At 72.5% G+C, this 98,494-nt stretch carries 94 protein-coding genes and 3 pseudogenes; 38 read left to right on the forward strand and 59 right to left on the reverse strand.

Translation table 11 applies throughout. The annotated features are described in order from the left end of the window. Positions 1 to 114: 114 nt before the first annotated feature. Positions 115 to 585, reverse strand: coding sequence for a flavodoxin family protein (locus AB0F18_RS07725; RefSeq protein ID WP_362056063.1), 471 nt, complete (start codon positions 583 to 585; stop codon positions 115 to 117). 132 nt (positions 586 to 717) lie between these two features. On the opposite strand from AB0F18_RS07725, the gene AB0F18_RS07730 reads away from it, so the two are divergent. Together AB0F18_RS07730 and AB0F18_RS07735 are read left to right on the forward strand one after the other, a co-directional pair. Beyond that, positions 718 to 1,182: a protein kilB gene (locus AB0F18_RS07730; RefSeq protein WP_362056065.1), complete on the forward strand. Its 465-nt coding sequence runs from the start codon at positions 718 to 720 to the stop codon at positions 1,180 to 1,182. A 103-nt stretch (positions 1,183 to 1,285) separates the two neighbouring features. Further along, positions 1,286 to 1,858, forward strand: coding sequence for a hypothetical protein (locus tag AB0F18_RS07735; RefSeq protein WP_362056067.1), 573 nt, complete (start codon positions 1,286 to 1,288; stop codon positions 1,856 to 1,858). A 132-nt stretch (positions 1,859 to 1,990) separates the two neighbouring features. On the opposite strand, the gene AB0F18_RS07740 is transcribed toward AB0F18_RS07735, so the two are convergent. Then, complete coding sequence (locus AB0F18_RS07740; RefSeq protein WP_362056069.1) at positions 1,991 to 2,428, reverse strand: MerR family transcriptional regulator; 438 nt, start codon at positions 2,426 to 2,428, stop codon at positions 1,991 to 1,993. 91 nt (positions 2,429 to 2,519) lie between these two features. Here AB0F18_RS07740 and AB0F18_RS07745 point away from each other — a divergent pair, with 91 nt between their 5' ends. Together AB0F18_RS07745 and AB0F18_RS07750 are read left to right on the forward strand one after the other, a co-directional pair. Continuing rightward, entirely contained in the window at positions 2,520 to 3,185 is a 666-nt protein-coding gene (locus tag AB0F18_RS07745; RefSeq protein ID WP_362056071.1) for a class II aldolase/adducin family protein, read from the forward strand. Further along, positions 3,182 to 3,577 (forward strand): carboxymuconolactone decarboxylase family protein, encoded by a 396-nt coding sequence (locus AB0F18_RS07750; protein WP_362056073.1) that lies wholly within the window; start codon positions 3,182 to 3,184, stop codon positions 3,575 to 3,577. Before AB0F18_RS07745 ends, AB0F18_RS07750 begins: the two co-directional genes overlap by 4 nt. A 30-nt stretch (positions 3,578 to 3,607) precedes the next feature. On the opposite strand, the gene AB0F18_RS07755 is transcribed toward AB0F18_RS07750, so the two are convergent. Next, complete coding sequence (locus AB0F18_RS07755; protein ID WP_362056075.1) at positions 3,608 to 4,699, reverse strand: PP2C family protein-serine/threonine phosphatase; 1,092 nt, start codon at positions 4,697 to 4,699, stop codon at positions 3,608 to 3,610. A 135-nt stretch (positions 4,700 to 4,834) separates the two neighbouring features. Further along, on the reverse strand, positions 4,835 to 7,168 hold the full coding sequence (locus tag AB0F18_RS07760; RefSeq protein WP_362056077.1) for a collagenase: 2,334 nt from the start codon (positions 7,166 to 7,168) through the stop codon (positions 4,835 to 4,837). 251 nt (positions 7,169 to 7,419) lie between these two features. On the opposite strand from AB0F18_RS07760, the gene AB0F18_RS07765 reads away from it, so the two are divergent. After that, positions 7,420 to 8,064, forward strand: a complete 645-nt coding sequence (locus tag AB0F18_RS07765) for a dihydrofolate reductase family protein (protein WP_362056079.1) — start codon at positions 7,420 to 7,422, stop codon at positions 8,062 to 8,064. Positions 8,065 to 8,158: 94 nt separating this feature from the next. Here the strand turns inward: AB0F18_RS07765 and AB0F18_RS07770 are convergent, their stop codons facing one another. The 3 genes from AB0F18_RS07770 to AB0F18_RS07780 form a co-directional block, all read right to left on the reverse strand. Then, entirely contained in the window at positions 8,159 to 8,431 is a 273-nt protein-coding gene (locus tag AB0F18_RS07770; RefSeq protein ID WP_362056081.1) for a DUF6225 family protein, read from the reverse strand. Positions 8,432 to 8,579: 148 nt separating this feature from the next. After that, the gene (locus tag AB0F18_RS07775; RefSeq protein ID WP_362056083.1) at positions 8,580 to 9,437 is read right to left on the reverse strand and encodes a PhzF family phenazine biosynthesis protein; all 858 of its coding nucleotides are present in this window, start codon (positions 9,435 to 9,437) and stop codon (positions 8,580 to 8,582) included. Between the two features lie 39 nt (positions 9,438 to 9,476). Next, entirely contained in the window at positions 9,477 to 10,127 is a 651-nt protein-coding gene (locus AB0F18_RS07780) for a hypothetical protein (RefSeq protein WP_362056085.1), read from the reverse strand. A gap of 112 nt (positions 10,128 to 10,239) precedes the next feature. Between AB0F18_RS07780 and AB0F18_RS07785 the strand changes: the two genes are divergently transcribed. After that, on the forward strand, positions 10,240 to 10,497 hold the full coding sequence (locus AB0F18_RS07785; protein WP_362056087.1) for a hypothetical protein: 258 nt from the start codon (positions 10,240 to 10,242) through the stop codon (positions 10,495 to 10,497). A 64-nt stretch (positions 10,498 to 10,561) separates the two neighbouring features. Here AB0F18_RS07785 and AB0F18_RS07790 read toward each other — a convergent pair whose 3' ends face one another. Beyond that, positions 10,562 to 10,960 (reverse strand): hypothetical protein, encoded by a 399-nt coding sequence (locus tag AB0F18_RS07790; protein ID WP_362056089.1) that lies wholly within the window; start codon positions 10,958 to 10,960, stop codon positions 10,562 to 10,564. 207 nt (positions 10,961 to 11,167) lie between these two features. Between AB0F18_RS07790 and AB0F18_RS07795 the strand changes: the two genes are divergently transcribed. Next, a complete protein-coding gene (locus AB0F18_RS07795) occupies positions 11,168 to 12,670 on the forward strand; it encodes a S1 RNA-binding domain-containing protein (RefSeq protein WP_362056091.1) in 1,503 nt (500 codons plus the stop codon). A gap of 8 nt (positions 12,671 to 12,678) precedes the next feature. Here AB0F18_RS07795 and AB0F18_RS07800 read toward each other — a convergent pair whose 3' ends face one another. Next, complete coding sequence (locus AB0F18_RS07800) at positions 12,679 to 13,458, reverse strand: NAD(P)H-dependent oxidoreductase (RefSeq protein WP_362056093.1); 780 nt, start codon at positions 13,456 to 13,458, stop codon at positions 12,679 to 12,681. 138 nt (positions 13,459 to 13,596) lie between these two features. Between AB0F18_RS07800 and AB0F18_RS07805 the strand changes: the two genes are divergently transcribed. Beyond that, positions 13,597 to 14,481 carry a helix-turn-helix transcriptional regulator gene (locus AB0F18_RS07805; RefSeq protein ID WP_362056095.1) on the forward strand — a complete coding sequence of 295 codons (885 nt, stop codon included), beginning with the start codon at positions 13,597 to 13,599 and terminating at the stop codon, positions 14,479 to 14,481. A gap of 48 nt (positions 14,482 to 14,529) precedes the next feature. On the opposite strand, the gene AB0F18_RS07810 is transcribed toward AB0F18_RS07805, so the two are convergent. From AB0F18_RS07810 to AB0F18_RS07820, 3 genes are all read right to left on the reverse strand, one after another. Then, complete coding sequence (locus tag AB0F18_RS07810) at positions 14,530 to 15,882, reverse strand: MFS transporter (protein ID WP_362056097.1); 1,353 nt, start codon at positions 15,880 to 15,882, stop codon at positions 14,530 to 14,532. Continuing rightward, the gene (locus AB0F18_RS07815) at positions 15,879 to 16,274 is read right to left on the reverse strand and encodes a hypothetical protein (protein ID WP_362056099.1); all 396 of its coding nucleotides are present in this window, start codon (positions 16,272 to 16,274) and stop codon (positions 15,879 to 15,881) included. Before AB0F18_RS07815 ends, AB0F18_RS07810 begins: the two co-directional genes overlap by 4 nt. A gap of 68 nt (positions 16,275 to 16,342) precedes the next feature. Continuing rightward, complete coding sequence (locus tag AB0F18_RS07820; RefSeq protein WP_362056101.1) at positions 16,343 to 17,260, reverse strand: squalene/phytoene synthase family protein; 918 nt, start codon at positions 17,258 to 17,260, stop codon at positions 16,343 to 16,345. Between the two features lie 91 nt (positions 17,261 to 17,351). Between AB0F18_RS07820 and AB0F18_RS07825 the strand changes: the two genes are divergently transcribed. The 3 genes from AB0F18_RS07825 to AB0F18_RS07835 all read left to right on the forward strand — a co-directional run bounded on the left by AB0F18_RS07825 (position 17,352) and on the right by AB0F18_RS07835 (position 19,669). Next, positions 17,352 to 18,014: a rhomboid family intramembrane serine protease gene (locus AB0F18_RS07825; RefSeq protein ID WP_362056103.1), complete on the forward strand. Its 663-nt coding sequence runs from the start codon at positions 17,352 to 17,354 to the stop codon at positions 18,012 to 18,014. 85 nt (positions 18,015 to 18,099) lie between these two features. Continuing rightward, on the forward strand, positions 18,100 to 18,438 hold the full coding sequence (locus tag AB0F18_RS07830; protein WP_362056105.1) for a hypothetical protein: 339 nt from the start codon (positions 18,100 to 18,102) through the stop codon (positions 18,436 to 18,438). A 91-nt stretch (positions 18,439 to 18,529) separates the two neighbouring features. Next, on the forward strand, positions 18,530 to 19,669 hold the full coding sequence (locus AB0F18_RS07835; protein WP_362056107.1) for a hypothetical protein: 1,140 nt from the start codon (positions 18,530 to 18,532) through the stop codon (positions 19,667 to 19,669). A 60-nt stretch (positions 19,670 to 19,729) separates the two neighbouring features. On the opposite strand, the gene AB0F18_RS07840 is transcribed toward AB0F18_RS07835, so the two are convergent. Further along, positions 19,730 to 20,122 carry a hypothetical protein gene (locus AB0F18_RS07840; protein ID WP_362056109.1) on the reverse strand — a complete coding sequence of 131 codons (393 nt, stop codon included), beginning with the start codon at positions 20,120 to 20,122 and terminating at the stop codon, positions 19,730 to 19,732. A 93-nt stretch (positions 20,123 to 20,215) separates the two neighbouring features. Between AB0F18_RS07840 and AB0F18_RS07845 the strand changes: the two genes are divergently transcribed. Both AB0F18_RS07845 and AB0F18_RS07850 read left to right on the forward strand, forming a co-directional pair. Further along, positions 20,216 to 21,103: a hypothetical protein gene (locus AB0F18_RS07845; RefSeq protein ID WP_362056111.1), complete on the forward strand. Its 888-nt coding sequence runs from the start codon at positions 20,216 to 20,218 to the stop codon at positions 21,101 to 21,103. A gap of 101 nt (positions 21,104 to 21,204) precedes the next feature. After that, positions 21,205 to 22,758 carry an AMP-binding protein gene (locus AB0F18_RS07850; RefSeq protein ID WP_362056112.1) on the forward strand — a complete coding sequence of 518 codons (1,554 nt, stop codon included), beginning with the start codon at positions 21,205 to 21,207 and terminating at the stop codon, positions 22,756 to 22,758. 7 nt (positions 22,759 to 22,765) lie between these two features. On the opposite strand, the gene AB0F18_RS07855 is transcribed toward AB0F18_RS07850, so the two are convergent. The 13 genes from AB0F18_RS07855 to AB0F18_RS07915 are packed head-to-tail and all read right to left on the reverse strand — an operon-like array spanning position 22,766 to position 37,840. Further along, positions 22,766 to 23,539, reverse strand: coding sequence for an SDR family oxidoreductase (locus tag AB0F18_RS07855; RefSeq protein WP_362056114.1), 774 nt, complete (start codon positions 23,537 to 23,539; stop codon positions 22,766 to 22,768). 20 nt (positions 23,540 to 23,559) lie between these two features. Further along, positions 23,560 to 25,137 (reverse strand): APC family permease, encoded by a 1,578-nt coding sequence (locus AB0F18_RS07860; RefSeq protein ID WP_362056115.1) that lies wholly within the window; start codon positions 25,135 to 25,137, stop codon positions 23,560 to 23,562. Positions 25,138 to 25,178: 41 nt separating this feature from the next. Further along, positions 25,179 to 26,420, reverse strand: a complete 1,242-nt coding sequence (locus AB0F18_RS07865; protein WP_362056117.1) for an MFS transporter — start codon at positions 26,418 to 26,420, stop codon at positions 25,179 to 25,181. After that, positions 26,414 to 27,802 (reverse strand): amidase, encoded by a 1,389-nt coding sequence (locus tag AB0F18_RS07870; RefSeq protein WP_362056119.1) that lies wholly within the window; start codon positions 27,800 to 27,802, stop codon positions 26,414 to 26,416. Before AB0F18_RS07870 ends, AB0F18_RS07865 begins: the two co-directional genes overlap by 7 nt. Further along, entirely contained in the window at positions 27,799 to 29,046 is a 1,248-nt protein-coding gene (locus AB0F18_RS07875) for an ATP-grasp domain-containing protein (RefSeq protein ID WP_362056121.1), read from the reverse strand. Before AB0F18_RS07875 ends, AB0F18_RS07870 begins: the two co-directional genes overlap by 4 nt. A 28-nt stretch (positions 29,047 to 29,074) precedes the next feature. Further along, positions 29,075 to 30,319, reverse strand: a complete 1,245-nt coding sequence (locus tag AB0F18_RS07880) for an ATP-grasp domain-containing protein (RefSeq protein WP_362056123.1) — start codon at positions 30,317 to 30,319, stop codon at positions 29,075 to 29,077. Further along, positions 30,316 to 31,527 carry a 3-deoxy-7-phosphoheptulonate synthase gene (locus AB0F18_RS07885; protein WP_362056125.1) on the reverse strand — a complete coding sequence of 404 codons (1,212 nt, stop codon included), beginning with the start codon at positions 31,525 to 31,527 and terminating at the stop codon, positions 30,316 to 30,318. The genes AB0F18_RS07880 and AB0F18_RS07885 overlap by 4 nt, the downstream gene beginning before the upstream one ends. 2 nt (positions 31,528 to 31,529) lie before the next feature. Further along, complete coding sequence (locus tag AB0F18_RS07890; protein ID WP_362056127.1) at positions 31,530 to 33,047, reverse strand: aromatic amino acid ammonia-lyase; 1,518 nt, start codon at positions 33,045 to 33,047, stop codon at positions 31,530 to 31,532. Further along, positions 33,044 to 34,093, reverse strand: a complete 1,050-nt coding sequence (locus AB0F18_RS07895) for a class I adenylate-forming enzyme family protein (protein WP_362056129.1) — start codon at positions 34,091 to 34,093, stop codon at positions 33,044 to 33,046. Before AB0F18_RS07895 ends, AB0F18_RS07890 begins: the two co-directional genes overlap by 4 nt. Then, entirely contained in the window at positions 34,090 to 34,389 is a 300-nt protein-coding gene (locus AB0F18_RS07900; RefSeq protein ID WP_362056131.1) for a phosphopantetheine-binding protein, read from the reverse strand. Before AB0F18_RS07900 ends, AB0F18_RS07895 begins: the two co-directional genes overlap by 4 nt. After that, positions 34,386 to 34,799 carry a hypothetical protein gene (locus tag AB0F18_RS07905; protein ID WP_362056133.1) on the reverse strand — a complete coding sequence of 138 codons (414 nt, stop codon included), beginning with the start codon at positions 34,797 to 34,799 and terminating at the stop codon, positions 34,386 to 34,388. The genes AB0F18_RS07900 and AB0F18_RS07905 overlap by 4 nt, the downstream gene beginning before the upstream one ends. A 21-nt stretch (positions 34,800 to 34,820) precedes the next feature. Then, entirely contained in the window at positions 34,821 to 36,530 is a 1,710-nt protein-coding gene (locus AB0F18_RS07910) for a prenyltransferase/squalene oxidase repeat-containing protein (protein ID WP_362056135.1), read from the reverse strand. Further along, positions 36,530 to 37,840: a phenylacetate--CoA ligase family protein gene (locus AB0F18_RS07915; protein ID WP_362056137.1), complete on the reverse strand. Its 1,311-nt coding sequence runs from the start codon at positions 37,838 to 37,840 to the stop codon at positions 36,530 to 36,532. The genes AB0F18_RS07910 and AB0F18_RS07915 overlap by 1 nt, the downstream gene beginning before the upstream one ends. 186 nt (positions 37,841 to 38,026) lie before the next feature. Here AB0F18_RS07915 and AB0F18_RS07920 point away from each other — a divergent pair, with 186 nt between their 5' ends. Then, positions 38,027 to 39,238, forward strand: coding sequence for an AMP-binding protein (locus AB0F18_RS07920; protein WP_362056139.1), 1,212 nt, complete (start codon positions 38,027 to 38,029; stop codon positions 39,236 to 39,238). Positions 39,239 to 39,350: 112 nt separating this feature from the next. Then, a complete protein-coding gene (gene ddaH, locus AB0F18_RS07925; protein ID WP_362056235.1) occupies positions 39,351 to 40,181 on the forward strand; it encodes a dimethylargininase in 831 nt (276 codons plus the stop codon). Positions 40,182 to 40,219: 38 nt separating this feature from the next. Here ddaH and AB0F18_RS07930 read toward each other — a convergent pair. Then, positions 40,220 to 41,077, reverse strand: a pseudogene (locus AB0F18_RS07930) (LysR substrate-binding domain-containing protein); the annotation flags it as partial. Positions 41,078 to 41,223: 146 nt separating this feature from the next. Between AB0F18_RS07930 and AB0F18_RS07935 the strand changes: the two are divergent. Both AB0F18_RS07935 and AB0F18_RS07940 read left to right on the forward strand, forming a co-directional pair. Then, the gene (locus AB0F18_RS07935) at positions 41,224 to 41,406 is read left to right on the forward strand and encodes a hypothetical protein (protein WP_362056141.1); all 183 of its coding nucleotides are present in this window, start codon (positions 41,224 to 41,226) and stop codon (positions 41,404 to 41,406) included. Between the two features lie 120 nt (positions 41,407 to 41,526). Then, a complete protein-coding gene (locus tag AB0F18_RS07940; protein WP_362056143.1) occupies positions 41,527 to 42,738 on the forward strand; it encodes a helix-turn-helix transcriptional regulator in 1,212 nt (403 codons plus the stop codon). A 67-nt stretch (positions 42,739 to 42,805) separates the two neighbouring features. On the opposite strand, the gene AB0F18_RS07945 is transcribed toward AB0F18_RS07940, so the two are convergent. The 8 genes from AB0F18_RS07945 to AB0F18_RS07980 all read right to left on the reverse strand — a co-directional run bounded on the left by AB0F18_RS07945 (position 42,806) and on the right by AB0F18_RS07980 (position 49,852). Beyond that, positions 42,806 to 43,087: a hypothetical protein gene (locus AB0F18_RS07945; RefSeq protein WP_362056145.1), complete on the reverse strand. Its 282-nt coding sequence runs from the start codon at positions 43,085 to 43,087 to the stop codon at positions 42,806 to 42,808. A gap of 102 nt (positions 43,088 to 43,189) precedes the next feature. Continuing rightward, complete coding sequence (locus AB0F18_RS07950) at positions 43,190 to 43,801, reverse strand: hypothetical protein (protein WP_362056147.1); 612 nt, start codon at positions 43,799 to 43,801, stop codon at positions 43,190 to 43,192. Then, positions 43,798 to 45,144, reverse strand: coding sequence for a DUF58 domain-containing protein (locus tag AB0F18_RS07955; protein ID WP_362056149.1), 1,347 nt, complete (start codon positions 45,142 to 45,144; stop codon positions 43,798 to 43,800). The genes AB0F18_RS07950 and AB0F18_RS07955 overlap by 4 nt, the downstream gene beginning before the upstream one ends. Continuing rightward, positions 45,141 to 46,148 (reverse strand): MoxR family ATPase, encoded by a 1,008-nt coding sequence (locus tag AB0F18_RS07960; RefSeq protein WP_362056151.1) that lies wholly within the window; start codon positions 46,146 to 46,148, stop codon positions 45,141 to 45,143. The genes AB0F18_RS07955 and AB0F18_RS07960 overlap by 4 nt, the downstream gene beginning before the upstream one ends. A gap of 82 nt (positions 46,149 to 46,230) precedes the next feature. Next, the gene (locus AB0F18_RS07965; RefSeq protein ID WP_362056153.1) at positions 46,231 to 46,767 is read right to left on the reverse strand and encodes a hypothetical protein; all 537 of its coding nucleotides are present in this window, start codon (positions 46,765 to 46,767) and stop codon (positions 46,231 to 46,233) included. Further along, positions 46,764 to 47,669, reverse strand: coding sequence for a DUF4129 domain-containing protein (locus tag AB0F18_RS07970; protein WP_362056155.1), 906 nt, complete (start codon positions 47,667 to 47,669; stop codon positions 46,764 to 46,766). Before AB0F18_RS07970 ends, AB0F18_RS07965 begins: the two co-directional genes overlap by 4 nt. A gap of 92 nt (positions 47,670 to 47,761) precedes the next feature. Beyond that, positions 47,762 to 49,189, reverse strand: a complete 1,428-nt coding sequence (locus AB0F18_RS07975; RefSeq protein ID WP_362056157.1) for a cytosine permease — start codon at positions 49,187 to 49,189, stop codon at positions 47,762 to 47,764. 144 nt (positions 49,190 to 49,333) lie between these two features. Further along, the gene (locus AB0F18_RS07980) at positions 49,334 to 49,852 is read right to left on the reverse strand and encodes a DinB family protein (RefSeq protein WP_362056159.1); all 519 of its coding nucleotides are present in this window, start codon (positions 49,850 to 49,852) and stop codon (positions 49,334 to 49,336) included. 108 nt (positions 49,853 to 49,960) lie between these two features. On the opposite strand from AB0F18_RS07980, the gene AB0F18_RS07985 reads away from it, so the two are divergent. After that, positions 49,961 to 50,203 carry a hypothetical protein gene (locus tag AB0F18_RS07985; protein ID WP_362056161.1) on the forward strand — a complete coding sequence of 81 codons (243 nt, stop codon included), beginning with the start codon at positions 49,961 to 49,963 and terminating at the stop codon, positions 50,201 to 50,203. Between the two features lie 180 nt (positions 50,204 to 50,383). Then, the gene (locus tag AB0F18_RS07990) at positions 50,384 to 50,893 is read left to right on the forward strand and encodes a RidA family protein (protein WP_362056163.1); all 510 of its coding nucleotides are present in this window, start codon (positions 50,384 to 50,386) and stop codon (positions 50,891 to 50,893) included. A gap of 47 nt (positions 50,894 to 50,940) precedes the next feature. On the opposite strand, the gene AB0F18_RS07995 is transcribed toward AB0F18_RS07990, so the two are convergent. After that, entirely contained in the window at positions 50,941 to 52,071 is a 1,131-nt protein-coding gene (locus AB0F18_RS07995; RefSeq protein ID WP_362056165.1) for an NADH:flavin oxidoreductase, read from the reverse strand. A gap of 208 nt (positions 52,072 to 52,279) precedes the next feature. Here AB0F18_RS07995 and AB0F18_RS08000 point away from each other — a divergent pair, with 208 nt between their 5' ends. Further along, complete coding sequence (locus AB0F18_RS08000) at positions 52,280 to 52,783, forward strand: MarR family transcriptional regulator (RefSeq protein ID WP_362056237.1); 504 nt, start codon at positions 52,280 to 52,282, stop codon at positions 52,781 to 52,783. A 352-nt stretch (positions 52,784 to 53,135) separates the two neighbouring features. Here AB0F18_RS08000 and AB0F18_RS08005 read toward each other — a convergent pair whose 3' ends face one another. The 3 genes from AB0F18_RS08005 to AB0F18_RS08015 all read right to left on the reverse strand — a co-directional run bounded on the left by AB0F18_RS08005 (position 53,136) and on the right by AB0F18_RS08015 (position 56,214). After that, positions 53,136 to 53,714, reverse strand: coding sequence for a hypothetical protein (locus AB0F18_RS08005; RefSeq protein WP_362056167.1), 579 nt, complete (start codon positions 53,712 to 53,714; stop codon positions 53,136 to 53,138). 179 nt (positions 53,715 to 53,893) lie between these two features. Continuing rightward, positions 53,894 to 54,457: a hypothetical protein gene (locus AB0F18_RS08010; RefSeq protein WP_362056169.1), complete on the reverse strand. Its 564-nt coding sequence runs from the start codon at positions 54,455 to 54,457 to the stop codon at positions 53,894 to 53,896. An 80-nt stretch (positions 54,458 to 54,537) separates the two neighbouring features. Continuing rightward, positions 54,538 to 56,214 (reverse strand): PucR family transcriptional regulator ligand-binding domain-containing protein, encoded by a 1,677-nt coding sequence (locus AB0F18_RS08015; protein ID WP_362056171.1) that lies wholly within the window; start codon positions 56,212 to 56,214, stop codon positions 54,538 to 54,540. 343 nt (positions 56,215 to 56,557) lie between these two features. Between AB0F18_RS08015 and AB0F18_RS08020 the strand changes: the two genes are divergently transcribed. Next, on the forward strand, positions 56,558 to 58,951 hold the full coding sequence (locus AB0F18_RS08020; RefSeq protein WP_362056172.1) for a molybdopterin cofactor-binding domain-containing protein: 2,394 nt from the start codon (positions 56,558 to 56,560) through the stop codon (positions 58,949 to 58,951). A gap of 81 nt (positions 58,952 to 59,032) precedes the next feature. Here the strand turns inward: AB0F18_RS08020 and AB0F18_RS08025 are convergent, their stop codons facing one another. Then, positions 59,033 to 60,031, reverse strand: coding sequence for a helix-turn-helix domain-containing protein (locus tag AB0F18_RS08025; RefSeq protein ID WP_362056174.1), 999 nt, complete (start codon positions 60,029 to 60,031; stop codon positions 59,033 to 59,035). A gap of 86 nt (positions 60,032 to 60,117) precedes the next feature. Between AB0F18_RS08025 and AB0F18_RS08030 the strand changes: the two genes are divergently transcribed. Beyond that, positions 60,118 to 61,434, forward strand: a complete 1,317-nt coding sequence (locus AB0F18_RS08030) for an MFS transporter (RefSeq protein WP_362056175.1) — start codon at positions 60,118 to 60,120, stop codon at positions 61,432 to 61,434. A gap of 623 nt (positions 61,435 to 62,057) precedes the next feature. Here AB0F18_RS08030 and AB0F18_RS08035 read toward each other — a convergent pair. Then, positions 62,058 to 62,765 carry an SDR family oxidoreductase gene (locus AB0F18_RS08035; RefSeq protein ID WP_362056177.1) on the reverse strand — a complete coding sequence of 236 codons (708 nt, stop codon included), beginning with the start codon at positions 62,763 to 62,765 and terminating at the stop codon, positions 62,058 to 62,060. Between the two features lie 366 nt (positions 62,766 to 63,131). Here AB0F18_RS08035 and AB0F18_RS08040 point away from each other — a divergent pair, with 366 nt between their 5' ends. The 3 genes from AB0F18_RS08040 to AB0F18_RS08050 all read left to right on the forward strand — a co-directional run bounded on the left by AB0F18_RS08040 (position 63,132) and on the right by AB0F18_RS08050 (position 65,928). Further along, positions 63,132 to 63,872 carry an alpha/beta hydrolase gene (locus AB0F18_RS08040; RefSeq protein ID WP_362056179.1) on the forward strand — a complete coding sequence of 247 codons (741 nt, stop codon included), beginning with the start codon at positions 63,132 to 63,134 and terminating at the stop codon, positions 63,870 to 63,872. 233 nt (positions 63,873 to 64,105) lie between these two features. Then, positions 64,106 to 65,287, forward strand: a complete 1,182-nt coding sequence (locus AB0F18_RS08045; RefSeq protein WP_362056181.1) for a cytochrome P450 — start codon at positions 64,106 to 64,108, stop codon at positions 65,285 to 65,287. Between the two features lie 158 nt (positions 65,288 to 65,445). Next, complete coding sequence (locus AB0F18_RS08050; protein WP_362056183.1) at positions 65,446 to 65,928, forward strand: VTT domain-containing protein; 483 nt, start codon at positions 65,446 to 65,448, stop codon at positions 65,926 to 65,928. 108 nt (positions 65,929 to 66,036) lie between these two features. On the opposite strand, the gene AB0F18_RS08055 is transcribed toward AB0F18_RS08050, so the two are convergent. The 3 genes and pseudogenes from AB0F18_RS08055 to AB0F18_RS08065 all read right to left on the reverse strand — a co-directional run. After that, on the reverse strand, positions 66,037 to 66,822 hold the full coding sequence (locus AB0F18_RS08055) for an SDR family NAD(P)-dependent oxidoreductase (RefSeq protein WP_362056185.1): 786 nt from the start codon (positions 66,820 to 66,822) through the stop codon (positions 66,037 to 66,039). A gap of 129 nt (positions 66,823 to 66,951) precedes the next feature. Beyond that, on the reverse strand, positions 66,952 to 67,641 hold the full coding sequence (locus tag AB0F18_RS08060; protein ID WP_362056187.1) for an NAD(P)H-binding protein: 690 nt from the start codon (positions 67,639 to 67,641) through the stop codon (positions 66,952 to 66,954). After that, positions 67,638 to 67,931 (reverse strand): annotated as a pseudogene (locus AB0F18_RS08065) (hypothetical protein); the annotation flags it as partial. The pseudogene AB0F18_RS08065 and the gene AB0F18_RS08060, both read right to left, overlap by 4 nt. 131 nt (positions 67,932 to 68,062) lie before the next feature. Here AB0F18_RS08065 and AB0F18_RS08070 point away from each other — a divergent pair. Next, on the forward strand, positions 68,063 to 68,800 hold the full coding sequence (locus AB0F18_RS08070) for a VOC family protein (RefSeq protein ID WP_362056189.1): 738 nt from the start codon (positions 68,063 to 68,065) through the stop codon (positions 68,798 to 68,800). Positions 68,801 to 68,849: 49 nt separating this feature from the next. On the opposite strand, the gene AB0F18_RS08075 is transcribed toward AB0F18_RS08070, so the two are convergent. Next, positions 68,850 to 69,323 (reverse strand): macro domain-containing protein, encoded by a 474-nt coding sequence (locus AB0F18_RS08075; RefSeq protein ID WP_362056191.1) that lies wholly within the window; start codon positions 69,321 to 69,323, stop codon positions 68,850 to 68,852. Positions 69,324 to 69,348: 25 nt separating this feature from the next. Next, positions 69,349 to 70,491, reverse strand: coding sequence for an NAD(P)/FAD-dependent oxidoreductase (locus tag AB0F18_RS08080; protein ID WP_362056193.1), 1,143 nt, complete (start codon positions 70,489 to 70,491; stop codon positions 69,349 to 69,351). Positions 70,492 to 71,598: 1,107 nt separating this feature from the next. Here AB0F18_RS08080 and AB0F18_RS08085 point away from each other — a divergent pair. Further along, the gene (locus tag AB0F18_RS08085) at positions 71,599 to 72,909 is read left to right on the forward strand and encodes a hypothetical protein (RefSeq protein WP_362056195.1); all 1,311 of its coding nucleotides are present in this window, start codon (positions 71,599 to 71,601) and stop codon (positions 72,907 to 72,909) included. On the opposite strand, the gene AB0F18_RS08090 is transcribed toward AB0F18_RS08085, so the two are convergent. Next, entirely contained in the window at positions 72,878 to 73,840 is a 963-nt protein-coding gene (locus AB0F18_RS08090) for an SDR family NAD(P)-dependent oxidoreductase (RefSeq protein ID WP_362056197.1), read from the reverse strand. The two genes, AB0F18_RS08085 and AB0F18_RS08090, sit on opposite strands and share 32 nt — an antisense overlap. A 259-nt stretch (positions 73,841 to 74,099) precedes the next feature. On the opposite strand from AB0F18_RS08090, the gene AB0F18_RS08095 reads away from it, so the two are divergent. Together AB0F18_RS08095 and AB0F18_RS08100 are read left to right on the forward strand one after the other, a co-directional pair. After that, positions 74,100 to 74,924 (forward strand): hypothetical protein, encoded by an 825-nt coding sequence (locus AB0F18_RS08095; protein WP_362056199.1) that lies wholly within the window; start codon positions 74,100 to 74,102, stop codon positions 74,922 to 74,924. A 95-nt stretch (positions 74,925 to 75,019) separates the two neighbouring features. After that, positions 75,020 to 75,562 (forward strand): GNAT family N-acetyltransferase, encoded by a 543-nt coding sequence (locus AB0F18_RS08100; RefSeq protein WP_362056201.1) that lies wholly within the window; start codon positions 75,020 to 75,022, stop codon positions 75,560 to 75,562. 2 nt (positions 75,563 to 75,564) lie between these two features. Here AB0F18_RS08100 and AB0F18_RS08105 read toward each other — a convergent pair whose 3' ends face one another. The 4 genes from AB0F18_RS08105 to AB0F18_RS08120 all read right to left on the reverse strand — a co-directional run bounded on the left by AB0F18_RS08105 (position 75,565) and on the right by AB0F18_RS08120 (position 79,337). Continuing rightward, positions 75,565 to 76,752 (reverse strand): MAB_1171c family putative transporter, encoded by a 1,188-nt coding sequence (locus AB0F18_RS08105; protein ID WP_362056203.1) that lies wholly within the window; start codon positions 76,750 to 76,752, stop codon positions 75,565 to 75,567. Continuing rightward, positions 76,749 to 77,927 carry an MAB_1171c family putative transporter gene (locus AB0F18_RS08110; protein WP_362056205.1) on the reverse strand — a complete coding sequence of 393 codons (1,179 nt, stop codon included), beginning with the start codon at positions 77,925 to 77,927 and terminating at the stop codon, positions 76,749 to 76,751. Before AB0F18_RS08110 ends, AB0F18_RS08105 begins: the two co-directional genes overlap by 4 nt. Positions 77,928 to 77,934: 7 nt before the next feature. After that, the gene (locus AB0F18_RS08115) at positions 77,935 to 78,528 is read right to left on the reverse strand and encodes a toxin-antitoxin system, toxin component (protein ID WP_362056206.1); all 594 of its coding nucleotides are present in this window, start codon (positions 78,526 to 78,528) and stop codon (positions 77,935 to 77,937) included. Positions 78,529 to 78,653: 125 nt separating this feature from the next. Then, positions 78,654 to 79,337, reverse strand: a complete 684-nt coding sequence (locus AB0F18_RS08120; RefSeq protein WP_362056208.1) for a helix-turn-helix transcriptional regulator — start codon at positions 79,335 to 79,337, stop codon at positions 78,654 to 78,656. A gap of 257 nt (positions 79,338 to 79,594) precedes the next feature. Here AB0F18_RS08120 and AB0F18_RS08125 point away from each other — a divergent pair, with 257 nt between their 5' ends. From AB0F18_RS08125 to AB0F18_RS08140, 4 genes are all read left to right on the forward strand, one after another. Next, positions 79,595 to 80,224, forward strand: a complete 630-nt coding sequence (locus AB0F18_RS08125) for an HAD-IA family hydrolase (protein ID WP_362056239.1) — start codon at positions 79,595 to 79,597, stop codon at positions 80,222 to 80,224. Positions 80,225 to 80,287: 63 nt separating this feature from the next. Continuing rightward, positions 80,288 to 80,554 carry a hypothetical protein gene (locus tag AB0F18_RS08130; RefSeq protein WP_362056210.1) on the forward strand — a complete coding sequence of 89 codons (267 nt, stop codon included), beginning with the start codon at positions 80,288 to 80,290 and terminating at the stop codon, positions 80,552 to 80,554. A 356-nt stretch (positions 80,555 to 80,910) separates the two neighbouring features. Further along, positions 80,911 to 81,774: a hypothetical protein gene (locus tag AB0F18_RS08135; protein ID WP_362056212.1), complete on the forward strand. Its 864-nt coding sequence runs from the start codon at positions 80,911 to 80,913 to the stop codon at positions 81,772 to 81,774. A gap of 262 nt (positions 81,775 to 82,036) precedes the next feature. Further along, complete coding sequence (locus AB0F18_RS08140) at positions 82,037 to 83,281, forward strand: cytochrome P450 (RefSeq protein WP_362056214.1); 1,245 nt, start codon at positions 82,037 to 82,039, stop codon at positions 83,279 to 83,281. 38 nt (positions 83,282 to 83,319) lie between these two features. Here AB0F18_RS08140 and AB0F18_RS08145 read toward each other — a convergent pair whose 3' ends face one another. From AB0F18_RS08145 to AB0F18_RS08155, 3 genes are all read right to left on the reverse strand, one after another. After that, the gene (locus AB0F18_RS08145; protein WP_362056216.1) at positions 83,320 to 86,550 is read right to left on the reverse strand and encodes a BTAD domain-containing putative transcriptional regulator; all 3,231 of its coding nucleotides are present in this window, start codon (positions 86,548 to 86,550) and stop codon (positions 83,320 to 83,322) included. A gap of 263 nt (positions 86,551 to 86,813) precedes the next feature. Beyond that, the gene (locus tag AB0F18_RS08150) at positions 86,814 to 87,911 is read right to left on the reverse strand and encodes a MerR family transcriptional regulator (protein ID WP_362056241.1); all 1,098 of its coding nucleotides are present in this window, start codon (positions 87,909 to 87,911) and stop codon (positions 86,814 to 86,816) included. A 136-nt stretch (positions 87,912 to 88,047) separates the two neighbouring features. After that, entirely contained in the window at positions 88,048 to 88,248 is a 201-nt protein-coding gene (locus tag AB0F18_RS08155) for an Imm53 family immunity protein (RefSeq protein ID WP_362056218.1), read from the reverse strand. A 92-nt stretch (positions 88,249 to 88,340) separates the two neighbouring features. Here AB0F18_RS08155 and bla point away from each other — a divergent pair. The 3 genes and pseudogenes from bla to AB0F18_RS08170 all read left to right on the forward strand — a co-directional run bounded on the left by bla (position 88,341) and on the right by AB0F18_RS08170 (position 91,395). Then, positions 88,341 to 89,285: pseudogene (bla, locus tag AB0F18_RS08160) on the forward strand (class A beta-lactamase). A 117-nt stretch (positions 89,286 to 89,402) separates the two neighbouring features. Then, a complete protein-coding gene (locus AB0F18_RS08165; RefSeq protein ID WP_362056220.1) occupies positions 89,403 to 90,635 on the forward strand; it encodes a hypothetical protein in 1,233 nt (410 codons plus the stop codon). Then, positions 90,619 to 91,395, forward strand: coding sequence for a hypothetical protein (locus AB0F18_RS08170; protein ID WP_362056222.1), 777 nt, complete (start codon positions 90,619 to 90,621; stop codon positions 91,393 to 91,395). Before AB0F18_RS08165 ends, AB0F18_RS08170 begins: the two co-directional genes overlap by 17 nt. A 525-nt stretch (positions 91,396 to 91,920) precedes the next feature. Here the strand turns inward: AB0F18_RS08170 and AB0F18_RS08175 are convergent. Continuing rightward, positions 91,921 to 93,339, reverse strand: coding sequence for a cellulase family glycosylhydrolase (locus AB0F18_RS08175; RefSeq protein WP_362056224.1), 1,419 nt, complete (start codon positions 93,337 to 93,339; stop codon positions 91,921 to 91,923). Positions 93,340 to 93,467: 128 nt separating this feature from the next. Continuing rightward, positions 93,468 to 94,238, reverse strand: a complete 771-nt coding sequence (locus AB0F18_RS08180) for a pentapeptide repeat-containing protein (protein ID WP_362056226.1) — start codon at positions 94,236 to 94,238, stop codon at positions 93,468 to 93,470. Positions 94,239 to 94,580: 342 nt separating this feature from the next. On the opposite strand from AB0F18_RS08180, the gene AB0F18_RS08185 reads away from it, so the two are divergent. After that, entirely contained in the window at positions 94,581 to 95,234 is a 654-nt protein-coding gene (locus AB0F18_RS08185) for a LysE family translocator (protein ID WP_362056227.1), read from the forward strand. A gap of 489 nt (positions 95,235 to 95,723) precedes the next feature. On the opposite strand, the gene AB0F18_RS08190 is transcribed toward AB0F18_RS08185, so the two are convergent. From AB0F18_RS08190 to AB0F18_RS08200, 3 genes are all read right to left on the reverse strand, one after another. After that, a complete protein-coding gene (locus AB0F18_RS08190; protein ID WP_362056228.1) occupies positions 95,724 to 96,419 on the reverse strand; it encodes a hypothetical protein in 696 nt (231 codons plus the stop codon). Beyond that, entirely contained in the window at positions 96,314 to 97,069 is a 756-nt protein-coding gene (locus AB0F18_RS08195) for a HEAT repeat domain-containing protein (RefSeq protein ID WP_362056230.1), read from the reverse strand. Before AB0F18_RS08195 ends, AB0F18_RS08190 begins: the two co-directional genes overlap by 106 nt. Before the next feature lie 142 nt (positions 97,070 to 97,211). Then, entirely contained in the window at positions 97,212 to 97,814 is a 603-nt protein-coding gene (locus tag AB0F18_RS08200) for a hypothetical protein (protein WP_362056231.1), read from the reverse strand. A gap of 190 nt (positions 97,815 to 98,004) precedes the next feature. On the opposite strand from AB0F18_RS08200, the gene AB0F18_RS08205 reads away from it, so the two are divergent. Next, a complete protein-coding gene (locus AB0F18_RS08205; protein WP_362056233.1) occupies positions 98,005 to 98,373 on the forward strand; it encodes a PRC-barrel domain-containing protein in 369 nt (122 codons plus the stop codon). The last annotated feature ends 121 nt before the right edge of the window (positions 98,374 to 98,494 follow it).

Genomic DNA, 98,494 nt, shown 5'->3' on the forward strand with positions numbered 1-98,494 from the left:
GTACGAGGTCTTGCGCCCGGCGCACCGAGAGCACGCACCAGACGCCGCGGGGCCGCCCTCCGGGCGACGACGGGACTTTGACGACAGACCCTAGGGCCCGGGTCAGGGTCAGGGTCAGGACCCCGGCCCGCTCCCGTCCCGCAGCCGCTCGGCGAACGCCCGCGCGGCGGCGAGGTCCCCGCCGTTCGGCCGCTGCTTGTTGATGCCGCCGACCAGCTTGAACGGGGTCCAGGTGTCGAACGCCCGGCACGAGAAGCTCCCCTCCACCTGGAAGCCCTTGCCCGTGAGGAGCCGGACCAGGGGCCGGGTGAAGGGCGCCGGAGGCAGCTCGGGCAGCCCGCTGGTGGCGAACACGGAGGCCCGGCCGTGCACGGGGGGAAGGGCTTCCACGAAGCCGGTCAGGCCGGGGTGGAGCCTCCCGTAGAAGACTCCCGAGCCGAATCCCACGAGCCCGGCTCCGGCCAGCTCCGCGGGGTCGGCCTCCTCGGGGGAGACGACCCGCGCGCCCAGGACCCGGGCCATGGTGTCGGCGACACGACGGGTATTGCCGTGAGACACGGAGGTGCAGACGATGACGGACTTCATCGTGAAGGTCCCTTCTCTCGCTTCTGCAGAGGGGACAAGGCGGCGGCCCGGGATGTGACACGAAGAAAATGTGACGGCCGTCGCCATCACGCCCCCCGGACCCAGCCCCAGCCCCGAAAGGACCCCCTGTCCATGTGGTCTTCGATCATCGCCGTACTCGGCACCCTGGCCGGAGCCCTGACCGCCGGTCTCCTCCAGCACCGCGCCGCACGCACGGCCCGCGCCGAGCAGCGCGCCGACGCCCACCGCCAGGACCAGCTGGCCGCCGTCACCGAATTCGCCGCAGCCCTGGACGCGCACCGCTCGGCGATCTTCCACCGGGAGCGCCTGGCGCTGATCGAGGCCGGCGCCGAACACCAGCTGGAGGCCCAGACGAAGTCCCACGACACGAGGGCGACGGTCACCGCGCCCCACGTCCGTCTCCAGGTCCTGGTACCCGAGTTGGCCGGTGCCGCCCAGACGGCCGCCGATGCCACGTACGCCCTGCGCAACGCCACCACTCGGGCCGAGCTGGACGCCCTGCGGCACGCCGCCAAGGAGGCGACCACGGCCTTCGTGGCCGCAGCCGCCGCGCTCCTGCGCCCCGGCCACCGCTGACCGCGCCCGAAGCGCCGGCCGCCGCGGATTCCGGGAATGGTGATCGATTGCTATAGCGTGCCCACGTCAATCGGACGTAACGCGATCCTTGGGGGACTCCCGTATGACCTATCCGCCGCAGCAGGGCCCCGGCCCGTACGGCCAGCCCGGCCCGTACGCACAGCAGCCGCAGGGGTATCCGCCCCAGCCCGGCTACGCGTACCCGCCGCAGCAGGCACAGCCCCCGTACGGCGGAGCGCCGCAGCAGCAGATGTACCCGCCCCAGCAGCAGATGCAGATGCAGCCGCCGCCCCAGCAGCAGTGGTCCGCCCCGCCGCCGCCTCCGCCGGCCCGCAGCGGGGGCATCGGCATCATGAAGATCCTCAAGGGCATCGGCATCGTGCTCGTCCTCATCGCGTGCGCGGTGGGGTACTTCCTGAGCCAGGACGACGCCGACCACGCCGAGGTCGGAGACTGCCTGAAGAACAACGGGACCACGGCGGCGAGCCTGGACCTGCAGGTGGTGGACTGCGGTACTGCCGGGGCCACGTACAAGGTGGTCGAGGTGATCTCCGGCACGCTGGACACGAAGCGCTGCGAGGGCAAGTCGGACCTGGGCTACTACGAGCAGACCCGGGGCTCCCGCCGCAGGTCGGGCAAGCAGTTCGTGCTCTGCCTCAACGAGACCAAGAAGTAGTCCGAGGAGCAGTCCGACGGCCCGGACGCCACGGGTCCACGGCCGTTTCGGCCCGCAGCCGGCAGGTCCGGCTGCGGGCCTTCGTACGTGTGGGGGCCGGCGGGACGCCCGGGCCCCGCCCCCGCACGCGCTTCACGGTGCCGGCGCCGGACCCGCCGTCTGCCAGGCGGCCATCTGCTCCCGGAACTTCGGGCACCGGACGATGTCCTCCTCGCCGCACCTGAGGGCGTGCGTCAGCAGCTGATGCGCGTGTTCGAGATCGACCATGCGCTGCTCGATCTCGCTGATCTTCGCGCGGATCATCGCCTCCCTGCGCGGCTGTTCCCGCTGGAACTCCTTGATCTCGACGAGCGTCAGCCCGGCCTGCTGGCACTTGCGCAGCACCGTGATCCGCTCGGCGGCCTCCGGCGGGTACCGGCGCTGCCCGCTCGCCCGCTCGGGCTCGGGCAGCAGGCCGTGGCGCTCCCAGTACCGGATGGCCGAAGCGGGCACCCCGGTGATCTCGGCCAGCCGGCCGATCGTCATGCGCACGTTGTTCCGCCCCTCGTACTCCTCGCCGGATGCCGGCATTTGACTTAAACCATAGTTCAAGTTGAAGAGTGGTCGGCAGGTGAACGGCGGCCGACCAGCGGCCGCCGGCAGCACACTGGGAGACACCGTCATGAGCGATGCGCACATGCGAAACGAACGGGCCGGCCAACTGGTGGCAGCCGCCGAAGGGCTCTTCGCGGCCGGGGTGATGTCCCACTCCGGGCACGCCAACCTGAGCGCCAGGCTCGACGGCGAGCGCCTGCTGCTGACGCCGGGCATCGTCCGCGGCCTGCGGCCCGAACAGCTGGCGACCGTCGGCTTCGACGGCAAGGTCCTCGCGGGCGAACTGCAGTCCGTCAGCGCCGAGATCATCGCCATGCACAGCGCCGTGTACCGGGCCCGCCCCCACGTGGGCGCGGTCATCCACACCCACTCGCCCTCCGCGACCGCGTTCGCCCTGGCCCACCGGCCGCTGCCCTGCCGCACCGAGCCGATGCTGCGCTTCGGGCAGGCCGAGGAGATCCCCGTCGTCCCCTGGGGGCCTCGCGGATCGGACGTGTCCGTGCGCGGCATCGCCGACGTGCTGGAACGGCGCCCCACGACGGCCGCGGTCCTGCTGGCCAACCACGGCCTCCTGGTGTTCGGCCCGGACGCCGCGGCCGCCGCCCACCTGGTGGTGGCGATCGAGGAGAGCGCCGAAGCGGAGATCGCCGCCGCGGCCATCGGCGGGGCTGTGGACTTCCCCGCGGGCGCCCAGGAGGCCGTGCGCGCCGCGATCGCGCGGGTCGCCTCATGAGCGACGAGACCCTCGCCTCCCGCACGGAGGCCGTACGCGACCGGTACCGCACCACCCTCGGAACCGTGCCCGCCGGGGTGCAGGACCGGCTGCGCCTGGCGCAGGAGTTCGGCCGGCTGCCGACCGAAGAGGCGCTCGCGGCCCTGCGCCACATCGTGCTGACCGGCAATCCGCTGGGGGCGCGGGTGCAGCAGCTCGTCCACTTCGGGCAGCTGCTGGCCCTCGGCCGGGCCCACCCCGCCCGGATCCACGCCCGGGGCGCACTCCACGCCGGAGCGGAGATCGCCGACCTCCTCGGCGTCGCCGAGACCGCGCTCATCACCGCCGGCGTGCCGGCCTACGCACTGGGCACCGAGATCATCGCCGAACTCCCGCCGCACGGGGGCGGGTGACCGGCCGACCGGGTCCGCGGGGCGCCGGGCTCAGGGCTCGCACAGACGGACGGCCAGGGCGGCGATGTCGTCGTCGAGGCGTCCTCGGCTGTAGTGCAGGAGGTCGCGGTGCAGGGCCGTGAGCAGTTCGCGGGGCGGCGTCGGGGGCTGGCGGCGCATCCAGGCCGCCAGCGGGAAGAACTCGCCGTCCCGGGCGCGGGCCTCGGCGATCCCGTCGGTGTAGAGGAGCAGCAGGTCACCGGGGGCGAAGTCGAAGGTGTCGACGCTGTAGTGATCGCCGATCAGTTCCGCGAGGCTGAGCAGGGGTGAGGGGGTGGCGGGTTCCAGGACGCGGAGCTTCCTGCGGTTCAGCAGCAGGGGCGGGGGGTGTCCGCAGTTGAGGATGTCGATGCGCCGCCCGTCGTGCGGGATCTCGGCGAGCAGGGCGGTGGCGAAGCGCTCCATCGGCCCGTCGGGGGGAAAGGCGGCGTTGTAGCGGGTGCTGCTGGCGTCCATGCGGCGTGCGACGTCGACCATGTCGGTCTCCCCGTACGCCGCCTCCCGGAAGGCGTTGACGATGGCCGCGGCAGCCCCCACCGCCGGCAGGCCCTTGCCCCGGACGTCGCCGATGAGCAGCCTGACCCCGTACGGCGTGTCGACCACCTCGTAGAAGTCTCCGCCGATGCTGGCCTCCGCCGCGGCCGCGAGGTACAGCGATTCGATCTCGACGTTCCCCAGGCGGCGCGGGAGGGGACTCAGCACCACCTGCTGTGCCGCGTCGGCGACGAGCCTCACCTGGAAGAGGGTGCGCTCCCGCTGGAGCCGGAGGTGGCTTCCGTACGCGGCGGCCACGGTGACGGCGATGATCCCCGCGGCCGTCCACCACGTTCCCAGATCGGGGAAGACGAGGCTGAGGCCGATCATCAGGATCAGGCAGACCGTCCCGAGCAGGATGGTGGGGAGGACCGGCCACATGGCGGCGGCCAGGGCCGGCGCCGCGGGCAGGAGGCGGCTGAAGGCCATCTCCGGGGGAGTGGCGTAGGCCAGGCTGGCGATCACCACGGTCAGGATGACCGGCGACAGCCGCACGAGCATCCCCCGGCCGTAGCGCCGAGGGAGTCGCGGCCGTCCAGAGTCGATCACGCTTTCCAGAATATCCGGGCAAAGAGGGTATAGCGCTCTGACGGGCGGAGCCTGCCCGCGATTAATCGAATGGGTGAACGAATTACGAGGGGTGCCCGGAGCGCCGCCCCGCGGGCGGGGCGGCGGAGGGCCGGCTCACCCGGACTGTGCCGAAAGGCTCACCCCGCTGAAGTCCCGCGCGCCGACGAGGCTGAAGTAGACCCAGCCCGACGGAGGGTTGTCGATCGTCAGGGTCTCGCCGTTGCCGGCGTGGGCGGACTTCGCCTGGTAGCCGGCGGTGGTGGCCCAGCCGGCCCCGCCGTAGTACAGGTCGGCGTCGCCGGTGCCGCCGCTGCTGGTGATGGTCAGCTGCTTGACGCCGGCCGGCAGGTACACGAAGTGGTAGCTGTAGCCGCCGGCGGAGGCGGCGAGGCCGTCCCGGCGGCAGTTCCCGTCGAACTGACGGGGGTCGGCGGCGGTGCAGAGCGGGGTGGACGGGGCCTCCGGCAGCGGGCCGCAGCCGTCGGTGGCGCAGGCGGTCGTGAGCCAGGTGGCGAAGCCGGCGTCGTAACCGGTGCCGATGGTCTGCTTCAGGAAGGTGCGGGCGCCGTTCCAGTCACCGGTGCGGTACTTGCCGAGCAGGGTCTCGACGTCGGCGCGGTGCGCCTGGAGCATGTAGCGGACGGCGAGGAAGCCCCAGCGGTAGACCCGGTTCGAGTTGACCGCGGGGTCCTCGTTCTGGCCGTAGACGGTGTCGAACAGCTCGCTGAGCTTGTACGTCTTCTTGCCGGCCTCGGCGATCGCGTCGGCGTTGCGCTCGCCCCGGTAGCCGTAGGAGATGTTCTCGGCGATGCCCTCCACCCACCAGACGGTCGGCGTGGTCATGCCGGCCTCGAAGTCGCCGGCCATGTCGTAGCGGCCGTCGAGGTAGTGGGTGTACTCGTGGTTGAGGTTCCAGATCTGGAAGGCCGGGCGCAGCCAGTCGGCCTCGTGGGCGATGAAGCGGGCCTGGTTGCCGGGGGCGGCCGGGTTGCCCTCCTCGTACATGCCGCCGTTGTCGACGTCGATGTCGTAGATGGCCCAGGCGTACAGCGCGTACTGGGCGTGGTCGTCGAAGACCACGACTTCGAGGCTGGTGTTCACGTCACCGGGGAGGGCGCCCTTGTCGCCGATGACGCGGTGGAAGTAGGCGTCCTCGTTGACCAGGCTGGTGCAGGTGGCGGCCAGCTGGCCGGGGGACATGTCCTGGGCGCGGATCTTCAGGCCCGGGGTGCACGTGTGCTGGACCGGCAGGATCGCCGGGAGCACGCGCTCGCCCAGGTCGCAGATGGCGTAGGCCGCGCAGTTGCCCTTGTCGTACTGGCGCGTGTACCAGCCCAGGTTCATGGTGATCGGCGCGGTGGGGCCGACGTTCGGGTAGCGGTTGATCAGGTCCTTCAGCAGCGGCCGCACCCGGTCCTTGAGCTCGGGGACGTCCAGGGCGTAGCCGAGGTAGCGGCCGACGTTGCTGACGACGTCCAGGCGGTTCAGCTGCGCGTCGTTGCGCGAGATGAAGCCGGCCCAGGTGTCGAGGATCGCGGGGTCGGCCTTGAGGGCGGCCCGCCAGCCGCGGTCGTCGTTCTTGGCCTTGAAGCCGTTCTGGACGACCGGCTCGACGTGCTGCATGGCGAGGTCCATCTGACCGGGCCACGTGCCGTCGTAGCGGCCGAGCATCCACTTCACGACACCGGCGTACCGGCCGGCGGTGCGGGTGCTGTCGATCAGCGTGACGGCCTCGTTGAAGATCTCGCCGTTGGCGTCGGTGAGGTCCTTGCTGTGCGGGGAGGCGAAGAAGGCGTCCAGCGCGCTGCGGGCCGCGCCGTCCAGCGCCGTGCCGTAGGCGCCGACCGCGTCGGCGTGGTTGTCCTGCACGTAGTAGCCGGCCCGCAGGAACAGCACCAGCTGTCCGATGGCGGCGCCGTTGTCGCCCGCGTAGCCGGCGGAGGCGTCGCGCAGGGCGTCGGCGACGGTCACCATCTGGGCCTCGCGGAAGGCCTTCCGCGCGTTCTCCCCGGTGAGGTCGAACAGCGGGTAGGTGCAGCTGATCTGGGGGAGGGTCTTGAGCTGCTGCACCAACGCGCCGCCCGTGGCGTTGATGACGCCGGAGAGGTCGCCGCACCCGTCCGCGGCGGCGGCCGCGGACTGCCGGTCGGCCCTGTTGACCTTGACGGGCTTGACGGTGGGGGCGGGGGCCGGGGCGGACTCCTCGGCGCCGTCCTGCGAGGAGATCCGGAAGCGGGATCCGCTGCGCAGGGCGTCGGGCGACTTCGGGACCGGGATCGACCGCGGAGCCGGGGCCGCCGTTCTGCCTGCCCTGGCGCCGGCCGGGGCCGTGGCGCCGGCGGAGGCGGCCTGGCCCGGTGGTGCGAACAGGCCGAGCGCGATGAAGACGGCAGCGCCGAGCGCAGGGAGTCTGCGCGCGCCGGCCTTCGATATCCGGAAGGGACGCATCTGTGGGGGCCTCCGGGGCCGTTGTGCCACGTGCGGGGACACGGGCTCTTGACATGTGACATGTAAAATTGCACATGTCGCATCGCTCCGGAAGTGTTCTGGCAATATTTGCCGCCCGCCGCGAAGGAAACGTTCCGGCCGGCTGCCACGCCAGCGCCCGGGATCTCCGCATGTCCGGCGCGGCGATGAGTTCGCGCGCAGCCGCAGGTCTATCTCTATGACGGAGAGAACCGACGCACCGGGAGCACGCCATGGGCCACATCGACATCGAACTGTTCGCGACACTCGACCTCGTCGGGCAGGCGCCCGGCGGCCCCGACGAGGACCCGGAGGGGTTCCCGTTCGGCGGCTGGCAGGCGCCCCTGATCGACGAGGTCGCCGGGGAACAGATCGCCGCCGCCTACGACGGCACGGACGCCCTCCTGCTCGGGCGGAAGACCTACGACATCTTCGCCGCGTACTGGCCCCACCAGGAGGGCGGCCAGGACGACGGGTTCGCCGGCCTCTTCAACCGCGTCCCGAAGTACGTGGCCTCGCGCGGCACGCCCGACCTCTCCTGGGCGGGCTCCACGCAGCTCGGCCCGGACCTGGCCGACGCGGTGCGGGAGATCCGGGACCGGCACGAGCACGTGAAGGTCGTCGGGAGCCTGAACCTCGTACAGACCCTCCTGCGCGAGAAGCTCTTCGACCACCTCGACCTCTGGCTGCACCCGATCGTGCTCGGCGTCGGGAAGAAGGTCTTCGACGGCGGCGCGGTCCCCACCAACGTCAGGCTCCTCGCACCCCCGGCAGCCGGCCCCAAGGGCACGGTGTTCCTGCGCTACGGGCTGGCCGACGGCACGCCCGCGACGGGGGACATGACCGCACCCGACCGCGGCACCGGAACCGGCCACTGAGCCCCCGCGCGACTCCGGAGGATCCCGTCGGGCGAGGGGCAGGGTTCCGGTTGCGGCCTTCGTCCGGGGGCGAAGGCCGCGAAGCCCGTCCGCGTCACTCCATGTCCAGGTAGTACACCCCAGCCTTGGCGTCGGCGAACAGCGTGAACTGGACCTGCGGCGGTCCGGCGGCTTCGGCGTCGCCGTCACCGGGGTCGACTTCGACGGGCTCGGCACCCACGAGGACGAACTCGTCGTACTCGTCGAAGTCTCCGGGTGTGCCGGCGACGCCGATGTTGATGGGGGTGTCGTCGGGAACGTCGGCGAGGACGGAGCGCAGCTGCCCCGCGGTCCAGACCGCAGGAGTGTGATCGAACGTATCGGCCATGCACCGAGCGTAGTGACGGCTCCTCACCCGGCGGAACCCGCCGCGCCGGTACGGCCCGAGACGTTCCCGGCCGTCGCGGCAGGTTGAGCCGGGCGGGCAGCGGTCGCGGGGCCTGCCCGGACCCGTCACATGGTCGGCCGGACAACTCCTAGGCGGTCGCGGCGATGCCGCCCACGCGGATCCGGGGGCCTGAGGGCCCGGGGTGTGCCGTGGCGGTGACGGTGGCCGGGCTGCCGACGGCGTCGCCCATGTCGACGGCGATCCCCATGATGCCCCGGCCGGCCAGGTGGGCGGCCAGACATGCGGTGCTGTTGGCGTTCGCGATGTCCTCCGGGACCCCGATCGAGGGTGCGAACATACGGGCCGCCAGCTCGCCCGTGGGGGAGGGCGGTGAGTAGACGTACGCGCCCAGGAGCCCCAGACGGTCGCAGGCATCGCGGAGCCGTTCGAAGTCCGGTTCCAGGGCCTCGAGTACGGCCCGGCCGGCCACGGGCACCAGCAAGCGCTCCCGGCCCACCCCCGCCACCCGTACCTCCGTCCCGGCCGCCTCCGGGGCGATGCCCAGCGCGCCGAGCACCGAGTCCCGCTCCACGGCGCCGGCCGGACGCAGGTCGACGGGTCCCGGGTCGAAGGCGGTCGCCATGTGCGCCCCGTGGCGTTCCGCCCAGCCCGCGAAGACGCGGCTGCCCGTGCGGAAGGTGGCCCGGTAGCTCCCCTCGGTTCCGGCCCGGCCGGCGAGGAAGGCCAGCGCGGCGACGGTGCCGTGGCCGCAGGCGGGCAGTTCGCCTTCGGCCGTGAAGAAGCGCATTCCGATGACGGCCCGCCCGGCCGCGGGGTCGGGTATGCGGAGGAAGACCGCGTGCGAGGTCCCGTGTTCCACGGGCAGGCGCCGGCGCTCCGCATCGCTCAGCCGTCCGTCGTCCAGCACGACGGCGGTGGGGCTGCCGCCGGTGCCGTCACGCAGACAGGCACGCACGAGCACGGTCATCACATCGGTTCCGTCCATCCTGATCGACTGGTTCCTCTCTCTGTGCCGAAGCGGGGGTCAGGTGAGCTTGAAGAAGATCATGTCCTGTGTGTACCAGTCGAGCTTCTCCGTGGCGAACTCCCATTCCCCGTGCTCGAAGTCGAGCTTCTCGATGAGTTCCCGGACGTCGTAACGGAAGTCAGGGTTCATGTCGTCGAGGACGGCGCGGTAGGCATCGGCGGCGGGCTTCGCCTTGGCCAGCGGCAGGTGGCCTATGGCGGGGTATCCGTCCACGGAACCGGGGACGGAGGGAAACCCGTCGGGCAGTTCGCCGTACAGGTAGCCCTGGGGGAGGAGGTCCGCGGGCACACCGAGCCGGCGCATCTCGTCGCCGACCAGACCGAAGAACGTGGCGGGCCGGGAGTAGGTGCCGAGTTGGGACGGGTCGGAGGCGTTGTGGTCGATGATGTGCTGCAGGGCCGCGGTGTAGGCGTTGCCGGCACACGGTGCGTCCGAACCGGTGTGACCCGCTATGAGGTGGTCGAGGGCCTCGGGGACGGACAGCCCCCAGTCGACGCCCTGACGGTCCAGATCGTCCTGCTGGGCCCGGGCGTCCCCGCGCATGCCGTCGAGACGGCGCAACTGGTCCTCCGTGAGACTGCCGTTGGACCCGAGGAAGGCCAGCACGTGGGCCTGGTCGGCGGTGGAGTACGCGATGTTGTGGCTCATGCCCACCATCATGCCGACCGGCACTGACATCACCCCGGGCAGGGCGGGGGGATGGCCGCGCCGTGGGCGCGTACACGGGTGCGTGCCACACTGCACCGCAGCGTCCAGCCCCGTGCGAATTGGTACTGATGACAAACACGTCGCCGGATGGGCGGGGCTGGGCCTCGGGCTGTCGGCGGTGGTCGTGTGCGTGCTGCTCGCCCGGCGGCTCCGCGGCCGCCACGAGGTCCGGCCCCGGGACACCTGGCCCGGGCTGCTGGCCTTCGTCAGCGTCTCGCTCAACGTGCCGGCGATCCTGCTGGAGCTGTTCATGGTGTGGGCCATGTACGGCTCCGACGGATCCGGGCCGGTCCTCGGCGACTGCGGTTGACCAGGACCCGGACGACGGATCGCCGGAAGCCCCGCAAACGGCCCCCGCGCCGCTCCCGCACCCCTCAGGCGGCGCCGTGCAGCAGGCGGCGCCGGCGGGCGCGCTCCGTCCACAGGCAGGCGGTGGCCAGTACGGTCACCGTCGTGGCCGCCCACACCGGCCAGGCCGTCCAGGACGCGACGACGGCGGCGACCAGTTGGAGCAGGACCAGACCCACGGTGACCGCCCCCGGAACGGCGACGAGCACCTGCTTCTTGTCCCCGGGAGTGGCGAACACGGTCGGCAGCCCGATCAGCAGCACCACGGCGGCCACCGCCGCCACGACCGACCAGGACGCCAGCGCCCACGGCGTCGCCACCCACGCGCACAACTCCGTGGCGAACCGCAGGACCGACGCCACGTCAGGGCCTCCCGCTCCGCGGCCGCGACCCCTCGTCCCCGTCTCGTGCGCCATGTCGGACATCCCCCTCCGGCCGTGCTCCGTGCCGCGAAGCGCACACTGTACGGGGCTCCCGGCGGTGTCGGCCCCGGCGACGAACCTCGGGACCGCTGTCGGCGCCCAGGCGCTTCCGGACGTGCACGGGGCTGCGTAGGCTCGGGCGCGTGATCGATTCTCCTCCCCACCCGCGACCGGCCCCCGCGGCGACTCCGAGCCGGGCCGGGTGCTGAGATGCCGCGCTCCGTGTACCGGATCACCCCCCACGACCCCGCCGGCCACGAACCCGCGCGCCGCGGCGCCACCGCCATCGCCCCCGACGAACGCCAGCAGGTGGCCGCGGCGTACGTCGCCGCGGCGGCCGGTTTCGTGCTCGACGCCGGCGTCCACCACCTGCTGATCGACAACCCGATGCCGACGGGGTTCTTCTCCTTCTCCGACCACCTGGCGTGGCAAGGGCAGGGACTGACCGGGCTCTTCCCGCCCGACCTGACCGGATTCCACGACGGCGCGCGCGTGCCGGTCGCGACCGCGCTGGGCCTGGTACGGGCCATGGTGCTGCGCGAGGGCGCCTGGTGCCGCCTGCGCACCGAGAGCGGATTCTTCCTCCACGTCGGCGAACGGGACGACCTCTACGCGGGCGGCGGCCCCCGTCCGTTCGACGATGCCGCGGCGCGCGCCCGCCGGCTCGGACTGTTCGCCGAGCCCGTCGAACGGTCCCCCTACGACCCCGCCCTGGACGAAACCGACGACCAGCCGGCCGCCGACGCCGCGTTCTGGGACGAGCTGCACTCCCTCGTCGCCGACCGCGGTGCGGTACTGCTGGAGGAACGGTACGTCGCCAACGCCTACCGCTGGCACCGTCCGACCACCGCCGACCAGGTCACGGCCCTCCGCGCGGGGCTGACGCCGAGGGCCCGGCTGGCGGTGTGGCCGGACCTGACCGACGACATCGCGGCGGTGCGCGCGTCCGTCGTGAGCGCGGAGCACCCGGCCCTGCTCGTCGAGCAGGAGGCGGACGGCAGGTTCCGGCGGGCCCGCGTCGCCGAGCCGTGGATGGGCCGGACCGACATCGCCCACCCCCAGATCCTGGACGGCCCGGGGCGCCGGGCGACGCTGATAACCGTCGACCTGGCCCGCCGCCGCCCCCTGCTCGCCGGCGTGCTGCCGGATGCCGACGGCCTCGTACGGGCCCGCTGGCGCACCAACCGCACCCCGGCGGACGAGCGTCGCACCCTGCTGTGTTCGCTGCGCGCCGGCGACGTGGTGACGGGAACCGTCGCCAGCGGGCTCGACGACGTCGGGGTGCACGTGCACCTGGACCACGAACGGGGCCACGCCCTCGGCTTCCTGCGCGTTCCCGAGATGTCCTGGAAGCCCTTCGAGTCCGTGGACGACGTCGCCCCGGTCGGCCGCCGGATCCGCGCCGAGGTCCTCCACGTCGACTGGGAACGGGAGCGCGTGAGCCTGTCCGTCAAAGCGCTCCACACCGACCCGTGGCCGCTCTTCGCGACCACCCACCGGCCCGGCGACACCCTCCCCGGCACCGTCACCAGGCTGGCTCCGTTCGGCGTGTTCGTCCGGCTCGCCCCGGGCATCGAGGGCCTGGCCCACCACACGGAGTCCGCTGGCCCGGCCCCGGCGGTGGAGCTCGGCGCCGAGGTCCTGGCCACCCTCATCGACGTGGACCTGGAACACCGCCGCATCAGCCTCACGGTCGGCACCCCCGCCGGCTGACGGACCGTTCAGCCGCGTACGTGCAGTCCGAAACCGCTGCGGCCCGGCGACTCCAGTCCCTCGCGCAGCCGCACCGCCGGAATCTCGTAGTCCCCGCCGTTCTGGCTGCGGTACGGGACGGGGTCGGTGTCCTCCAGGGTCAGCAGCCGCTCCTTCCACTGCTCGGCCGCGTCGGCGAAGGCCTCCGCTGACAGCCGGCCCGCGCGGTACAGGACGAAGGGCGGCAGCACCTCCATCCCCGGGTGGTAGAGGATGCCGTGCTGGATCGGGTACAGCAGGTCGTCCATGGGCCCGTTGATGCCGCGGTCGGAGTAGTGGGATCCGGGCCCGCCGACCGTGACCGACAGCATGGCGCGCTTGCCTTCGAGAGCTCCCTCGCCGAAGCGGTCGCCGTACCGCGTCTCGTCGTGCTCGCCCACGCCGTAGCCGAAACCGTAGCTGAACACGCGGTCCACCCAGCCCTTGAGGATCGCCGGCATCGTGTACCACCACAGCGGGAACTGGAGGATCACGGTGTCGGCCCACCGCAGTTTCTCCTGCTCGGCGAGGACGTCGGCGGTCAGCGCACGGGTTTCGAAGGCCCGCCCGGAATCGTGGACCACGTCCAGCGGGCTGGAGGCGGCGGCCCCGAAGTCGTCGGCGTCCACGGCGGACTTCCAGCGCATCGCGTACAGATCACTGACCCGCACCTGGTGACCCGCGCCGGTCAGCGTGTCCACCGCGATGTCGGTGAGCGCCCCGTTCAGCGACCGCCGCTCGGGGTGGGCGTGCACGATGAAGACGTTCATCTCTGCTCCTTGAGTCGATGTGGTGCCGATCCTCGCGGGCTTCGGCGCCGCGATTCAGGGACGCCCTTTCCGTAGGACCGGACTTCCTGGTACCGGCAGGGCCACCCAACGGGCGGCTCCGGTGCGGATACTGGAGCGATGGACGAACTGGCTGCCTTCCTTCGCACACGGCGGGCCCGGGTCCTCCCGGAAACCGTCGGCATCCCCACCGACGCGCGCCGCCGCGTCAGCGGGCTGCGGCGCGAGGAGGTCGCGCACCTGTCGGGAGTGAGCGTCGACTACTACGTCCGCCTGGAGCAGGGGCGGGCCCGCCAGCCCTCGGCGCAGGTCCTCGACGCGCTCGCGCGGGCGCTCGGCCTGGACGGGGTGGAACGCGAGCACCTGCACCGGCTCGCCCACCGGCCGGCGCACGCGCCACGGCGGGCATCCGCGGCGCGGCCGCGCCCCGAACTGCTGCGGGTGCTGGACCTCGTCGCCGACGCCCCCGCGTTCCTGATCGACCACCGTATGACGGTGCTGGCCGCCAACCGGCTCGCCGACCTGCTCTACGGGCGCCGGCTGCAGGGACTGAACATCGCGCGGCACGTCTTCCTGTCCGAGGAGGGACGGGCGCTGTTCGCCGACTGGGAGGCCTGCACCCTCGACACCGTCGGCCATCTGCGCCTGTCGGCCGGGCACCACCCCGACGACCCCGAGCTGGCCGCTCTCATCGGTGAACTCGCCATGCGCAGCGACCGCTTCCGCCGGCTGTGGGTACGGGCCGACGTCCGCACCCGCACCCACGGCCGCAAGACGTACCAGCACCCCTCGGTCGGCCCCCTGGAAGTGCACCAGGAGAACTTCGCCCTCCCGGACGCCACGGGCACGGAACTGGTCGTGCAGTCAGCCGCCCCCGGCACCGCCGCCCACGACAACCTGCGCCTCCTGGCCAGCCTCGGCGCCACCCCCGCCCCCAGCGCCGGGGGCGGCTGCCCCGCAGAGGGCGGCGACCGCGGTGGTGCGCTCCCGGAGGAAGTCGCCTAGCCACTGCGGCGCCAGGGCTTCGGCATCTGCGACGAGTCGCCACAGGCCCTAGAGGCGACGGCCGACGCCTGATGCGACCGCTTCGCCGTCGCCCGCCCTGCCGGAGGCGGCGGTAGGCAGTTCCGGAGCGGGGCGGCGGGTCCACAGGAGGGCGCCCGCCAGCAGTACGGCCCCTGCCAGCAGCCAGGGCAGCGGGCCCGGCCGCAAGGCGCCGGCGGCCAAGCCGGTGACGGCGCCCGCCAGTTGCAGGGCGAGGGACTGGACGGACAGTGCGGTGGCGCGGTGCGCGCTGGTGACGCGGCGGTGCAGGAGGTCGTTCTCGCTGGGTCCCGCCGCGCCGACCCCGAGGTAGACCAGGCCGTATCCGGCGACCGCGAGGACCATGGAGGCCACTCCCGTGAACGCCGCCGTCGCGCCGAGCAGGAGCAGGCCGCTCGCGCCGGCGCCCAGGCCCAGCAGGACCGCCCGTTCGCCGCTGCCCGCCAGCCGGGCGGCCAGCGGTGCGAGGTGGCTGCCGAGCCCCGCGCAGACGAATCCGGTGCAGGCGAGTGCCGCGAAGAGCACCGCCCCCGACTCCGATGCGCCCGTGAGGGCCGCGGCCCGGCCCGGCGTGAGCAGTTCGACCAGGGCCAGCGCGCCACCGGCGGACCCTGCGCTGAGGAACACCCGCCGGACCGTCGCGTCGCGGCCGCCCAGGCGCAGTCCGCCCGCGACGGTGCCCGGGATGCCCCGGAGCACGCCCCGCAGGGTGGCGGCCGGCCGGGGCGGTTCGGGCAGCGCGGTCAGGACGTACAGCACGAAGGCGACCTCGACCGCGGCGCCCAGCAGCAGCGGGACGGACAGGGGCAGCACCAGCCCGGAGGTGGCCCCGCCGAGCCAAGCGCCGGGCCCCCCGGGGCCGTGCCCGAGCAGCCAGGGGAGGCCCCCGCCGAGCAGCGTGCCCACGGCGAGCGCGGCGGACGTCGCCGAGGAGCCGCGGGCCAGGCCGGTGCGCAGCTCGGCACCGGGACCGGAGCGGGCCTGCACGGTGTCGACGTACCAGGCCTCGGCCGGGCCGCTGGACAGGGCCCGGCCCGTACCCATCAGCACCATGCCCAGACCGAGCACCCAGGGAGAGGTGCCCAGGCCCTGGAGGGCCAGGGCGGCCAGGTTCAGCAGGCCCGCGGCGGCGAGGACGGCCCGGCGTCCCAGCACGTCGGACAGGCCTCCGGTGGGCAGTTCCAGCGCCGCGGCGGTGAGCGAGTGCGCGGCGAAGAAGCCCGCGATGGCCGCCATGGTCATGCCGCGCTCGGTGAACAGCAGGATCAGCGGGGCGATGGTCAGTCCCATGGGCAGCCAGAAGAGCACGCAGACCGTGACGTAGCGGCGGCCCGCGGCGGCGACGTCCGGCGCCCTGGTCATGACGCACTCCCCGCGTCCTCGTTCCCGTCCGCGTTCCCGGCCACGCCGGGTTCACGCGGTGCCAGGGGCAGCCCGGCGGTGAGGAGCACGACCTGCGCGGCGCGCGGATCCTCCGCGTCGCGGGCGGTCAGCTCCTCCAGCTTCCGGTGGACCACCTCCCAGAGCTCGGCGAGGGACTCGGGCGTCAGACGGGGCATCAGGTCGCTGATCCCGGACGGCTCCACCCACTCCGGTCCCAGCCGCCCGTCGGCGATGTCGGCCTCGTGCCGGACGAGGGAGGCCTCCAGATGCTCGATCTGGACCCTGCGCGACATGCCGACGTAGGCGCGACTGCCCGCCGAGGCCGCCATCGCCTCACCGCTCCAGGCGGTCGCGGCATGCGCAGCCGCCACCGGCGCTCGCGCCCGTCATGACGGCAGGCCAGAACCCACGGAGCTTTCCCAAAAGTGTTTTGCGGAATCTATTTGGGAGTTGAGGAGCGGCGGGCCCGGAGGTACTCGCGTACCAGCAGGCGTAGCGCCGCGGACTTGGACGGGCCGGCGGAGTCGTGCAGGAGGGCGGCGGGGGCGGTTCGGGCGGCGGTCAGGGTCAGACGTTCCGTTCCGATCAGGCATCGGAGCAGGGGGCGGTGGGCGGGCGGGGCCAGCTCGGGCAGGTCCGCGCACCGGGCCATCGTGCGGTCCGCCTCGTCGAGCTGGGCGTCGATCAGGGCCCGTACGCCGGGCAGGTCGCGGCCCTGTTCCAGGTCGGCGCGGGTGACGCCGTGCCGCTCCAGGGCTGCTTCGGGGATGTACAGCCGCCCGCCCGCCAGGTCCTCCGCGAGGTCGTTGACGAAGTCGAGCCGCTGGCAGGCGTCGATGAAGGTCCGGCAGGCGGCCCGGTAGGCGCTCTGGTCGCCCTCGGGGCCGAGCAGCCCCAGGACCACCATGGCCCCGGGCAGCGCGTACCCGTCCACGTAGGCCTGGTAGTCGCCGTCGGTGGCGAACCCGGTGAAGTCGAGGTCCCAGTCGGCCGCGTCGAGATAGTCGCGCACCCGGTCGTGCAGGACGGGGTGTGCGCGGGCGCTGTTGAGCAGGGCCCGCAGCTCGGGGTGTGCGGTGCGGCCGGCGGCGAGGCTCTCGGTGGCGTCGTCGCGCCAGCGGGCGAACGCCGCCCGGCGTCCGGCCACGGGGCCGCTGTCGAGGAGGGTGTCGGTGTGGTGCATGAACCAGGCGGCTGCGATGAGGTGGGGGACCATGCGGCCGGGCATCAGCAGACCGGCGGCCAGGGTGATCTCCGGCTTGTACCGCATGACTTGCCGCCGCTGACGGCTGTAGTCCGCGCGCAACCCCGGATCGCGCACCCCCGCCGCGTCCAGCGCCCGCTTCCACCTGGCCATCTGTGCACCCTCCGCCACCACCCGCCCGATCTTTGGCCTTCACTTTACGAGCCGTGTTCGTTCAAGAAGGGCCGTCTGACAGGGTTTGATCATGGACATGCATAGTGTGTTGCTCTACGGGTGCGCGGCGGTCGTCGTCGCGTCGGGCATCCAGCTCCTGGTGGTGCTCGCTGCGGTGGACGGCGTGGAGGCGCCGCCTCCGCTCGCCTTGCTGCGGGCCTGGCGGCGGCCGGTCCCGAGGGTCGCCGCGGGGCTGATGGCCGCCATGGCGGTGCTCGGCGTGGCCCAGACGGTCGCCCCCGCCACGGTCGATGCGCTGGAGCGCCACCCCGACGGTGCGTGGTGGCGGGCCGTGACCGCCTTGCTGGTGCAGTCGTCAGGAGGGTTCCAGCTCCTGCTGAACCTGGCCGCGCTGGCGGTCGTCGCGCCGGTTGCCGAGCGGCAGTTCGGCCCCTGGCGGACGGCACTGGTCTTCGCGGCGAGCGGTGTCACCGCGCAGGCGGTGAGCATGTCCGGCTGGAGCGTCCGGGGAGGCGGCGACTCGGTGGCGATCTGCGGCCTCGTGGGCGCACTCGCCACCTGGTACGCCGTGCGCGGCAGCGTCGTCACCCTGCGGTGGGCGGCTCTCCTCATCCCCGCCGCCGGTCTCGTCCTGTGCCTCCTCACCAACAATCACGGCGTGGGTCTTCTCGTCGGCTGCGCGCTGGGAGTGGCCCTGGCGGTTCCTGCCCGCCCGCCGCTGGCGGCCGCCTGACCCGGCCCGACCGAGTACCTGGTACGGGGTGTTCCTGAGTACATCCGCTCAGGCGTACGCGCTCCCGGGCTGCTGGACTGTGCCCATGCGCGAGACGACCCCGACCCCGGCCCCCACCACCGCCCGTCCCGCCGAGGACCCGGGCCCGGACGGGGTGTCGATGTGGATGACGGCCTGGACCGCGGCCCTCATCCCCGTGGCCTTCTTCTTCGGGGCCCTCGCTCCGATGGCGGCGGACGCCCACCCCGGGACCGTGGCGCTCGTCATGCCCTTGTGGTGGGCCTCCTGGACGGCTGCCCCGCTGCTGGTGGTGGCGTCCCGGCTGCTGTCCGCCCGACCCGGCCTCGCCCGGGCGGCACGCTGGGCCGGGCGGGCCGCGCTGGTTCCGCCGGTGGCCGTGATCCTGCTGGCGATCACCCTGTAGGACGAGTACCGGTAGCGCGCCCCACCCCGCGACGGCCGAACGAGCGCTACTCGGGCGCCGGCCCGGTCCGTTGAGGGCGTACGGTGCTGGTGTGACCACAGCCGAGACGACGACCGCCCCCGGGACCGCGCTGCTGCTCGCGGCCGCCCCGGTCGGCAAGGGCCGACTGATCGACGCCACCCGCGTCCTGCCCACCCTGGCGGCCTGCCCACCCAGCTCCCTGACCCGCACCGCAGCCGGGACCATCGTCGAGCTCGCCGATCCGACGGACGCGCAGACCGTCCTCACCCGCATCCGCGCCGCGGCCGCCACCCAGGGCCCCCTCACCCTGCTCCTGGCGGGCCAGCTCCACCTCGACACCCGGCAGCACGCGCTCCACATGGCCCTCGCTAGGACGACCCCGTCCACCCTGCGCTACACGGGACTTCCGTGGGCCTGGCTGGCCGGCGAGCTCAAGCCGCGCCGTCCGGGGACCACCACCGTCTTCGTCGACCTGGTCGCGACGCCCGACACCTGGCAGAGGATCGGTATGGACGGCCTCACCCTGGGCCACGGGATATCCCTCTACGGCCGTATCACCCCCGCGCCGCCCCGCAACCGGATGGCTCACCCCGCCTACCTCCAGGCCGTGGCGGGCATCTGGCGAAGCGGCCTGACCCCGCCGCCGGACGAACTCCACGCGAAGGCCGCCGCCCAGGCCGGCCAGGACGGGGCACTGCTCCTGGCCATGGGCGCCACCGCGGCCCCGCTTCCGGTACGCACGGCGCCGATCGCCCCGGCGGTGACCGAGGACCCGCTCCCCGCGATCCTCGCCGCTGCGCGCGCGGGGCAGCACGGTCAGGCGGCGTCGCTCGCCGCACGGTGGGAGGACTGGGCGGTGCGGACGTACGGTGCGGGATCCGCCCAGGCGATCCACTGGCTGGAGGTGCGGGCCGACCTCGCTCATGTGGCCGGCGACGCGGCGGGCAGCTGCGAGCTGTGGATGGCGGCGGTCGACGCCCGGCTCATCCGCCACCAGGCCCCGGACGCACCGGAGGTCGAGGCCGCCGTGGACCGGGCCCACCACCAGTGGCAGGCCGTGCGGGACGCGGCGAGGGCCCGCGAGCTCGGCCCGCGCCTCGTCACCCTGCGCCGCCGTGTCCCGGGGCAGCGGCCGGGTGCCACGGAAGCCGTACAGCGCCGTCTCGAACTGCTGCACACGATGCCGCAGGCGGTGTCCGGAGGCCGGTGACCCCACGGGGCCGGTGCGCGCGTCAGCGCCGCGCCGGCCCACTGGCGCAGCCCCGCACGCCTACCGGTGGGTGGCGATGAACCGGCGCAGTTCCTCGCGCGGGTCGGGGCCCTCGCCGTCGCGCCAGATCTGGTTCACCCTCTCCCCGGCGGGGATACCCCTGAGCAGCATGCCGCGCATGGCGGACGTGGCCGTGGCCCGGGCCCGCGCGATCTGCTCGCCGCTTTCCTCCGTGCCGTCGTCGGTGGCCAGGACCGTGGCCAGATCGCGTTCCCACCGCAGGACGTCGTCCCACACCCACATCTCCGTGTGGCTGGAGCCGGGGTGCTGGAGGCCCACCAGCTTCCACCCCTGACTCTCCGTCAGCGGGGTGTCCGCCGATACCCACCCCGTCACCAACTCGGCTGCCTGTGCGGCCAGTTCTTCATCCATCTCGTTCTGCGTGCTGCTCATGGGTCCGAGCCTAACTCATTTTCGTCGGATTGACGATAATGGCCTTCCGTGCGTCCGTCCGCCCGTTCGGGTGGAGGCTTTAGGGTCGGCATCATGAGCACGCAGAACCTGACCCTTGAGTCACTCCTGTCGCAGATCGCCCGCCGGGACGCCCTGTGGCGGGCCGAAAAGGACCTGAAGGAGCTCGGACCCGAAGGGGTCGGCGCCCTCCTGGGGATACGGCGCAACGGCCCGGGCGCGCTGCGCCGCCATGCGTTGCACGCGCTCGCGATGATCGGTGCCGGGGATGCGCTGGACGACCGGGACCGGCGGGCGCTGGAGCGCCTCGTCCGGATCAAGCTGCCGGACGACCGGCCGCTGGACCACCACTGCCCGTTCGTGTGGATCGCGGTACCGGCCGCCACGTACGAGGGGGTGTTCGAGGCCTTGGGGCTGCGCGACCGCATCCCCGCGACCATGGCCATGGGCATGTCGGCGCTGCATCACGACACGGCCGTGATCACCGGCCCCGACGGCGAGGAGAGGACGGTCTGCCGGGCCTTCGTCACACCCGAGTTCGCGGGCTGGCGGATGGTGTTCGGCGGCCCGGTGTGCGTACGCGACGCCGAGGAGCTGTCGGCCCGGATCAGCGCGCGCTGCGGGCAGGCCCACTTCTACTTCCGCGACGCCTACGACGACGAGCACGGCTGGTTGATCGCCGAGCAGGGCCGGGTGATCCGCTCCTACCAGACCTACCGCGAGCCGGCCTGGACCGGCGAGCCGCTGCCCTGGGAGGTCCCGCAGACGGAGGACGAACACTGGGAGCCCGGCCTGTACGAACCGAACGCCTCGTGCGAGACGAATGCCAACGAGGTGGCGGAAGCGGTGACCGTCGATCCGGAGCAGATCGACGAGAGCACCCCCATGAGCGGCCACGGCTGGCTGGCCGTCACCGCGCCCGGTGTCGGGCACGGACCGTTCCCCGGCGCCCTCGACATCTGACAGGGCGGCGTATTGGCCGGATATCGGCGTCCGGCTTGGGCTTGTGGATCACCAGTCGATAACCTCCCGCTAGTTGCTCAAGTCAACCAATGGGGATGGGTATGGACTCCACCACCGAACACTTCCGCAGCCACGTGGAAGCGATCCTTGACGCCCTGGCAGAAGAACCCGGCCGTGAGGCCCTGGTACACCGGGAACGGCGCGTCAGCGCGGGTGAATTACGCGGCCTCGTCCACGGCATGGCACGCGCCCTGCGCTCCCAGGGGGTGGGGCGCGGCCAGACGGTCACCCTCCTGGCCGGCAACCTCCCCGAGACCATCGCGGCCCGCTACGCCGCCGGGCTGCTCGGCTGCGCCGTGAACCACCTCTATGCCGGCCTTTCGGCCGATGTGCACGCCGACATCCTCCGGGACGTCGAGACCCAGGCACTGATAGTCGACCCCGCCCACCGCGACCGCGCCGCCGCCCTGGCCCGGCGGGTGCCGCTGGAACGGGTGTTGTTCCTCGGCGGAGGCACGGGCACGGACCCGGACCCGGACCTGGCCACGGACCTGGTGCAGCTCGCCGCCGAGGAATCCGCCGACGCGTTTCCAGGAGCGGCGCATCCGCAGGACATCTGCACCATCCGCCACACCGGCGGCACCACCGGCCACCCCAAGGCCATCTGCACGACCTTCGAGCAGTGGGTGTCGATCGCACCGGACCGGTCCGACGAAGGTCCGGTCAAGGCCCTCGTGTGCACCACCCTCGCGCACGCGGCCGGCTTCATGGCGGACAACACGCTGCACGGCGGCGGCACCGTCGTCCTGCTGGACGAGTTCGAAGCCGGCGCCGTGCTCGCCGCCGTCGAACGCGAGCGCATCACCCACACGTTCCTGCTGCCGCCGCTCCTCTACCAGTTGATGGACCACCCCGAGGTCGACCGCACCGACACCTCCAGCCTGCGCATGCTCACCTACGGGGGCTGCGCCTCCTCCCCGACCCGCCTCGCGGCGGCGGTCCGGCGCTTCGGGCCCGTCCTCAACCAGTTCTACGGCCAGAACGAGGCCGGCGGGATCAGCATCCTTTCCCCCGAGGACCACGATCCGCAGCGCCCGTGGCTGCTGCGCACCGCCGGGAAGGTCATGGAGGGCGTCGAGGTGGCCATCCGCGACGCCGACGGACGCCACCTGCCCGCCGGCGAGCACGGCGAGATCTGCGTCCGCTCCCCGCAGGTGATGAAGGGCTACTGGAAGCAGCCCGAGCTCACCGCGGAGGTACTGCGGGACGGCTGGCTCCACACCGGTGACATCGGGTTCGTCGACGCGGACGGCTACCTCACGATCGTGGACCGGCTGAAGGACATGATCGTGGTGGTGGGAGGCCACGTGTACACGGTGGAACTGGAGGACGTGCTGAACTCCCACCCCCAGGTCCTGCAGAGCGCGGTGTTCGGAGTCCCCGACGCCAACCTCATGGAACGGGTCCACGCCGTGGTCGTCCGCACCCCGGGCGGGGACGTCGACGCGAAGGAACTGTGCGCCCTGGTGCGCGACAGGAAGGGAGCCATGTACGAGCCGGCGGACATCACCTTCGCCGACGCGCTGCCCCTGACCGACGCGGGCAAGCCGGACAAGAAGCTGCTCCGCAGCCGGGTCGTCACCGCCGGGCGGTGACGGATGGTCAGCGGCCTCGCTCGGCGCCGCCGTTCACCTGGATGATCTGCGCCGTCACCTGGGAGGCCGCAGGGGAGGCCAGCCAGGCGACCGTCCCCGCGATGTCGTCCGGGACCCCCGCCCGGCCGGTGTGGGTCTGGCCGACCAGGAGCTCGTGGCGGTCGGCGCCGAGACCGTCGGCACCGAAGAACTCCGTCTGCTCGATGTAGCCGGGAGCCACCGCGTTCACCGTGACGCCCCGGGGGCCGAGGGCCGCGGCGAGGTCGTACACGTACGGGTGCAGGGCCGCCTTGGCGCCCGCGTACGACCCCGCCCCCGACCCCCGGTACGCGGCGATGGAGCTGATCATCACGATCCGGCCGCCGGGCGAGGTGATCACCGGGTGGAGGGCCTCGGTCAGGAGGACGGCGCTGAGGACGTTCGAGCGGAAGTTCTCGGTCCAGTGCCAGGCCGCTCCGGACGTGCCCGCCGCGACCTCGTCGGGAACCCCGATCAGGACGTCGCCGCCGGCCGCGTTGACCAGGACGTCCACCGGGCCGCCGAGCGCGAGCACCTCGTCGCGGACCCGGTCCGCCTCCTCGGGGAGGGCGAGATCGGCGTCCAGGGCCAGCACCCGGCCGCCGCTGCCCTCGTGACGCTCGGTCAGTTCGGCCGCGGTCCGCTCCAGCACGTCCTTGCGGCGCCCGACGGCGATCACCCGGGCCCCCTCGGCGGCGAAGGCCGCACAGACGGCACGGCCGATGCCGGTGCCCCCGCCACTCACTACCACGGTCCTGGTCATGGAAAGCCTCCCAGAGCGTTTCATCGGGTGCGACGGGCGCCACTGCGGACACCCCATCGGTGGAACAGGAGCGCGGCGGCGCCCACGGCCACGGAGTCCCACGGCGCGGGGAGCCGACCGGTACCGCCCGTGGCACCGACGGCGGCCGCGGTGAGGAGCACCGCCAGGTAGGCCACGAACCAGAGCCCGGAACGCAGTTCCGCGACCAGCCGGTGCCGGTCCCGACGGTACCTGAAGGCGAAGACGGCCACGGGCGTCAGCATCATCGGCAGCGCCACCCGCAGATGGACCCACCCGGCCCAGTGGATCAGCTCCGAGGAGACGACGAAACCGGCGGGGGCCACCCACCGCATGGCCCGCATCCGCCACACGCCCGGGTCCCGGTCGGTCGCCTGGAAGGTGCTCACGGCCACCGAGCAGGCGGAGTAGGTGAGCAGGGAGAGGACGCCGACCACACCGATGATCTCCTGCCAGCCCCGGAAGGGCGCGAGGAAGACCGTGGCGAGCACGAAGTTGGCGAGCAGGGTGCGCCGGGGGACCCCGGAAGCGGGATGGACGGCGGTGAAGAAGGCCGGCAGGACGCCGTTGCGGGCGGCGGCGTACGTCTCGCGGCTGCCGGACGCCACGAAGATGCCCGCGGCCCCGGTGGGCGAGAGGACCGCGTCCGCGTAGATCAGCGTGGCCAGCCAGCCGAGGTTGAGGGCGATCGCGAGCTGCCCGAACGGGGAGTCGAAGTCGAGCCCGTGCCAGCCGCCGCCCAACTGCCCGGCGGGGACCGTGAACAGGAAGACCAGCTGCAGCACCGTGTACAGCACGATCGCCAGGACGATGGCCGTGATCACGGCGCGGGGCAGGTCGCGGCGGGGGTCGCGGGCCTCCGCGGACAGCTCGATGGGGGCCGCGAAGCCGTTGAAGGTGTAGATGATCCCGGCGCCCGCCACCGCGGTCAGGGCGGCCGACCAGCCGTAGGGGGCGAGGCCACCGCCAGCCTCGACGGTGCCGGAGTCGAAGCCCGCGGCCGTCAGCGCGGCGATGGTGAGCAGCGGGACACCGAACTTGAAGACGGTCAGCGCCGTGGTGATCCGGGCGAACAGCCGGACCCCGAACCAGTTCAGGAGCGCGAGCAGGGCCAGCAGGGCCACGGCCGCGACGGTGCCCCGGGCCGTGAGGCGGCCGTCCCGGTAGAGGCCGGGGACGTAGTGGGCGGCGTACTGGGCGATCGCCGAGGCCTCGGCGGCCAGCGCACTGGCCACGGAGAGCAGCACGGCCCATCCGATGGCCGTCCCCACCAGGGGTCCGCTGGCCTCCAGGGGCCAGCGGACCATGCCCCCGGCCCGCGGCCGGGTCGCGCCGAGCTGGACCAGGACGAGGCCCACCAGCATCATCGCCGCCCCGGCGACGGGCCAGGACAGCAGGGCGGCCGGGCCGGCGAGCCGGGCGGCGTAGTACGCGCTGAAGAGCCAGCCGGACCCGATCATGCCGCCGAAGGCGATGGCGGTCAGGGTCCACCGGCCGAGTTCGCGGCGCAGGCCCTCCTCGGGCGCGGCGGCCGCCCGGGTTTCCTGCTCTGGTACGGGGGTCAGCGGAGGTGCGGACATGTGTGGGTTCTCCGGTCGAGGGGTCGGGGAGGGCCGGACGGTCAGCGGTGGCCGTCGGCCGCCGGGGCCGGCTCGGCCGCGCCCGGCGCGCCCGAGCGACGGGCGAGCAGGCCGAGGAACAGCACCGCGAGGGCGACCGCCCCGACGGCGAAGGGCAGCGCGGGGTCGAGCTGGTACAGGCTCGTCGCGGCGAGGGGCCCGAGGACCAGGGTGACGGCGTTGGCGGAGGCGCTGAGACCGGCCGCCCGGCCCTGCTCGTCGGGGCCCACGCTCAGGCTCAGCGCCGAGTTGTAGCCGGGGATCGCGAAGCTGTGCCCGAACCCCGACAGGGTGACGGCGGCCAGGAACGCCGGCAGCGAGTCGGCCAGGCAGATGGCCGCGAAGGCGACGGTGGTCAGGGGCACGCCCACCAGCAGGAGCCGCTGGGGGCGCCAGGCCAGCTTGGGGATGAGCACCCCCTGGACGAGGAGCATGGGCAGGCCGCCGGCCAGGAGCACCATGCCGGACAGCTCCACCGTCCTGGCGGCGTCCAGGTCCAGACGGTCCATCAGCAGGAAGCCGATGCTGGTCTGGAGCAGACTGGTGGACAGGTAGATCCCGGCACCGACCAGCAGCAGGGCCCGGATGCGGGGATCCGCCGGGCTCAGCCGTCCGGTGACGCCCTTGCGGTCGGAGCGCCGCTCCTCGGCGGGCAGCCGGATCCACACCAGCACGCCGACGAGCCCGATCAGCACGGGCGCCGTGTACAGGGCGGGCAGCATGCCCAGGTCGCCGAGGAGGCCCCCGAGCCCGGGGCCCAGGACGAGGGCGAGGCCGACGGCGGCGCCGACGCGGGAGATGCCCTTGACCCGTTCCTCGTCCCCGACGGAGGTGTCGGCGACGTAGGCCTGGGCCGCGACGGGAAGGGCCGCGAGCGAGCCGCCGAACAGGATCCCGCGGGCGAGCAGCAGCAGGACGAAGACGGCGGTCGTGCCCAGGACGCCCCGCAGACCAAGGTGGGCGAAGGCGGCGAAGGCCAGCAGTCCCAGCGCGGCACCGAACAGGGCCATCACCATGAGGGGTTTGCGGCCCCACACGTCGGCGCGCCGCCCCCACACCGGGCTGACGAGCGCCACCACGGCGGCGGACGCGCTCATCACCATCCCGTACTGGAACTCGCTGATGGACAGCTCCCGGGCGAGCGGCGGCAGCACCGGGGTGAGGATCTGCTGCCCGGCGTAACCGCCGAAGACGGCGAGGTGCAGCAGGCCGAGCCCGCCCGCACTCCGACGGGACGTCACCATGGCTGTTCCTCCTGGTTTTCACGGGCGGGTGGGCCGCCGGGGTCGCGCGGGCGCAGGTCGAGCCCGCCGAGCGCCCGGGAGACGTCCCGGGCCGCCGCGATGAGCGCCGCCTCCCGGCCGGCGCCGGCCATCAGCTGTACGGCGACGGGCGCGCCGGCGGCCGGGTGGACGGCGACGGGGAAGGTGATCGCGGGGAGGCCGGCGAAGCTGGCGACGGGGGTGAACCCGATCTCCCGGTCGTAGCGCGGGTCGTCGGGGGCGGGGATGGTGGAGTCCGCGGCGGCCACCGCGCCCCGCGGGCGCGGCAGTGCCGGATCCAGCGGCAACAGCCAGGCGTCCACCCGGCGTTCGGTGAACCAGGCGGCGGTCCGGGCGCGCAGCCGGGCCATGCGGTCGCGGATGGCGGCGTACTCGGCGTCCCCGACCGCGGCACCGACCCGCAGCGCGGCGAAGGTGGAGCCGAGCAGGTCGTCCCCGATGCGGTCGCCCCACTGCCGGTACCCGTTCCAGGCGTCGCGCGCGCACAACTGCCAGGCGTTACCCCGGCATTCCCACAGCTCCCCGAGGTCCGCCCCGACCACCTCGTGTCCGGCGGAGCGCAGGAGGGACGCGGTCAGGTCGAGCGCCTCGGCGATCTCCGGGTCGACGACGCCGTCCGCGCGCAGTTCCCGCGGGATGCCCACGCGCAGCCGGAGTCCGTCCGGCACCGGGTCGCCGAGCCCCAGGTGGTGCCAGGCGAAGGCCATGTCGTCGGCGGTGCGGGTGACCCACCCCGGGGCGTCCATGGCGGGGGACAGCGGGAAGATCCCGGGCAGGTTGCGCGGATGGTGGGTGACGCGCAGGCCCACCACGCCGCAGCGGCCCGCGGGCCAGCGGACGGAGCCCAGGACGTCGGTGCCCAGGGACACGTCGCAGACGTTTCCGGCCACGGCCACGGCCGATCCGGTGCTGGAGCCGGCCGGATCGATGTGCGGGAAGAAGGGGTTCACGCACCCCGAGCCCACGGCGATGTTCAGTTCGGTGGTGACCACCTTGGCCGTCACCTCGGCGCCGGTGACGCCCCGGAGCACGGCGGCCGTGGTGCGCGGGTGGTGCCGGTAGTGGCGCAGCCCGAGGCGGGTGGCGAAGCCGCGGACGTCCACGGTGTCCTTGACGCCGAGCCGCAGGGCGGCCCCGGTGGGCTCGCGGAGTTCGGCGCAGGCCCGGTACCGGCCGTCCGCGGCGGCCGCCCAGTCGGCGGCCGGGGTGCGGAACTCCTCGGCCCCGAGCTGCCCGGTCACGAGGAGCCGGTGGCGCTCGGCCAGGGGGAGGGCGAGGACTTCGGGCAGGGCGGCCTCGGGAGCGGGGGTGTTGGGAGCGGCGGTGTCGGTCGGGGTGCTCATGACAGTTCGTAGAGCCCTTCGCCGTCGAGGAAACGGAGGGTGCCGTAGTCGCGGAGGACGACCTCGGCGACCTCGTGCCGCAGGTTGACGATCATGGGATACGTCAGGTCGTCGACGGTCGGACGGATCTCGCCGCCGGGCGCGACGAGGGTACGGATCTCGTGGAGGCTCTCCAGCTTCTCGATCACGTCCAGGTTCCGGAACCCCTTCAGCGTCCCGGACTTGGGGGAGATCATCGCCACGGAGGCGAAGTGCTGCCGGACTACGTAGTCCTCCGCGCGGCGCTCGTGGAAGCGCTCGGGGGCGACGTAGGCGTCCACCGTCCAGTCGATCTGGGAGGAACCGGTGCCCAGGGAGGCGTAGAACGGGATGTCACCGCCGGCGATGCGGGCACCGGCCTCCACCAGCCGGGGGCCGTCCGGAGTCAGCTTGATCTCCAGGTGGCCGGGACCGTGCCGGATGCCGAGGGCGTCGAGCACGTCGTACGCGTAGCGGCCGAGGACCTCGCCCTCGGGGGAGCGGCGGGTCAGCAGGTGCACCGAGTCGCACAGGTCGAGGACCCCGTTGGCGGTGATACGGGTCGTCTTCCAGATGTCGGTGACGTGGTGCTCGCCGTCCCGGCTCACGGTGTTGACCACGTACTCGCCGCCCACCAGGTACTCCTGGGCGACCACTCCCTCATTGCCGACGGAGAAGAAGTTCTCGGCCCGGGCCAGGGCCCGGTACGCGGCCACCGACTCGTCGGGGGTGTCGCAGAAGTGGATGCCGTCCCCGCCCGTCGAGCGGATCGGCTTGACCACGACGCGCCGGCCCAGCTTGGTGTGCCACTCCCGCAGCTGCTCCTCGTCGGAGACGAGGATCTGTTCGGAGCCGGGGACGCCGGCCCGCTTGATTGTCTCCACCATCGTGTACTTGTCCCGGCGGGCCGGGCTGAGGGCGGTGCCGTTGGTCGGCAGGGACAGCGCCTCGCTGAGCACGTCGGCGAACTCGACGCCGAACTCGCCGCCGGGCACCACGGCGACGGGGCCGTACGCCGAGACGGCGCGTACGGTCTCGGCCAGGTCGCCCCGGTGCACGATGTTGGCGGCGTAGTTGTCGAGGCTGAAGGTGGACCGGTACACCTTCGGGATCTCGGGGGTGCTCTGCACGCGGACGCAGGCGTAGCCGGCCTTGACGAACTCCGGGGCGAGGCGTCGGGTGGGGTGGTAGGCGTCGACGATGACGACGTGGCCCTTGACGGACATGGGGTGGCTCTCCTGGGGTCGCTGGTGGTCAGTGCACGGGGCTGAGTTCGCCGACGGGCTCGGCGCTCACCCGGAACGCGGCGGCCGTCGCGGTCAGGGCCCGCTCGACGGCGGTCCCGTCGGCCGCCCGGAACCGGAACCGGCCGCCGACGTGTTCGTAGTAGGCGTCGGCCGCGGGCAGGACCTCGCCCGGCTCCAGCAGGGCCTGTGCGTAGGGCCCCGGTTCGCGGCCGACCATCGGGGTGACGTGGGTGATGCGGCAGGGCCGGGCCTCGGGGGCCGGGACGAGCAGCCAGCCGCCGACCTCGTCGGAGTCCGCCGGGCGCGGGGCGGGTCCGGCGGGCAGCCCGAGCTGGATGCGGAAGGCGGCCTCCATGAGGTCGTAGCCGTGCAGTTCGCGCCACACGAACGGGATCTCGGCGCCTCCGACGCGCGCGCCGACCTCCAGGAACCGGCAGGCGCCGGTCTCCTCGTCGAAGAAGACCTCCAGGTGGAAGGGGGTGGGGCGGTCGGTGAGCGCGGCCATGGCGGCCCGGGTGTGCTCGCCGATCGGTCCCAGGACCGCCGGGTCGTCGACCTCGACGGAGCCCAGGAAGGTGCCCTCGCGGAAGCCCAGGCAGGTGTTGACGTAGCGGGAGGCCCGCCAGCACAGCAGCCGGGAGCCGTCGAAGACGCCGTCCACGTGGTGGATCCGGTGCGGCAGGTACTCCTGGACGAGCATCGGGTCGCTCCAGTCGACCCCGATCAGGTCCTCGGCCCCCGAGACGAGGCGGACCCCGGCGCTCGAACTGCCGATCCGGGGCTTCACCACCACCGGCAGGCCGTGGGCGGCGGCGAACTCCATGACCTCGTCGGCGCCGGCCACGGCCGCGGTCGCGGGGGTGGGCACGCCGGCGGCCCGTACCCGGTCCACCATCAGGTACTTGTCGCGGAACCGCAGCAGGTCCTCGGGGCGGTCCCCGGGACAGTCCCACTCGACGCGCAGGGCCGCGGCCGTGAGCAGGTCGTCCTCCTTGAGGGCGACGATCCTGCTCGGCCGCCCGTGGCGCGAGGCCAGCAGGTTCAGGGCCGGGCGGACCTCGTCGAGGTCGTCGGTCCGGGTCACGGTCACGACGTCGGTGGCCGGGGCGGGTACCGCAGGGAGGGCCACCTCGGTGGCGATGTAGGTGACCGTGTTCCGCGCGTGGTCGAGGTAGCGGCCGTATTCGGCGTAGCGCTCCTGCCATCGTGTGATGACCACGATGTGCGGGCGGTCGGTGTCCGGGGCGGTCACAGGGCGTCCTTTCGTTCGAGCAGTCCGGCCGCCACCGTGATCAGGCGGTCGGCCTGGGCGGGAGCCAGGCGGGGGTCGCAGGAGGACAGGTACCGGGGCAGTGCGCCGGTGGCGAGGCCGGCGGGGTCGTCGACGCATTCGGTCACGTCGTCGGGCGTCATCTCCAGGTGCAGACCCCCGGGCTGGGCCCCGTGGGCGCGCAGGACGGCGAAGAAGTCGCGGACCTCGCGCTCGACGTCCGTCAGCACCCTGGTCTTGCGGCCCGAGCCGTGCCGGACGGTGTTCCCGTGCATCGGGTCGCACAGCCAGACCACGCGGCCGGCGAACCCGGCGGCGGCGTCCACCAGCGCGGGCAGCAGCCGGGCGGTCCCGGCGGCGCCCAGCCGCGTGATGAGCGACAGGCGTCCGGCGGGCCGTCCGGCCGCGAGCCGCTCGCACAGCTCGCGGACCTCCTCGGGGGTGGCAGTCGGGCCGAGCTTGACGCCGACCGGATTGGTGACGGCCTCCGCGAAGCGGACGTGCCACCCGTCCGGGCGGCGGGTGCGCTCGCCGATCCAGAGCATGTGCGCCGAGGACCCGTAGCGGCCGCCCGCCTCGTGGTCGTTGCGGACCAGTGGGTCCTCGTAGTCCACGAGCAGGGCCTCGTGGCTCGTGTACACGGGGGACGACGGGGCGCGGTCGGCGGGGCCGTGGGCCAGGCGCCCCTCGACCAGCAGGGTGTCCAGGCAGGCGGCGGCGTGGTCGTACGCGGCGCGCAGCCGGGCGGGGTCCGGCCGGCGCGCGGCGGGGTCGGCCTCGGGCCGGTTGACCGCGTCACCCCGGTACACGGGGAGCGCGACGCCGTCGCAGGTCTCGACGTCCTGGGACCTCGGCTTGGCGTACTGCCCGGCGAACCGGCCCACGCGGACGACCGGCACTCCCGCACGGGCCTCCAACCGGTCGGCGAGCAGGGCGAGATGGGCGGCCTTGGCGCTGATCCGGGCGGGGGCGGAGTCACGGAAGGGCTCCGCGCAGTCGCCGCCCTGCAGGACGAAGGCTGCGCCGCGGGCGGCGCGGGCCAGGTCGCCGCGCAGCCGGTGGCACGCGGCGGCGTCCACCAGAGGAGGGAGGCCGGCCAGGTCGGCCCGGACCCGCCGGAGCAGGTCCTCGGACCCCCAGGGCGGCTGCTGGGCGGCCCGCAGGCGGACGCGGTCTGTCGCTGTCGTCATGGTCATCGTTCCCGTGGGGTGGTGAAGTGCCGCTCGACCCGCCGGGCGGTGTCGGCGACCTCGTCGGCCAGGGGGCGGTCGCGGTCCAGGGGGACCCAGTCCGCGGCGAGTTCGCCCCAGATCCCCGCCGGAGGCGTCACGCCGTTCAGGTGGGCGAACTGGGTGACGGCCAGGCAGAGGGAGGCCGTGATCCACCAGGCGCGGTCCAGGGCGGCGGACACCGCGTTGGCGCTGTTGAGCGCCAGGGGGACGTGGTCCTGGTTGCCCAGGTTGGTGGGGACCGGGGTGAACGAGGCCGGGTAGCCGTGCTGGCGGATCGCGCCCAGGTGGGAGCCGGCGGCGATCTGGACGCCCGCCAGTCCGCTCTGGCGTCCGGGGGCCGGCGTCAGCATGGGGGGCAGGCCGCCGTTGTGCTGGGGGTCGAGCACCAGATGGAGCTGGCGTTCGGCCAGGTAGGCGAGGTGGTGCAGGCACAGCATGTGCTGTTCGCTCGCCAGCGCGACGGGTGCCGCGTGGAAGTTCCCGCCGTGCAGGACGTCGCCGTCCACGAAGACGGGGTTGTCGGTGGTGCCCCCGCCCTCGGCCGTCAGCACCGCTTCCTGGAAGGAGAGCTGGTCGAGGACCGCCCCGACGACCTGGGGCGCGCAGCGCAGGGAGTAGGGCTCCTGCAGCCGGCGGGCGGCGTCCTCGTCGCGGACCACCGCGCTGCGGGCCTCGCGGATCACCGCCGCGGCCCGGCGCTGGCCGGGATGCCCGCGGACGGCGGAGAGCCGGTCGTCGTAGGGCTCCGCGCTGCTGCCGAGGAGACCCGCCAGGTGCCCGGAGCCCACGGCGACGGCCAGGGCCAGCGCCTGGAGCCGCGCGTGGTTGTGGAGCGCCCGGGCGAGCGAGGCGCTGGTGCCGTTGGCGAAGGCCAGGGCCGAGCGGGCGTCCCAGCGGACGGGGGCCAGGCCCAGGTCCCGCAGGGCCCGCTCCGCCGGTACCTGCTCCCAGGTGCCGGCGGGCGTCCGCCGCCAGGCCGGGCCGCGGCCGGCCGCGGCCTGGGCGGCATGGGCCAGGGGGACCAGGTCGCCGCTGGCGCTGAGGCTGCCGTCCTGGGGCACCACCGGGGTGAAGCCCTGGTTCCACTGGGCGGCCAGGGCCTCCCATACGTCGACGGCGACGGCCGAGTGCCCCAGGAGCATGCCGCGCAGGCGCAGCAGGACCATGGTGCGGGTGACCTCCGGGGGCAGGGCCGGGCCCTGGCCGGTGGTGAGGTGGTCGAGGAGCCCGGTCCCCTGCACGTGCGGGTCCCCGTCGGCTTCGTAGTCCACCAGCGGCCCGAAGCCCCTCGTGAGGCCGTATACGGGGCGGCGGGCGGCGATCGCGGTCAGGGAGGCGCGGCTCGCTTCCAGGCGGCGCCGGTCCTCGGGGCCGAGGGCGACGGTGGCCCCCCACTGTGAGGCCGTCAGGAACTCCGCGACGGCGGTGGGGCGGGCGCCGGACGGGGAGAGCGGTGGGGAGGGGGCCAGGGTCGTCATAACGTTCCCGTCGTGGTGGTCCGGAGGGTGGGCGACCGGTGCGGCAGCGGCTTCCCGGTGTCGGAGCGGGCGATCCGGCCGACCGCGTGCACGGCGGCGGGCAGGGGGCAGCCCGGCAGGGCCGCGGTGACGGCGGCGCGGATCGCCCGGCCGTCGACGCGGTCGGGACCGCCGGTGTGGAACAGCTCGTACCGCTCGCCACGCACCGGATCGCCGGTCGTCGCGCACACGATCTCCACGCCGGGGAAGGCGGAGCCGACCGCGCGCTCGACGACCCCGAGGTCGCAGCGGATCCCGTTGACCTTGATCATCCGGGAGGCCCGTCCGCGCCAGTGGAAGGACCGCGGCGGGACGGGGGTGACGATGTCGTCGGTCGGCCACGAGGCGAGCGGACGGTCGGCGCCGTCGGGGCGGGCGAGCCGGGGGCCGCGTACGGTCAGCCGGCCGTCCTCGCCGATGCGCGCGTCGACGTCGTCCAGCAGCCGCCAGGGCAGTTCCGGCTCGTCGGTGCCCGTCAGCCGGCGGACCGCGATCGCGCCGGTCTCGGTGGAGCCGAAGACCTCGACGGCGTCGAACGGAGTGCCCCGGCGGTCGCGGACCAGGTCGCGCGCGGTGGCGGTGACCGGTCCCGTGCCGTGCAGGGCGACGGCGCCCGGGTGGTCGGCCGTGGCCGGGACCAGGGAGCGCAGGACCAGCCAACTCGACGGCAGGCACACGAAGAGCGTTCTCGGTCCGCCGCTCAGGGACGGTACGGCGGCGGGGTCGCGCCAGGCGTGGACCACCGGCACGCCGAGGAGGCCGGGCAGGACGACACCGAAGAGCCGCCCGAAGAGGTGGCGGGGCGGGGCGAAGCAGACGACCCGCTCGACGGTGCCCAGCCCCGCCGCGGCCACCAGCCGTACCTCGTCGTGGAGTTGCCCGGGCGTGCGCCACCACCGCACCGGGGTTCCGGTATGGCCGGAGGTCTCGAAGGGGATCCCGGCGGCCGGGCCGACGGTGGGGGAGGGGGACGGTCCGGTGGGGCGGACGGTCGGGGCCGTCGTCACGAGACGGCATCCAGGGCGGTCCGGTCCTCCAGCAGGTCCCGGACGAAGGCGGCGATCCGCCCCACGGTGGCGAAGCCGTACCGGACGTCGTGGGCGACGAAGTCGACCTCGACGCCGAAGGCGGTCTCGACGGCGGTGACGCATTCGAGGGCCGTGAGGCTGTCGTAGCGGTCCCCGAGGGCCTGGGCGAGTTCGGCGTCGTCGGCGGCGGAGTCGAGGGCGTCGCCGAGGAGCGGGGTGAGCGCGGCCCGCACCCGCGGGGTCAGTTCCTCGATGGTGGGTACCGTCGCGGTCATGGCTGGTTCCTTCGCGGGGTGTCGGCGGACCGGAGGCGGCCCTGGTCGGCGAGGTGGACGTGGGAGGGATCGGTGGGGCGGAATTCGATGTAGAGGAACGGCGTCCGCTCGGTCAGGCCGAGCGCGGCGGCGATCTCCTCGGCCAGCTCGGAGCGGAACGCCTCGTCACGGCCGGTGCCCACGCACACGGTCACGCGGGCGTACCGGAGCCCTTCGTCCGCGTCCGCGGGCGTGAGGGCCGTGACCGGCATGCCGCCGCTGAACAGGGAGTTCGGTTCGATGGCGGTGAAGTGCACGACGACGTGACCGGGGGCCACGCCGCGGGCGGCGAGGAAGCGGGTGAGCCGGACGGCCACGGCGCGTCGGGCCGGGACCGTCATGGGGGGCGAGAGGATCTCGATCGTGGGCATGGGTGCCTTCGGTGGGACGGCCTAGGAGAGAACCAGGGGCGGCAGGGAGCCGGTGGGGCCTTGACCGGCCCGACGGTGGAGCAGGGTGCCCAGGCAGTCGGCCAGGGCCCCGCCGCCCGCGGGCGCCATGGGGGTCCAGGCCGTGCCGGCGCCGGTCCGTACGCGGTCGACGAAGCGCCGCAGGTGACCGGGATCGACCGGGAGGCCGAACAGGTCGGCGGTGGCCACGGCCTCGTAGGTGGACAGCAGGTCCGGGATCCGCCTGCCGGTGTCGGCCCAGCCGCCGCCGGTCACCCGGTGCTCGTCCAGGACCCGGCGCACGGACGGCTCGTCGCGGTCCCCGAGGGCGTGCCGGATCCGCAGGATCCGCAGACGTCCACGGGACCCTTCGGGCGTGGCCCGGGCGCTGAAGGCCGCCAGCGCGCCGGCGTCCAGGACGGCGGACACCTCGGCGCCCAGCAGCCCGACGACGGCCACGGCGGCCGCCGTCGACAGCGGGTCGGACCCCCGCCCCTCCCAGAAGCCGAAGCCTCCGTCGGGGTTCTGCAGCGAACGCAGCCAGTCCAGCACGCCGGCCCGCTGAGCGGCGTGGCGTCCGGGGTCGGCGAAGGCGCCCGCGGTCAGGCCCCACAGGGTGCAGCGGATCTCGCTGCCCCGCCCCGGCATGTACATCAGCCCCGCCTCGTTGGGCAGCAGGCAGCCTTCGAGCCAGGCGCGGTGGGCGGGGGCGGCGGGGGCCGAGGGGTCCGCGAGGACCGTGGCGGCGGTGGTCAGGGCGTCGGCGGCGCGGGCGGGCTCACGGTAGGTGTAGCCGCCGTCGGGACAGGCGAGTTCCGCGATGCGGCGGACCACCGCGTCGGCGGTCCCGGTGAGGTCGGCGCCGACTCCGACGAGCGCGCCGACGGCGCAGAAGGAGGCCCACACGTCTTCGACGCCGTACCCCTCCCAGCGGACGAACGCCCCGCCGGGTCCGCGCAGGCCCAGGATCCACGGCACGACGTCGTGGCGGGGCATAGCGCCGAGGAGGCGCAGGGCGGCGACCGCCCGGTACGTGGCCCACATGCACGGGGTCCCGGCGGCGGGGGAGAACGTGAAGCCGCCGCGGCCGCTCTGCCGGTCCCGGATCCACGCGAGGAGTCGGGGGACGTCCCAGGGCGGACTCACGGGTTCCCGGGCGTTCAGCGCCGCCCAGGCGGCGACCCCGTAGTGGCAGGCCCGGACGTCCGCTTCACCGTGATCGGGACTCCACGTCAGCCCGCCGTCCTCGGTCTGCAGGGCGCGGAGCCAGGCCAGCAGCCGGGCCCGGTCGGGCACCGCGGACCCGGCCGGGCCGAGGACGGTACGGGTGGAGAAGTGGGTGGCCCAGACCTCGGCGCCCTGGCCGGGGGTCATCGCGTAGGCGTCGCCGGTCCAGGTGGTGCGGAGCCACTCGGCGGTGGCCCGGGGACCGGGGACGGGCCGGCCGAGGTCCGTGAGGGCCTGGGTGCAGTAGAAGGTGGCCCAGGCGTCCGAGGGCATGCCCACCGACCAGGCGTAGCCGCCGTCGGCGTTGCGGCGGCCGGCCAGGTACCGGGCCGTGGCCTCGGGGTGGGTCGCGTCCTCGGTACGGCCGAGCCAGGCCAGGGTGCGGACCGCGGCGTAGGTGCACCACAGGTCGGGTTCGCCGAGGACCGCGCCGCCGGCCGGGCCGGCCGGCGCCGCGACGGGGGTTTCGCTGGTGGCGAGGGTCATCACACGCTCTCCACGACACGGATGTTGGTGCGCTTCCAGCTCTTCTGGGACCCGCCGCTCTTGGTCGTCGCGGGCAGCGCGTTGAGGAAGGCGATCCGGTCCCATTCCAGTCCGAGCCGCTCGTGGCTGGCCCGGCGGACGGCGTCCACGGCCCACTCCTCCTCGGTGCGGTCGGAGCCGTGCGCACGTTCCAGCAGGAGCCGGGCCGAGGAGCCGGCCGCGTCCGTCTCGATCAGGTACCCGGTGGCCGGGGTGAGGCCGTAGACGATCTCCTCCACGGCGTGGACGGAGAGGTCGGCCCCCCGGACGCACAGGGCGTCGGTGGAGCGGCCGCGGACGACGACCGTGCTTCCGGGCTCGGGGCAGTCGCACCGGGTGCTGCTGATCTCCACTTCGTCCCCCGTGTCGAGGCGCAGCAGCGGACGGGCGTGGAGGTTGAGGGGGGTGACGACCAGCCGGCCGGTGCCGTCGGCCGGCAGCGGCACCGTGCGGGTGCCGTCGGTGAGTTCGAAGTAGTTCGCGTTGGTCAGCAGGTGGAGGTTGCCCCGCGCGCAGGTCGCGGCGAGCGTGCCGGTCTCGGTGCTGCCGTAGCTGACGTCGTAGGCGGTGGCGTCCCACCAGGCGCCGATGCGGGTCCGCAGCGCGGGGGTGCTGACCTCGCCGAGGAGCATCAGCTTGGTCACGGACCCGGACAGGTCGGCCAGGGTGCCGCGCCCGCCCAGCAGGCGCGTGAGCTGGATCAGCACTCCGGGAGCGGCGAACACGACGGTGGGCCGCAGCGTGCTCCACAGGCCGGCCAGCCGGTCCCAGTCGGAGATGCCGGCCGCGAACGGGTACACCCGGGTGTGCGGCAGCCCGAGGTACTCGCACACGGAGACCACGAGGTCGGCGACCGGCACGATGTCGGAGGGCAGCAGGACCGCGACCCGGTCCCCGGTGGTCAGCACGGAGCGCCAGGCCTCGGCGACGGACACCGTGTTCCACACGATGTCCTCGACGTGACGGGGCGTCGGCGTGACGCGCCCGGACGTGCCGGTGGTCTCGTAGTACTTGGCCGCCTCCGAGAGCTCACCGACCGCGAACGACCAGGGATCCTGCTTCAGCCGGTCCTTCGAGGTGACCGGAAGCCGCTCGAAGCCCTCCCAGGAGAACTCCCCGATGCCCCGGAACGCCTCGGACTTGGCGGCCCGTTCCCATGCCTCGGACACCTTGCGGGTGTGGAAGTCCGCGGACGGCCGCTGCCGGGCCCGCCGGGTCTCCTCCTGCGCCTGCCGCAGCAGCCGCAGTCCCGCTTCGTCACGGATCAACATGGCCTTCTCCCCCAACTCGCCCTGCACGGTGGAACTTCAAAGAAGCGTGTCTGACCGGAATTCATTCACGGCGCACACCGGCGAGTCCAATAACCATCTCGAATCAGAGGTCGATAAGCGCTGCTTCTCAGGTGAGTGGTAAATCCACTTGGACCTTTTCCGAGCGGGCCGGGTGTACTGGGACGCATGACGAACCCCGATACACCGATCCCGGTTCCGGCTCTGCTGGAGCGCATGGCGGAGATTCCTGCGCTCAGCGGCCGTTACGACGACGCGAGGGCTCTGGCACAGCCGCAACTGTCGGACCTTCCGATCCTGACCAAGGACGATTTCCGCAGCGCCCTGCCCGACGTCCTGCGCCGCGCCCGGCGGCGTACGCACGGTGCGATCGTGCTGGGGAGCGGCGGCACCACGTCCACGCCGAAGCTGAGCTTCATCTCCAGCGGCCAGCTCGTCGAGGCCATCGCGGCCGAGTGGAGTCCGCTCGGCCACCAGGACGTCCTGGTGAACTACGACACCCCCGGCAGGCTCTGCTCCTCGCACAACTTCTTCAACGCGGTGGCGCACCAGGCCGGCGCGGTGACGATCCCGCTCGGCGCGGTGGACGAGGCACAGCTCTCCGAGTGGCTGGACTTCGTGGACCTGCTGGAGCCCACCGCCCTGAACGCGACCCAGAGCCAGATCGCCAACCTGCTGGAGTTCTACGAGCGCACCGGCCGCAAGCCCCCGACGTTCACGAAGCTCCTGTGGACCGGTGAGCCGTTCGGCGACCGCGCGCTGGAGATCACCCGGCGGGTCCTGCCGGACGCGGAACTGCACGGCGTGTACGGGTCCACGGAGACCTGGGTGATCGGGCACAACGGCCCGGGGTGCGACATGGACACCTTCCACCTGATGCCCTACCAGCACATCGAGCTGGAGGACGGGGCGATCCTGGTCACCAACCTGCACCCCGAGTGCATCAACCCCGTGGTCCGCTACCGGATCGGGGACGTCGGCGAGTTCACCCGCTGCGCCTGCGGCCGCGAGGACCCGGCGCTGCGGGTCCTGGGCCGGGACGACCCGCAGATGAAGTTCCTGAGCGTCCTGGTGACCCCGCAGGAGATCGCCGAGGCGGCCCGCGTACACGAGGCCGTCCGCGACGTGCAGATCGCGCTGTTCGACCACGGCTCGCCCGCCGAACGGATGGAGCTGCGGGTCAAGGCCGCCGGGGGCGCCGACCCCGCCGAGGTCGAACGGGAGGTGCGGCGCACGGTGCTGACCCGGGTCTACCGGCTCGGCTACGAGGTGGAGACGGAGGCGCCGAACGCCTTCTCCGTGCGGGTGGTCGAGCGCTTCACCGTCAACGAACGGTCCAACAAGACCCCGCTGCTCGTGAAGGACAGCCCGTCGGCCTGAGGCCGGCGGCACCTCATTCCGGAATCCCCGGCCCGTATTCCGGGCCGAAACAGAGGAGATCAATTCCGTGTCCCAGCAGGCATTCCGTACCGCTGTTCCGCGCCGCTACCTCATGTGCCGGCCCACGCATTTCGACGTCACCTACTCCATCAATCCGTGGATGGACCCCGAGAAGGCGGTCGACCGGGATCTCGCGGTCCTCCAGTGGGAGCGGCTGCGCGACCTCTATCTGGAACTCGGGCACACCGTCGAGTCGATCGATCCGATTCCGGGACTGCCGGACATGGTGTTCGCGGCGAACGGCGCCACCGTCGTGGACGGCCGCGTCCTGGGCGCCCGATTCCGCAACGAGCAGCGCGTGGCCGAGGGGCCGGCGTACGCGCAGTGGTTCCGGGAGAACGGATTCTCCGACGTCCGCGACCCGGAGTTCATCAACGAGGGCGAAGGCGACTACCTGGTCACGGAGAGCTGGGTGCTCGCCGGCTGCGGCTTCCGCACCGACCCCGCGTCCCACCAGGAGGCGCAGGACTTCTTCGGCCGGCCGGTGATCGGCCTGCACCTGACCGACCCGCGCTTCTACCACCTGGACACCGCCCTGGCGGTCCTGAGCGGGGACGAGGTCATGTACTGCCCGGAGTCGTTCTCCGCGGGCAGCCTGGCGGTGCTGCGCCGGCTGTTCCCGGACGCCCTGCTGGTCTCGCGGGAGGACGCCGACGTCTTCGGCCTCAACGCCGTCTCGGACGGGTACAACGTGGTCCTGCCGGAAGCGGCCGTGGGACTCGGCCGCCGGCTCGCGGCCCGCGGCTACAACCCGATCGGGATCGACCTCTCGGAGCTGCTCAAGGCCGGCGGGAGCGCCAAGTGCTGCACCCTGGAGATCCGGGCCGCCTCGGCCGCCTCGGGGCGGGCGGCGAGCCCCGCCCGGACGGCCTGCGTGGTGTGACGCCGCCGGGCCCCGGACGCCCCGGAGGCGGCCACGAACGACAGGAAGGCCCGCAGCGCGGACTTCCGGTTGTCCTTGCGCCACACCAGGGCCAGCGGCACCGTGGGTCTGCCCTCCAGCTCGCGCAGCACCACGCCGGGCACGTCGAGCAGGCCCACGGACTCCCTGGTGACCAGGGTGATGCCGTGCCCCCGGGCGACCGCCATCAGCATGTGGGCCTCGTCCGGCTCCTCGCGGGCGATGCGGGGTGTCCGCCCCGCCGGATAGACGGCGTGGATGATCGACTCCCACAGTCCGCCCGACTCCCGCGGGAAGAAGACCAGCGGCTCCCCGGCGAGGGCCGGGAAGGGGATTGACTCCCGGTCGGCGAACGGATGGCCGGCGGGCAGGGCGACGAGGACCTCCTCGCGTCCCACGCCCAGCAGGCCGAGGTCGTCCCCCGGGTCCACCGGCGGGCGTACAAAGCCCACGTCGATCGCCCGGGCCCGTACGCGCTCCAGATTGATCGAGCTGAATCCGGCCGAACTCCGCAGGGTGATGCGCGGCCGGGCCGACTGGAACGCGGCCGTCAGCTCCCCGGCCCGGCCCGGGCTCGCCGATCCGGTGTGGGCGAGCGTCAGGGTGGAGTGGTGACGGTCGACCATCTCGTGGGCGAAGCCGTTGACCACCTCGGCGTGGGCGACCAGCCGGCGCGCCTTCGGCAGGAGCTCCTCACCGATCGGGGTCAGGGTCACGAGCCGCCGCGACCGGTGGAACAGGGGGGCGCCGATCTCGCGCTCCATCCCCTTGATCGCCTGGGAGAGACCGGGCTGCGAGATGTGGAGCCTCCCCGCCGCCCTGCCGAAGTGAAGCTCCTCCGCAACCGCTATGAAGTACCGGAATGCTCGGATGTCCATGCGCTCAAAACTAGAGAGGCGGTCAAGGCGTGTCAATGTTTGACTCGCGTGTCATGCGGGCCGTAGCGTCGCCTCAGCACGGCCCGAACAAGCTCCGGGGCGCTGGGTCGCACCCCGGACGAACCTTTCCCGGAAGGAAAGAACCTGTGCGTCTCGCCAAGCTCCTCGCCGTCGTAGCCGCCCTCGTGGTCGCTCTGCTGTCGGTGGTCACCACGCCCGGTGACGCCGCGGCCGCGAACCGCCAGGCCGTCGCCGGGGGCGATGAGATCGAGTGGCCCACCGGGCCGACGCTGGAGATCGAGTGGCCGGTCCGTCCGGTCCAGGGGTAAGCGCTCTGCCATCGGCGTGTCGCGCACCACGCACGTCCCGTATATTGACCGCCCAAGTAACGGATTGACTCGATCCGGTGATGTTCAGGATGAAGGGGGGCGTACGTAAGGTGAACAGAGATGCTTGACCAGCCGGCCTTCGGCCGTCGCCTCCGCCAGCTGCGGCAGAAACAGGGGCTGACGCAGGCCAGCCTGACGGGGCCGCGCATGTCCGCGGCGTACGTGTCCCGGCTGGAAGCGGGCTCGCGCCCGCCGACCATGCAGAGCGTGCAGCACCTCGCCGCCAAACTCAACGTGCCCGCCACCGCGTTCGACGAGACGGAGGTGACGAGCCTCGCGGACGTGCTCGCCACCACGGTGGCCATCTGGGACTCGGCGGCCGCGAGCGACCTGCGGCGGCTGCTCATGGACGCGCTGGAGCTGGACACCCACGCCGACCTCACCGTCCGCTGGCAGGCGTGCGCCCAGCTCGCCAAACTCCAGAGCCAGTGCGGCGACCGCGACGACGAGTACCGGACGCTCCGGGAACTGCGCCGGGTGAGCGAGGAGCTGGTCCATCCGGTGCTCCTCGTCCACACCCATCTGCGCCTGGCCCGGTGCGAGAGGGCGCTCGGGCGCATCGAGGACGCCCGGGGCACCGCGCGGGGCGGGCTCCTCCTGGCCGCCCAGGCGGGCCTGGACAACGACGACGTCACCCGCCTGAAGATCCTGCTGGTCTCGGCGGCGGCCGAACTCGGCGACCTCGCCGAGGCCAAGCGGCTCAGCGAGGAGACCTGCGAGGCCCTGAACGAGCCGAACCGCCCCCTGGCCGGCGAGGTCTGGTGGACCGCGGCCACCGTCGCCACCCGCACCGGCGACTACGCGCGTGCGGACCTCCTGCTCGGCAAGGCCCTCGCAGCCGTCCGCAGCCGCGACGACCTCGCGCTGTGGACGCGGCTGCGCCTGGCCGCGGCGGCCCTCACCCTCCAGGGCGTCCCCGCGCGACTGGACCTGGTCGAGCGCTACCTGAACGAGGTCAAACCCGCCCTCGACCTCGTCGGCACCCCCGCGAACCAGCAGGAGCACGCCTTCCTCACGGCGCAGCTCCGCCACCACCAGGGTGACCACGCGGCCGCCGCCGCCCTCTGCGAGGCCATCGACCGGGACACCCTGCTCCTCGGCTACCGGGACCGCGTCAGGTACCGCATGCTCCGCGCGCAGATCCGCATCGCCCAGGGCGACCTCACGGCCCTCGACGACCTCACGGCGCTGGCCGGCGAGGTCCAGGAGGCCAGAATGCTCGATCTGGCCGCGGAAATCTGGCGCACCGCGGCCCAGACCCGCCACCCCTGACGCACGCCGCACCGCCGCGGCCCGGCGGGGCGGGGCGGCGGCGGTTCTCAACGGCGCCGTGGGCCGGTCAGTACCAGGCGTTCAGGACCCAGCCGCGCCAGAGAGTGTCGAAGTTGATGAACCCGCAGGTGTACTGCTCGCTGCCGACGGCTTCAGCGGCGGCCTGGCACTCGGCCTGGGTCGGATAGATCCCGACCCAGTGCAACGACGGGGAGTCGGCCGCGTTCGCGGCGGCGGCCGAGGACTTCGCCGACGCCGCCGGTACGGCCGCCTGGGCCGTCGTGGCGGTGCCTCCCACGGCGAGTGCGCTCCCCAGGGCCAGACCGATCAGTGCATGGCGTACGCGCATGATGTTCCCCTCTCGCGGTCACGGTGCTGTCGAACGTGCGACGAGGGTCCCGAGAACCGTTCGAAGGCCGGTCGGGAAGGGGTCGAGCGGCGGACGGCGCCGTCAGCGAGGGGGACGGTGGTCTCCTTCGGTGTCCGGGCGCCCGTCAGGACCGGCCGGGCGGCGACGGGTGCACAGCGCCAGTACCAGACAGGCCGCGGTCGCGGCGACGGCGAGGGCGGCCGGCAGCCTCGCGTACGAGGTCGTCGCGACCGACGCCTGGGCGGCGAGCAGGACCACCGCGCTCGCGGCCGCGGCCGCCAGTGCGGGTGTCGCCGACGGCCGGCCGGGCGGGGCGGTGACCCCGGCCGTCCACGCGTCGGTGACCAGCAGGTAGGCGAGCAGCAGGGCGGCGATGCAGACGACCAGCCAGAGTGCCGGGCCGGTGGCCGCCGCGACCGCGATCGCCGCGGCCGGCAGCAGGGTCGTCCTGCGGCGGGCCGCGACGGCCCGCAGGTTCATGGAGGTCAGGACGGGACGCGCGTCGACCATCGGCGCGGCCCACCACGCGGCCGCCGCCGCCCCGGCCACCAGCACCTTGACCGGAAGCGCCGCGTGCAGGACGGCCGGCGGGTCGCAGGCGGCGACGGCGAGGGCCGTTCCGAGCAGCCGGTCGGTGATCCGCGAGGTGAGACGTGCGAGGAGCCGGGCGGGCCGGGCGGGGGCCGTGGTCATCGCGTCCCTCCGCGGATACGGGTCCGCAGCAGCGGCGCGAGGGCGAGGTCGAGGGTCTCGCCGGGCCGGTGGGCGACGACCGCGATGCCGCTCTCGACGAGGGCGAAGCGCATGGCCTGGCGGTCGGCCCGCCACAGTCGCAGCGCGAGCTCGCCCTCGGCGTCGCCGGGTTCCACGACCGGGTCGCCGGTGGGGATTTCGACCACGACCATCGGGTTGGCCCGTCCCCGCACCTGGTGCAGGACGTCGAAGATCCGCTGGTCGGTCAGCGGCGTCAGGACGTACACCAGCGCTCCGTCGGGCAAAGCGGGCGGGGGCAGCGGGCCGAGGCCCTCCGTGCGGTGGGCGAGGTCCTTGCGGACGGCCAGCACGCTCTCGGCGATCCGGTAGAAGTACTCCTGGCCGCTGCCCGGTTGCAGCCAGCGGGTTGCCCCGCCGACCGACACCACGCCGACCCGGTCGTGGGTGCGCAGGTAGGCGCGGACCAGCCCGGCGCCGGCCCGGAAGGTCTCGTCGAGCGAGGACGCGCCGGTGACCGGGTCGACCACGTCCGCGAGCACGTCCAGCAGCACCACGGTGTCGGCGGTGCGCTCCGCGGCGAACTGGTGGACCTGCAGGGTGCCGCGGCGTGAGGTGGCCGGCCAGTGGATCCGGCGCTGCCGTTCGCCGTGGACGTGCGGGTGCACGCCGGTGACCTCGACCCCCTCGCCGCGCTGCACGGCGGTGTGCTCGCCGAGGCGTTGCGGCAGCCGCACCGGGACGGGCGTGAGGCCGGCGGGTCCGGGCACCGGGAAGACGGCGATCTCGCCGAGTTCGGCCCGTACGGTGCGGCGGGCCAGGCCGCCGCGGTCGTAGACGTCGACGTCGACCGTGCCGAGGGTCCAGCGGCCCCAGCGCTGCGCGGTCAGGACGAGTTCGACGTGGTACGGACCGACGGCGAGGTGGTCGAGCCGGACCCCGTGGCCGAGGGTGACGCCGGGGTCCAGGCGGCCGGTCTCACCGTCGTGGGCCACCTCGATCCGCACCCTCACCCGCTCGCCCTCGAAGCAGCGCCGCGGCTCCACCTCGGCCTCGGCCGTCACCCCGTCCGGGCGCGGCCCGCCCGGCAGGGCGAGGGCGAGCAGGACCAGCGGCACGACGGCGAGGGCGAGCACCCAGGGGCGGCCGCTGATCAGTGCGGCGGCCAGGGCGACGACGGCCAGCGTGCCCAGCCGCAGCGCGCGTTCGCCGGCGCGCGGGCCGGGCGGGGGCGGTGGCGGGGGCTCGGCGGTCACGTCCCGGCGGCCGTCCAGGGCCCGCTGGACGGCGGCTGCCGCTCCGGGAGCCGGCGCCGGCTCCGTCATGACACGGCCGGCGTGCGCGGCAGGGTCTGCGGGGCGGGCACGGACTGGGTGATCTCGCGGATGACCTCGTCCCCGTCGATCTGACGGACCCACAGTTCCGGCTTGAGGGTGACCCGGTGGGCCAGGGCCGGCACCGCCACGGACTTGACGTCCTCCGGGGTCACGTAGTCCCGCAGGTCCAGTACGGCCCGGGCGCGGGCGAGCTGCACCAGGGCCAGACCGCCGCGCGGAGAGGCGCCGACCTGGACGTGCGGGTGGGTCCGGGTGGCACCGACGAGTGCGACGACGTAGTCCAGCAGGTCGTCGTCCACCTCGACGCGTTCCACGGCGGCCCGCATGGCCAGTACCTCACCCGGCCCGCTGAGCGTGCGCAGGACGGCCTCGGGGGCCGCCCGGTCGACACGTGCGCGCAGCATGCCGGCCTCCTGGGACGCCGTGAGATAGCCCATCCGCACCCGCAGCAGGAACCGGTCGAGCTGGGCCTCCGGCAGGGAGTACGTGCCCTCGTACTCGATGGGGTTGGCGGTGGCCACGACCACGAAGGGCTCCGGCAGCGGCCGGGTGCTGCCGTCGATGGACACCTGGGACTCGGCCATCGCCTCCAGCAGCGCGGCCTGGGTCTTGGGCGGGGTGCGGTTGATCTCGTCGGCGAGCAGCAGGTGGGTGAAGACCGGTCCGGGCCGGAACACCATGTCGGCCGTCCGCTGGTCGTAGAACGGAGCGCCGGTGACGTCGGAGGGCAGCAGGTCGGGGGTGAACTGGACGCGGGAGAAGTCCAGGCCGAGGGCGGTGGCGAAGGACCGGGCCAGCAGCGTCTTCCCGAGTCCCGGCAGGTCCTCGATGAGGACGTGGCCGCCGGCGAGGACGCCGAGCATGACCAGAGCCAGCGGTTCCTCCTTGCCGACGACGGCCGTGCGGATCTCGTCGAGCACGGCCGCGGCCCGCTCGCCCGCCTGTCGGGGTGTCAGGACGTCTTGGTCCGGGATGGGCTGTGGGCTGATCACGATCGGATCCTCACGGGAACGGGACGGGACGGGGTCGGAGGTGTGCGGTGCGCGCTGCGGGGCCGGCCGTGGGCGCCACCGGTCACAGGGCTTCCAGACGGTCGAGCAGGGAGCGCAGGACGGGTTCGGGAAGAGCGGGCTGCGGGGCGGCGGCCCCCGGGTCGATCCACGGCCACAGCTCGGCGCCGACCAGTTCCCGGGCCCGCTGAGGGTCCCGGTACATGGCCACGCCGTGCCGCTCGGCCAGCCGCGCCGCGAACAGCCGCTGCAGCTGCGACCGCATCACGGTGCGCAGGTGCGCCTCGGCGTCGTCCGCGAGGGTTTCGGTCACCATGCGCCGCCACCGGCCGAGCGCCGGGGCCCGGCTGCCCAGCAGGCGTACGGCTCTGCGGCATCCGTCGTCCTGGGCGCCGCCGCCCGCGGCATAGCGGCCCAGGACCAGCGCGACCGAGGTGATGAGGGCGAGGCCGGTGGCGGCCGCGGCGACGCCGTCGGCGAGGGCGAGCAGCACTTCGGCCGCGAGGGCGACGGTACCCAGTACGGCCAGTGAGTGCCGCACCGAACCGGGCGCCCGCAGCAGGGAATCGACGGGTCGGCGGATCCGTGTCCGTGCCTTCACGTGGCATCCGCCCCGGCTTCGGACACGGGGGGCCGCGGACGAAGGCCTTCGGCGATCTCGGCCAGCGCGGCCGTCGCCCGGTCGCGGTGGCCGCCGTCCATCGGGTGCGTGGAGTAACGGGCCTCGCGGAACAGGGAGGTGAGCTCGGCGGCGGCCGCCCCCGCGGACAGACCGCCGCCGAGGGCCCGCTCCAGCAGGTCCTGCGGGCTGTCCGAGTCGCGCCGGACCACGCCGGAGTCGGCGAGCGACTCCTCCATGGCGAGGTAGCAGGCGATGACGGCCGCGCGGACGTCGGTACCGTCCAGCAGGGCGCGGCGCCCGGAGTCCACGGCCCGGGCCAGGAGTTCCTGCTCGTCGTCGAGCGTCGCGTACGTCGCCGGAGCCCCGGGCGCCCGCGGACGCGTCAGATGCCGCCACAGGTACAGCCCGGCGATGACGACGGCCACGGCGAGCAGGGCGATGCCGAGGCCGGGCAGGATCCGCGTCAGCCCGAACTGCGTGCCCTGGCCGCCGGGTTCGGCAGCCGCTGCGGGTGGCGGGGCGGGCGCCGGGATCTGCAGCGTGGGTGCCGGGGGTAAGGGCCCGCGGCCGTCCCCGTCCCCGTGGCCGCCGCCGGACGAGGAACCGAACCGGTGCAGGACCACGATGAGCACGGGGAGGACCAGCGCCGTGCCCAGGAGCACGCGGCTCACACCGTCCGCCAGTCGCTGTTCCACCGGGCTGAGCGCCTGGCCGGCGCGGACCTGCTCCAGGTACTTCGCGCGCAGTGCGAGGCCGCCGAGGAGCGACAGCACGGCGAGGCCGAGCACGAGGACGGGGTTGCCGCCGAGCGGCCCGCGGCCCTCGACGAACAGCCCCGTGCCGGGGTGCAGCAGCACTGCCGCCAGGGCGGCTCCGCCCACGACCAGGACGCCTGTCGCCGCCTGTACGGCACCGGCCGTGCCACGCCGCCGTGGCCCGCCGGCCGAACGCTCCCGCCCCACCAACGCCCCCCTCACCCCTGGTCCGGCTCGGTCGCGGCCGGGTGGACGGTCGCGGCGGGCGGGTTGGCGGTGCGCCGCGCCCAGAGCCAGTACAGGGCCGAGGTGGCCGCCAGACCGACGATCCACGAGATGTCGGCGCCGTCGAGCCGCTTGGTGATCGCGCCGGTGTACAGCTTGGTGGCGAGGAACGGGACCTGCACGGCGATGCCGACGAGGTAGCAGGTCAGCGCGGTGACGTTCCAGCGGCCGTAGCGGCCGTCCGGTTCGTAGAGGGCCGGGATGTCGACGCGCTCGCGCGAGATCAGGTAGTAGTCGACCAGGTTGATCGCGCTCCACGGCGTGAACACCGTCAGGAGCAGCAGCACGAAGTTCTTGAAGTTGGTCAGGAAGTCGTCGCTGGCGGCGAGCGCGATGACCATGGACACCGCGATGAAGCCGACGATGTAGGCGGCGCGGACCGCGGGCGAGACGCGCGAGCGGCGGTCGAAGGCGGTGACGGTGGTCAGGATCGACATGAAGCCGCCGTAGGCGTTCAGGCAGTTCACCGTCAGCTTGCCGACCACGATCACCAGGTAGATGAGGAACGCGAGGAAAGCGGGTCCTGCCAGATCGCCGAGGAAGCCCACCTGGTCGGGCAGGAAGGCCTTGCCCGCGACGGCCGCGGTGAGCGCGCCCAGCGTCATGGCCCACTGGGATCCGATGACGGAGCCGGCGAAGGTGGACCAGAACGTCGCGCGGGTGCTGGTGTCCCGGGGCAGGTAGCGCGAGTAGTCGGCGACGTAGGGGCCGAAGGTGAGCTGCCATCCGGCCCCGAGACCCACGGCGAGCAGGAAGGTCGCCGCCTCGAAGCCCTTGTCGCCGACGTGCGCGCCGACGTCGTACTGCGTGAACAGCCGTACCATCAGATAGCCGAGGCCGAGCGCGCCGACGACGGTGGCGATCCGGCCGGCGATGTGGATGAGGCGGTAGCCGGTCACGGCGACGACGGCGGTCAGCGCTCCGAAGAGGAGGATCCCGGCGTCCGTGCCGATGTGCAGCATCCTGGCCACCGCCTGCCCGGCCAGCACGCTGCCGGTGGCGGCGAAGCCGAGGTACATGAGGATCACCAGCAGCAGCGGCAGGACCGCGCCGAACACGCCGAACTGCGCGCGGCTGGAGACCATTTGCGGTACGCCCAGCCGGGGCCCCTGCGCGGAGTGCAGTGCCATGACGATGCCGCCGAGTACGTTGCCGACGAGCAGCGCGGGTATCGCCCAGAGCGCGTCGGCGCCGAAGACGACCGACAGTGCGCCGTCGACGATGGCGGTGATCTGCATGTTGGCGCCGAACCACAGGGTGAACTGGCTCCGTGGCGTGCCGTGCCGTTCGTCGTCCGGTATGGCCTCGATGGTCCGTCTTTCCACCGCGAGGCGATCCCCGGGGGCGTGTTGAACCGGCATGGTGGTGGCCTCTCCCCGCAGCTGTTGCGGCGCAGCCGGATGGGCTGCGCCGTCGACGTGGGTGGTGCTGCGCCGAATCTGGCATGGGGGTCAACAAAGATCAAGATCTTGAATGGCAAACTTCAGCGGCTCGGCGGGCCGTGGCTATCGGCCGGTGACGCCGTCGGTGAGCTCGCGGACGATGTCCAGGTGGCCCGCGTGGCGGGCGTACTCCTGCAGGACGTGGAAGAGGATCCAGCCCAGGGTGGGCCGCGGAGTGCCGTCGTCCGGGAAGCGGCCGCCCGCCCCGGCGACGGTGGACAGCGGCGTACCCGACACGACGGCGCGGGTGTACTCACCACCCGCGTGCAGCGCGGCGAGGAGGCCCGCGGCCGTCTCCTCCGGGCCGACGTACCAGCGGTCCGCCGGTCCGCGGTCACCCCAGGGCGCCGGGACCTGCTCGGCGCGGAAGCCCCAGCGCAGCCAGCGCCGCTCCATGTACACCAGGTGCTTCAGCAGTTCGAGGACGGTCCACCCGGAAGGGAGCCGGCTGACGCGCAGCTCCGCGTCCGGCAGCCCCTCGATCCTGGCACTGATGGCGGACCGGTAGTAGTCGAGGTAGTCCAGCAACAGCGCGCTGGGGTCGGAGAGTTGCCGGTTCGGTTCCGGTACGGAGGTATGCACGGAGCCGAGTCTGCCACCGAGGTCTCGACCCGCATGCGCTCGGTCGTCGAGTGCCTCGCGAGAGGCTCGACCCGGACATGTGCACCTCGGACTGCAGAGGGGAACACGATGCAAACGCGTTACGCACTGACCGGTATGGCCCTGGGGAGCGCGCTCCTCGTGGGAGGCGCCACCATCGATGCCCGGGCGGCGGAGCCCGCCCGGTCGGCGACGGTCTCGGCGGAACGGAAGCCGGTCGGCTACTTCCGGACCCAGGCGGAGTGCGAGGCCGCCGGCCAGGCCAGGGGTGTCCCTTACACCTGTGCGTTCTGGCTGTACCCCACCCCTCTGTGGGTGCTGTACACCGACTGACCGAGACGCCGGTGGTCCGGGCAGCAGCGCCTGTGCGCGCGGCTGCCCGGACCGCGTTCCGGACCGGGCCGCACGGCTAGCGGGACCTGACGCCCGCTCGATTCCCGTCCAAGGAGTTCTCGCTTCTGCCGTGACAGCGTCTGGGCTCCGGGCTCTACTGGGGACGAAGGGACACGAGGAATGACGAAGTCGAGGCGCAGGGTCGGTATCGGCGCCGTGGTGGCCGCGGTCGTGGCTGCGATGATCACCTTCACGGGACTGCAGGGCGCCAGCGCGCAGGACCAGGCGCGCCGCGGCTGGGACCACTTCGGGTTCGGGGTGCCGTGGGAGGAGTCCTACGGGTACTCGCAGGGCATCCGGGCCGGGGACACGATCTACATCTCGGGGCAGGTGTCGCACGACGCGGCCGGGAACTTCGTGGGCGCCGGCGACTTCGAGAAGCAGGTGCGGACGTCGTTCGACAACCTGGACAAGGTCCTCGCGCACTACCGGGTCCCGCGCAGCCAGATCATCAGCATGAAGATCTTCACCAAGGACCTCCGCGCGAACTTCGACACGGCCGCCCGGCTCCACAAGGAGTACGTCGGCAACCACCGCACGACGGACACCATCGTCGGGGTCAGCGACATGTCGGTCCCCGAGCAGCTCGTGGAGATCGAGGCCATCGTCCAGGTCTCACCGCGTTCCTGAACGGACGGGGAGTGGGCCCCGCGGTGATCACCGCGGGGCCCGCACTGCTACCGGCTGAGCGATTGGAGCGCCGCCGGGTGGTACGGCTTCAGCTCGTCGAAGCGGTTGCCGAGGACCTTCGCCGCCCACTGCGGGTCCTGGAGCAGCGCCCGGCCGACGGCGACCATGTCGAACTCGTCGCGCTCCATGCGGTCCAGGAGGTTGTCGATGTCGCCGAGCGCCGCACCCTCGCCGGCGAAGGCGCGGAGGAAGTCGCCGTCGAGGCCCACGGAGCCGACGGTGATGGCCGGCCGGCCGGTGAGCTTCTTGGTCCAGCCCGCCAGGTTCAGGTCCGAGCCCTCGAACTCCGGGAGCCAGTAGCGCCGGGTGGAGGCGTGGAACACGTCGACGCCCGCCGCCGCCAGCGGGGCCAGGATCGCCTCCAGCTCCTCCGGGGTCTGCGCGAGCCGGGCGTCGTAGGCCTCCTGCTTCCACTGCGAGTAGCGGAAGATCACCGGGAAGTCGGCCGGGACGCGCTCGCGGACCGCCGCCACGATCTCCGCGGCGAACTTCGTACGGGCCACCGCGTCGCCGCCGTAACCGTCGGTGCGGCGGTTGGTCCGCTCCCACAGGAACTGGTCGAGCAGGTAGCCGTGGGCGCCGTGCAGTTCGACGCCGTCGAAGCCGATCCGGTGGGCGTCCGCGGCGGCGTCGGCGAAGGCGCCGATGACCTCGTCGAGGTCGGCGCTGGTCATCGCCTTGCCGGTCCCCTCGGTGCCGTCGACGCGGATGCCGGAGGGGCCGACGGCGGGCGCGTCGGGGTACGGGGCTTCGCCCTGCTTGCGCACCATGCCGATGTGCCACAGCTGGGGCACGATCGTGCCGCCCGCCTCGTGCACGGCCGCGGCGACCTTCGCCCACCCCGCCAGCTGGTCCTCGCCGTGGAACCGCGGCACCCGGTCGCTCTGACCGGCGGACTCGTGACCGACGTAGGTGCCCTCGGTGACGATCAGGCCCACGCCGGCGGCGGCCCGGCTGGAGTAGTACGCCTGCACGTCCTCGCCGGGCACGCCGCCGGGGGAGAACATCCGCGTCATCGGCGCCATCGCGATGCGGTTGGGGACGGTCAGGCCGTTCAGCGTGACGGGCCGGGACAGGATCTCGGCCGCGCGGGAGGCGGTGGACGTGGTGACGGTCATGCGGGTCCTCCGGATTGAGGCTGTGGCTCGTCGGGGTGGCAACGAGAAGTGCATAGTACACACGCTATGTATCATGCATATGGCCGGGCGGGGCCGGGCCCTCGCGCGGGGAGCCGATCGCCCGCGGCGGAGCGGTCCACGGGTCCGCGATAATGGAGCGCCGGAAGGAGCGGGAGGCGCAGTGCTGGAGAAACTGGAGCGGGAGCTGATGCTGCTCTCGCGGCACCAGGTGCTGGCCCGGCGCGAGCGCGACCCCGAACGCCTGGAGCGGTCGGCGTACCTGCTGCTCAGCCGGATCGACACCCAGGGCCCCATGTCCATCGGACAGCTGGCGGAGGCGTTCGGGCTCGACACCTCGACCGTGAACCGTCAGACGGCCGCACTGCTGCGCTGCGGCCTGGCCGAGCGCGTCGCCGACCCGGACGGGGGCATGGCCCGCAAGCTGCGCATCACCGCCGAAGGCGGGCGCCGGCTCGCCGGAGACCGTGAGGCCAACCTGTCCTGCCTGGCCCGGGTGGTCGCCGACTGGTCCCCCGAGGAGGTGCGGGAGCTGGAGGACGTCCTGGTCCGGCTCAACCGCAGCGCCGAGGCCCTCGAAGGACGGGACTGGCCGCGCGCGGAGGAAGACGCCGCCCACACGACATGCCCCCCTGCGCTCCCGCAGACCCCCGCGACCCCTGCGCCGCGGGAGCCCGCGCCGGGATCCCCGTAGAACAGGGACGGCCGACGCCGGGGCACAGGCACACAGCCCTACAGCTGTGCCGTGACCATCACGCAGATCAGACGGCGGCGCAGCGTGGCGCGTACTCCCTGCCGGAAGGCGAGCAGGAAGCTTCGTAGCATCATCCGCAGGCCCCATGCGGTTGCGCGCATCACAAGGCGGCGGATGACGGCCTTGGGCGCCCAGTGCGCGAGCGTCCGCCTGCGGCGCCACACCCTGCGTCGACTCCGCTTCCCCGGGAACCTCATGCCCATGGGGTACCTCTATTCGACGCGCGTGTCCTTCTACTCGTCTGCGTCGAAAAGAGGTTTTCAAACCTCGACTGCTGCCGCGGCCTGCCGGGTCAGCCCATGGACCACAGGACGTCCGCCACCGGGTCGGCGCTGTGGCCGTACCTGCCTTCGTACACGTCCTCGTACTGTTCGACCAGCCATTGACCGTCTTCCTTGATGAGGCGGAGCACGTACCGGAACGGCTTCTCGCCGTCGCGCTGCCCAGTGGCGAGGACTCCCTTCCCGCCAGGGTGCTTCCTGGACGCCTTCACATCCTGAACGTGGTCGATGGTGAACCGCAGCGGCGCGCGATCCGCTTCGGGGGTCCGCTCGGTGAGGGTCTTGCGTGACGCGATGCAGCCGTCGACCGTTCCACCGTCATCGGTGAAGTTGGGGCGCGCCGCCTTGGTTTCGTGCTCGCACATGGCCTTGACGTCGGCGGGGTCGAGCATCCAGGCCTTCATGAACGCCTCGGCGGCCTTCGCGACCTGGGTGTCCTCGCTGACGGCCGTCGGCTTCTCCTGCGGCCGAGAAGGCGCCTTGCCGTCCTTCGGGGCCGGCTCGGACGAGCCGCAGGCCGTCAGTGATGCGGTGGTCAGCACGGCGGCGGCCAGGCAGGCCGCTCTCCTGGCGGAGGGCCGGTTGGGCATGGGGGTGGTGTCCTTCTCGCTACCGGCGGCACAGCCGCGGACCGCCAGGTTCTCGGGTCCGGCACGGGCTGGGCCACGTTGTTGATCATCGTGATGACAGTAACCGACCCCCGCCGATGGGCCCGCGCTCTGTCCCGGCCGCGGCCGGCGGCCCGGGCGCCGTGGCGCCGGGCCGGGGCTCAGACGGCGGTCTTGAGGCGGTCGACCTGGTGCTGGGCCGCGAAATTGGTGTCTTCGAGCTTGGTCTCCACCGCCCAGACGTACACGAGGACGCTGCCGACGCGCATGACCACGGCGGTCACCCGGTCGTTCCCGACCGCGTCGGTCTCGTCCGCTCCGGCCTCCACCTTGACCGGCGCGGGGGTGGGCTCTATGTCAGTGCGTCGCTTGGCCGACAGGCTCTTCATCGCCGCGGTCGCGGCCTTGGGGGAATCGAAGGAGAAGAGGGTGAACTCGACCTTGGTCTCGCCCCTGCCCCTCCTCTTGAGCTCCTTCATGCCTCCGGCCACCAGCCCGTCGCACGTCGCCCCCGTGGTCTCGGCGCAGTGGGCGCGGGCCCCGTCCCCGCCGGCCGCAACCGCCTCGTCTCCGGCGAAGTTGCTGCCCATGCTGGTATCGGTCGGGAGCGCCGCCCGGATCTGCTCCACGGACAGAGGCCCGGCGGCCTTGCCCTTCCCGCCGCCGTTTCCGACCGACACCGACACGGGGTCCCCGCCACTCCCACAGCCGGTCAGCGCCGCCACCAACGCGATGGTGCAAGCCATTCCCCGGACTACCGTCTTCACACTGATCTCCTGTCGCTTCTTCCCGATGTGATGATCAGTTAAGTATCGGTCGTCGCGACGGTGCTCAGGGCCGCCAGGAAGTCGAGGCGGGTTTCGAGGGTGGTGAGGTCGCGGCCCGTGAGCTGTTCGATACGGGACATGCGTTGGCGCAGGGAGTTGACGTGGAGGTGGAGTTCGGCGGCGCACTTCGTCCAGGACGCGTCGCAGTCGAGGAACGTCCTGAGCGTGGGCAGCAGCTCGGTCCGGTGGCGGCTGTCGTGATTGCGCAGGGGGCCGAGGAGCCGGGTGGCGAAGGCCTGCAGGGTCTCGGCCGGAATGAGGGGCAGCAGCGACAGGACGTGCGAGGTGAGCTCGTCCGATCCGCGTACGGCCACCCGCTGCGCGGAGTCATGGGCGGCGCGCAGCGCCGTGCGGGCCTCGTCGAGGGCGCGGCGTGCGCTCCCGGGGGTCTCCGCCGGTGAACTGACCCCCACGCGTATCCGGTCCGCCGGGCCGAGCCAGCGGGCGAGCGCCGCGGTGAGGGTGCGCTGCAGGGCAGCGTGGTCGAGGGTCGGGCCGGGGGAGGTCCCGGGCGTGCGGCCGGGCACCAGCACAAGGAGGACGGCCTGGTCGCCGTCGACGGTGGCGGCGATGTCCTGCGGTGACACCGGCATCGGGCCGTCCGGCCGGAGCAGGGCCTCCTCCAGCAGGACGCGCAGGGCTGCGGCCGGAATGGGGCGGCTACCGTGCCACCGCCCCTCGGCGACCACGAACTGGCAGGGCGGCCAGTGCGACACCTGGCTGACCAGGGCCTGCGCGGTGGCGCTCAGCCGGACGGGGATCTCCTCGGGCGGCACGCGGCCGTACAGGAGGTCGAGGAGCCGGCGGGCCAGATCGTGGAGCGCGGCCTTCCCGCGCTCGTGGGCCGACCGGGCATCGGCGATCAGTTCGGTGATCCGGCCCAGGAGTTCCGACTCCGGCGCCGGCCAGCCCGAGGTGTCGGCTTCCACGACGAGCAGCCAGTCACCCCACTCCGCCGCGCAGTCCGGAGCCGACGGGCCGCCGGGCTCCGGTACCGGCATCAGGGTGTGGATCCGGTTCCCGAACGTGACCCGGTGGGGAGCCGCCCGGCCCGAGCGGCGCGCGGCGAGGTACCTGGCGGCCAGCGCCGCCGCCGTCTTGGCGTGCGGTCCGGGCCGGCTTCCGGCGACCTGACGTCCGGTCACGGACAGGACGCGCAGCTCGATGCCCAGGCTCTGCCGTACGAGTTCCAGTACGGCGTCCGGCGCGGACGTCCGGCCGGTGAGGAGCTGCCGGTGGCGTTCGACCAGGGCGGCCAGGTCGGCGACGTGCCGGCCGGGCAGCCGGCGCAGGACGTGTTCGGTGACCGCGGTGAACGGGGTCTCCGGTCTCACGGCGATGAGGGGCAGGCCGTGGCGCCGGCACGCCCGTACGAGGTCGTCCGGGACGCAGCCGTGAGCGGCCTGCCCGGCGGCGAGGGCCGTGACCCCCGCCCGCGCGAGGGCGCCCACGAAGGGCTCGGCATCCCCGTCCTCGTGCCACCAGGCGAGTTCGGTGAGGACGAGCTCCCCGCCACGGAGGAACCGGCCAGGATCGGCCAGGTCGAGGGTCGGGACGGCACGTACGGGGCGATCGAGCACGCCGTCTGCGCCGTCCGGGCCGACGAGCAGCACCAACCCCAGCCCGTCGGCGTCCAGAAGTTCACGTAGCCGCATGATCGCCACCCTCTCACGCCCCGCCGTCTGCAACACCCGGATCACCGCAGTTCAGCGGCGTGAGGGAGTGGGAAAGTACGGCTGTCAACAGGCGGCGGGGGAGCGGGTTCTGAGCGATCCGTGACTGCCCCGGTGCCGGGGAGCCGCTGTCTACTTCTGCGCATCCGGCCGGGACGGCACGCCCCGACGGCAGGACGGACGGCCCGGCACGGGCGTGCCGCGGACGGGGGTCACGGCACGGCCGACGGCGCACGCCGGCGGCCGGGCAGCACCCGGCACATCGGAACCACGGCACCACCCAGCACACCACGAACGCGAAACGCCAGAAAGAGGCGGTCAGATCATGGCTCGAACCACCACCGGCATCCCCGCCGACGTCACCCAGGGCTCCCGGACCGCCAAGGGCGGCATCGGCGAGTCGACACTGCGCCCCGACGGCACCCTGAAGGTCACCGGTGAGTTCGCGTACTCCTCGGACATGTGGCACGAGGACATGCTGTGGGGCCAGATCCTGCGCTCCACCGTCGCGCACGCCGAGATCGTGTCCATCGACACCGCCGAGGCCCTGACCGTGCCCGGCGTCCACGCGGTGATGACGTACGACGACCTGCCGGCCCCGGTGAAGTACTACGGCATGGAGTTCCGGGACACCCCGGTCCTGGCCCACCGCAAAGTCCGCCACCACGGCGAACCGGTCGCCGTCGTCGCCGCCGACCACCCCGAGACCGCCCGCCGCGCCGCCGCCAGGATCCGGGTCGAGTACCGCGAGCTTCCCCTCGTCACCGACGAGGCGTCGGCGACGGCACCGGACGCCGTACTCGTCCACGAGGACCGCGACGACCACCACTCCTCCCACGTCCCGCACCCCAACATCGTGCACCGCCAGCCGATCGTCCGCGGCGACGCGGACGAGGCCGCCCGGCGCGCCGACGTCATCGTCACCGGCGAGTACACCTTCGGCATGCAGGACCAGGCCTTCCTCGGCCCGGAGTCCGGCCTCGCCGTACCGTCCGAGGACGGCGGCGTCGACCTCTACGTCGCCACCCAGTGGCTGCACTCGGACCTCTGCCAGATCGCCCCGGTCCTCGGGCTGCCCGAGGAGAAGGTCCGCATGACGATGGCCGGCGTCGGCGGCGCGTTCGGCGGCCGCGAGGACATCTCGATGCAGATCCTCGCCCCCGTCCTCGCCCTGCGCACCGGCAGGCCGGTCAAGATGGTCTACAACCGCTTCGAGTCCTTCTTCGGCCACGTGCACCGTCATCCGGCGAAGCTCTGGTACGAGCACGGCGCCACCAAGGACGGCAAGCTGACGCACATGAAGTGCAGGATCGTGCTCGACGGCGGCGCGTACGCCTCGTCCACGGCCTCGGTCGTCGGCAACGCCGCCTCCCTCTCGGTGGGCCCGTACGTCATCGACGACGTCGAGATCGAAGCGATCGGCCTCTACACGAACAACCCGCCCTGCGGCGCGATGCGCGGCTTCGGCGCCGTCCAGGCCTGCTTCGCGTACGAGGCCCAGATGGACAAGCTCGCGGCGAAGCTGGGCATGGACCCCGTCGAGTTCCGCCGGCTCAACGCCATGGAAGAGGGCACGATCATGCCCACAGGCCAGCCGGTCGACCACCCGGCCCCGGTCGCCGAACTGCTGCGCCGCGTCAAGGAGCGTCCGCTGCCGCCCCAGCGCCAGTGGGAGACCGCCGACGGCGAGGCCGACGTCCGCGCACTGCCGGGCGGCCTGTCCAACACCACCCACGGTGAGGGCATCGTCCGCGGCGTCGGCTACGCAGTCGGCATCAAGAACGTCGGCTTCTCGGAGGGCTTCGACGACTACTCCACCGCCCGCGTGCGCCTGGAGGTCATAGGCGGCGAGCCCGTCGCGATGGTCCACACGGCCATGGCGGAGGTCGGCCAGGGCGGTGTCACCATCCACGCCCAGATCGCCCGTACCGAACTGGGTGTCCAGCAGGTCACCATCCATCCCGCCGACACCCAGGTGGGCTCGGCCGGTTCGACCTCCGCGGGCCGCCAGACGTACATGACCGGCGGCTCGGTGAAGAACTCCTGCGAGCTCGTCCGCGAGAAGGTCCTGGAGATCGGACGGCGCAAGTTCGGCTCGGCCCACCCGGCGTGGGCCGGCGACGGGCTCCGCCTGGCGGGCGGCAAGGTCGTCACCGAGGACGGCGAGGTGCTCGCGGCCGTCGCGGACGTCCTGGAGGACGAGGCCGTGGAGGTCGAGGCGGAGTGGCGGCACCGCCCCACCGAGCCCTTCGACCTGGTCACCGGGCAGGGCAACGGTCACGTCCAGTACTCCTTCGCCGCGCACCGGGCGGTGGTGGAGGTCGACACCGAACTCGGCCTGGTGAAGGTCGTCGAACTCGCCTGCGCGCAGGACGTCGGCAGGGCGATCAACCCGCTGTCGGTCGTCGGCCAGATCCAGGGCGGCACCACCCAGGGGCTGGGCGTCGCAGTGATGGAGGAGATCATCGTCGACCCGAAGACGGCGAAGGTGAAGAACCCGTCCTTCACCGACTACCTGATCCCGACGATCCTCGACACCCCGACGATCCCGGTCGACTACCTCGAACTGGCCGACCCGCACGCCCCGTACGGCGTACGCGGCATCGGCGAGGCCCCGACCCTGTCCTCCACCCCGGCCGTCATCGCGGCGATCCGCAACGCGACGGGCCTGGAACTCGACAGGACCCCGATCCGCCCCGAACACCTCACCGGCCTCTGAACCCTTACGCCTGGTCCTGGTGGACGGCGGTGTTCTGGCAGGCGGTCAGCAGCCAGCGGCCGTCGTCCGGTTCCTTCGTCATCACGTAGAGCGGGGTGCCCTCGCTACCCCCCGGTCCAGCAAGGCGGTGCCGAGGTCGCTGGCCGTGTAGTGGACCTCGCGTCGGTAGCGGTGGCTGGTGACGAGGCCCGCGTCGCGCAGGACGGCCAGGTGCTGGGAGACCGCGCCGAGGCTCAGTCCGCAGCGGGCCGCGAGCTGCGTCGTGGTGGCGGGGGAGCTGGTGAGGAGCAGCAGCCGGGCCCGGCTGCGGCCCAGCAGGCGGGCCAGTCCGTCCCCGGTGGTGTCGCGGTGCTCCCAGAGGGTGGCGACCGCCCGGGTGGGGTACACGGCGGCCGGCGGGGTGGGTCCGGGCCCGGACAGCAGGTGGCAGCGCGCGGCGAACGCGCTGGGTGCCAGGGTCAGGCCGGTGCCGCCCAGGTCCAGTCCGGCCGCCGGCAGGTCCGTGGACACCAGCCGGTCGCCGGCCCAGCGCAGTGAGGGGTGCAGCCGGGTGAACACCTCCTGGATGCCGTCCTCGGCGAGCTGCCGGGTCCGGTAGGCGATGTCCGCCTCCAGTACGGACCGGATCCGGGGCCAGTACGGCCTGACCGCCGCCTCCCACCAGGTGTGCAGGGCGTCGGCCAGCTCCCGCAGCGCCGGCCCGGGCTCCCGTGCGAGACGCCGCGCGTAGGGCGTCGCCGGGGTGAGTCCGCCGGCCGCCGCGGCATCGGAGCGGACCTGCGCCGTCGGCGTGGCCGCCAGGGCGGCCAGCTCGTCCTCGAACTCGGCCAGCGGACACCGCGGCGGGGGAGTCACGAAACCCGGCCACGCCGGCCGGGAGGCGAGCTCGTGGAGGGGGGCGAGCCGACCGGCGAGCCCCCGGTCCTCCCACAGCGTCACCGCCCGCTTGATCCACGGCAGGTGGACGGCGTACCGGCCCGGGTCCGAAGCCGCCCGGAAGGAGGCGGCGGTCTCCCACAACGGCGAAATCGCGAACCTGATCCCGGCGACGTCGTGCACACCGAAGCGCACCTCGCCCACGCCTTCCCCCCTCCGGCCGGGGCCGACCTTTTCGCCCAGACTAAAACATTGGCGCGCCACCCCCGCAGACGACGATCTTCGCCGTCATGAACAACCACCGCACCCGCCCCACCAGTCGCCGCAGACGCACCGGCCCGCACCCCGACGCCGATTTCCGCAGGGTCTGGGCCGCCGACACCGTCAGCCAGGCCGGATCCGCCGTGACCCTCCTCGCGCTGCCCCTCGTCGCGATCGGCACCCTGCACGCCACCCCCTTCGAGGCGGGCCTCCTCGTCACCGCCGAGTACCTGGCCTTCCTGCTCATCGGCCTGCCCGCCGGCGCCTGGGCGGACCGGATGCGCCGCCGCCCCGTGATGGTCGCGGGTGACCTCGTCCGCGCCGCACTGCTGCTGTCCGTGCCCCTCGCGGCCTGGCTGGGCGCACTGACGCTTCCCCAGCTGTACGCCGTCGCCTTCGGGATGTCGGTGTGCACGGTCTTCTTCGACGTGGCGGCCCAGAGCATGCTCCCGCACCTCGTGGACCGCGACCGCCTCACCGGCGCCAACGCCCGGCTGGAGGCCACCCGCAACCTCACCCAGGCCGCCGGCCCGGGCCTGGGCGGGGCCCTCACGGCCGCGCTGACCGCGCCCGCGGCCCTGGCCGCCGACGCCGTCAGCTACCTCCTGTCGGCGCTGCTCCTCTCCCGCGTCCGCCGCGCCGAGCCACACCCGCAGGGTCCGGCGCGGCCGGAGAAGGGCCTGAGGGCCGAGATCTCCGAGGGGCTGCGCTTCGTCTTCGGCAACCGCACCCTGCGGGCCCTCACCACGGCCTCCGCGATCTCCAACCTGTGCGGCACGATCGGGGCTTCCATGCTGCTGGTGCTGCTCGCGGGCGACCTGGGACTCTCCCCGCTGCTGTGCGGGGCGGTGTTCACGGCCGAAGCCGTCGGCGGGCTCCTCGGCAGCCTGCTCACCCTGCGCATCGCGGCCACGTTCGGCCAGGGGCGGGCGATGTGCGCCTCCGTGATGGTCAGCGGGGTCCTGTGGCTGCTGGCCGTGCCCTTCTACCGGAGCGATTGGCGCTTCGCCGTCGCCGTGGCCCTCCAGGGGCTGGGCTGGACGGCCTTCATGACCTTCAAGATCACCTCGGTGGCCTTCCGGCAACGCCTGTGCCCCGAACCGCTCCTGGGGCGGATGACCGCGACCGTCCGCTTCGTGGTCTGGGGTTCGATGCCGGTCGGAGCGCTCGTGGGAGGTGCCCTGGGCCAGTGGCTCGGCGCCCGCCCGGCGATGTGGATCGGAGCCGTCGGCGAGCTCCTGGCCGTCCTTCCCCTGCTCCTGTCACCGCTGCGTTCGGCACGCGAACTCCCGGCGGACCCGGACGGGGAGCCACCCGCCCGCGCTTCCGCCGACGCGTCCGCGTGAACGGCGGTCAGGCGGCTGTCCGGACCGCCGGCGAGCGAGGGCCATGGCCGCTCCGGCGGCGAAGAGGCTGCCGGACGCGACGGCCTTAGCACTGCCGGCCTCGGCACGGGCGGAGCCGGTGATGAACGGTACGACGGCCAGGACCGCGACCCCGAGGGCGACTTCGCCCCAGAAGCGGCGCCGGGAGCTGATGTCGTCGGCGCGGCGGGCCCGGGCGATGCGGGGCATGAGCCAGAACTGGCTGAAGGTGCCGGCCGCGATGAGACCGAGGACGAGCAGGACCTTGACGAGCAGGGCGAGGCCTCCGAGCCAGACGGTGCCGGAGACGATGTGGGTCTGGGTCAGGACGAGGTCCAGCCAGCGGTGGAGATCGGCCGGGGCGGTGGCCGGAACCGTGCCGATCAGCGTGATGGCGAGGGACGCGGGAAGTACGGCGAGGACGATGCCGTCCGCGTGCCTGCGTGCGCCCGGGACGAACAGGGAGATCCTCGCCGCGGACGCGGCGAGGAGGACGAGGCTCTGGACGAGGTGGACGGTTCCCTGGGCGATCCAGGCGCCCTTGGCGGCGGGGCCTGCAGGAGGTCCCAGATCCGGCCCGGGGCGAACGCGTCGCCGAAGGGTGCCTACCAGGGCAGCGGCTTCCCGTCGCGGAAGAAGCCGCCGGTGGGCCCGGAGTCGGGCAGGGTGGCGGCCCAGACGATGCCGGCGGCACCCTGTTCGACGGGTCCGCCGCCCGGGCCGCCCATGTCGGTGGCGACCCAGCCCGGACAGACGGCGTTGACCAGGATCCCCTCGGCGCGCACTTCGTCGGCGAACTTGCGGGTGAGGGCATTGAGGGCCGCCTTCGAGACCCCGTAGGCGGGGGTTCCGCCCGACATGTTCTCCAGGGACCCCGACTCGCTGGAGACGTTCACCACGCGGGGGTGCGGCGAACGCCGCAACAGCGGCAGGAACGCCTGGGCGGTCCGCCAGGCACCGAAGAGGTTGGTCTCCAGGGTGCGGGCGACGTCGTCGAGGCCGACGGAGACGGCGCGCTGGGAGGTGTCGTAGTTGATGGCGGCGTTGTTGATCAGGACGTCGAGGCGCTCGAACCGCGCCTCCACGCTGCGGGCGAGGGCACGAACGCCCTCGTCGTCGGTCACGTCCAGCTGGTGGGGCAGGAGCTCGCCGGTCACGTCGGGGGCCAGGCTGGCGGCGGCCCGTTCGGCATCCTCCAGACGGCGCGCGCACAGCAGGACGGTGTGGCCGAGCGCGGCGAGCTGACGCGCCGCCTCCTGGCCGATTCCCCGGTTGGCGCCCGTGACCAGCGATACCGGCGTCAGGGTGTTCATCGCTCTCCTCGGTTTGGACGATCTTGATCCGGGCACACGCTATGCCCTCGCCGCCCCCACGCGAACCGGGTGAGGCCCATCGCCGGCGGCGGGACGGGCCCTCCTCCTCCCGGACATAGCGGCCGCCTTCGACGCCAGGCACGCCGCAGGCGTCCGTACATGTCCCTGAGGGCAGTCCTCCGTCCCCTGCGGAAAACCGTTGGGCGGGCCACTGCGACCACTGCTAGATTTCCGGAGGCCGTGCAGGAGAACGAGGAGGTGGTACCCGTGAACGCAGTATCGACATGGGTGCTCTCCTCCGGGGTCACGGTCGGGCGATAGGTCGTCCGGGAGCGCCGTTCATGAGCACTCCCGAAAGGCACGACCATGCACTTCACTTCTGAACAGCGCCTCGACGGCAACGTCCTGGAACGCGCATTCACCCTCGGCGAGATCCCCGGCATCCTGTGGACGCCCGCATCCGCAGCCGCGTCCGCACCGGTTCCGCTGATCCTGCTCGGCCACCCCCCGCTCGGACTTCCCACGATGTACCCCCGGCTGGTGGCCCGGGCCCGTCAGGCCGTGGCCGACGGGTTCGCCGCGGCCACCATCGAGCTCCCCGGAAGCGGCGACAGGCCCCGTTGGGACGCCGCCGAGCAGGCCCGCGCCGAGCTCCGCCGGGCCATGGGGGCCGGCGAGCCGGTCACCGACGAGATCATCGACGCCCTCGTCCTCCCGCTGGTCGACAAGGCGGTCCCGGAATGGCAGGCCGCCCTGGACGCCCTCCTGGCGCTGCCCGGGATCGGCGGCCCGGTCGGGTACTCGGGGGGAGTGATCTCCATCGGCGTTCGCCTCGCGGTGGTCGAGCCGCGCATCGTCGCGGCCGGACTCTTCGCCGGGAGTTTCGTGCCTCGCGCCATTGTCGGGGAAGCCCGAAAGGTCACCATTCCGCTGCACGTCCTGCTGCAGTGGGACGACGAAGCGAACGACCGGCAGGCGGCCCTGGACCTGTTCGACGCCTTCGGCTCCAAGGAGAAGTCCCTCTACGCCAATATGGGCGGCCACACCGGCGTCCCGCGGTTCGCGGGGGACGAGGCGGCCCAGTTCTTCACCCGGCACCTGAAGTGATGCCGGGCCGTCAGGCCGCCGGCAGACGGTAGGCCGTACCGGACACGCCGGCAGCGCCGGTCCAGCGCTGCCGGCGTGGTCGCCCGCCGCGAGGGGCACGGGTATCACGGTCAGTTGCTCGTCAGAGTGCTCGGACCGGCTATTTTGTGAAACGGCGGGGCTGGTCGTACGGAGGGGGTGTCGGCGCTGAGACCGTTCAGCACCAGGGGCGAGGTCAGTCGGAGCCTCAGGCCATGACCGGGTCGGCGCAGGATCCCCGCCCCCTCCCGGACCCCTATGCGACGTATGCGGCCACGCGCTCCGCATGCCCGGTGCAGTCCGTGCCCGCCGGTCCCGGAGGTCGTGCCAACTACCTGGTCACCGGCTATGCGGAGGCCCGGGAGGCCCTGGCCGACCCCCGCCTCTCGAAGGACACGGGGGCCTTCTTCGCGGGCAAGCAGTCGCGACGCCGCCTGCACCCGGCGGTGGCCCACACCATGCTGGCCAGCGACCCGCCCGCGCACACCCGGCTGCGGAAGCTGGTGACCAAGGCGTTCACGACCGGGGCCGTCAAGGAACTGCGCCCCTTCATCGCCCGGGTCACCGCCGAGCTGCTGGACCAGTGGCCCGTCGGCGAACCCCTCGACTTCGTGGCCCGCCTGGCGGTGCCGCTGCCGGTCATCGTGATCTGCCAGCTGCTCGGCGTACCGCAGGCCGACCGGTCCGCGGTCCGGCGCTGGTCCGCGGACCTGTTCGCGGCGGGAGACCCCGATGTCATCGACGCGGCCTCACACGCGATGGCCGGCTACATGACGGACCTCATCGCAGCCAAGCGCCGGAACCCCGGCAGCTCGCTCCTGGACCGGCTCATCTCGGCCCGGGACGGGGAGGACCGCCTGAGCGAGGACGAACTGGTGTCCCTGGCCGTGCTGTTGCTCGTGGCCGGACACGAGACCACCACCAACGCCCTCGGTAACGCCCTCCTGGCGCTGCTCCTGCACCCGGCCGCTGCGGACCGCCTCCGCCGGCATCCGGACGAGGTCCCCGCCGCACTGGACGAACTGCTCCGCTTCGACTCGGCGGTGAGCACGGCCACCTTCCGCTTCACCACGCAGGCCGTCACGCTCGGCGGCACCGAGATCCCGGCCGGTGTCCCGGTCCTGGTCGGGCTGGGGGCGGCCAACCGCGACCCGGCCCGGTTCCCGGCGCCGGACCACCTCGACCTGGACCGGGACGCGGCCGCTCATCTCGCGTTCGGTCACGGCATCCACCGCTGTGTCGGCGCCCCCCTGGCCATGGCCGAGATGGAGATCGCCCTGCGGGGGGTGCTGACCCGGTTCCCCGGAATCCGCCTCGCCGTACCGCCCGACCGGCTGGAGTGGCGGCGCACCCGTCTCGTCCGAGGCCTGGCCTCGCTTCCCGTCCTGGCGGGGTAGCGGCGCCGGTAGCCCCGGTGTCCTGTACCCCCGCATGCGCGTTCGGTTAGGCTTACCTTGCCTGCCGTGTGGACGTGCAGGTTCGGAGTTCGGGGCCGCAGGTGGCCACCGCGTGACGGGTGCCACGGGTTGCGGCCCGGAGCTTGGGAGGAGACGTCGTGGATAGGGTCGTGCTCACGGCCGGAGCCCTGTACGCCATCGTCCTGCTCCGCGCCGGAGGGACGTTCGCCGTCGGGTGGCTCGCCGGCGCCGGTGCCCGGCGCAGCAGGTTCGCCGGGCGGATCTCCTCGGCGAAGTTCCAGCGCGCCGAGCGGGCGATCCAGCGGTGGGGTGCGCCGGTGGTGGCCGTCTCCTTCCTGACCGTCGGCCTCCAGACCGCCGCCAACTTCCTCGCGGGCAGCATGCGCATGCCATTGCCGCGCTACCTCCCCGCCCTGTTCCTGGGCGGAGCGGCCTGGGCGCTGATCTACGCGACCGCGGGGCTCGGCGTGCTCGAACTGCTGCGAAGGCTCTTCGCCGAACAGACGGCCCTCGGGGTGTCCGCCGTGGCCGTCCTCCTCCTCGCGGCGTGCGGGGTGGTGGTGCTCCGCAGGAGAAGGGCGGCCGTGCCCTCCGCTGACACCGCGGCCGAGGAATCCTGAGCCCAAGCCGAGGGGGCGGGTACCACATCGGGTGACATGACCGGCACTCCGGCCGATGCTGCGACCGCCCTCTGCTCCGGTCGCCCACACCACCCGCGCAGAGCTGGGCTATTGCGCCAGGTAGCCGCCGTCGACGGGGAGGATGGTGCCGGTGATGAAGGAGGCGGCGTCGGAGGCGAGGAAGGCGATGGCGCGGGCCACCTCTTCGGGCTCGCCGAGGCGGCCGAGCGGGTGGAGAGCAGAGATGTGGTGGAGGTACTCGGAGCCGCCGGGCTCGTCCACGAGGCGCTGGACGCGTTCGGTGCGGATGGTGCCGGGGGCGACGGCGTTGACCCTGATGCCGCGCCCCGCCCACTCCACCGCGAGGTGCTTGGTGAGCCCGGAGGCGACGAACTTGGCGGGCCCGTAGGCGGCTTGGCGGGCCTGGCCGGCCACCCCTGAGATCGAGGAGACGCACACGACGGACCCGCCGGTCTCCTGCCCGGCCATCTGTGCGATGGCGTACTTGCAGGTGAGGAACATCCCGCGGCCGTCGACGGCCATGACCCGGTCCCAGTCCTCGGCGCTGGTTTCGAGCAGGTCCGACAGCGGCAGGATCCCGGCGTTGGCGACCAGCACGTCCAGCCCGCCGCCCGCCGTCACCGCGGTGCCGGTCATCCGCTCGGCGTCCTCGGGCCGGGAGACGTCCCCGGTCACCACGGTCACGTCGTACGCGTCGCCACGATCGGCGCAGTCGCGGCGCAGCGCGGTCAGCCCCGCCGTGTCCAGGTCGGCGGCGGTGACCCGGGCACCGAGCCGGGAGAAGAGGGCCGCGGTGGCCCGTCCGATGCCGCTGGCTGCGCCCGTGACCAGGCACGACCTGCCGGTCAGATCGACCAGTCCGCCAGCCTGCACGGCGCACCGCCTCCGCTCACCGAGGCCGGGTCCCTACTGCCGGCCACCGGCCTCCCCAACGAGCGCCGCACGGCCCCGGTTACGCCGGACCGCCCCGGTTACGCCCGGGCGGCGACGGGGCGGCCCCGGTTACGCCGGGCCGGCCGCGGCCGGCTCCGGGGCGAGGGCCAGGAAGTCGTCGTAGGTACGGACCCGGACTCCGGGCCGGTCCTCGGCCAGTGCGGCGATCATCGCCGCGGCCAGCCTGCCCGCGGGCACCGGCCGGTAGGGGCGGGCAGGCCCGGCCAGCAGCGGGGCCAGCAGGCTCGCGGCGGAGCTGCCGAGCCCCTCGCCCCGGCGGCGCGAAGGGCGGTCGCCGAGGATGAAGGAGGGCCGGAAGAACTCGGTCTGCGGGTAGCCCAGGGCCGTCACCTCCGCCTCCATGTCCCCCTTGACCCGCAGGTAGAAGGCCCGGGAGCCGGATCCGGCACCGACCGAGGAGACCACGGCGATCCGCTCGGCGCCCGCGTCCCGGGCCAGCTCGGCCACCCGCACGGTGTGGTGCTGGTCCACCTCGCGGAACGCCTCCTGCGAGCCGGCCTGCCGGATGGTGGTGCCGAGTGCGCCGTACACGTCCGTCCCGCCCGGCCCGGCCGGCAGGTCGTCGGCCCCGAGCTTGGCGAAGTCCACCACCCGGGCGTCCAGCCGCGGGTGTTCGAGGCCGAGCGGGCGGCGGGCCAGCACGGTGACGCGGTCGTAGCGCGGGTCGCGCAGCAGCCGCGCCAGCAGTTGTCCGCCTACCAGTCCGGTGGCTCCGACCAGGAGCGCGCTGCGGGTCACGGGGAATCCTTTCCGCCACCGGCGGCCGGCCCGCCGGAGTCTCCGCAGGATGCCACATCCGTACGGGTACACCGGCGAGGCCCGGAGGGGCTCCGGTATACCGTGCCGCAGACGAAGTCGTCCTCGCGGACGATGTTGTGCTCCTGGCAGTCGGGGCACCGTCGGAACACCACCTCGTGGGTGAAGCCGGATGGCCGCCGGATTCCTAGAGCGTCAAGAGCGCGGGCGACCTCCGCCCAGGAGGTGACGTCCGGGCAGTACCCGGTGGACTGGTTGCTGATCTCGGCCACTCAACTCGACCGGCCCGACATTACGACGGGGCGATGCCGAGGGTGCGGGCGAGGGTCGCGGGCCCGGCCAACGGCGTCCTGTGCGCGTTCCGTCGGCGGACCGGCCTGCGGCGAGTTCTAGAATCTCCGGTATGGCAACACGACTTGTGCAGATCAATATGAAGGCCCTGGACGACTCCGCGCTCGGCCGGTTCTGGGCAGAGGCACTCGGCTGGGGTATCGACAGCGAGGGACCCGGGGTGACCAACCTCGAACCCGTGGGCTTCGCCTACCCCGACCCCGTGGCCGTCTGTATCGACATCATCGCCCGCCCGGAACCCAAAACGGTGAAGAACCGGGTGCACGTCGATCTCGCCACCACCTCGACGGCCCATCAGGCGGAGTTGGTCGCACGTCTGAAGGATCTCGGCGCGACGCTCGCCGACGTGGGTCAGGGCGACGTCCCCTGGACGGTCATGGCCGACCCGGAGGGCAACGAGTTCTGCGTCCTGGAGCCCCGTCCGATCTACCGGGACACCGGGCCGATCGCCGCGGTGGTGGTCGACTGCACCGACCCGCGAGAGATGGCCCGGTTCTGGGGCGAGGCGATGGACTGGACGGTGCACGAGGTCACCGACGACCAGGCGACCATGCGTTCCGCCAAGGGCGTCGGCCCCTACCTGGAGTTCCTGCGCACGCCCGACACCAAGAGCGGGTGGAACCGCGTCCACCTCGACGTCAGCCCCTACCGCGGTGACGACCTGGCAGCAGAGGAAGCCCGGCTGCGTGCCCTGGGCGCCGGCGACCCCGGTATCGACCAGTCCGCCATCTCCTGGACGATTCTGGCCGACCCGGAGGGCAACGAGTTCTGCCTCCTCTCGCCCCGCTGACCCGGGGATGCGGTGGTACCGCATCCCCGGGCTGACAACGATTCCGTATTCAGTGGTCGTACACCGTGACGGCCACGTCCTTCGTGCACAGTGCCCCGCTGATCAGCGGCTCAACGCGGGACCACTTGCCGCCGGCCAGCCCGCAGCCGATGCGGGGCATGTGTACGGAGGCGCCCAGTTCGAGCGCGTGGCCGGCCAGTGCGGTCAGGCACCGCTCCAGGGCGTCGTAGCGTATCGGCACCCCTGAGCTGCCCGTACGGATGCCGCGCTGCGCGACCATGTTGGCGACCCAGGTATCCGGCCGGACCTGGACCAGCCGGACCGCTCCGAGGCCGAAGTCGTTGTCGGCGCGGGCGCGGTGCCAGGCACGGTAGTCCGCTTCCGGCTCGGGCCAGCGTCTGGATATGGCCAGGACGAAGCCCTTTCCCCAGCCGCCGAGGTCGTTGCAGACATGGGCGATGATTTTCGGCCCCTTGGCCTGCGGACTGGTGGCATCCCCGGAGATGATCGTGATCGGCGTCATGCCACGACCCTACGCACGGCCACCGTCATTGCGACTGTTCGTGTCGCATGACCGCGGCGATCAGGTCGTGGAGTGCGTGCGGCGCATCGGGGCCGGCGCCGTCAAGGCCATCGGCGCCGTCGAAAGCACCGGACCCGGTGCCGCGCGCGAACATGGCCTCCTCGTACTCCGCGAGCGCGGCCTCGACGTCGGCGGGATGCGCGGCCAGGGCCTTGCCGAGTTCGGCGCCGTCCAGCATGGCCAGATTGGCGCCCTCGCCGTTGGGGGGCGCGAGGTGCGCGGCGTCGCCGAGCAGGGTCACCCCCGGTACCCGGTCCCACCGGTGCCCCGTCGGCAGGGCGTGCAGGGAACGTACGACCGGTGTGCCGTCGCCGTCCGTGATCAGGGCGAGGAGCTCCGGCGCCCAGCCGTCGAACTCCCGCGCGATGCGCGCGGTGGCCGCGGCGGCATCGGTGAAATCGATGGCCGCGAACCAGTCCGATGACGCGGACAGACCCACGTAGGCGTGCAGGGTGTCGCCCCGTTCCCGGTGGGCGAAGATCTCCTGGTCCGGAGTGGTGGCGATCATCGAACCGCCGCCGACCGCCTTCGCCGTGGCGGGGTGCCGGGTGTCCGCATCGAACAGGTAGGTCTCCACGACGGACTTGCCGACGTACCGGGGTGTGGCGGCGGAGAGCAGCGGCCGTACCCGCGACCACGCGCCGTCGGCGCCGACCAGCAGGTCCGTGACGACGGTGCCGCCGTCCGCGAAGGCCACCTCGTGGCGGCCTTCGCCGAGTGGGCGGACACCGCCGACCTTCCGGCCCCACCGGACGGTGCCGGCCGGCAGCGAGTCGAGCAGGAGCTGCCGCAGCTCACCGCGCTGCACCTCGGGGCGGCCGCCCGTGCCGTCGTCGGCCTTGTCGAACAGGACCGTCCCGTCCGGGTCGAGGATCCGCATGGCCTGGCGGCCCTCCAGGATCAGGCCACGGAACTCGTCCAGCAGACCGGCTGCCGCGAGGGCGAGCTGCCCGTCGTCTTCGTGGATGTCGAGTAGCCCGCCCTGCGTACGTGCGGTGGGGGAGGGGTCCGCCTCGTAGACGGTGGCGGGTATGCCGTGGACGTGAAGGACACGGGCGAGCGTGAGGCCGCCGAGTCCGGCGCCGATGATCGTGACGTGGGTGGTCATGGGGTTTCCTTCTGGGACGTGGACGGAGGAGAACGAACAGGTCATGGCCGGTTCGGTTCCATTTGCCGACCGGCACCAACGGGTTCCAATGTCCCGCCGTCCACCGACAGCCCGCCGACAGCCCACCCCCACCGCCGACAACAGGCCGACACCGTCGCCGGGGCGCAGTCAGCCGGATCGGGCTCGGCCCACTGCCGCGCTTCAGCGCGCTCCAGCAGCTCGCCGACAGCGGCGAAGCCGGCCCGGGGCGGGGGCCGGCGGCGCAGGGCCAAAAGGGTGCATCTCGGCGGTCGGATCGACCCCACTGCCGCTCATTCGTCCGCCGGTTTGGGTTCATGTGAGGTGAAGGCGGACTGTCCTACCAAGGGGCTGAGTGAGTGCGGGCGAGACTCCCGCTCCGATCGCTGGGCGTCGGAGCGTGCACAGCGGTGGTTCTCGTGTGCGGCGCGGCGGAAGCAACGCCGACCGTGTCTCCCCGGGCCGTTGCCGCGCCCCCTTCCGATGGCGGCGGGGCAAGAGCGACGCCCGCGCAGATCGCGGCGGCCAAGGAGGCGGAGGCGTACTGGACGCCCGAGCGCATCGCCAAGGCCGTCCCGATGGGCGCCGGCAGGGCCTCCGGGGCCGGCCCCGGGGAGGGGAACGCGGTGACCGCCGTCGCGCGGTCGCATCTCGCGGACAAGGGGGTGGCCACCGTGGGCGTGCTGCTCATCGACGACGGCGGCGTCCCCCGGCCGGATCCCGGCCGCCGCGACCAGTTCTGTTCCGCGAGCGTCGTCTCGTCGCCGGTCAAGTCGCTCGTGCTGACGGCCGCGCACTGCCTCAGCGGCAACCACCGCTTCAAGCACCTCGCGTTCGCCCCGGGCTGGAAGCCCGACCCGGCGCACCCGGCAACCCGTGGCATCGCCCCCTACGGTGCCTTCCCGATCGAAAAGGGCAAGATCTGGATCGACGGCCGCTACCTGTCGCAAGGCCCGGTGAAGGGAGACGACCTCGACTTCGCATTTCCTGAAGTCCGGCCCCAACGCGAAGGGACGGTTCCTGGAGAACGCCACCGGCACGGGGAACACCCTCGCGACGCTCACGGCCGGGCAGCTCGGCCAGAAGAACGTGAGCCTGCTCGGGTTCCCCGGCGCGTCCAAAGCCCCCCTCGTGTGCCCGTCCACGCACACGAGCGCCTTCGCGGGCCGGTTCCTGCGGATCGCCTGCAAGGGCTACTCCGACGGCGTGTCCGGTGGCCCCTTCCTGCGGAACTTCAACGGTACGCGCGGCGAAGTGATCGGCGTCATCGGTGGCTGGAAGACGGGCGGGACGAGCGCCGATGTCTCCTACTCCTCCCAGTTCGACGCCGACATCGTCCGCCTCTACCGCCAGGCGGTGAACGGATCCCCGCCGGACAGCCCCGGCGCAGACACGGGCATGGGCACTGCGGCACTCTGGAGGCATGCCAAGGGCGCCGCGTCAGGGACCTTCCACACCGCCTCCCAGCGGTCCGGTGACTCGGACCTCGTCGTCACGTGGGACGACGGCGAGGTGACCCTCTACCCCGGAGACCAGAACCTCGGATTCCACACGGGCTGCAGGCCCGCCGAACCCTGCGAAACGCAGCTGGCCGTGCCGAACGCCATGTGGAGGGACTACGCCGACGTCATCACCGCCGGCGACTACGCCGGCACCAACGCGTACGACCTCCTGGTCAAGTGGGTCGACGGCGAGGTCACCCTCTACCCGGACATCAGCGAGCGCACCCGCCTCCCCACGGCACTGGACCAGCACCTTCCCGGCGAGATCACGCTCGCCGCACCCCACTCCGTATGGAAGTACGCCCGAGGCTTCGCCACCGGCAAGTACGCCGGCAACCGGTGGCCCGACGACCTCGTCGTGCGCTGGAACGACGGAGAAGTGACCGAGTACGTCGACATCGACGGCAACGGTCTGCACGCCGAGCGGCAGCTCGCCGCGCCGAACGCCCGCTGGAAGACGGCGCGCCTCATCACCGGCGGAGACCTCGACGGCAACGGCAACGGAACCACCCCCCGACACGACCTGCTCGCGGTATGGGCCGATGGACGGGTCAGCGTCTTCCCCGACCTCGGCTCCGGACACCTGGACAACGAGCAGACCGTCGCATCGGGTTCCACCTGGACCCACGCCCGTGTCATCGCCCTCGGCGAGTACGGAATGAACGGCCGGCAGGACGACCTGTTCGTCTGCTGGTCGGACGGCGAGGTCACCCTGTACGGCAACACCCGCGCCGGCGCCACCGGCCGCGAGCACCGGCTCGTGCCGCCGCCCGCGGCCCTGCCTGCCGCCGTCCGGCGTGACGTCCGCTGTACGACGGCGTGCGGAACGGAGCCGTACCGCCGCGCTCCCGGCGGACCCGGCGAGCTCACCGGACGGCCCCCCACCCGGTGGCGTTGAGGCCGGCACCGGTCAGGCCGCAGCTCGCGTCCCACAACCGGGCCGCGACGGACGGCTCGGCGAGGTGGTTCCACACCGGCTCGCGCCGGGGCTCACCCCGCAGGCCGAACACCCGCGGCCCCCACAGCTCACCTCCGCGCACGGCAGGGTCCAGCACCGCCCGGACCACGGGCCACGCGCCCGCGTGCTTGCCCTGGAGGAGGACGGCCGCCGGCGCCGCACCCCACCGGGCGCCGGCGGTACGCACGTGGAACGGTGGCCGCGACGGGGTGAGGGAGTCCAGCGCACCACCGGGATGGACCACCACGCTCGCCACGGTGCTGCCGGCAGCACGCAGGCGGCGCTCCAGCTCGAAGCCGAAGTACATCTGTGCCAGCTTGGAGCGTCCGTAGGCACGCTTGGGCCGGTAGTCCCTGCGGGACTGCAGGTCGTCCAGATCGAGCCGTTCGGACTTCGCCGCGAAGCTGCCCACGGTCACGACGCGGGCCGCCGGCGCGGCCGACAGGAGCGGCATCAGCGACCTGGTCAAGGCGAAGTGCCCGAGGTGGTTCGTCCCGAACATGAGCTCGTGACCGTCCCCGGTGACCTGCCGCCGTGAGGCGTCGAGCGCGACGCCGGCGTTGTGGACCACCGCGTCGAGGTGGCGCTCGCCCAGCGACTCCACGGCCGCATCGAGCGAGGAGAGGTCGGCGAGGTCCAGGCGTACGGTCCGCACCCGCGCGCCGGGGACCCGCGCCCGGATCGAGGCCGTGGCGACCTCGGCCCTGGCGAGGTCCCGGCAGCCGAGCACGACGGTGGCCCCGGTCGCCGACAGCTGCTCCGCGGCGAAGTACCCGATGCCGGCGTTGCCGCCGGTGACCAGGAAGACCCGGCCATCGGCGGCGGGCAGCCGACGGACCTTCCAGGGTGGGGCGGAAGAGGTGGATGACATCATATGAACTCCCCAGTGGATGAAGGCGGCTGCCCCTGTGGGCAACGCGAGACCACGCTCCCAGCGCCCACCGACATATCCCCGACGCCCCGGCCACAACCCCGACAGCCCGCCGACACCCCGCCGGCCGCGAAATGCCTGGCCAGGGCCGGGCAGTGTGCAGGGCACCGGTCAACTCCCGATAAAGTGTTCGACGTTCGTGGCGGTGCACACAGGCCCCACGGAGCACACAGAGCACACGCACCTCGGGGGACGACAAGTGAGCGACACCGGCACGCTGCGGGAAGAACCGGGACTTCCCATCGTCGGCGAATTCTTCCGCGCGGCGATGGGCTTCGCCGAACCCACCACCGCCGAACGTCCCGAAGACAAGCTCATCACCCGGATGCAGCGCTGGCGCACCATACTCGGCATGGCCGCGGCCGTCTGGCTGGTCGTGGCCTACCCCCTGAGCGAGGGCGGACAGGAGTTCATCCTCGGCAAGCTCGCCGAACTGGGCATCTCCTGCGGCATTCTGGTGGCCGGCAGCATCCTCGGCATCACGGCCTTCCTCATCGCCGGTACCCCGGACCGCCGCCGTACCTTCGCCAGACGCCTGCTGGGGCCGATCGGATCGATCTTCGCACTGGCCCTGGGTCCCGCCCTGATGTGGCTGTCCTTCACGACCCTCAAGGGCGAGCTGATCGAAGGCGGAGATCTGAAGGGCTTCTTCTCCGCGATCACCGGCGCCGGAATCATCTCCTCCGTCCTCGCCTTCCTGGTCCTGGTGATCGGATGGCTCCTCGCGATCGTCGTCCTGATCGCCTCGGTCCCCTACACGATCGCCATCGCCTACGCCTGCGTCTTCTCCTGCTTCCGCACCGCGGACGTGCACCAGTTGCTCCCGGCGCTGCTCTCGCCCCTGCTGGTCTGGTCGCTCTTCGCGTTCCAGTTGTTCAACGGCCCCGACGTCGCCGCACCCCCGGAGGTGCTGTACACGTTCATGCTCGGCGGCCCGCTGTCGGTGACCGGCCTCTCGGTCTGGGAGGTACGGCGCCTGCGCACGCACCACGGGATCACCCTGCGCACCGCACTCGGCCGCTGAGCGCGAGGGAGTGCGCTCACAGGAAAAACATGCGTGCGCCGGGACCGGCCCCGGTTATCTTGCCTCGTCATGAACAGACCAGGGAGGTCCACACCATGAGCAGCGCCACGTCGCCCTTGCCCGAGCGGATCGAGCTGTCGGGGGAGGGACTCGTCCTCCGTGACTGGACGGAGGGGGACCTGGCCGCGATGCCCGAGCTGTTCGACCACCCCGACATCGCCTACTGGACGCCTATCGTCTCGCCCTTCGACGAAGCGGCCGCCCGCGCACGGCTGGACCGGGACCGGCAGCTGCGCAAGGAGGGCACGACCATCCTGCTCGCCATCACCGTCGACGGCGGCGCCCCGCTCGGCGAGATCATGCTGCGGCGCGCCCCCGAGGGCACGGAGATCGGCTACGCGGTCGGTCCCGCCCACCGGGGCCAGGGGCTGGCGGCGCGGGCGGTGCGGGTGATGGCGGCGTACGCGTTCGAGCAGTGGGGTGCGGAGCAGGTGATCCTGGAGCTGGAGGCCGAGAACGCCGCCAGTGTCGCCGTGGCCGGCAAGGCGGGCTTCAGGCTGCTCGACGTGCCGCTGATCACGGGGGAGGAGAAGGGACGCCCGTACGTCCTGCAGACGTGGGGGCTGAACCGCCCCTGAGATCACCACACCGCGTTCCGGGCAGCCGTCGCCAGATCGTGCTCGTCCCGGTCGCGGCCGCCCGCGGCGAAACCCGCGCGAGGCGTCATGGCCCGTACCGCCTCGGACAGGCGCACGAGTCCGTCGTCGCTGTCGATCAGGCTCCCGGCGTCGCCACCGCCCTCACCGGCGTGGCCGCGCAGGGAATCGAACGCGGCGATGACCAGTGCCGCGGGTACCACCGCTTCCGGCTTCAACGCACCCGGGCCCGTCGTGAGCGCCGGCTCGCCCCCGCCCGCGCCGGGTTCGAGGTACGGGGTGAGGAACCGGAGGCCGTCCCGGATGTCGCACGTCCGCCGCAGGTGGCGTCTGCTCAGCGAGGCCCACGGCGGAATGCGCACGACCTCGTACGGGATCACCGCGCGCATGACCTGCCACAGCGGACCGAGCCGGCGGTACTGCTCCCGCCGCCGCCACCGCTCCCTCAGGCCCTGGCCGACGGCGGGGAGGGCGAACCCGAGGCACTGGAGCAGCGCGCCGACGGCGGCCAGGGACGGAGCCACCGTCGTACTGACGTCGTCCCAGTCGTGGTCGGTCCAGCGTGCGCCGACCGCGAGGAGCTTGCCCGCGGTGTACCCGAGGCCCAGGACCCCTCCGGCCACGATGAGGACCAGCCCGGCCCGCAGCAGGCCGACGACCTCCCGCGCCCAGCGCCAGCACAGGACGGACAGTACGGCCGTCGCCACCGCGTGGGCCACCAGGTAGAGGACGATCATCTCGCGGAGGTACGGCGTGGTGGAGTAGTACGTGTCGAAGTCCCGGAGGCGTTCGTCGGGGGCGTCTCCCAGAAAGAACAGGGCGAACAGCACCACGATGACCGCCCCGTAGGCACCGGTGCACCACAGGGTCGCCACGCGGCGCCGTTCCTCCGGCCCGCCCTGCCACGTCAGCATCAGGTTGATGACGGCGGCGCTCCCCGCGGTGACCACGGCATAGACCAGCGGAGCCGAGAAGTTGGCGACGCCCGTGAGCGCGTTGACCTCGGACACCGTCGGCGGCGCGGCGAAGAAGAAGACCACGGCACCCAGCGGAATGACCACGCCCACCGAACGGACCAGCGGATCACGCCAGTGCCGTACGAGTTCCGGCACCCGCAGCGCGAAGGAGACGAGCAGGAGCAGAGCGGGGATGTAGTAGTAGACGCTGTTCAACGGGCCGCCCCTTCGGTTCCCGGCCCGTCGGCGGCAGCCCTCTTCGAGGTGTGCCCGAGAGCCTGCGAGATGCGGACGAGGTCGCGTTCCGCGCCCGCCGCCGGTTCCTGAAGGGTCCGCGACGAGGCGATCACCCGCCGTTCGGGGTCGGCGCGCATCGTCTCCACCGCGGCGACGACCATGGCCGCGTCCGCGTCGGCCGCCGCGTGGTCGGCGGTGGCGCCGCCGGCGACCGCCTCGGCCAGCGTGCGCGCCCGCAGACCGAGGTCGAAATAGGGGTTGAGGGCGAGGAGCCCGTCGTGGATCACCGACTCGCGCTGCAGACGCCGTACGCCCACCGACGCGAGCAGCGGCACACCGGCCGCGGCGGACGCCGGTGCCAGCCCGCCCACCAGCCGCGACAGCGGGCCCAGCCGCCGGTACCGGATCCAGTCCCGCCAGCGTCCCCTGAAGCGCCCGACGACGATCGGGAACACCATGCCGAAGGTGATGAAGGGGGCGGCCGCCGAGATGAGGGCCCGCGCCACCTCGGTGCTCAGGACGTCCCAGTCCGTACCGGCCCACCGCGCGCCCACTGCGGTGAACTTGAGGAGGCCGAAGCAGATGGCGAGGAGATATCCCGTCACCATCAGGGCCAGACCCGCCCGGAGCTCTCCCTCGACGTGCCGCATCCAGCGCAGGCACAAGGAGGCCATCACGACCGACGCCGCGGTGTGGCCGACCAGGTAGAGCACGATCATCTCGCGGAGGTACGGGGTGCCCGCGTAGTAGGTGTCCAGGTCCCGCAGCCGCTCGACGGGCGCCTCACCCAGCGCGAACAGGACGACCAGGGCGATGCTGAGGGCCCCGTAGGTACCGGTGCACCACCGGGTGGCGCGCCGGATGCCCTCGGGGGAACCGCCCCGCCAGTTGATGAGCAGCGCGATGCCCGACGCCGCGTTGACCATGACCCATACGTAGCCGAAGGGGGCCGCGGCGTTGGGCACGCCCGTGAGCGCGTTGATCTTCGCGACCATCGGGACGGAGGTGAAGAAGAAGACCCCCACGCCGGTCACGAGCATCGCCATGACCGCACGGAGAAGGGGATCGCGCGGGTTCCTCAGCAGTCCGGGGAGCCGGAGCAGGGCGGCCACGCCGCCCAGCGCGGTGGGGAGGAGAACAGTCGGATCGGGCACCGTCGGCTCAGCCTCGTATCCCGTGGTTGCCGAGCGCGGCTTCGATCCGGCCGGAGCGCGTGTCCCGGTCGAGCGTGCGGGCGCCCGCGGGCGTCAGGAGGTGGCGTATGGCGTGCGCCAGTTCCAGCCCGTAACGCTCCGCGGCCCGCTCCTCGGCCTGGTGCCTGCGGGCGGCGCTCCCGTCCTGTTCCAGCAGTACGGGGCTCTGCCGGCCGGCGACGGCCAGGGCCGAGGCGACAACCTGCCGTAAGTCGGCGTCGTGGTGCAGGAGCCGGGCGGCCACCGAACCCTCGGCCACATGCCGGTGGCAGTGCCCGAGCTCCAGGTGGCGCAGCTCGTGCCCGGTGATGACGACCTGGTGCTCGGCCACGGTCCGCTGTTCCACGATGACGAGGTCCTGGTTCCCGAGGTCCAGCGCGAGACCGCTGGCGGTGCCCGGAGGGAAGGAGGTGGCGCGGAACTCGATCTTCCGGCCTCGGCGCCGCCCCATGGCCTCACAGAGCGCGCGGCAGATCACCTCGGCCGGAACCGGGGACCTCAGATGGCTGAGACCGTCCACCATGGCGCTGACGGACCGCCGTATCTCCCGCTGTTTGAACACGTGACTCCCCCATACCCCTGTGCCGCTGTTCCGCTGTGCCGCTGTTCGGCTGTTCCGCGAAGGGCCGCGGCGCCCGCTGCGGCGGCTCCCACAGGCCCGACCCGCGCAACGTCCCGTCCCGCTCCTCAGAACGGTTCGCCGGCCGAGCCGGATCGATCCTGTTCGGCCGCAACCTCGTCCATGTAATGGTCGAGCCATTCGAGCAGTTTGGTGCGCTCCTGGTCGGGCAGCAGAGCGGCGCGCAGCGCGATGCCGTCGACGCCGTGCCGCTCGTAGAGACTCGGCAGCCCGGCTCCGGTTCCGGCCGGCGCCACCGCCAGGACGCCGCGCTCGCTGTACTCCTGGTGTTCCTGGAGCAGCGTCCTCTCGACGACGGCCAGGGCGCAGTACAGCGCGTCGGCGTCCTCCGACTGGAGGAACCCGGCGGGCCGCTCGAAGAACCTCTCCAGCCTGGCGCAGTGGTCCATCGTCGGCCGGCGGTCCCCGCCGAGCAGCGCCTGCACCTGCTGCCGGGAGACACCGCTCTCCCGGGCGATCTCCCCGTGCGAGAACTTCCGTCCGTTCTCCTTGCGGTACGTCTCGTGCAGCAGGTCCAGCCGCTGACGGAAGCGCTCGTGGATGTCCGGCTCACCGGCCGCCCGCCCCCGCAGGAGCTCCCGCACGACGTCGAGGGGAACCCCGCAGGCACGGTGCAGAGCCTCCGGATCCAGCACCTCGCCGCGACTCCGACCCAGCTTCGCGCCCAGCCGGACGACCCGTTCGATGGCCGCGGCCAGGTGAGGAGCGGGCGCGGGGGAGGCTTCTGTCACCGGCTGCTCTCCCGAGGTCAACGCCTCCCGGCACCACCGGGAGGGGGCCGCGGCGGCCCCTACGCCACCGATCCTGCCACGGTGGTGGCAGCCGAACCACGGATCTCCAGCCAAACTGCCACAGCAGTGGCAGGAACGTGCCTTACCGCCACCGCACGCGCCATCGACGCCCACGGCCCGGGCAGGCCCAGCCTGTGGGCGTGCCTGCCAGCCACCCCGCCCACGCCCCGATCCTCACACTGCTGCTGGAGTTCCTCATGTCTCACCGCACCGGCCTCGTCCTCGACTTCGGCGGGGTGCTCACCACGCCGCTGCTCCCGGCCGTGCTGGCCTTCGAGCAGCGCGAAGGACTGGCGCAGGGGGCGTGCATCAAGGCCCTGTACATGGACGCCGAGGGCGTTCGGCTCACCCACGAGCTGGAGCGCGGTGCGATCACCCAGAGCGAATGGAACGAGGCCGCCGCCCCCAAACTCGGAGTCTCCCCGGACAACCTGATGGGCCGGATCTTCGCCGACCTGCGACCCGAGCAGACCATGATCGATGCGGCCGCCGCGGCGAAGCGGGCCGGGATCAAGGTCGGCATCCTGTCCAACTCGGTGGGACTGGCTCCCTGGAACCTCTACGAAGGCTACGAGCTCGAAACCCTCTACCACGGTGTGGTCATCTCCGAATGCCACGGCATGCGCAAGCCCGACCCGGAACTCTTCGAGGTCATGCTGAAGCTCATCGACCTGCCGGCCGACGCGTGCGTGTTCGTCGACGACACCGAGGAGTACGTCCGGGCGGCCGAGAAGCTCGGCTTCGCGGGCGTGCACGCGCTGGAGCCCGCGCAGACGGTCTCCCAGCTCGACGACCTCCTGGGCGTCACCCTGACCAACGCCCGCTGATCCGTCCGGCGACTTCGCTAGTGCCGCATCAGCCGACGTTTACCCCGCCTGTACGGTCAGGGCATGGACGCCAGCCACCAGCCCACTCTTCATGAGATCGAAGACCGCTTCGTTGCGATTCTCGAAGGCCGGTTGACCCGGGACGAGGTCGACCGCTGGGCCGGTCGCTGGGTGACCGACGACGGGCTCGATTGGGACGAGGTTTCCTGGTGGGCCCTGAGTCTCCTCCACGGCATCGATCTTCCTGCGGACGAGAGCGGCAGCTGCCTGCACGATGACGAGCAGGTAGGCGAATGGCTCGCCGAGCTGAGGAAACGCCGGGCGGTGTGACGCGGTCGAAGCCGTCTGCCGGTCCCCGGCCGTGTGGTCGCGCTTCGGCGGGCGCGGCCTGCGGGGGCTGCTGGCCGTACGGGTTGTTCGGGTCGCCGAAGCTCATGGTGACGCCTCTCCGGTGTCGGTAACAGGACGATGCGGACCGAGTGCAGGAACAGCACCATGTGACCGGTTTTGCCCCTTGAACGGTCGCGATGTCGACGCGTCATCCTGAGCCCGATCACTTGTCCAATCGTCGCCCCCGCCGGCCCCGCCGCGGTCATGAAGGGGCAGTGAGAGGTGCGTTTCGCGAAACGGCGATGATGGGCGCGCGCGCCGCTGTGGTGTCGCCGGTGGGTTCTCGGGGTGGGGCAATGATCGAGGTCGGGCGGCAGGGCGCGTTCAGCGTGAACTGTGTGGGTGTGGAGCGTCTGCCGTTCCCGTTGAGTTTCAGCGTCCGCGAGGCCGAGGGGACGTGGGTGGTGACCGCCGGCGCGGCGCAGGCGGGCGAATTGGCGGACCTGCTCGCGGCCGCGGCGAACGGCTCGGTAGCGGTGGTGTCGCTGGAGAGCAACTCCTTCCTGGACGAGGACTGGCAGCCGCTGCGGCCCACGCTGATCGCGGCCGAGCTCGGAGTGCCGTGCGGCGTCCACCCCCTCGGATCCTGGACGTCCGGCACGCACGGACTCGCGGAGGAGATCCTGGTGATGGACCGCGACCAGCTGCCGCGGCTCCTCGACGGCTCCTGGTACCCGTACGAGCTGACGCTGGTCGACCTGCCCGCCGGCGCGGCCCCGGAACAGCTCGACGACATCGCCCTCGTGGTCGGCACGAACGGCACCGACGCGCCGCTCCTGGGCCGCCTCCCAGACACCTCCCGCCTCTGGTTCTCCGGCCACGACGACTGCTACGTGCTGCTGGAAACCCGAGACTCCGCCCTGCCGGCCGCGGTCCTGGCCCGTCTGCTGACCCTGTTGGCCGGCTCCGCCCTCACCGCACTCACCGACCGCCCCTCCTCGCGCGTTCCCGAGCCCGGGCCGTGGCTGCCCGAGCAGCTCGTGGCCCTGGCGCCCCACTGGATCGGAACCCTGGACACGGCCACCGAGGACCTCGTGACGATCAGGCTGGCTGCCCTGCCGGAACCGTGGCGGCTGAACGTCGCGTTCCCCGGACGGGCTGACCTGACGGCGGCGCTCGACGTACGGCAGGGCACCTGGCGGATCGCCCCCGCAGGGTGACAGGAGGAGCCGCCTCCGGCTGTGGGCGTGTCCCGGCCCGGACGATCCGAACCCCACTCGGAACAAGATCAGCACACGGATGCGCGGAAGGTCGCCGACGGGAACCCTGAGGCGGACGACGGGTGCCACGGGCCCGCGTTGAAACCGGTGTGGAACCGTTTTGAAGCCCGGTGGCCGCAAGGTCCGGGGCAGGGCTGGGCACGGCCGGAGGAACTGACCGCGGTCGCGCCCAGCCGGCTCCCACCGTTGCGAGAGGACCGTCATGAGCGAGCACATCCATCACCTGACCCCCGGCCGGCTCCAGGACCCCGAGGCCGGTTACGCAGGCCTGCGCGACGGGGAGGGGCTGCCCCTCGTCGTGCTCCCCGGGCTCCGGACGCCCGTGCGGCTCGTCACGCGCTACGAGGACGTCAAGGCCGCGCTCACCGAGCCCCGGCTGATCAGGGACCGCAGCGAGGTGCCGGGCGGGGTGGACGGGCCCGACGCGCAGGAGGAGTTGCTGGAGCCGCTGGGCGGGCTCCCGTCCGAGTACGTGCGGTACGTGTCCGGGCACCTGGCCTTCTTCGACGGCGAGGAGCACGCCCGCCGCCGGGCTCCCCTCACCCGTGCCTTCACCGCCCGGCGCATCGCCTCCCTGCGGGCCTTCGTCGAGGAGACCGTCGCGCGGCTGGTCGGCGAGCTGGCCGGCCAGGAGGAGGCCGACCTGCTGAACGAGTTCGCCTACCCCCTGGCCACCTCCGTCATCTGTGAGCTGGTCGGCGTCGAGGAGGCGGACCGGGACCGGGTGTGCGAGTGGATCCGGGATTTCGCGTACGGCGACGGCAGCAGGATGAGCGACGGCCTCGCCGGCATCGTCGAATACGTCAAGTCGCTGATCGCGAGGCGGAAGACCAGCCCCGCCGACGACCTGATCACCGCTCTGCTCGAAGGTGCCCGCGAGGGCGGCGCGGACGCTCTCACCGAGGACGAGATCGTCGCCATGGTGTTCCTGCTCATCAACACCGGGATCACGCCGCCCGCCCTCTTCCTCGCCCACGCGGTACTCGCCCTGCTCGACCACCCCGACCAACTGGCCCGGCTCCGCGCCGAACCGGAGCTCCTCGACCGGGCCGTGCCCGAACTCCTGCGCCACGTCACGCTCCTGCGGATCGGTGCCTCGATGTACGCCACCGAGGACTTCGCCTTCGCCGGCACCGAGCTCCGCAAGGGCGAGGCCGTGAGCGTGGCACTGCTGGCGGCGAACCACGACCCGGCCGTGTACGGCGGGACACCCGGACGGCTCGACATCACCAGGGAGGCCGAGCGGGGCAAGGTCCACCTCGCCTTCGGGCACGGCGCGCACTACTGCATCGGCGCCGCGCTCGGCAGCCTGGTGACCGGGGTGGTCTTCGACCTGCTGCTCGTCCGGCGGGCGGTTCCGCAACTGGCCGTCGCGCGGGAGGACCTGGAGTTCGGCCACTGGCCCGGGGACGGCTTCCACCTGCTGCGGCTTCCGGTACGGCTCTGACCCGGGGGGCGGGCCGGCCGATCACTCCGCGCAGCCGATCACTCCGCGCAGCCGACCGGCCCCGCCCCGCAGCCGCCCGCCTTCCGCTCCCGCTCCCGCAGCAAGTCCAGGGCCGCACGGCGCAGTTCGTCCCGGCTCAGAGCGGCGTACGCGGACACCACGTCCTCGTACGCCGCCCCGCCGGCACGCCGGGCCGCCTCCCGGGCGCGGGCGGAGGACATGGTCGGCTGGAACGTCCGCAGGCACTGGAGGAACTCCGTCAGCGCGAGCAGCCGTACGCCCCTGCGGACCACGGCCGCGTCCCCCTCCGCGCCGCCCCGGTGGAGGTCGGCCGTGCCGAGCGCGAGCAGCAGCGCGCCGCAGACCGGGAGATCCGCCGGGGCTCCTCGCTCCAGCCGAGCCGTCGCGCGGTCCGTGAGGAGGGCGGCGAGCTCCTCGACCAGGTCGAGGCGTCCGTACTGGGCATGGGCGGCCACGGTGGCCGCCTGGACCTCCAGGACCCAGGGTTCCAGGTCGACTTCGAGGCCGAAGACCGGTTCGCCGGACCGTTCCAGGCGGGCCGCGGCCCGACGCCAGAGCGTCAGCCCCCTCTCCGTTTCGCCCCGTACGAGCGCGATCTCCGCACGCGCCCCCGGTTCGGGCGTCAGCTCCGCTTCCGCGTCCTCGGGCCGACCGCGCAGGGCCGACTCCAGCCAGCGCTCCGCCTCGTCCACGTCCCCGGTCTGGAGGTTCCCCAGCACCATGCCCCAGCGCAGGCCCATCACGTCCGGCCACTCACCGAGGCGGTCGAGGATCCCCATGGCCCCGTGCAGGTGGCGCAGTGCCTCCTCGCCGCGCTCCGCGTGCAGGCACAGCTCGCTCAGCCGGCTCAGGGCCATCACCCGGAGCCACGGAACGTGGTGGTCCTCGGTCGCGGCGAGCGTCCGCCGGGCGGCCGCCATGGCCCGCTCCGGTTCGTGCTCGCTCTCCCACAGGTAGCCGGCCAGTCCTTCGGCGACCGCGGCGAGCAGCGGCTCGCGGCTGGCGCGGAACGCGTCCAGCAGCGTGTGGTCGGTCCCGAAGACCTCGGGGGCCGCGCGCAGGACGGTCGCGAGCGCCCTGACGAGGGTGTCCGCCGGCGCCGGCGGAAGCCTGCGCAGGAGGACGAGGAGGCGCGCCGGTGCGGCGGATCCCCCGACCAGCAGGCTGACGGTCAGCAGCACGGCCGCGGTGCGGGTCGCCTCGACGAACGCCGGATCCGGGCGGTAGTGCGAGAGCAGGCCGCCGATTTCCGCCGCGAGGGGGATCAGCCGGGCGTAGTCCGCCTCCGTGGCCCACAGGCCGCACAGCACGGCACCGGCCGCCGCGACGGCCGGTGCGTCCTGGCGGGCGAGGCCCAGCCGCAGTGCTCCGACGAGGTTGTCCTGCTCGGCCTTGATCCGCTGCCACGCCGCGTACGGGTCCGGGCCGAAGGGCGCGTCGTGCCGGGAGAGCCCGAAGTCCCGTGCCCAGGCGAGGAAACGGCCGGTGACCCGCTCGGCCTCCCCGGCCCGCTCACGCTGGACGGCACCGAACTCCCTTATGGTCTCCAGCATCCGGAAGCGGGTGCCGGTGCCGGTGTCGACCACCCGGAGCAGCGACTGGCCGACGAGGTCCTCCAGGACGTCCACGGCCTCCGGCACGTCGTCACCGAGCAGGTGTGCGGCCGCGTCCGCGGTGAACCCGCCGGGGAAGACGGACAGGGCGCGCAGCGCCGTCCGCCCCGCCGGTTCTAGGAGGTTCCAGCTCCAGTCGACGACGGCGTGCAGGGTGTGGTGCCGGCGGGGTGCGTCCCGGGCCCCGCCCCGGAGCAGCGCGAACCGGTCCTCCAGCCGCCGGTGCACGTCCGCGACCGACATGACCCGTACCCGCGCGGCCGCCAGCTCCACGGCGAGCGGCAGCCCGTCCAGACGGCGGCAGAGGTCGGCGACCTGGCCGGCGGGGAGCTCCGCGCCGGGACGCGCGGCGCGGGCCCGCTGCTCGAACAGCCGGACCGTTGTGGCCTGGTCGAGCTCGGGCAGCGGGTAGACCGATTCGGAGGACAGGCCGAGCGGCGCCCGGCTGGTGGCGAGGATCCGCAGGTCACGGCTGATGGCGACCAGCCCGCGGACGAGTTCGGCGGCCCCGTCGAGCACGTGCTCGCAGTTGTCGAGGACCAGCAGCGCCGGTCCGGGACCGAGGGCTCCGACGATGGCGGTCAGCACGTCGGGTGAGGAGCCGAAGCCGCCCGAGGACAGCCGACGGGCCTCGGCGCCGCCGACGGCGGAGGCGACCTCGCCCGCCACGTCCGCGTCGCCGGTGACACCGGCGAGGGCGACCAGGTGGACCGTGCGTTGCGCCGCGTCCCGGGCGACGGCGGCGGCGAGCCGGGTCTTGCCGAGACCACCGGGTCCCACGATCGTGGTGACGCGGGAGGTGTGCAGCAGTCGCGTGACGGCGGCGATGTCCCCCGCGCGGCCGAGCAGTTCGTTGGGCTCGTGCGGTACGCCCCGGCGCACCACCGGTGCGTCGCCGCGCAGCAGTTCCCGGTGCAGATCGCGCAGGGCCGGACCCGGATCCGTCCCCAGTTCTTCACGCAGGGCACGGCGGTAGCGGTCGTACGTGGCCAGTGCGGCGGACGCGCCGGTGGTGGCCGCCTGAGAGCGCACCAGCTCCAGCAGCAGCTCCTCGTCCCGCGGGAACTCCCGTACGAGCTCGGTCAGCAGCGCCACCGCCTCGGTCCGCCGACCGGTCCGCGCCAGGCACAGCGCCCGCGCCCGGAGCAGCGAACGGTACACCGGAAGCCGTGCGGCCCTGAGTTCGGAGAGCGGATCACCGAGTACGGCGCCACCGCCCACGACCGGGCCCGCGCCCGTGCCGGCCGGCGTACCCCACAGCCCGAGCCCCGCTTCGGCCGCGGCGAGGGCCCCCGCGTGGTCGGCGGCGCGCAGCCGCTCCGCACACGCGGCCGCGTGCCGCAAAGCGGCCGAGGCGTCGACCTGTTCCTCCCCGAGGGCGAGCCGGTACCCGTCGGCCGTACTGGCGATGACCGGGGGCCCGAGCCGCGTACGCGCCCGCGAGACGAGGACCTGTAGTGCCTTGACCGGATTCGCCGGCTGCTCGTCCGGCCACAGCCCGTCGATCAGCCGCCGGGTACTGCATCCGACGTGCAACTCCCCGGCGAGCAGGGCGAGCAGCCCCCGCAGCCGGGGCGCGGTGATCTCCTGGCCGCGGAAGGCCACCGTCGTCAGAGTGGTCAGCTCTATGGTCACCGCAGCAGCGTATGGGGGAACACCCAACGGCGCGGGTCCGGCCCCACGGTGCCGGGCGGTTCCCCTGGACCTCGCGGAACCGACCCAGGCCTGCCTGCCTGACGTCCCTGCCGTCCCGCAGGACCACCGTGACCCCGGAGCCCGCCGCGGCGAGCGCCGCAGCGGCCCCTTATGTGGGCCCGACAGGTCCCGAGCTGCCCTGCACGCCACGCTGTCCACCCGCACCACCCACGCCGTAGCCCAGCTGAAGGAGGTGCCGGACATCAAGCGATGAGCAGGCGGAGGCCGAGATCTGCCGCGTCGAGGTGAGCGAGGTCGCTGTTGCGTTCGTCCCACCGGCCGGAGCGGAGGTCGTCGCCGAGGCTGCGCACCGCCCGCTGCTCGGCCTCCGGCCCGACCCTCGTCCACACCGACATCGCACGGCGCACGTGATCCTCCAGATACGCCCCCGGTCGGCGCCAGTACGCCTCGAACAGGCCGTCGACGCAGTCCCACGGGATGGGCACCGGCTCGGCGCGGGCACCGATCGCATCGGCCATCCCGGCCAGCGAGGGGAAGCCGGCGAGGACGTCGGCGAACTCGGGCAGGTAGTCGCGTGTGAGCCAGAACCGGTCCTGCCATCCGGGCTCATCGGTGTCGAAGGTGAGCACCACCACGCGGCGGGCCACGCGTCGCATCTCGCGCAGCCCCGCTATCGGGTCCCCCCAATGGTGAACGGTGGAGACGGCCATCGCGACGTCGAAGGAGTGGTCCTCGAACGGCAGGCTCTCCGCGGCGGCGGCCACGCACGGCGCCGAGCCGGCAGGCCGCTGCCCCCGCATGACCGCCGACGGCTCCACCGCGGTCACGTCGCGATCCGCAGGCTCGTAGGAGCCGGTGCCGGCCCCGACGTTCAGCACCGTCTGCGCGTCGCCGAGCGCGTCCCAGATCTGCGCGGCGATCCGCGGGTCGGTACGCCGGGTCGCGGGGTACGCGCCGCCGATCGCGTCGTACAGCCGTGCACCGAGCATCTCCAGTTGCTCCTCCGGTGTCACCATCAGTCCCTTCGCCCGTGCCTCGAGTTCCCTGTCGATGGCCGCCACCATGGCGTCCGCGCGATCGCGCCGCTCCAGCAGCAGACCGCGCAGCCGGCGCAGGTGCGCGACCGCGTCGGTGGACGAGTCGCCGACCAGTTCCGCAACCTCGCTCAGACCGAAGCCCAGCCGCCGGTAGGCCAGCACCTCCCGCAGCCGCTCCACGTCGCCCGCCGAGTACGCCCGGTACCCGGCCGGGGTCCGCGCCGACGGACGCACGAGCCCGATCCCGTCATAGTGATGCAGTGTGCGGACGCTCACGTCGGCCAGCTCGGCCACGCGTCCCACGGTCCAGTGATCTTCCACGGCGTCGACTATGCAGCCTGACGTCACGTGAGGGTCAAGGCCCGTTCTCAGGGCAGCAGGAGCCCAAGCGAAGGAGCAGGAAAGGCGCCTTCGACGAGTTCGGCCCGCTCGATACCCCTTACGCGGCGCCTTCGACGGCCCAGGCACGGAACAGCGTGAGCGCCTCGGTCAGGTTGCTGGGCCCACACGCGATATGGAACGTCTCCTCCGACGTCCAGGCCATCACCCAGTCGTGCTCACCACGGGTGACCTGCCGCCGGGGATACTCCCGGTCCGCCAACTCCGTCTCGAGCACGGGACCGGAGAACCCGGTGAACATTTCTGCATGCGAATCGTGCGGATCCGGGATGGAACCGTCGGATCCGTTTGCCGTGCGTCATGATCGACAAGGTTTCCCGACGAAAGAGGTCGATGCCCGTGCATCCCGCTCGCCGTACCGTGCTGGCCGCCCTGGGGGCCGGGGCCGGGACCGGGGCCGGCGCCGTGCTGACCGTAGCCGCCCCCGCCTCCTCGGCTGGACCCGCTGCGCCGGCTGGGGTCACCCAGGCCCTCGCCGAGCTTGAGCGTGAACACGGCGCGCGGCTCGGCGTGTACGCCCTCGACACGGGCACCGGACGGGCCGTCACTCACCGGGCGGACGAACTCTTCCCCATGTGTTCGCTGTTCAAGACCCTTGTCGCGGCGGCGGTCCTGCGCGATCTCGATCACGACGGCTCGGTCCTCGCCCGCCGCATCCACTACACCCAGGCGGACATCGTCCGGTCCGGCTATTCCGAGTGGACCAAGCGGCCGGAGAACCTCGCGAACGGTCTGACGATCGGCGAGCTGTGCCGGGTGGGCATCACCTAAAGCGACAACACCGCGGCCAACCTGCTGCTGCGCGAACTCGGCGGCCCGTCCGCCGCCACCCGCTTCGCCCGCTCCCTCGGCGACGGGGTGACGCGTCTGGACCGGTGGGAGCCCGAGCTGAACAGCGCCGAACCGGACCGGGTCACCGACACCACCACCCCGCGGGCCATCGCGCGCACGTACGCCCGGCTGGCCTTGGGAAACGCGCTCGACCGCCCGGACCGCCATCTGCTCACCGAATGGCTGTGCGCGAACACGACGAGCAGTAAGCGTTTCCGGGAGGGCCTGCCCGGCGAGTGGCAGCTCGGCGACAAGACCGGCGGTGGTTTCCACGGCACGAACGACGACGTCGGCATCGCGTGGCGTCCGCACGGGGCGCCGCTGGTCCTGGCGGTTCTGACGACCAAGCCCGCGAGGGACGCAGACGCGGACGACGCGCTGGTGGCCCGGACGGCCAGGGTACTGGCCGAGGCCTTCGGCGGTCCGGGCGGTGAGGTGAGCCGGTAACGGTCGTGGAACGGCCACCGCCCCTACAGCAGAACCCCGTTGCCCGTGGTCAATCCCCGTGAGAGCATCAGGCTTTCGAGAATTCCACCAGGATCCACGAATTACAGGTACCGGTTGATGTGCACGAAAGAGCTGACAGAAGCCTCCGTCGAGGATGCGGGCAACATCTTGGTTGCGCCTTCGACGTTGCAGGACAATGACTTGATCAGGGACTTCTTCGGGACCATCATCACGCCAGAGGAGCTTGCTGCCGGCTCGCCCGACCTCGGCCAGAAGACCGTCTACCTGAGTGGCGATGTCACGGAGATCAGCGGCCGCCAACTGCAGGCAGCCGCCCGGGTATTCGTGATCCAGGAGCTGTCACAGGGCTACGACGAGGACATCGACAATCCTTCTTGGACCGTCATCGACGCCGGCCGAGTTCCCATCCGCGTACACGGCGTCGGCGTGTATTACCGCCGGTTTTTCGGACTCGGCGCCGATCACTTCGGACGGATCCGTGCGGAGCACGCCTTCCAGTCCCTGACGGAGTCGACCAAGCCTGGGACAGCCCACCGCAGCGGAATCTACCTGACGCCCGTCACACGAGACGGTGACGAACTGCATTTCCGCCTGCTCCGGTGCTCCACGAATCTCTCAGGGCCGACCGAGGGCTTTCGCGCGACTGACACGCGCATCGTCGAGGCTCTGAATCACGAGGCCGCCAGCGTTTTCAGGAACCACACGCCGCTCAACCACGTCCTCGCCCAGATCTACCACAACACCCCTGCCACTACCGAGCGCAAGCAGTCCAAGGCCAAGATCTCGTCCCATGCCGACAAGACCAAGGACATGCCCGTCAATGGCATCATGGCCTTCTGCACCTTCTATGATCAGCTCGACAAGCTGCAGCCCCTGGCCGAAGACACCTTCGACTATGGGGTGAAGGGCGCCAGCGCGCTGACCAAGCTCCACTTCCGCCTCAAGGAGCCGACCGAAGAACGCGACGGGTCCACGCTCCCCGCGCAGTTCACCCTGACGCTCTATCCCGGCTCCGTTTTCTTCATGCCGCTGTCCACCAACCGCCTGTACACGCACGAAATCCGCCCCTCGACGTTGGACGCCGAGCTGCTCCCCACCCGCCTGGGATACGTGGTGCGCTGTTCCAGCGCCGAAGCCGTTCACAAGAACGGCAGCACGTTCCTGAAGATGGCCGGTGATCTGGTGAAGCTGGGGCCACCCACGCCCGCCGGCATGGACGAGCTGCGCAGGCTGTACGCCGAGGAGAACAGGACTTCGTCCTTCATCGATTACGGCGACGATTTTCTCTTCAGTATGAACACGGGAGACTACGATGCCCCCCGAGTCTAGGATCTCGGATGAGATCATCTCGTGCACTTTGCCGACCGAGGAGAATCTCTTCGCGGAGCTGTCCCTGTCGGCTCGTTGGGAAGACGTAGGAAAAGGCCGACGCGGCGCCACCCTCACCAGGATCGACGAGGCCGGTCGTGTGCCCCTCGTGCGGACCACCACTCGATACGGCACCCCGACGCAGCGATTCCGCGCAGTGCATGAACGGCTGGCGCAACAGGTTCAAGAACGTGCGGCGCTTCCGGTCGGCTTCAACAACGCCCTCATCGAGAACTACACGAACGCGTACAAAAAGATGGGCAGCCATTCCGACCAGGCCCTCGACCTGGCCGACGAATCGTTTATAGCGGTCTTCTCCTGCTACCGGCACCCCGAAGCGAGCCCATCGAGGAAGCTGGTCTTCGAATCAAAGGCGACAGGTGGCGAGAACGTCGAGATCGCCCTCACCCACAACAGCGTCGTCGCGTTTTCTGTCGATACGAACCGGCGACTCAAGCATAAAATCGTATGGGATGGCCCCGTCCAAGCGTCGGATAACCAATGGCTGGGTGTGACCTTTCGAACGTCAAAGACCCTCATTCGTTTTAGCGACGGACAGGCATACCTCCCGCAGGGCGTGCGCCTGACGTTGGCCGACGAGGAAGAGAGCAGCGAATTTTACAAACTGCGACGCCGTGAGAACAACGAGACGGACTTCATCTACCCCCCGCTGGCGTACACCATCAGTGAGAGCGACCTGACGCCGCCCAAACACCCTTGACGAGATGAAGGCCACGCCGGCGTCGTCGGTGTCGCCGAAGTCGAGGGCGTAGACGCAGTAGCCCTGGGCCTTCAACTCGGTGGACGTCCCGGCCCAGTTGCTGTAGCGGTTCTCGTAGGTCCCGTGGACCAGGACGACCGGACGCGGGTGGGCGGCGCTGGGACGGCAGTCCCAGACGTTGGCGCCCGGCGGGTCGATGTCGAGGCGGAGGATGGAATAACCCATGGCGGAAAGGAAATTGTCCTGCGCCGGGCCGGTCTCCGCTGCCGCGGACGTGGAGGTGGCCAAGACCGTCGCCGCGGCGGCGGCACAGACGGCGGTGACGTATCTGGGTATGTGCAAGACGGCTCCTGAGCAGTCCGGAACTCGGACAACGCTCGATATTTCCCATGAGTGCCGACCGAGGAGGGAACCCCGGGGTGGCCTCCCCCCGACGTCCCCACCGGCACGGGATCGAGTCGGCGCCGGCCCGCTTGCGCGGCCGGAACTCCGGCCGCGCCGGGCGCCCTTCGTGCCGCAACGGGACTACCTCGGGCTGATCGTCACCTCGTAAGTGGCCCCGGCTCCGCCGTGGGTGCTCACGGTGACGGTCTGACCGTGGCCCTCCCAACTGGCCTTGCCGCCTCGGACGTCGACGCGGTAGCCGTTCGGATACGTGTCCTGCGGCACGGTGATCTGGGTGGGTCCCTCGGCGTTGTCGCGGGTGCGGAAGGTGAGCGCGTAGCTGCGTGTGGCGGGGTCGCACGCGAACCTGAGCGGGTCGCCCGCGACGGCCCGCGCGTACGGCTGGACGAGCAGCCGGGCGTTGGGCTTCGCGGCGCCCGTCTGGTCGAGGAAGCAGTAGCCGCCGCCCCGGCACCACTGCCACCACGTCCAGCCACTGGAGAAGCGGTCCAGGGAGGCCGTGATGTCCGTGACGAACTGGCTCGCGTGCGGAACGTAGGGGTTGCCGCCCCACTCCCCGACGATCACCGGCATGCGGTTACGGGCCGGGTAGTCGCTGATCGCGGCCTCGTAGGCGGGGATGAAGGTGCCGTTCGGGTCGTAGTCGGCGCCGGTTTCCATCGCGGTCTCGTAGAAGTGCGGCGCGTAGCCGGCGTGCGGGTCGTCGATGCGGCCCATCCGGGTCGGGACGCCGAGACCGACGATCACGGTCGGTTCGACGAACACCCACGACTTGCGGTCGACCAGGCGGATCGCCCGGGCGAGGCGGTTCCACAGTTCGGTGAGCTCGGTGGCCTCGAAGCGGCCCGCCGCGGCGGGGAGGTCTTCGCCTTCCAGGAACTTCGCGAACGGCTCGTTCATCAGGTCGTAGCCGAGCAGCGCCGGGTGCCTGCCCAGGGCGGAGGCGACCGTCATCCACATGCGGGCGTGCGCGGCGCGGAGATCGGCGTCCTTGTACAGGTGGTCGAAGGCGGCCTGTACGGACGGCTCGAAGTACTCGGAGAACCAGTCGTCGGGTATCGGCGAGAACGGCAACCCCTCGTCGCGGGTGGCCCAGTCGGGAACGCCGCGGGAGCCGAAGTGGGGGCCGTACACGTCCTGGTGGGCGTCGAGGATGACCTTGACGTGGTAGCGGTCGGCCCAGTCGAGGATGCGACGCATCTTGGTGAGGTAGCCGCGGTCGTAGTGCCCGGGGGTGGGTTCGAGGTCGTCCCAGAAGAACGCGAGGCGCGCGAGGTTGAAGCCCCGGGCAGCCATGTCCTTGAGGTCGCCCTCGTGGATGTCGGCGAACGCGTCGGCGCCCCGGCCGCTCTTGTCGGCGAGGTTGAAGCCGCGCCACTGGAGCGCGCGGCCTTGGCCGTCGGCGATGAAGGTACGGTCACCGACCGTGACACGGTCGGGGGCGCGGTCGGGGTCGGCCTGGGCCTGCGCGGGGAGGACGCCGAGCAGGAGGGCCGCCACGGCGAGGGCGACGGGGGCGACGCGGGAGGTCCGGCGCATGCAGGAGAACCTTTCGAGGCTGGCTTCTCGGGCGGCGTGCTACTGGCCGGTCGGATGTTACTGGCGAGTGACTCAAGTTCCCATAACTTGACGGGAGTTGTTGATCCATCGGCCTGCTGGCGGCTGGCTCACGCTTGGCCCGCCGGTGTGTGGCCTCTGGACGTAGCCTTCGGCCGGTACGGGCAGCGCATCGATACAGGCCGCCGAACAGGCGTTGACCAGCAAGGGCAGGACGTCGGCCCCCGACGTACAGAGCGAGATCCAGACCTGGCGGAGGTCCCGACCCTGAATGCGCCGGTCGCAGTGAACTCCTCAAGGCTCTTCATCGCGCCGATCTCAGGCGGGATACGCACCAGCTTCACCGAGGTGAGTTCGCCGATGGTCGGCGGGAGCGTGATGACCTCGCGCCGCTGTTCCGCGGTGAGCTCCACCCTCATCCGATCGAAGCGGGCATCACCCCCGATCTTCACCTGACGGAAGAGGACGCGACTGCCGACCTCCGCCCGGTCGAACGAGACGTCACCGGAGATCTCGGCCCCGTCGAACACGACGTCACCGTCGATCTCCACCAGGTCGAAACACACTCCGCCCCCGAACACCGCCTCTTCGAAACGGGCCTGCCCGATCCGCGGCTTACGCGTGGAGGGGTCCGTGAGCGCGGCGAGCAAGGCGCTCACCAGCTCTTCGGTGAAGTGGGTGCCACGGTGATCGACATCGGCGCCGGGACGCAGGCCTGCGAGGTAGGCGAGGCGTTCGGCGTCGGGCAGGTGAGCCAGGCATGCGGTGTGGTGCTCGACCTGGCGGCCGCGACACTCGGCGCCGCCTGGTAGGGAGCCATCGCAATGCGGCCATGACGGTAAGTCCGGTGCGGGCCGGTACGGGGCGGCGGTCATGTGCATGGGACGTGGAATGTCCAGCAGCCGGTTGCAACGGGCCGCCGGCGCGCCGGGCCCTGCGCACGCCGTCGCCGATCGTCCGCCGCGCAGGAGGCGTTGGTCCGGGCGCGGCCGCGTCCCGCACAGCCTCCCGCACCAGCGTCCGCAGACGAGGGCTTCGTCCAGGAACCGTCGCAGGTCCCTACGGGAGCGGGCGGCTGCACCGCTGCCCGGTCAGGGGGAGCGCCTGGGATACGGTCGGCTCCCGGGGCGAAACGCCGGGAGAGCAGCACCATCAGTCCTGCTGATGGGCAGTGAAGCAGACCGCGTTGGACGTGATCGTGGACGGGCCTTCAGGATGGCCGCATGACCGTTTCCTCTGCCGTCGCCTCCTTCGCCGTCGTGGCAGGCATGCTGACCATCATGCCGGGACTGGACACCGCTCTGGTGCTACGCTCCGCCATCACTCTGGGCAGGTGCCGAGCCTTCGCGACGGCGCTGGGGATCCTCTGCGGCGTGCTCGTCTGGGGCGTGGCCGCTGCGGTCGGTGCCTCGGCGGTGCTCACGACACCCCATCTGCTGTACGACGCCCTGCGCGTTGCCGGTGCCGGGTACCTGGCGTGGTGGGGGATCGGTATGCTCCGCCGGACGCTCAAGGAGCGCGGCCAGCCGGTGTCGGGGGATGCGGCGGGCGGAGCGGGAGCCAGGACCGCGGAGGCGACCTGGGCACGGTCCTGGGCGCGCGGGTTGGGCACCAGCCTGCTGAACCCGAAGAACGGTGTCTTCTACATGGCGATGCTGCCCCAGTTCATCCCCAGCGGCACCCCGCATCTGCAGATGGGCGTCGTCCTGGCGGCCGTACATGATCTTGAGGGGTTGGTTTGGTTCAGCGCGCTGATATTCGGCACCCAGCTCGTCCGCCGGTGGCTGAACCGCAGCTCGGTGCAGCGGGTCATCGACGCGATCACCGGCACGGTACTCGTCGGCTTCGGCGTCAAGTTGGCACTCGGGGACGGCTGACCATTGACGGCCGGACACCACCTCGGTTGTTTCCGGCTTGGCACAACAGCCGTTCAGCGGGCCGGGGCCGGGCAGCCTCTGCCACGGGCGGGGTTTGGGTGCGGCGATCGGGGACACACGCGGTGGTGACGGTGGTACGTCTCGCCAGGTCGGCGATCATCGCCTCCGGCGACCGTAGGCGGGTACCCCCAGGGTTCCGTCTGCGGGCCACCGACACGGCACCGCTCCGTCGTCCCGCCGCAGGCACTGCCCGCAGCCGCGTCCACGCCTCCCCGCAGACCCGGCCCGGCCAAGCCCCCGGCGGCCACTGACCACACAGCGGCCCCCGGGCCCGTCGGCGGGACGACGACCGCCGCGACTCGGTGCACGGTGTGGATGTGGCGGTGAAGCAGGTCACCTCGCCGAAGCCGCCGGCCCCCAGCAGACGGGCCGAGCGGCACCCGCCCGCCACCCGGTGCGAACCGCACGAGGCGCGCTCGGCAGACCGGCTCACCCATCAGAGCTGTCACGGCGGGGCGGAGCGGCGGGGGTGAGGATCGCGTGGCGGGTGTGGAGCGCGGCGGACAGGAGGCGTTCGTCCAGTTCCATCTCGGCGTCGGGTGTGGAGTCGTTGACGGGGATGCGGGTGCGTCGGTCGATGAGCGCCGTCACGGCGGGCAGTGCGGGGAGCGCGGCTCGTCCCATGCGGGCGAGACCCTCCAGGTAGAACTCGCCGACCGCGTAGTCCGCCAGGTGGGGTGTCATCAGGTCGAGCAGCCGGGGGAGCGCGGAGGGTCCGGCGTGGCGCAGCCACAGCGGGGCGCATCGCGCCTGTGCCCGGCCGGGCCGGCTGAAGGTGAGGTTGTAGAGCTGGGCCGCCTGCCGGAAGGTCAGGGGCCCAGCGTCCAGCAGGGCGCTGAAGATCGCGGTGGCGTGCCCGAGGCGGGCGACGCCCACGGGCTTGGCGGCGAGGAGGGCGGCGGCGGACGCGCTGTCGTACGCCGGCGGATCTCCGAACGGGTGCCGGCGGGTTTTCGGGGGAGGCGTGAACGGCAGCCCGGCGATGAGGGCCCCGTGCGCCTGCCGTGCCGTCCGGGAGATCAGGGCCGTTCCGAGGGCGTCCGCGAGCCCCGGGGTCGCTTGCCGGCTGTGGCACCGGATGAGCAGCGGCAGCAGTGTGACCGGGGCCGCCCGCAGTTGTGGCACGCCTCGCGGGCGAGCCCGGCGCCGATGTCCCGGGTGGCCGGGTCACCGAGGAGCCGGGCCACGAGGGCAGCGCAGTGCCGCTCGCGCCCCAGCCCGTACAGCACCCGGCCCCAGAGGGGCCCGACGTCCGCCAGGTGCAGTGCGGCCTCGCGGGCATCGGTGAGGAGCGCCCTGTCCAGGGCGGGCCACCGCACCGGCGGGGCTGCCCGCAGGGTCTCCAGGTGGGCGAGGAAGCGGACCGCTGCGAGGCGGTCGGTCCTCAGCCGGGCGACGGCGGGGCCGAGCGCCCTGGCCAGGACGGTACGCACCACGGGGTCGGTGAGTTCGCCGAGGGCGGCGAGGACAAGGCCGGGTTCCCCGCGATGCCCGACGAGGTAGGCGGCCCTGCGCCGTACCTCCTCGTCGGGGTCGTCGAGCCGGGTCGGCGCGGCGTCGACGGCCTCGGGCCAGGGCTGTTCACAGGCGAGGCTGCAGAGGAGGTCCATGGCCCCGCGCCGTACGAACGGCTCTCCGCTGCGGGCGAGCCGAAGAAGCCGGATGGCGGCGGGGCCGGTGCGGTCGGCGCGTACCGCGTCGAAGAGCGCGATGCGGGAAGGGTGGGCGGGCATCGTGGCGGTCCCGTCGGCCACGGCCGCGCCCAGCCACTTCACGGGCTGGGGCGGAAGTCGCCCTTCCGTGCAGAAGATTCGATCACGCTGTCGATCCTGTCACACGGGCACCAGCTCGGCCAAGGCTCACCGGACGGCGGCGGCGTCCTCATCGCCGGGCAGGCACGGGTGGTCGGCCGGCATCTCACGGGCTCGTGGCCGCCCACCCCTCCAGCCAGGCGGTGACGTCACGCCGGAACTCGGGGTCCTTGTAGACGTCCTCCTCGGCGAGCCATGCCAAACCGCGCAGGACCCCCGGGGAACGGGCGGGCTCGCGCACCGCGTACACGCCCACACCCGATTCGTACGTGTCGGCCAGGAGCCAGACGCTGCTGTCCAGGGCCAGCATGGCGAAGCCGGGGTGCCCGGCGCGGATGCCGAGGAACGAGGCCGCGCCGGCACCCATGACGTCCCACCGGTCCAGCAGCCGGACCCGGTGCCAGACGTGGACCTTGTGGCGCTGCCGGCGGTCCACCGCGGCCGTCCAGGTGCCCCTGGGCAGCATCAGGAGGAACTCGCGGTTCTCATCGATGAGGCCGGAGGCCGTGGCCAGGCCGTACCAGCCCTCGTTGAGCCGCTCCACGAGTCGCGGATCGTCGTAGTCGACGAAGAAGCCACCGAAGATCCGCTCGCGCTCGTACCCGAGGACGTGCGGAACCGCCGAAGCGGGAACTCCGTCGGGCAGCACCTCGATCCCGGCTCCCAGCAGCGGCCGGAGTACCTTCCGGTACCTCTCCTGCCGACCCAACCTTCCCTCCCCACACCCGAGTGCCCGTTCGCAGGGATCGTACCGAGGCGGACCAGGACGTCCCGGACCGCGTCGTCGGGTGGCCACCCACCTGCACGGCAGGTTGCGTCTGTGTCAGATCCGACGGACGGGGCAGCCGCGGGAGTAGGCAGGGCTGCAACACCCCATCCACCGGAAAGGACCATCCTTCATGACCGAGAACGTCTGGCAGTACGGCGAGACCAACAGCCGGTCGCAGGGCATCGACCTCAGCGGGTTCAAGGTCGAGGCGGTCGACGGGAACATCGGCAAGGTCGACAAGCACTCGGACGAGGCCGGTTCGGCCTGGATCGTGGTCGACACCGGGGTGTGGATCTTCGGCAAGGAGGTCCTCCTGCCGGCCGGCACCGTCTCGCGCATCGACGTGGACGAGGAGAAGATCTACGTGGATCGCACCAAGGAGCAGATCAAGAACGCTCCGGAGTTCCACCGCGAGAAGCACCTCGGCAACGTCGACTACCACGACGAACTGGCCGCCTATTACCTGCACGGCGCCCCGTTCGGCGGGCGACCCTTCTGAACCGGTACAAGGAGCACGAGGGTGAACCGGCGCCCAGCGCCGCACGGCCGAGCGCGAGCCCCGGCACTGAGGGCTGCACGGCTGCACGGCTGCGGCTCCCCGGCGCCTGCACGGCGCCGGG

Origin of the sequence: Streptomyces sp. NPDC029216 (genome assembly GCF_040648015.1) — a bacterium.
Lineage (GTDB): Bacteria > Actinomycetota > Actinomycetes > Streptomycetales > Streptomycetaceae > Streptomyces.

Excerpts from the sequence above, each read along its gene's own strand:
- AB0F18_RS07725 (WP_362056063.1), bottom strand. The coding sequence starts at position 585 with ATGAAGTCCGTCATCGTCTGCACCTCCGTGTCTCACGGCAATACCCGT.
- AB0F18_RS07730 (WP_362056065.1), top strand. The coding sequence starts at position 718 with ATGTGGTCTTCGATCATCGCCGTACTCGGCACCCTGGCCGGAGCCCTG.
- AB0F18_RS07735 (WP_362056067.1), top strand. The coding sequence starts at position 1,286 with ATGACCTATCCGCCGCAGCAGGGCCCCGGCCCGTACGGCCAGCCCGGC.
- AB0F18_RS07740 (WP_362056069.1), bottom strand. The coding sequence starts at position 2,428 with ATGCCGGCATCCGGCGAGGAGTACGAGGGGCGGAACAACGTGCGCATG.
- AB0F18_RS07745 (WP_362056071.1), top strand. The coding sequence starts at position 2,520 with ATGAGCGATGCGCACATGCGAAACGAACGGGCCGGCCAACTGGTGGCA.
- AB0F18_RS07750 (WP_362056073.1), top strand. The coding sequence starts at position 3,182 with ATGAGCGACGAGACCCTCGCCTCCCGCACGGAGGCCGTACGCGACCGG.
- AB0F18_RS07760 (WP_362056077.1), bottom strand. The coding sequence starts at position 7,168 with ATGCGTCCCTTCCGGATATCGAAGGCCGGCGCGCGCAGACTCCCTGCG.
- AB0F18_RS07765 (WP_362056079.1), top strand. The coding sequence starts at position 7,420 with ATGGGCCACATCGACATCGAACTGTTCGCGACACTCGACCTCGTCGGG.
- AB0F18_RS07770 (WP_362056081.1), bottom strand. The coding sequence starts at position 8,431 with ATGGCCGATACGTTCGATCACACTCCTGCGGTCTGGACCGCGGGGCAG.
- AB0F18_RS07775 (WP_362056083.1), bottom strand. The coding sequence starts at position 9,437 with ATGGACGGAACCGATGTGATGACCGTGCTCGTGCGTGCCTGTCTGCGT.
- AB0F18_RS07780 (WP_362056085.1), bottom strand. The coding sequence starts at position 10,127 with ATGAGCCACAACATCGCGTACTCCACCGCCGACCAGGCCCACGTGCTG.
- AB0F18_RS07790 (WP_362056089.1), bottom strand. The coding sequence starts at position 10,960 with ATGTCCGACATGGCGCACGAGACGGGGACGAGGGGTCGCGGCCGCGGA.
- AB0F18_RS07795 (WP_362056091.1), top strand. The coding sequence starts at position 11,168 with ATGCCGCGCTCCGTGTACCGGATCACCCCCCACGACCCCGCCGGCCAC.
- AB0F18_RS07800 (WP_362056093.1), bottom strand. The coding sequence starts at position 13,458 with ATGAACGTCTTCATCGTGCACGCCCACCCCGAGCGGCGGTCGCTGAAC.
- AB0F18_RS07805 (WP_362056095.1), top strand. The coding sequence starts at position 13,597 with ATGGACGAACTGGCTGCCTTCCTTCGCACACGGCGGGCCCGGGTCCTC.
- AB0F18_RS07810 (WP_362056097.1), bottom strand. The coding sequence starts at position 15,882 with ATGACCAGGGCGCCGGACGTCGCCGCCGCGGGCCGCCGCTACGTCACG.
- AB0F18_RS07820 (WP_362056101.1), bottom strand. The coding sequence starts at position 17,260 with ATGGCCAGGTGGAAGCGGGCGCTGGACGCGGCGGGGGTGCGCGATCCG.
- AB0F18_RS07825 (WP_362056103.1), top strand. The coding sequence starts at position 17,352 with ATGGACATGCATAGTGTGTTGCTCTACGGGTGCGCGGCGGTCGTCGTC.
- AB0F18_RS07830 (WP_362056105.1), top strand. The coding sequence starts at position 18,100 with ATGCGCGAGACGACCCCGACCCCGGCCCCCACCACCGCCCGTCCCGCC.
- AB0F18_RS07840 (WP_362056109.1), bottom strand. The coding sequence starts at position 20,122 with ATGAGCAGCACGCAGAACGAGATGGATGAAGAACTGGCCGCACAGGCA.
- AB0F18_RS07845 (WP_362056111.1), top strand. The coding sequence starts at position 20,216 with ATGAGCACGCAGAACCTGACCCTTGAGTCACTCCTGTCGCAGATCGCC.
- AB0F18_RS07850 (WP_362056112.1), top strand. The coding sequence starts at position 21,205 with ATGGACTCCACCACCGAACACTTCCGCAGCCACGTGGAAGCGATCCTT.
- AB0F18_RS07855 (WP_362056114.1), bottom strand. The coding sequence starts at position 23,539 with ATGACCAGGACCGTGGTAGTGAGTGGCGGGGGCACCGGCATCGGCCGT.
- AB0F18_RS07860 (WP_362056115.1), bottom strand. The coding sequence starts at position 25,137 with ATGTCCGCACCTCCGCTGACCCCCGTACCAGAGCAGGAAACCCGGGCG.
- AB0F18_RS07865 (WP_362056117.1), bottom strand. The coding sequence starts at position 26,420 with ATGGTGACGTCCCGTCGGAGTGCGGGCGGGCTCGGCCTGCTGCACCTC.
- AB0F18_RS07870 (WP_362056119.1), bottom strand. The coding sequence starts at position 27,802 with ATGAGCACCCCGACCGACACCGCCGCTCCCAACACCCCCGCTCCCGAG.
- AB0F18_RS07875 (WP_362056121.1), bottom strand. The coding sequence starts at position 29,046 with ATGTCCGTCAAGGGCCACGTCGTCATCGTCGACGCCTACCACCCCACC.
- AB0F18_RS07885 (WP_362056125.1), bottom strand. The coding sequence starts at position 31,527 with ATGACGACAGCGACAGACCGCGTCCGCCTGCGGGCCGCCCAGCAGCCG.
- AB0F18_RS07890 (WP_362056127.1), bottom strand. The coding sequence starts at position 33,047 with ATGACGACCCTGGCCCCCTCCCCACCGCTCTCCCCGTCCGGCGCCCGC.
- AB0F18_RS07900 (WP_362056131.1), bottom strand. The coding sequence starts at position 34,389 with ATGACCGCGACGGTACCCACCATCGAGGAACTGACCCCGCGGGTGCGG.
- AB0F18_RS07905 (WP_362056133.1), bottom strand. The coding sequence starts at position 34,799 with ATGCCCACGATCGAGATCCTCTCGCCCCCCATGACGGTCCCGGCCCGA.
- AB0F18_RS07910 (WP_362056135.1), bottom strand. The coding sequence starts at position 36,530 with ATGACCCTCGCCACCAGCGAAACCCCCGTCGCGGCGCCGGCCGGCCCG.
- AB0F18_RS07915 (WP_362056137.1), bottom strand. The coding sequence starts at position 37,840 with ATGTTGATCCGTGACGAAGCGGGACTGCGGCTGCTGCGGCAGGCGCAG.
- AB0F18_RS07920 (WP_362056139.1), top strand. The coding sequence starts at position 38,027 with ATGACGAACCCCGATACACCGATCCCGGTTCCGGCTCTGCTGGAGCGC.
- ddaH (WP_362056235.1), top strand. The coding sequence starts at position 39,351 with ATGTGCCGGCCCACGCATTTCGACGTCACCTACTCCATCAATCCGTGG.
- AB0F18_RS07940 (WP_362056143.1), top strand. The coding sequence starts at position 41,527 with ATGCTTGACCAGCCGGCCTTCGGCCGTCGCCTCCGCCAGCTGCGGCAG.
- AB0F18_RS07945 (WP_362056145.1), bottom strand. The coding sequence starts at position 43,087 with ATGCGCGTACGCCATGCACTGATCGGTCTGGCCCTGGGGAGCGCACTC.
- AB0F18_RS07950 (WP_362056147.1), bottom strand. The coding sequence starts at position 43,801 with ATGACCACGGCCCCCGCCCGGCCCGCCCGGCTCCTCGCACGTCTCACC.
- AB0F18_RS07955 (WP_362056149.1), bottom strand. The coding sequence starts at position 45,144 with ATGACGGAGCCGGCGCCGGCTCCCGGAGCGGCAGCCGCCGTCCAGCGG.
- AB0F18_RS07975 (WP_362056157.1), bottom strand. The coding sequence starts at position 49,189 with ATGCCGGTTCAACACGCCCCCGGGGATCGCCTCGCGGTGGAAAGACGG.
- AB0F18_RS07985 (WP_362056161.1), top strand. The coding sequence starts at position 49,961 with ATGCAAACGCGTTACGCACTGACCGGTATGGCCCTGGGGAGCGCGCTC.
- AB0F18_RS07990 (WP_362056163.1), top strand. The coding sequence starts at position 50,384 with ATGACGAAGTCGAGGCGCAGGGTCGGTATCGGCGCCGTGGTGGCCGCG.
- AB0F18_RS07995 (WP_362056165.1), bottom strand. The coding sequence starts at position 52,071 with ATGACCGTCACCACGTCCACCGCCTCCCGCGCGGCCGAGATCCTGTCC.
- AB0F18_RS08000 (WP_362056237.1), top strand. The coding sequence starts at position 52,280 with ATGCTGCTCTCGCGGCACCAGGTGCTGGCCCGGCGCGAGCGCGACCCC.
- AB0F18_RS08005 (WP_362056167.1), bottom strand. The coding sequence starts at position 53,714 with ATGCCCAACCGGCCCTCCGCCAGGAGAGCGGCCTGCCTGGCCGCCGCC.
- AB0F18_RS08015 (WP_362056171.1), bottom strand. The coding sequence starts at position 56,214 with ATGCGGCTACGTGAACTTCTGGACGCCGACGGGCTGGGGTTGGTGCTG.
- AB0F18_RS08020 (WP_362056172.1), top strand. The coding sequence starts at position 56,558 with ATGGCTCGAACCACCACCGGCATCCCCGCCGACGTCACCCAGGGCTCC.
- AB0F18_RS08030 (WP_362056175.1), top strand. The coding sequence starts at position 60,118 with ATGAACAACCACCGCACCCGCCCCACCAGTCGCCGCAGACGCACCGGC.
- AB0F18_RS08035 (WP_362056177.1), bottom strand. The coding sequence starts at position 62,765 with ATGAACACCCTGACGCCGGTATCGCTGGTCACGGGCGCCAACCGGGGA.
- AB0F18_RS08040 (WP_362056179.1), top strand. The coding sequence starts at position 63,132 with ATGCACTTCACTTCTGAACAGCGCCTCGACGGCAACGTCCTGGAACGC.
- AB0F18_RS08045 (WP_362056181.1), top strand. The coding sequence starts at position 64,106 with ATGACCGGGTCGGCGCAGGATCCCCGCCCCCTCCCGGACCCCTATGCG.
- AB0F18_RS08070 (WP_362056189.1), top strand. The coding sequence starts at position 68,063 with ATGGCAACACGACTTGTGCAGATCAATATGAAGGCCCTGGACGACTCC.
- AB0F18_RS08075 (WP_362056191.1), bottom strand. The coding sequence starts at position 69,323 with ATGACGCCGATCACGATCATCTCCGGGGATGCCACCAGTCCGCAGGCC.
- AB0F18_RS08080 (WP_362056193.1), bottom strand. The coding sequence starts at position 70,491 with ATGACCACCCACGTCACGATCATCGGCGCCGGACTCGGCGGCCTCACG.
- AB0F18_RS08090 (WP_362056197.1), bottom strand. The coding sequence starts at position 73,840 with ATGTCATCCACCTCTTCCGCCCCACCCTGGAAGGTCCGTCGGCTGCCC.
- AB0F18_RS08100 (WP_362056201.1), top strand. The coding sequence starts at position 75,020 with ATGAGCAGCGCCACGTCGCCCTTGCCCGAGCGGATCGAGCTGTCGGGG.
- AB0F18_RS08125 (WP_362056239.1), top strand. The coding sequence starts at position 79,595 with ATGTCTCACCGCACCGGCCTCGTCCTCGACTTCGGCGGGGTGCTCACC.
- AB0F18_RS08130 (WP_362056210.1), top strand. The coding sequence starts at position 80,288 with ATGGACGCCAGCCACCAGCCCACTCTTCATGAGATCGAAGACCGCTTC.
- AB0F18_RS08135 (WP_362056212.1), top strand. The coding sequence starts at position 80,911 with ATGATCGAGGTCGGGCGGCAGGGCGCGTTCAGCGTGAACTGTGTGGGT.
- AB0F18_RS08140 (WP_362056214.1), top strand. The coding sequence starts at position 82,037 with ATGAGCGAGCACATCCATCACCTGACCCCCGGCCGGCTCCAGGACCCC.
- AB0F18_RS08155 (WP_362056218.1), bottom strand. The coding sequence starts at position 88,248 with ATGTTCACCGGGTTCTCCGGTCCCGTGCTCGAGACGGAGTTGGCGGAC.
- AB0F18_RS08165 (WP_362056220.1), top strand. The coding sequence starts at position 89,403 with ATGTGCACGAAAGAGCTGACAGAAGCCTCCGTCGAGGATGCGGGCAAC.
- AB0F18_RS08170 (WP_362056222.1), top strand. The coding sequence starts at position 90,619 with ATGCCCCCCGAGTCTAGGATCTCGGATGAGATCATCTCGTGCACTTTG.
- AB0F18_RS08175 (WP_362056224.1), bottom strand. The coding sequence starts at position 93,339 with ATGCGCCGGACCTCCCGCGTCGCCCCCGTCGCCCTCGCCGTGGCGGCC.
- AB0F18_RS08180 (WP_362056226.1), bottom strand. The coding sequence starts at position 94,238 with ATGCACATGACCGCCGCCCCGTACCGGCCCGCACCGGACTTACCGTCA.
- AB0F18_RS08185 (WP_362056227.1), top strand. The coding sequence starts at position 94,581 with ATGACCGTTTCCTCTGCCGTCGCCTCCTTCGCCGTCGTGGCAGGCATG.
- AB0F18_RS08205 (WP_362056233.1), top strand. The coding sequence starts at position 98,005 with ATGACCGAGAACGTCTGGCAGTACGGCGAGACCAACAGCCGGTCGCAG.